Raw genomic sequence first — 111,457 nt, forward strand, 5'->3', positions numbered from 1 at the left:
AAGGCCAGCAGCGCCCCGGGCGGGTGCCCCGACACGTGCGTCGTCCAGGGGTCGGCGGAGTCGGCCAGCACCGAGTCGTTGAAGGTGCGCAGGAACTCCCCCAGCCCACCCACCCGGCCGACGTCGTACGGGTACTCGTACGGGCTGCCCAGCGGCTCGGTCAGCCGGCCCCACCCGCTCGCCAGGGCGAGGGCGACCGCCCACCCCGCCGTCGCCGCGGCCGCGCCGGCGAGCAGCACCGGCCACCGCGCGCGCCGCGCCGCGGCCGGCCCCCACAGCACGAGGGCCGACCCCACCGCGGCGGGCAGGAGGACCCGTGGGGACACCAGGGGGTCCCAGGGGCCCCGGATGACGTAGCCGCCGATGAGGTGCAGGTCGACGCCGTCGCGGGTCAGCGCCCGGCCGGCCAGCGCCGTGCCCGCGACCAGGAGGACGGCGAGCAGCAGGCCCACCCAGGGGCGCCACCAGCGGACGCCCGCGACCGGGCCCGTCGCCCGCGGTGCCTCCGTGGTCGCCTCGGTCATCAGCCGGACAGTAGGGCCCCGCCCCCGTGACCGCCCGCCGGCCGGGGACCCCGTCGGCGGGCACGACCGGCGCGTCCGTGGTTGTGTCCTGGGGTGCCCGACGTCGTCCTGCCCTGCCTCGACGAGGCCGGCGCGCTGCCCTGGGTGCTCGGCCGGCTCCCGCCCGGCTACCGCGCGATCGTGGCGGACAACGGCTCGACCGACGGCTCCCCGGCGATCGCGGCCGAGCACGGCGCCACGGTGGTCCACGTCCCGCAGCGCGGCTTCGGCGCGGCCGCGCACGCGGGGCTGGAGGCGGCCGGCGACGACGTCGTGTGCTTCTGCGACGCCGACGGGTCCATGGACCCCGCCGACCTGCCGCTCGTCGCGGGCCCCGTGCTCGCCGGCGACGCCGACCTGGTGCTGGGGCGCCGCCGGCCGACCCGCCGCAGCGCCTGGCCGGTGCACGCCCGGGTCGCCAACCTGGCGCTGGGCGTGATGCTGCGCCGCCGCACGGGCCTGGCCCTGCACGACCTCGGCCCCATGCGCGCCGCGCGCCGCACCGCCCTGCTGGGCCTCGGCATCACCGACCGCCGCTTCGGCTACCCGCTGGAGATGGTCACCCGCGCCGCCGACGCCGGCTGGCGGGTGCGCGAGGTCGACGTGCCCTACGCGCCGCGCGCCGAGGGCACCCGCTCCAAGGTCACCGGCACCGTGCTCGGCACGGTCCGCACGATCCGCGACATGCGGCAGGTGCTCTCGTCGTGACCCCCACCCAGCTCCTCGTGATCACCAAGGCCCCCGTCCCCGGCCGCAGCAAGACCCGGCTGAGCCCGCCCTGCACGCCCGAGCAGGCGGCGGCGATCGCCGCGGCCGCGGTCGGCGACACCCTCGACGCCGTCCGCGCGACCCCCGTCGCACGGCGGGTCGTCGCGCTCGACGGTGCCCCGGGCGAGCTCGACCTCACCGGCTGCGTCGTCGTCCCGCAGGCCGACGGCGACCTCGGCATGCGGCTCGCGGCCGCGTTCGCCGACGCCATGGCCGGGCCGGACGGCGCCGTGCCCACCTTGCTGATCGGGATGGACACCCCGCAGGTGACCCCCGACCTGCTGGCGAGCTGCCTCCAGCGCCTGGTCCGGGCAGGCCCAGGCTCGGCGGTGCTGGGCGTCGCCCCCGACGGCGGCTGGTGGGCGCTGGGCCTGCACGAGCCCGGGGCCGCCCAGGTGCTGCCCGGCGTCCCCATGTCGCGCGAGGACACCGCCGTCCGCACCCGCGCGGCGCTGGAGGCGGCCGGCCTCACCGTGCTCGACCTGCCGGTGCTCACCGACATCGACCACTTCCCGGACGCGCTGGCCGTCGCGGAGCGGTGCGCTCCCGGCACCCGGACCCGCCAGGTGGTGACCGGGCTCGCCGCCACCCTCGGGACGGCGTCGTGACCAGCCGGCTCGACCGGCTGCTGGGCGCCCGCCTGCCCGATCCCCCGGAGCAGCTGCGCCGCGGTCCCTTCCGCGCCGGCGCCTTCCCCAGCCCCCTGCACTCCGAGCGGCGCGCGGCGCGGGTCGGCGTCTGGCTCGGGCTGGCCTTCCTCGTGTGCTTCCTGACCGGGCTGGTCAGCGACCTCGTCCAGTCGGGGCCGGCGTGGTTCTCCTGGCCGTCGTCCCCGGTGTGGCTCTACCGGCTGACCCAGGGGCTGCACGTGGCGACCGGGCTCGCCGCGATCCCGCTGCTGCTGGTCAAGCTCTGGACGGTCTACCCGCTGCTGTTCGAGTGGCCGCCGGCCGGCTCCCTCGCCCGGCTGGTCGGCCGGCTGTCGATCCTCGTGCTCGTCGGCACCGCCGCGATGCAGCTGCTCACCGGGCTGATCAACATCGCGCAGTGGTACCCGTTCGGCTTCTTCTTCCCGACCGCGCACTACTGGACCGGGTGGATCGCCATCGGCGCCGTGGCGGTGCACGTCGGCGGGAAGGCACCGGAGATCCGGCGCGGCCTGGCCCGGCGCGGGTCCCGCGCCGCCACCGCCGGCCTGGCTCCCGGGCGGGCCGAGGAGCTCCGCGCGGCGGAGGCGGCCGAGGAGGAGGGGGCCATCGACCGCCGCGCCTTCGTCCTCGCCTCCGGGCTCTCCGTCGCAGCGGTCACCGTCACCACGCTGGGCCAGACGGTCTCCTCCCTCGCCCCGGTGTCCCTGCTCGCGCCGCGGCTGCCGGACGCCGGTCCCCAGGGCCTGCCGGTCAACCAGACGGCGGAGGCGGCGCAGGTCGAGGAGTCCGCGACCGACCCCGGTTACCGGCTGGTGGTCGACGGGCCCCGCCGCCTGGAGCTGTCGCTGGCCGAGCTGCGCCGCCGCCCCCAGCAGACCGAGACGCTGCCCATCGCCTGCGTGGAGGGCTGGAGCGCGACCGGCCGCTGGACCGGGGTCCGCCTGGCCGACCTGCTCGAGGAGGCCGGGCTGCCGCGGAACGCCCGGGTCGTCGTCGAGTCGCTGCAGACGGGCGGGCTCTACCGCACCAGCGTGGTGGCGCCGCCGCACAGCACCGACCCGCGCACCCTGCTCGCCCTGCAGCTCGGTGGCGAGCCGCTCGCCCTCGACCACGGCTACCCGGTGCGGCTCATCGCGCCGAACCGGCCGGGCGTGATGCAGACGAAGTGGCTGGCCCTGGTGCGGCCGGCATGAGCACCGGGATGTCCCGCGACGGGCGCGCGGCGGGGCGGGTCGGGCACGGTGGGCGGGGAGACGGCGACGCCTCCGGCCCGGCCCGGCCGCTCGCGTCGGCGGCCCGTCCGTGGTGGCGGTGGCTGTTCCTGGTGCCGGGGTTCGCCGCCGTCGGCTGGGGCGTCCTCGGCCTGCTGGGCGCCGGCGACCGGGTGCCGCTGTCGGCGTGGGTGCCGTGGTTCGTCGGCAGCGCGCTGCTGCACGACCTCGTCATCGCGCCTCTCGTCGTCCTAGGGGGCGCGCTGATCAACCGCCTCCTCCCCCGGCCCGCCCGCGCGCCGATGGCCGTCGGGCTCGTCGTCGCCGGGGTGCTGGTCGCGGTGGCGCTGGTGTTCGCGCTGGACCCGGGGGACGTGCAGGAGCCGGGCTTCCTGCCGCAGGACTCCTACGGCCTGAACCTGCTGCTGGCCGTCGCCGGGGTGCTGGCGGTCGCCGCGGTGTGGGCGGTCGTGCGCACCCGCCGAGGCTGACCGGTCACCGGGCGGAGGCGTCCACCGCCGCCACGCTCGGCTCGGGGCCGGGCGCGCCGCGCCGGGTCGCCAGGACGCACCCGATGAGCACCAGCGGCAGCCCGAGCGCCAGGCCGAGGGTGAACGGCTCGTCGAGCAGCAGGACGCCGAGCAGCACGGCGACGACGGGGTTGACGAAGGTGATGACCAGCGCCCGCTGCGGCCCCACCTCGCGGATGAGCGCGAAGAACAGCGCCAGCGCCACCGCGGTGCAGACCACGCCCAGGGTCAGCAGCGAGAGCAGCGCGTCCGGCGACGCCGCCGTCACCTGGCCCAGCCGCGGGACGGCGAAGGGGGCGTAGACCACCGCCGTCACGAGCAGCGCGATCGAGCTCGCGGCGACGCCGGGCACCTCGGGCAGCGCCCGGCTGACCACCAGGGGCGCCGTCGCGTAGCCCAGGACCACCAGCCCCACGGCGAGGATCGGCAGCCACTGCGCCCCGTCCAGGTCCAGGCCGAGGAGGAGGGCGATGCCGACGACGCCGACGGCCATGCCGGCCAGCCGCACGGGCGTCAGCCGCTCGTCCTCACCCGCCAGGCGGGCCGCGAGCGCCGCCACGAACGGCACCCCGGCCACCAGGAGCCCGGTGAGCGAGCTGGACAACGTCTGCTCGGCGTAGGACAGCAGCAGCCAGGGCCCGGTCATCTCGAGCGCCGTGAACAGCAGCAGCGCCTTCCAGTGCCGCAGGGCCGGCCGCAGCTGGCCGCGGGCAACCGTCCAGGGCACGAGCAGCGCGGCACCGACGACGCAGCGGGCGAAGACGACCGTGACCGGCGACACCTCCCCGACCGCCACCTTGATGAGCAGGTAGGGCACACCCCAGATCACCGACATGGCGAGGAACAGCGCCCATCCCCGCCGGCTCACCGCGCCGTCCCGTTCCGCACCGGCACATCCTCACCGACCGCCGGCGGCGCGCCGCAGCGGGTCAGTGGTCGCGGGCCAACGCGGCGAAGCGCTTGAGCGACCAGCGGATGCCGAGCAGGGCGACCGGCCGGGCCAGCACCCATCCCAGCCGGCCGAGCACACTGAAGGGCAGGTCGAGCCGCTCGGTCAAGGTGAAGGTGCTGTGCCCGCCGCGAGGCTCGACCTCGAAGATGCCGGGCCCGCGGACCAGCCGGCCGGTGTGCTGCACCTGCACCCGCCGCGGCGGGTCCCACGCCGTGATGACCATCGTGTCCAGGAACCCGAGCCGGGGCCGGCCGGGCAGCGGCAGCCCGGTGCGGGCGGCCAGCCGGCCACCCACCCCCTGCGCCGGCCCGTCCACGGTCTCGACGTCGGTGGCGAGCATCCACTCGCCCTGCCGCGTCCAGTCGGTGAGCAGGGCCCACACCCGCTCGGGCGGCGCCGCCACCTCCACCCGCTCCACCAGCTCAGGCATCCCGCGTCCTCTCCGGGTCGGCCGGCGCGGCGCCCGGGTCGGTGGGCGCCTCCTCCCGGCTGCGTGCGGCCAGCTCGGCACGGAGCGCCGCGATCTCGGCGTCCCGCTCGTCCAGGGTCTGCGCCAGCTGGTCGAGCAGCCAGTCGACCTCGACCATGCGGTAGCCGCGTGCGGTCACCGCGATCCGCAGCCCCCGCACGTCGTCGGCGACCACGCGCCGGTCCTCGGGCAGCTCGACCGGGGAACGGTCGGGGTCGGCCGGCGGCTGGGTCTCGCCGCGGCCGAGCAGCAGCGAGGCGACGAGGAACAGCGCACCCCCGACCAGCAGGACGGCGACGACGAACAGGACGAAGGAGAGCACGTCAGGCGTCGGACGGGCCGGTCGCCGGGGCGCGCATCCCTCCGCCGTTGTCGCCGGCCGCCCGCTCCCGCTCGGCCTCCTGGACGATCGCGACGATCTCCTCGACGTCGTCGGTGCAGTGCAGCAGATCCACGTCGCCGGGGCTGATCGCGCCGTGCTCGGCCATCGTGTTCCGGACCCAGTCGATCAGGCCGCCCCAGTACTCCGTGCCGTAGAGGACCACCGGGAAACGGGTCACCTTGCGGGTCTGCACGAGGGTGAGCGCCTCGAACAGCTCGTCGAGGGTGCCGAAGCCGCCAGGGAGGATCACGAAGGCCTGCGCGTACTTGACGAACATCGTCTTGCGCACGAAGAAGTAGCGGAACGAGATGCCGACGTCGACCCACTCGTTGAGCTCCTGCTCGAACGGCAGCTCGATGCCGAGCCCCACCGACAGGCCACCGGCCTCCGAGGCGCCGCGGTTGGCCGCCTCCATGGCCCCCGGCCCGCCGCCGGTGATCACGGCGTACCCGGCACGGGTGAGCGCGGCCCCGATCTCCACGCCGGCGGCGTAGTGCGGGTGGTCGCGCGGGGTGCGGGCGCTGCCGAACACGCTGACCGCGCGGGGCAGCTCGGCGAGCAGGCCGAAACCCTCGACGAACTCGCTCTGGATGCGCAGGACACGCCACGGATCGGTGTGCACCCAGTCGCTGGGCCCGCGCTTGTCGAGGAGCCGCTGGTCGGTGGTCGACCCCTGCCGCTGCGGATCGGGCTCCCCGCCGCGGAGCACGATCGGCCCGCGGTGGCGGGTCGGGCGCGGACGCCGGCCCTCCGGCGGTGGGGTGCTGGTCATGCGGTCCTCCCGGAGAGGTAGGCGGTGAGGGCGTCGAGGGAGGGCTGCAGCCGGTCGACCCGCACGTGCTCCTCGCGGGTGTGGGCCAGCTGCGGGTCGCCCGGTCCGTAGTTGATCGCGGGGATGCCGAAGGCGGCGAACCGGGCCACGTCGGTCCAGCCGAGCTTGGCGCGGGCGGGGCGGCCGACGGCGGCGATGAACGCGGCGGCGGCCGGCTCGGCCAGGCCGGGCAGCGCACCCCCGGAGTTGTCGACGACGGTGAGCGTCGCGCCGTCCGCGATCGCCTCGGCGAACACCTCGCGGACGTGCGCCTCGGCGGCGTCCTCGTCCCGGTCGGGGGCGTAGCGGAAGTTGACGGTGAGCGAGGCCTCGTCGGGGATGACGTTGCCGGCGACCCCGCCGGAGATGCCGACCGCGTTCAGCCCCTCCCGGTAGGTGCAGCCGTCGATCTCCACCTCGCGCGCCTGGTAGCCGGCGAGCACGGCGAGCGCGCCGGCCAGCCCGTGGACGGCGTTCTGCCCCAACCAGCTCCGGGCGCTGTGCGCGCGGCGGCCGGACGTGGACAGCACCGCGCGCAGGGTCCCCTGGCAGCCGGCCTCGATCTCGCCGTCGGTGGGCTCGAGCAGGATGGCGAGATCGCCGTAGAGCCAGCCGCGCCGCTCCCGGGCCACCCGGCCGAGCCCGTTCTTCACGGCCTCGACCTCCTCGTTGTCGTAGAAGACGAACGTGAGGTCGTGCGCCGGCTCCGCACCGGGGACGCCGAACACCGCGGCCAGCCGCAGCATGACCGCGTCGCCGGCCTTCATGTCGCTGGTGCCGCAGCCGTAGAGCAGGCCGGTGGCGTCGTCGAGCCGGCTGGGCACGTTGTCGGCGATCGGCACGGTGTCCAGGTGCCCGGCGAGGACGACCCGGGTGGGGCGGTCGAGGTTGGTGCGGGCGAGCACGGCGTCCCCCACGCGCTCGACCTCCAGCCCGCCGAGCGCCCGCAGCGCCGCCTCCACCGCGTCGGCCAGCGCCGTCTCGCTGCCGGACACCGAAGGGGCGTCGACGAGGGCACGGGTCAGCGCGAGGACGTCGGCGGACAGGTCCAGCTGCGGCGGGGCACTCACGACTGCCGAGCTTAGTGAAAGGACCTGGCTGCCCCCCGGAACTCGCTGACGCTCGCCCCGGGCCCCTGCAGCCAGGCCGTTCCAGCACCTCACCAACCCCCGGAACTCGCTGACGCTCGCCCCGGGCCCCTGCAGCCAGGCCGTTCCAGCACCTCACCAACCCCCGGAACTCGCTGACGCTCGCCCCGGGCCCCTGCAGCCAGGCCGTTCCAGCACCTCACGGACCGGCCCGCCCCCGCGCGGATCCGCCTCGGTAGCGTTCCCGGCGTGACCGCCGCAGCGCCCGCTCCCGTCTCAGCCGTAGCCGCCGGTCTGGCGACCGTCACCCCCTCGGGCACCGTGCTCGACACCTGGTACCCGGAGCCCCGGCTCGGCGCGCCCGCCGGCGCGGCCACGGGGACCCGACGCCTCGGCGCGCTGGAGCTCTCCGGCGAGCTCGGCCCCGACTACGGGGGCCTGGTGCGCCGCGACGAGGCCCGCGGGGTGGAGGTCATCGCCGTCCGCACCGTCATCGCCGACCTCACCCAGCCGCCGGTGGACGCCCACGACGTCTGGCTGCGGCTGCACCTGCTCTCCCACCGGCTGATCCAGCCGCACGGCGCGAACATGACCGGCGTCTTCGGCCTGCTCACCAACGTCGCCTGGACCAGCTCCGGGCCGGTCGAGGCGGCGACGTTCAACGCCCACCGGCTGCGGGCCGCCGTCGGCCACGTGACCGTCTTCAGCGTCGACAAGTTCCCGCGGATGGTCGACTACGTCATCCCCTCCGGTGTGCGGATCGCCGACGCCGACCGGGTGCGGCTCGGCGCGCACCTGGCCGAGGGGACGACGGTCATGCACGAGGGCTTCGTCAACTTCAACGCCGGCACCCTCGGCCCCTCGATGGTGGAGGGCCGGATCAGCGCGGGCGTCGTCGTAGGAGCCGACAGCGACATCGGCGGCAGCGCCTCCATCATGGGCACCCTGTCCGGCGGCGGCACGCAGGTGATCTCGATCGGCGCCGGCTGCTTGCTGGGCGCCAACGCCGGCATCGGCATCTCCCTCGGCGACGGCTGCGTCGTGGAGGCCGGCTGCTACGTGACCGCCGGCGCCCGCGTCACCCTGCCCGACGGCTCGGTGGTCAAGGCCGCCGAGCTCTCCGGCCGCAACGGGCTCCTCTTCCGCCGCAACAGCGTCAGCGGCGCCCTCGAGGCCCTCCCGCGGGACGGCGACTGGGGCGCGCTCAACGCCGAGCTCCACGCCAACTGACCGAGGCCTCGGCGGAGGTCAGGCCGCGGCGTCCGCGGCGACGTCGAGGTGCTCCAGCAGGGCCACCAGGAACTCCTGCGGCCGCTCGACGTGCGGGGAGTGCCCGACCCCGGACAGGACGACCTCGCGGTAGGTGCCACCGGCCGCGGCGTAGCGCTCGAGGACGGCTCGGGTCTGGGTGACCATCGGCTGCGGTGGGCAGACCTCCTCCCCCGGCCAGCCCGGTACCGCGCCCAGCTGCCCCAGGTACGCCAGGTCGAACACGGAGGTGTCCGAGACGATCGCGTCGGCGTCCCCGCGGATCCACAGCACCGGCGGCTTGCCGGCCAGCTCGGCGATCCCCGACAGGTCCATGACCGTGGGTGCCATCGTGTTCAGCACGCCACGCTCCCCCGGGGCCAGGCCGGGCCAGGCCGAGCCGGGCGCGGAGTCGCCCGGGTAGTGGTCGACGCCGGTCCGGGTGGACAGCATCGACGCGACGAACAGGTCCTCCATCGCTGGGTCCAGCGGCAGCGACCCCGGCGCCACGTAGAACGCCCGCAGGATCGACCGCGGGCTGGTCGGGCTGTCCGCGCCCGTGTCGCCCGCGGCGAGCGCGGCGACGAACTCGGGGTTGGCCGCACCCCCACCGGACCCCGTGCCGTCCGCGGCGAGGCGGCGCCCGTCCGGCCCGGCCGTGCCGCCGAAGCCGTACGGCGAGACCGGGGCGACCAGCGCGACGGAGGCCACCCGCTCGGGCGCGTCGAGCAGGTACTGCAGGACGACGCCCGCGCCCATGCTCCAGCCGACCAGGTGCACCCGCTCGAGGCCGAGGGTCTCCACCAGCGCGGCGACGTCGTCGGCCCAGTCCCGCACGCCCCGGCGTGCGTCCACGGGCAGCGGGTCGGTCCCGCCGTAGCCGCGCAGGTCCACCGCGACCGGCCGCACCCGCGCCTCCTCCGCCAGGGCCAGCAGCGGCTGCTGCCAGAAGAGTGCGGAGCTCACGTTGCCGTGCACGAACAGCACGACCTCGCCGCCGGCCCCGCCGGGCTCCACGCCGGCCGGGTGCAGGACGTTCTGGGTGAGTCTCGGGGTGGTCACCCGGGTCGCGGTGATCCCGGGCAGCAGGACGTCGGCCATGGCTCCTCCTCGGCGGCGGGCACACGCTATCGGCCCGAGCCGCCGGGAGGTGGCCGTTCCACCGCCCCCGGCACGGCGCGGGGTGGCCGCGTCCAGGGAGCCGTCAGGTCCGGCACCTACAGTCGGCAGGCGATGACCACCGTCCGAGCCGCGACCCACGGTGCCGCTGCCCCGGCGCGCAGGACGACCCGCCGCCCGGCGAACCGGCGCCGCCCGGCCTCCGGAGCCACCCGGCACCGGCGAGGGAAGCGCGGACCGGGCGTGCTGCGCTGGTGGCCGGCGCTGCTGGTGGGCGCCGCCCTCTTCGCCGCCGTGGCCTGGCGGGCCGACATCACCGTCGAACTCCCCGCTTCCGGGAGTTGCACCCTGCCCGGCTCGTCGGTGACCCTCTCCGCCGAGCAGATGCAGAACGCAGCCACCATCGCGCAGGTCGGCCGCGACCGCGGGCTGCCGGACCGGGCCGTGGTGATCGCGCTGGCGACCGCGATGCAGGAGTCGACCTTGCGCAACCTCGACTACGGCGACCGGGATTCCCTCGGCCTGTTCCAGCAACGCCCCTCGCAGGGCTGGGGCACACCGGAGCAGGTGCAGGACCCGGTGTACGCCGCCGGCCAGTTCTACGACCGGCTGGTGACCGTTCCCGGGTGGGAGACCGGCCGGCTCACCGAGGTCGCCCAGGCCGTGCAGCGCTCCGGCTTCCCGGAGCTCTACCAGAAGCACGAGGCGATGGCGGTCGACCTCACCGCGGTGCTGCGGCCGGGCGCCGGCGAGCTGCCCTGCGCGTGACCCGAGCCGGCTGACGGCGCCCGCGACCCGCGCCGGCCGGCGGCGCCCACGCACGGGGTCATGGCTCTCCGCGTCTCGACGCTCACCGTGCGCCGACCGTCGATCCCCCGACCGGGTCACCGGGACATTTCTCCAGGTCGCACGGCTGCTGCCCCGGTGACGAGCCCCTAGGCTCAGAACGTGACAGCCACGGGGGCTCGTCCAGGGGCCGCCGCCGGGTGGACCGCCGCGGCAGCGGCCGCAGCCACGGCGGCAGTGGTGGCGCTGCCGTCGATGAGCTTCGCCTACCAGGCTCCGGCCCTCCGCGCGGTCCTGGAAACCCTCAACGCGGTGGTCGCGCTCCTGACCGCCCTCCTCGTCTACGGGCGGTTCCGGGACGGTCGCCGTGTCCAGGACCTGCTCATCGTGCTGGCACTGTGCACCGTGGCCATGGCCAACCTGGTGCTCACCGCGCTGCCCGGCGCAGTGGCCCCGGGGGAGGACCATTTCGCGCGGTGGGAGGCCCTGGCGATCCGCCTGCTGGGGACCGTCGTGCTGACCGCAGCGGCGCTGGTCCCGGTCGCCCGGCATGCGACCCGCAGGATGTCCCTGGCGACGACGGCGGGCATCGCAGCGGTCGTCGTCGCCCTCACCGCCGCAGGTGTCGCGCTGGGGGAAGCGCTGCCCCCGATGGTCGACCCCCTGACGGCGCTCGCCGACGCCAGCAGGCCCCGCCTGGTGGCTCACCCGGCCGTCCTCGCGGTGCAGGGCGTGGGTGCGGGGCTGTACGCCTTGGCCGCGGTCGCTTTCACGCGGCAGAGCGCGCGCACCGGCGACCAGATGGTCCGGTGGATAGGTGCCGGCTGCGTGCTGGCCGCCTTCGCCCGGGTGCACTACCTGCTCTTCCCCTCGCTCTACTCCGACTTCGTCCACACCGGCGACTTCCTCCGGTTGGGCTTCTACCTGCTCCTGCTGGTGGGCGCGGTGGGTGAGATCCGTTCGTACTGGCAGCTCCGCGTGCACACAGCGGTTCTGGAGGACCGTCGTCGCATGGCGCGTGACCTGCACGACGGGCTGACCCAGGAGCTCACCTACATCTCCACGCAGGCCCGCCGCCTGGCCACCCGGCCGGACCGGGCGACGGCCGAGCTCATCGACGCCGCCGCCGCGCGGGCCGTGGACGAGGCGAGACAAGCCATCAGCGCCCTGACCGCGTCTCCCGGCGACCCGTTCTCGGTGGCCCTGCAGCGGCTCGCCGACGACATGTCCCACCGGTACGACGTGAAGGTCGTCACCCAGCTCGGGTCAGCGGCGGACGTGGACGGGACGCGCGCCGAGGCCCTGCTGCGCATCACTGCCGAGGCGGTGCGCAACGCGGTGCGGCACGGGGCCGCGCAGCGGGTCGAGCTCCGGATGACGTCCGATCCGACGTGCCTGGCGATCATCGACGACGGACGCGGCTTCGATCCCTCCACCGCCCGGCCGGGAGGGTTCGGCCTCACGAGCATGCGGCAGCGGGCCGAGGCGCTCGGGGCAGCGCTCCGGATCGATTCCGCTCCAGGAGAGGGCACGACCGTGCGTGTGAGCTGGCCGTGAGCGACGTGCTGCAGGTCCTGCTGGCCGACGACCACGCGCCGACGCGGGCGGTCGTCCGCGAGGCGCTGGAGGAGCAGGGCTTCGAGGTCGTCGCCGACGTGGACAGCGCACACGCCGCCGTCGCGGAGGCGCGCGAGCGGCGCCCCGACGTGTGCCTGCTGGACATCCACATGCCCGGCGGTGGTATCGCCGCCGCGGCGGAGATCAGCTCCACTCTGCCAGGCACGACCGTGGTCATGCTGACGGCGTCGCAGGACGACCGCGACCTGTTCAACGCGTTGCGGGCCGGCGCCTCGGCCTACCTGGTCAAGGGCATGGACCCCGAACGCATCGGCCCGGCACTGCGCTCCGCGCTGGCCGGCGAGACGACCTTGCCCCGCTGGCTGGTGCAGCAGGTCGTGGCGGAGTTCCAGCCGCCGGCCCGGCGCCGGCTGTTCCTGCCCAACCGTGCGAAGCACATCGAGCTGACCGAGCGGGAGGCGGAGATCCTCGACCTGATGGCCGAGGGGCTGTCGACCGAGGAGATGGCCAAGAAGCTGTTCGTGGCGCCCGTCACCGTGCGGTCGCACGTCGCCGCGGTCCTCAAGAAGCTGCAGGTGAAGGACCGGCAGTCCGCGGTGCAGCTCTCGCGGCAGGGGTCGAACCGTCCGGAGAACCGCTTCGGTCCGTAGCGACGGACAAGACGGAGGCCGGGCCCGGGGATCGCTCCCCGGGCCCGGCCCTGTGTCAGCGCGTGCGGGCCGGCCCGCTCAGGTCACTTGCGGAGGTCGAACGCTGCCTTGACCGGAGCCGCGAAGCTCGGGTCGCTCACCGAGACGGTGTACGTGCCCTGGGTCAGGGCGGCGTTGGTGAACTGGCTGAGCTTGGTCGACAGGTTGTAGATGTACTGGCTCCCGTCCCAGCGCATCAGCTTGCCGTTGGTGGCGACCTCGCTGATGACCGCCTCGTTGACCGCGACGTCGGGCGTCGTGTCACCCTGCACCAGGTTCACAGCAGGGGTGAGGTTGCTGACCGCGGCCCCGTCGCAGCCCGTCACGGTGATCTTGACCGGGATGGTGCTGCCGGCCTTGAAGCCGCTGCGGGAGCCGGTGCTGTTGATCGGCTGCATGATCGCGCTGGCGGTGTTGTAGGCGCGGACGCCCGTGACCGTCTCGCTGTCCGAGCCGCTGTCGTCGTCGGTCACGGTCACGGTGGCGTCGTAGCTGCCGGCAGCGGTGAACGTCCGGGCGAGGTCCGTGCTGCCGTCCGCCCACAGGACCGAGGTGGTGTGGGTGTCGGCCGAGCCCGCGTCGGTGTAGGTCGCCCCGAGGGTGACGGCGCAGTTGGTGACGCGGGTCTGCGTCACGCCGGTGATCACGGGGGCGACATTGGCAGCCGTCCAGGAGAAGGTCTGCGTCACGGAGTCGTGCTCGCCGTCCGAGGCCTGGACCGTGACGCTCCCGGAGGCGTCGTCCGTGGTGGTGTGGCTCCAGGAGAAGGTGCCGTTCCCGTTGTCGACGACCGTGCCCGCGCCGTCCACCTTGGTGATCGTCAGCGTGCTGTTGCCGTCCTGGTCGGTGAAGGACCCGGACGTCGCCGGGCTACCGACGGTTCCCTCGTTGCCGTTGGCGGCTCCGGCCTGGGTGCCGACTGCGGGGGCGTACGAGTTGCTGTCGCACGCGTTGCCGAGGCCGTCGCCGTCCGCGTCGGCCTGGTCGGCGTTCGCGACGGTGGGGCAGTTGTCCGAAGCGTCGGGGATCCCGTCACCGTCGGCGTCCGGCGCCGGAGGAGGGGGCGGCGGCGTCACGGCCGGGTTGTCCACGTGCACGTTGATGAAGTCCTGGCGGAACGTGGAGTCGAACAGCTGCGTCGTCATCTGCCCCTGCACCTTGACCTGCACAGCCACGTCCTGGAGACCACCGGTGGCGACACCGGTGATCTTGGCGTGCTCGCCGTCCGGAGCGCCGGCAGCGAGGACAAGGTTGACGCTGTGCTCGCTCGTGCAGTCGGTCACGCTCACGAACGCCGGGTTCGTGGTCGCCCACGACTTGTCCGACGTCAGGTCGATGCGGACGGGAGCGGTGGTGGTGGCGTTGCAGCCGGGGACGTCGCCCTGCGCCTCGCCCTGCGCGTCAGCCAGCAGCTTGACCGTGAACGCGACGGTCGAGCCGGCGTCGTCGGTGATGGAGGTCGGGGCCATGTCGACGGTGTCGGCGAAGGCGGCTGACGGCATCGCGATCAGGCCGGCGGTCGCCAGAGCCACTGTCGCGGTTCTCCTGCGGAGCATGGGGATCCCTCTTCCTGCATCGGATGGTCCGTGGTGGTGCGTTGGAAGAAGGTTGCGACCGCAGTGAAGCGAGGCACCAGAGGGCGAGGCGTTGACATCCCTCAACGCCTGTCGCGGCACAGGGGCGCTGCCGCGAGGGCGCCATCCGAGAGCCAGCCGGCACCCGCCTGACCTGCGGTTTCGCCCGAGGCATCCACCCGCATCCTTCGTCACCGGCCGACGTGCTGAGGCGTTGAGATCCCTCAACGCCTCAGCACGCGGGCAGCCCCCGGGCGCCGCTCGGTGGAGGCGTCACCGCCCGGCGACGGCGCACGGCGCCACCACCGAGCAGGACCCACCCGGACGGGACGCGATCCGCCCACCCCTCGGGGACGCCACGACCTCGTCCCGGCCGGAGGCGGACGGGTGCGTGGCCGGCTCTCAGCCGCGCAGGCGCTCCACGGCGGCGTCGATCCGCTCGTCGCTCGCGGTGAGCGCCAGCCGGACGTGCCGCGCGCCAGCCGGTCCGTAGAAGCTTCCGGGAGCGGCGACGATGCCGCGCCCGGCGAGCCAGTCGATGGTGGCCCAGCAGTCCTCGTCCCGGGTCGCCCACAGGTAGAGGCCCGCCTCCGAGTGGTCGATGCGCATCCCCGCCGCGCGCACCGCGGCGGCCAGCCGGTCACGCCGCCGGCGGTACCGCTCCCGCTGCGCGTCGACGTGCGCGTCGTCGTCCAGCGCGGCCGCCATCGCGGCCTGGACCGGCCCCGGGACCAGCAGCCCGAGGTGGCGGCGCACCTCCCACACCCGGCGCACCAGCTCCGGGTCGCCGGAGAGCAGGCCACCCCGGTAGCCGGCCGCCGTCGACTGCTTGGACAGCGAGTGCACCGCCAGCAGGCCGGTGTGGTCGGCACCGGAGACGTCGGGGTGCAGGATCGAGCGGGGTTCCACGTCCCAGCCCAGCGTGATGTAGCACTCGTCGGCGACGACGGGGACCCCGTGCGCCCGGCCCCAGTCGACCCACGCACGCAGCTGGTCGACCCCCAGCACCCGGCCGTGCGGGTTGCCCGGGGAGTTCAGCCAGACCAGGGAGACGCCGGCCCCCTCGGCCGGAGGCGTGTCGCTCCGGCGCACCGCGAGGCCGGCGAGCACGGCGCCGACCTCGTAGGTCGGGTAGGCGACCTCGGGGACGACGACGGTGCTCGCGCCGCCCTGCAGCCCCAGCAGGGTGGGCAGGAGGGCGACGAGCTCCTTGGAGCCGACCGTCGGGATCAGCGACGGCTCAGCCCCGAGCGGGTCGGCCACCTGCACGCCCAGCCGCCGCGCCAGCCAGCCCGCGGCGGCGGTGCGCAGCGGCACGGTGCCGAGCGCCGTCGGGTAGCCCGGGGCGTCCGCCGCCCCGGCCAGCGCCTCGCGCAGCACGGCGGGGGTGTCGTCGACCGGGGTGCCGATCGACAGGTCGACCACCCCGCCGGGGTGCTGTGCCGCCCGCGTCCGCGCCCCGGCCAAGGAGTCCCACGGGAAGTCCGGCAGCGCGCGGGGCCTGCCGGGGACCGGAGCGGTCAGTGACCTTCGCCCTGGGGCGGGAGCGCGGCCACCAGCGGGTGGTCCTTGCCGATCTTCCCGGTCTTCGCGGCGCCGCCCGGGCTGCCCAGGTCGGAGAAGAACTCCACGTTGGCGTTGTAGAAGTCCTTCCACTTGTCCGGGACGTCGTCCTCGTAGTAGATGGCCTCCACCGGGCACACCGGCTCGCACGCGCCGCAGTCGACGCACTCGTCGGGGTGGATGTAGAGCATCCGGTCGCCCTCGTAGATGCAGTCCACCGGACACTCGTCGATGCACGCCTTGTCGAGAACGTCGACACAGGCCTGGGTGATGACGTAGGTCACGGGGTTCCCTCCCGGGGACGTTCGGGCGGCGCGCCGGGCGAGGCCGGTCGCGTCAGATGCGTCCCTAGTATCACCTCCGGGCCCGGTCGGCGTTCCACGGGCCACCCGTCACGTCCCCCGTGCGGGGCACTCCGGCGGCCTGTCGGCGGGCGTCCCCCCATGGGGGGTGGGTTCCCGCCCAGCGCTCAAGCAGCGGGCCGGGGCGCCGATCTCGACGACGTGTCCGGGACGACGCAGGGTGAGGTGACGCCGCGGCTGGAGCCGCCGGCGTCCCCCTTCGACGCGCACGCCGCCCTGGTGCACCTGCTCTCCCGGCTGCGCGCGTCCTCCGGGGCCACCCGGGTGTCGGTGTGGGTCCACGAGGCCACCACCGAGCTCGTCGTCCCGTTCCGGCAGTCCACCAGCGCCACCCGCGGCCAGCTCCCCCTGCACCCCGCCCTGCGCACCCCCGCGAACCTGTGCGACTCCCCTTTCCTCTCCGCCGTCGTCACCGGCCGCCGGCCCGTCGTCGCCCACGCGGACGGCCGGCGCGCCGAGGACCGGCAGCTCGCCGAGGTCGGCATCCGCTCGGCGCACGGTGAGCCGCTGGTGCTGGACGGCGCGGTCGTCGGAGTCCTGACCGTCGAGCCCGCCGCGGCCGCCGCCCCGCACCTCCTCCGCCAGGTCGCCCCCCGCATCGCCGCCGCGCTGGCCGAGGCGTGGACCCGGCGCACCCAGCAGCGTCGGCTGGAGCAGGCCGGCGTCCTCCTGAAGCTGATCGAGTCCGCCGCGCAGGCGCAGTCGATGGACCACCTGCTCGGCTCCGCCTGCCGCCAGCTCGCCGAGCTGGGCGAGGTCGAGCGCGCCTGCGTCTTCCTGCTCGAGGACGGTCGGCTGGTGCCCCGCATGGCGGCGTACGCCGACGGCCGGCAGGACCTGGCCACCTGGCGGCAGTTCCGCGCCGCGCCCGTACCCCTGGAGCTGGCCGAGACGGTGCTGCGCACCGGCACGCCCCTGACCGCCGACCGCGACTCCGACCTCGTCTCGGGCTGGTGGGTCGACTCCTTCCACATCGCCTCCGCGCTCGCGGTCCCCCTGGGCCGCAGCCCCGACCTGGCCGGCGTCCTCACCCTGGACAGCACGCAGGTGCGGCCGTTCTCCGAGGACGTCCGCCGGCTGGCCGCCGCCGCCGGCGCGCACCTCGGGGGCGTCATCGAGCAGGCCCGCACCAGCCAGGCCCGCGCGGCGTCGCTCGCCACCGCCCGCGTCGTCCGGCAGCTGCTCGTCGACGGCTCGGCGGTGACCGGGGCCGCCGCCGCCGCGGAGGTGCTCGCCCGCGCCGTCCAGCGGCTGGCCGGCACCGACCGGAGCGCCGCCTACCTGGTCGACGGCGACGACCGCATCAGCGAGGTCCGGCACGTCGACTGGCCCGAGGAGCACAAGCAGGTCGTGCAGGTCCGGCTGGTGGGCGAGCCGGCGGCCGGCGTCCCCCTGTGGCGCCTGGCGACCGAGGAGCGGGCGCCCGTCTTCGTGGAGGACGCCGCCGCCACCGACCTGCTGGACCCCGAGCTGGTGCGGGCGCTCGAGGTGAGCTCCTACATCAGCGTGCCGCTCATGTCGGGCGACCGGCTCCTGGGGCTGGTCGTCACCGGATCGGTCGGCGCCAGCCGCACCTGGAGCCCGTCGGTGCGCGATGCCGTCCGCCAGGTCACCCTCGAGGGCGCGCTGGTCGTGGAGAACGCCGAGCTGCGCGCCGCCGAGCAGGAGCGGCTGGCCCAGCTGGCCACCGAGGCGCACCACGACCCGCTCACCGGGCTGGCCAACCGTCGCAAGTTCATCGAGACCTTGGAGACCACCGTCTACGGCGACCGGGACCGGCGGTGCGCCCTGCTGATGATCGACCTCGACCGCTTCAAGGAGATCAACGACAGCTTCGGGCACAGCGTCGGCGACGACCTGCTCTGCCTCGTCGGCCCCCGCCTCGAGCGGGCGCTGCGCCCCGGCGACCTGCTGGCCCGCATGGGCGGTGACGAGTTCGCGGTCCTGCTGCCCGACGCCGACGTCGACCGGGCCCGCGAGGTGGCCGACGCGCTGGGCGCCGCGCTGCGCGACGCCTTCGTCCTCGCCGGCATGTCGCTGCACGTGGACGCCAGCATCGGCATCGCTCTCTCCCCGGACCACGGGCGCGACCGCTCGCTGCTCCTGGCCCGGGCGGACACCGCCATGTACGCGGCCAAGCGCGGGCGCCTGGGCTACGAGCTGTGGGCCCCCGACGGCACCCCCGCCACCCGGGACCGGCTGCAGACCCTGGAGCAGCTGCGCTCCGCCCTCGACGGCGAGCAGCTGCGCAACCACTACCAGCCCCAGCTGGACCTGCGGACCGGCACCGTCGTGGGCCTGGAGGCGCTCGTCCGGTGGGAGCACCCGGAGCGGGGACTGCTCTACCCCGACGTCTTCCTGCCCCTGGCCGAGCAGGCCGGCCTCATGCGCCGGCTGGCGTTGCGGGTGCTCGAGCGCTCGCTGCGGGACCTGCACAGCTGGCGGACCCACGGCCACGACCTGTCGGTCGCGGTCAACCTCTCGGTCTCCAACCTGCAGGACGTCGCCCTGCCCGAGCAGGTCGCGATGCTGCTGGAGACCTGCTCCCTGCCGGCCGGCGCGCTGGTCCTGGAGATCACCGAGGACGTCCTGATGGCCGACGCCGCCCGCAGCCAGCAGGTCATGGCCGGGTTGCGGCGGCTGGGCGTGCGGTTGTCGGTCGACGACTACGGCACCGGCTACTCCTCGCTGTCCTACCTGCGGGCGCTGCCGGTGGACGAGCTGAAGCTCGACCGCAGCTTCGTCACGCACCTGACGTCCGACCCGCGGGCGGCGGCGATCGTGCGCAGCACCCTGCAGCTGAGCCGCGACCTCGGGATGAGCATGGTCGTCGAGGGGGTCGAGGACGCCGGCGCCCTGGCCGCGCTGCGCGAGTGGGGCTGCGACGTCGCGCAGGGCTACCACATCTCCCGGCCGATGCCGGCCGAGCGGGTGCTGGGCTGGCTGAACGCCCGCCCCCTGCCGGCCGCGCTGGGCACGACGGCGCCCCCGCGCCACTGACGGGGGCGGCCACGCCCCGCGCGGCGCCGCGCGTCATGATCGTCGCCGTGACCGCCGCCTCGACCACCCGGGTCGCCGAGCTGGAACGGCTCGCGGCCCGTACCTGGCGCGGCCTGGACGAGGAGCCGTACGGCGACTGGCTGCTGCGCGCCGGGGGTGGCTTCACCGGTCGCGCGAACTCGGTGCTGGTGACCGGGGACCCGCCGGACGACCTGCCCTCGGCCGTCGCCGCGGTGACCGCCTGGTACGGCGGGCGGGGACTGCGCCCGTGCGCCGCTGTCCCGACGCCGGGCGCCGAGGCCGCCGACGAGGCCTTCGCCGCCGCCGGCTGGATCCGCGACGAGGACACCCTGGTGCTCGTCGCGCCGGCCGGCCCGTGGCCCGCCGCCGACGTGCCGGTGGTGCTCGACGACGCCCCCGACACGGCCTGGCTCGCCGGCTACCGGCACCGCGGGGCGGCGCTCCCGGCCACGGCGGAGGCGGTGCTGCGCAACGCCGAGCGGCCGCTGTTCGCCTCCGTCCGGCCCGATCCCGCTGCGTCCCGGCCGGCCGCCGTCGCCCGGGGCGTGGTCTGCGACGGCTGGCTGGTGGTCAGCGCCGTGACCGTCGACGAGGGCTGCCGGCGGCGCGGCCTGGCGACGGCGGTGATGGCGGCGCTGGCCGCCGAGGCCCGCACCCGCGGGGCGACGTCCTGCCTGTTGCAGGTGACCGCGTCGAACGCCCCCGCGCTGGCCCTCTACGCCCGGCTGGGGTTCACCGAGCACCACCGCTACCACTACCGGTGGGCGCCGCGGGGGTGACCCGGCGGGCCGGCGCGCCCAGCGCCAGCCCCACGGCGAGGGCCGCGGCGAGCACCCCCAGCAGCAGGAAGGCGGTGCTCACGATGCCGAGCGCGCCGCCGGACACCAGCAGCAGGTCACCCTCGGGACGCCGGGCCATGGCCGCCACCACGACGACCAGCCAGGTAGCGGCGGGGAGGGCGGCGACGACCTTGGACCCGCTGAGCCGCAGCGCCGCGGACACCAGCAGGACGTTGCCGACCACCGCCGCCGGCACCGACACGGGCACCAGCACGCCACCGACCCGCAGCGGCAGCCACAGCACCTCGACGACCGCCAGCCACGCCGCGACGAGCACCGCGCAGACGCCGAGGCCCACCGTGACCGGGCCCCGGCGGCTCACACCTCGAGGCCGGCGAAGAGGTCGTCCTCCCGGCCGTCCGGGCCGGACGCCGGCCCGCGCTCGCCCCGGACCAGGCGGTAGTACTCGACGCCGAGCACCTCCTGGCCGAGGTTGTTCGACAGCGCGAAGAACGGGCCGTCGACGGTGATCTGGGTCGGGTGGGCGCGCATGGCGGCGTCCTTGCGGCCGGCGTACGCCCGGGCGTCCACGGCACAGGTGACCACCTCGTCGGGCACCACGAACGGGACCTCGTCGAGGTCGCCCAGCCCGTCGAAGGGGGAGGCCTCGCCGAGGGCGGCCATGGCCTCGATGCCCTCCCGGATCACCGACCGCGGCATGGCGTTCCAGTACACCTTCGCGACGTCCCAGGCCGCGCCGAGGTCGGGGCGGTAGCCGGGGTCGGCCGCGACCTCGACCGCCCGCATGGCCACGCGGTGGGCCTGGATGTGGTCGGGGTGGCCGTAGCCGCCGAACTCGTCGTAGGTGACCACGACCTGGGGGCGCACCTCGCGGACCACGGCGACGGCGTGCGCCACCGCCTCGTCGAGGTCGGCGTTCCAGAACGCGCGCGGGTGCTCGTTGGCCGGCGTCCCCATCATCCCGGAGTCGCGGTACCGCCCGGCCCCGCCGAGGAAGCGGGAGTCCTCGACGCCGAGGGCGGTCATCGCCGCACGGAGTTCCCAGATCCGGTAGCCGCCGAGCTGGTCGGCCTGGTCGGCGGCCAGCTGGCCCAGCTCCGGCACCAGGATCTCGCCCTCCTCGCCCAGCGTGCAGGTGAGCAGGGTGACGCCGACGCCCTCGGCGACGTAGCGGGCCATCGTGGCCCCGTTGTTGATCGTCTCGTCGTCGGGGTGCGCGTGGACGAGGAGCAGACGTCGGTCAGCGGTCACGATCGGCCATTCTCCCTGAGGCCGTCGGTCCCGCGAGAGCCACCGACCCGGGGTCGTCGTCGTCCTCCCTCACCGCGGAGCGTCCTCCCCCACCGCGCACCGTGAGGGAGGACCCGCTGGGATCAGGGAACCTGATCCCAGCGGGGGTCAGGCCTCGGTGGGGACGACGGCGCGCGCCTCGGCGAAGTGGCACGCCGAGGGGTGCCCCTGCCCGCGGTCCACCAGGGCCGGGGCCTCGGTGGCGCAGATGTCCTGGGCCTTCCAGCAGCGGGTGCGGAACCGGCACCCCGAGGGCGGGTTCGCCGGGCTCGGGACGTCACCCTGCAGCAGGATCCGCTCCTTGAGCCCGCGCAGGTGCGGCTCGTGCACCGGCACCGACGAGAGCAGCGCCTGCGTGTAGGGGTGGGCGGGCGAGCCGTAGACCTGCCTGTCGGTGCCCTCCTCCACGATGCTCCCCAGGTACATCACCGCGACGCGGTCGGAGATGTGCCGCACCACCGACAGGTCGTGGGCGATGAACAGGTAGGAGAGCCCGAAGTCGTTCTGCAGGTCCTCCAGCAGGTTCACCACCTGCGCCTGGACCGACACGTCCAGCGCGCTGACCGGCTCGTCGCAGACGATGACCTCCGGCTGCAGCGCCAAGGCGCGGGCGATGCCGATGCGCTGGCGCTGGCCGCCGGAGAACTGGTGCGGGTACCGGTTGACGAAGTCGGGGTTGAGGCCGACCCGCTCCATCAGCTCCTGGGTGCGCTGCAGCCGGCCCTTCTTCGGCGCGATGTCGGCGTGCACCGACCAGCCCTCGGCCACGATGTCCCCGACGGTCATCCGCGGGTTCAGCGAGGCGTAGGGGTCCTGGAAGATGATCTGCACCTCGCGGCGGTACTGCTTGAGCCCGCGGCCGCTCAGCTTGGTGACGTCCTCCCCCTTGTAGAGGATCTGCCCGTCGGTCGGCTTCTCGAGGGCCACCAGCATCTTGGTCACCGTCGACTTGCCGCAGCCGGACTCCCCCACCAGGCCGACGGTCTCGCCCCGGCGGAGCCGGAGGTTGACGCCGTCCACGGCGCGGACGTGGCCCACCGTGCGCTTGAGGACGATGCCCTGCGTCAGCGGGAAGTGCTTCTTGAGGTCCTTGACCTCGAGCAGCACCTCGCCGGGGGTGTGCACCGGGCGGCTGGCCGCGTCGGCGGCGTCGGACGCCGCGGCCCGGTCCGCGGCGCTCGCCGCGGTGGCGCCGGAGCCGTCGTCAGACATGGAGGACCTCCTCGCTGTAGTGGCAGGCGGCCTCACGGCCCGGGACGACCAGCCGCAGCGGCGGGACGTCGGCCACGCAGTCGCGACCGGGCGCCGCCTGCGCACCGGTGCGGCGCTTGGGACAGCGCGGGTGGAAGGGGCAGCCCGAGGGGATGGCGGCGAGGTTCGGCGGCTGCCCGCCGATCGGCTGCAGCCGGCCGCCCTTGACCTCCACCTGCGGGATCGAGCGCATCAGCCCGTCGGTGTAGGGATGAGCGGGGTTGCCGAACACCTCGTCGACGGTGCCTCGCTCGACGATGCGGCCGGCGTACATGACGGCCACGTTGTCGGCGACCTCGTTGACCACACCGAGGTCGTGGGTGATGAGGATCAGCCCCATCCCGGTGTCCCGCTGCAGGTCCTTGAGCAGGTCCATGACCTGGGCCTGCACGGTGACGTCGAGCGCGGTGGTCGGCTCGTCGGCGATGAGGATGCGCGGGTCGAGGGCCAGCGCCATCGCGATCATGACGCGCTGGCGCATGCCGCCGGAGAACTGGTGCGGGTAGTCGTTGACCCGCTCCTTGGCGGCCGGGATGCGCACCCGGTCCATCAGCTCGACGGCGTGCTGCTTGGCCTCCTTGCGGGAGGTGCCCCGGTGCGCCCGGAACATCTCCCCGATCTGGAAGCCGACGCTGTACACGGGGTTCAGCGACGAGAGCGCGTCCTGGAAGATCATCGAGATCCCCGGCCCGCGCACCTTGCGCTGCTCCTCCTCGGGCAGCGTGAGCAGGTCACGCCCCTCGAAGACGATCCGGCCGCTGGTGACCTCCGCCGGGGGCGAGTCGAGGATGCCCATGATCGCCTGGGCGGAGACGGACTTGCCCGAGCCGGACTCGCCCAGGATCGCGAGGGTCTCCCGCTCCGAGACGGTGTAGCTCACGCCGTTGACGGCGTTGACCAGGCCCGATCCGGTGCGGAACTGGACCCGGAGGTCGTCGACCTCCAGGAGCGGCGCCCCGGCGCCGCCGGCCGGGCTGGACGGGACGGACGTGGACGCGGTGCTCATGAACGCTGCTTCGGGTCGAGGGCGTCGCGCAGGGCGTCACCCATGAGGACGAACGCCATCACCGTCAGGGTGAGGACGAGGCTCGGGAAGAGGACGGCGTGCGGCGCGGTGCGCAGCAGGTCCTGGCCGGTGTCGATCTGCAGCCCCCAGGAGATCGCCGGCGCCTGCAGGCCCACCCCGAGGAAGGTCAGCGTGGCTTCGGCCGCGATGAGCACCCCGATGGTGATCGTCGCGTACACCAGCACCGGGGCGACGGCGTTGGGCAGGATGTGCCGCACGAGGATCCGGCTGTCGGAGGCGCCCATCGCCCGGGCGGCGGCGACGTAGTCGGAGCTCTTGACCGCGATGACCTGCGAGCGGACCAGCCGCATCGCGGTCATCCAGCCGAACATCGCCAGCGCGATCGCCACGGCGACCACGCCCCGGCCCAGGATGCCGCTGCGCAGGACCACCAGCGCGCCCAGGATCAACGGCAGCGCGTAGAAGATGTCGGCGATGCGCGACAGGATGCTGTCGGTGACGCCGCCGTAGAAGCCGGAGATGGCGCCGACGAGGACGCCGAACACCAGGATCACGACGACGGCGAGCAGGCCGATGATCAGCGAGTTCCGCGCGCCGTAGACGACGTTGGCCAGGTAGTCGCAGCCCTGCTGGTCGAAGCCGAACCAGTGCTCCGCCGACGGCGTGGCGTTGCTGTTCGACAGGTTGCACGAGCGCGGGTCGACGCCGCGGGCGAAGACCGACGGCAGGAGCGCCATCGCGACGAAGAGCAGGCCGAACAGCGCGCCGATCCAGAAGAAGGCGTTGCGCCTGAGCTGGCGCCAGGCGTCGCTCCACAGGCTGTTCTGGCGCCCCCCGTCCGGCTGGTCGGTCGCGCCGGTCACGCCGCCGGCGCCGGCCTCGTCGTGACCCACGGTCGTCAGGTTCGGCTCACTCATAGCGGATCCTCGGGTCGAGGACGGCGTAGAGCACGTCGACGACCAGGTTGAAGAAGATGAAGACGAAGACCAGGAGCGTCACGATGCCGACCACGACCGCGCCCTCCTGAGCGCGCACGGCGTCGAAGACCGCCCGCCCGATGCCCGGGAGGTTGAACACCGTCTCGGTGACGATCGCGCCGCCCATGAGGGTGCCGATGTCGGCGCCGACGAACGTCACGACCGGGATCAGGCTGTTGCGGAGCGTGTGCCGGACGATGACGTCCCGGCGGGGCAGGCCCTTGGCCCGCGCGGTGCGCACGTAGTCGGCCCGCATGTTCTCCGCGATGCTCGTCCGGGTCAGGCGGGCCACGTAGGCCAGCGATCCGGCGGCCAGCACCAGGCCCGGCAGCAGGTAGCTGTACCAGCCGTCGTTCACGCCGGCGATCGGGAACAGTCCCAGCTGCAACCCGAAGGTGAACTGCGCGACGAAGGCGAGCACCAGGATCGGGATCGAGACGATCAGCGTGGTGCTCACCAGCACGACGTTGTCGAAGAAGCCGTTCTTCCGGATGCCGGCCATGACGCCGGCGACGATGCCGATCAGGATCTCGAAGGCGATGGCGACCAGCGCCAGCTTGATGGTGACGGGCATGCGCTGGGTGATCGTGTCGAGCACCTCGCGGCCGCGGAAGTCGGTGCCGAAGTCGCCCTGCAGCAGGTCACCGACGTACTTGACGTACTGCAGCCAGAGCGGGTCGTTCAGGTTGAACTCGTCGGTCAGCTGGGCCACCACGGCGGGCGCGAGGGGTCGGTCGCCGCCCAGGGCCCGGATGGGGTCCCCCGGCAGCGCGTAGACCAGCGCGAAGATCAGGAAGGAGGCCCCGAGCATGACCGGGATCGTGAGTAGAAGGCGGCGCGCGATGTAGCGGCCCATGTCGCTCCTCGGTCAGGACGCGCCGTTCCCCTGTGACGGGCGCGGACGCGTCGTCCATGATGCGGGACGAGCCCGAGCGGCCGACCGCCGGGGAGCCCTGCCCGGTCTGGGCGGGGTTCCCCGGCGGCGGCCTGCGGTGTGCGGCTGCGTCAGCTGATGGGCGTGACGTTGGCGACGTCGATGTCACCGAAGACGTCGATCACCACGTCGCTGACGTTCTCCGAGTGCCCGGCCTGCTCGAGGTCGAAGAACATCGGGGCGATCGGCATGTCCTCGAGCAGGATGTCCTCGGCCTGGTTGTAGAAGTCGAGGGCCTCCTCGTTGCTCGAGGCGCTGTTGCCCTGCTGGATCAGCGCGTCGAACTCGGGGTTCGAGTAGAACGTGGCGTTGGAGCCCGCCGGCGGCAGCGCCGCCGTGGAGTACAGCGGCTCCAGGTAGTTCTGCGGGCTCGGGTAGTCCATGCTCCAGCCGAGGCGGAAGGGACCGGTCACGCCCTGCTCGTCGAGCAGCGGCAGGTACTCGGCGAAGTCCAGCTCGCCCCGGAGGACGTAGTCGACGCCGAGGTTCTCGCGGAGCTGGTTGCCCACGGCCTGGACCCAGGCGTCGTGGCCGGCGCCGGCGTTGAACCACAGCTCGATCGGCTGGCTGCGGTCGAAGCCGGCCTCGTCGAGCAGCGCGTTGGCCGCGTCGACGTCCAGCTCGCAGTACTCGCAGACACCCTCGCGGTAGCCGTCGACGACGGGGGCGACGTAGGCGTCGGCGGGCGTGCGGCTACCGGCGAAGATGGCGTCGGAGATCGCCTGCCGGTCGATGCCCATCGACAGCGCCTGACGGACGCGCGGGTCGGAGAACCGCTCGTCGTAGGTCGGGAAGCCGAGGTAGGTGAACCCGGAGGACGGGGCCTCGAGGTACCGGTCGCCCAGCACGTCCTGGGCCGAGGCCAGGGCGTCCGGGGGGAGGTCCGGCAGGACGTCGAGGTTGCCCGCCTGCAGGTCGTTGTAGCCGGTGTTCAGGTCGGCGTAGACGCGGAAGTCCACGGACTCGGCCACGGCCGGGTCCTCGCCGGCGTAGTCCTCGTACCGGGTGACGGTGATGCCCTGACCGGGGACGAACTCGCTCTCGGCCTGGAACGGGCCGTTGCCGATCGGCTGGGCGCCGAAGCCCTCGGGGTCCTCGAAGAAGGCCTCGGGGAGCGGCCAGAAGGCGTTGTAGCCGACGGTCACGGGGAACTGCGCGAAGGGCGAGGCGAGCTCGACCTCGAAGGTGTTCTCGTCGATGACCCGCAGGCCGCTCATCTCCTGGGCGGCGGGGTCGCCGGTGACGTTGCCCTCTTCGTCGGTCGGCGCTTGCAGGTCGTCGTACCCGAGGATGTTCGAGAAGAAGTACGACGCGCCCTGGGCGTTGGGGCTGTAGGCGGTGTAGTTCCACGCGTCGACGAAGGACTGCGCGGTCACCGGGGTGCCGTCGTGGAAGGTCCAGCCGTCCTTGAGCTCGATGGTCCAGGTGGTGTTGTCCTCGGACTCGATGGACTCGGCGACGCCGGTGTACTCCACGGCACCATCGGCGGCGTACTCGATCAGGCCCGTCCACAGGGAGGAGATGACCTGGTGGCCCTCGCTCTCCGTGGTGTTGCCCGGGACGAGGGGGTTCTCCGGCTCACCGACGTAGACGCTGAACGAGCCGCCACCCTCGGCGGCGGTGCCGCCCTCGCCACCGTTCTCATCGCTGCCACCACAGGCGGACAGCATCATCGCGGCGGCGACGCCGGCCGCGACGAGCCCACCTCTGCGCTTGCTCAACTTCACGTGCAATGCCTCCCTCGTCCCGCGTCAGCGGGGGGAACGGACAGGTCGACCCAGGCCCCGCGGGCGAGTGGACGACTGATTGGTCTCGAACCGGACGCAGCCGGACCGCTGGGGACCGGGACTGCGACGGGTGGACCCTAGGCACGCCTCGGAGAGGGTGTCCACGGACGTCACCGACTTGTGACCTGTGTCCACGATCCGCCTTCCCACCGTAACTTCCACGCCCCAGGGGGCGTCCGGCGGGCCGTCCTCCCGCGGTCCCGACGCCTCGGCCGGAGGCTTTCCGGCGAGCGTGTCGCGAGGTCACAGGTGGGGTATGGCTGCCCCCACGCGCACGACGACGACCGGGAGGACGACGCGATGAGCGGCATGGACAAGATGAAGAACAAGGCCGAAGAGCTGAGCGGCAAGGGCAAGGAGTCGGTCGGGGAAGCCACCGGTGACCGCGACCTCCAGGCCGAGGGCCAGGCCGACCAGGCATCGGGCAACCTCAAGCAGGCCGGGGAGAAGGTCAAGGACGTCTTCAAGAAGTAGAAGGACCCTCCTGCCCCCCATCCCTCGCTGACGCTCGGCGCGGGTCCCTGCAGGAGGGCCGTTCCAGCACCGCACCCCTCGCTGACGCTCGGCGCGGGTCCCTGCAGGAGGGACGTCCCTCACGTCGCCACGGGCGCCGTTCCCCACGCGGGAGCGGCGCCCGTCGCCGTCCCGGTCTCAGAGCCGGGCGAGCAGGGCCCGGACGGCGGGCAGCAGCGGGCGGTCGGCGGGGATCCAGTCGAGGGCGTCGAGGTCGGCCGCCCCCACCCACCGCAGCTGCGCGTGCTCCCGTGCCACCGGCGAGCCGTGCGCGATGCGGGCCCACCAGACCCGCATCGTCGACGCCCCCGGGGCACCACCGCCGACGACGCCGTCCAGCGGCACCTCCCCGAGGAATGCCTGCGGCGCGACGGCGACCCCGAGCTCCTCGGCGCACTCCCGCACGAGCGCCACCAGGTCGGTCTCCCCCGGCTCGACCTTGCCGCCCGGGAACTCCCAGCAGCCGTCGTAGGGGCCGCCCGCGCGCTCGGCGACCAGCACCCGGTCGCCCTCGACGAGGGCGGCGCCGACGACCTGCACGACCTCCCGGGCCCGCAGGGCGGCGGCCGCGGCGCAGGCGTCCAGGTGCGCCTGCATCGCCCGGGCCACCCGCCGGCGCAGCACGGCCCGGTCGACGACCCCGCCCAGGAGACCGGGCAGCCCGGTCTCCCAGTCGACCTGCTCGTCGATGAGCGTGCCGGCACCGGTGGCCGAGAAGCGGCGCGAGTGGGTGACCCAGCCGCGGGCGCCGACCGGCGCGGCGAACACGTCGCGCTCCGGCCGCACGGAGACGACCTCCTGGAGCGGGAACGGCCAGGGGCGGCCCAGGGCACGGGCGACGTCGAACGCCACGGTCAGCGGCGCCTCCACCAACGCGGTGAAACGCAGCCGGAACACCCGGGCACTCTCCCAGATGGCGGCAGTATGGGCAGCGTGCGCATCAACGCCCGGGTCGACTACGCCGTCCGAGCCGTCGTGGAGCTGGCCGCGGCGGCACCCGAGGCGCTCACCTGCGACCGCATCGCGACCGCCCAGAACATCCCGAACCGCTTCCTGCAGGCGATCCTGGCCGACCTCCAGCACGCCCGGCTGGTCACCAGCCAGCGCGGCCGGGACGGCGGGTACCGCCTGGCCCTGCCCGCGTCGGAGATCTCCATCGCGCGCGTGATGCGGGTGCAGCAGGGATTCCTGGCCGAGGTGCACGGCCAGCGCCCGGAGGACGTGACCTACCCGGGGGCGGCCGGCGCGCTGGCCGAGGTGTGGGTCGCCGCCCGCGAGGCCTACCGCCGGGTGCTCGAGGGCGTCACGGTGGCCGACGTCGTCGCAGGGCAGCTCCCGCCGCACGCGGCCGAACTGGTCGCCATCGACACGGCGTGGCGGTCCTTCAGCGAGCCCGCTCCCCGCTGAGGGACGGCGGCGTGCCGGCGGAACCACCCCTCGCGGGGTGAGCTCCGCACCCCGTCGCGCCGGATGTGGGAGGATCGGCGGCATGACGGACCGCGGCAGCCTCCTCGTCGCGCGCCTGCACATCGACCTGGCGCTCGTCTCCAGCGCCGCCTGTCGCGCCCTGCGCTGACCCAGGTCCTCCGCGCAGCTGTCCGCTGCGTCCCGAACCAGCAGCGCCTCCCACCCCGGCCCGCTGCCGGGCGGTCGGCGAGCGCAGGAAGAAGTACGCCACGTGAGCACCCCCACCCGCACCAGCAACCGGCCCCAGCGGGGGCAGGGCCAGTGGGCGCTGGGCTACCGCGAGCCGCTCAACCCCAACGAGCGGATGAAGAAGGACTCCGACGGTCTCGAGGTGCGCCAGCGCATCCTCGACATCTACTCGAAGACCGGCTTCGACGGCATCGACCCCGGTGACCTCCGCGGCCGGATGCGCTGGATGGGCCTCTACACCCAGCGCGCCCAGGGCATCCCTGGCGGCAAGACCGCCGTGCTGGAGCCCGAGGAGCTCGAGGACTCCTACTTCATGATGCGGGCCCGCATCGACGGCGGGCAGCTGACCAGCGACGCGCTGCGCGTCCTCGGCGGCATCAGCACCGAGTTCGGCCGCGACGTCGCCGACGTCACCGACCGGCAGAATGTGCAGTACCACTGGATCCGCATCGAGGACGTCCCCGAGATCTGGCGCCGCCTGGAGTCGGTCGGGCTCTCCACGATGGAGGCCTGCGGCGACGTCCCGCGGGTGATGCTCGGCTGCCCGCTGGCCGGGATCCTCGAGGACGAGGTGATCGACGCGACCGACGTCATCGCCGACACCGTCGCCAAGTACGTGGGCAGCCCGGAGTTCAGCAACCTGCCGCGCAAGTGGAAGACGTCGATGTCGGGCTGCGTCGACCACTGCACCGAGCCCGAGATCGACGACGTCTCCTTCGTCGGCGTCGTCGACGAGTCGGGCGAGGCCGGCTACGACCTGTGGGTCGGCGGCGGGCTCTCCACCAACCCGATGTTCGCCCAGCGGATCGGCGTGTTCGTGCGGCCCGACCAGGTCACCGACGTGTGGGCCGCCTGCACCGCGGTCTTCCGCGACTACGGCTACCGCCGCCAGCGCAACCGCGCCCGCATCAAGTTCCTCATGGCCGACTGGGGCCCGGAGAAGTTCCGGCAGGTGCTGCAGGACGAGTACCTCGGGCAGGAGCTGCCCGACGGCCCGGCGCCCGCCCCGGCCAAGCACGACCAGCGCGACCACGTCGGCGTCAGCAGGCAGAAGGACGGCCGCAACGCCGTCGGCTTCGCGCTGCGCACCGGCCGGATCAGCGGCTCGCTGCTCACCACGATCGCCGACCTCGCCGACGAGTACGGCGAGGGGCGCATCCGGACGACGACGCAGCAGAAGCTGGTCATCCTCGACGTGCCCGACGAGAAGGTCGAGGCGCTGGTCGACGCGCTCGCCGAGCACGACCTGCAGGTGCGGCCCAGCGCCTTCCGGCGCGGGATGATGGCCTGCACCGGGCTGGAGTTCTGCAAGCTGGCGATCGTCGAGACCAAGCACTTCGCGCAGGAGGTCTACGCCGAGCTCGAGCGCCGACTGCCCGACTTCGACACCCCGATCGGGATCAACATCAACGGCTGCCCGAACAGCTGCGCCCGGTTCCAGACAGCCGACATCGGCTTCAAGGGCTCGATGGTGCGCGACGACAGCGGCGAGATGGTCGAGGGCTTCCAGGTGCACCTGGGCGGCCACCTCGGCGTCGAGGCCACGTTCGGCCGGAAGTTCCGCGGCCACAAGGTCACCAAGGCCGAGACCGCCGACTACTGCGAGCGGGTCCTCCGCGGCTTCCTCGACCGCCGCACGCCGGGCGAGTCCTTCGCCCACTACGTGTCCCGGGCGGACGAGGAGTGGCTGCTGTGACCGAGGAGTCGCCGGAGGGCGGAAGGAGCCGGCAGCTACCGGTGTTCCACTGCCCGTACTGCGGCGACGAGGAGCTCACGCCGCACGAAGACGGGTGGCGCTGCGGCGCGTGCCTGCGGGCCTTCTCGGTCCGCCTGATCGCCACGGGGGTGCAGGAGTGACCATCGCGCTGCGGCCGACGCCGCTGCTGGCCCAGGCCGCCGACGCCTGGTTCGACGGCATCGCCGACCCGGTCGAGCAGGCGCTCGCCGTGCTCACCTGGGCCGGCGACACCTTCGGCGACGAGTTCGCGATCACCTCGTCCATGGCGGACGGGCTGCTCGCGCACCTCGCCTCCCGCGCGGTCCCCGGCGTGCACGTCGTCTTCCTGGACACCGGGTACCACTTCGCCGAGACCATCGGCACCCGCGACTGGATCTCCTCCGTCCTGCCGATCACGCTGGTCAACGTGCGGCCCGAGCAGACCGTCGCCGAGCAGGACCGCGAGTTCGGCGCCGCCCTGCACGACCGCGACCCCGACCTGTGCTGCTCGCTGCGCAAGGTGCAGCCGCTGGCCCGGACGCTGTCGGGCTACGTCGCCTGGGCGTCGGGTGTGCGGCGGGACGAGTCGCCCACCCGTGCGAACACCAAGATCGTCGACTGGGACGCCAAGCGCGAGATGGTGAAGGTCAACCCCATCGCCGCCTGGACGCAGGAGGACGTGGACCGCTACATCGCCGAGCACGCGATCCCGGTCAACCCGCTGTTCGAGATCGGGTACGGCTCGATCGGCTGCGCCCCGTGCACCCGCCCGGTCGCGGACGGCGAGGACCCGCGCGCCGGCCGCTGGGCGGGCTCCACCAAGACGGAGTGCGGCCTGCACACCTAGAAGGATCCCGCTGCCCCCACCGCTCGCAGGCTCGCGGCGGGTCCCTGCAGCGGGGCCGTTCCAGCACGTCACCACCCGATCGAGTGCGTCACCATGGGGACATGCCGCGCCCGCCTCGCCTGTCTGCTGACCGCGTCGCCGAGGCACTGCGCGCCCTGCCGCGGTGGTCGGGCGACGCCGACGGCCTGCGCCGGACCGTCGAGCTGCCGGGCTTCCGCGACGCCGTCGCGGCGATCGTCGCGATCGCCGACGTCGCCGAGGAGATGGACCACCACCCTGACATCGACCTGCGCTACCGGACGCTGCACCTGCACCTCGTCAGCCACTCCGCCGGTGGGGTGAGCGAGCTGGACCTGGAGCTCGCGCGCCGCATCGACGCACTGCTCCCCGTCCACCCGTGAACGCGATCATGGCGCGGTGACCGCGGATCGGGACGACCCCGTGGTCACCGCGCCATGATCGGCGGGTGGGAGCAGCGTCAGCTGCCGACGCGGCCGCCGTCGGTGCGGTAGACGACGGCGACGCTCGGCCGCGGGAAGGGCCGGTACGCCTGGAAGTCGGGCCACCGGCTGGACGGGTTCTCCACCGTGGAGCCGGTGGTCTCACCGGGGTGCTGGACGGCGACGAACACCGACCGCGCGTCCCGGGTGATCAGCGGACCGCTGCACTCCGCGCCCAGCGGCACGGTGAGGAACGCCTTGAGGTGCCCGCGCTCGGGCCCCTCGGTCGGGACGGCGAACAGCCCGTCGTTGGTGCCGCCGAGCGTGCCCACCGCCTGGTTGCGGACCGACAGCACGTTCCCGTCGGTGGAGATCCAGAGGTTGCCCGCCGGGTCGAACTCCAGGTTGTCCGGGCAGGAGATGGCGCTGACCTCGGACCGGTCGTACCCGGCGAAGTAGGTCCCCGGGAACTGCGGGTCGCCGCAGACCAGGAAGATCCGCCAGGAGAACGTCGTCCCGCTCGCCGAGCCGGTCTCCTCCCACTCGATGACGTGCCCGTTGCGGTTGCCCGGCTGCTGCTCGAAGGTCGCAGGCAGGCCGGCCTCCTCGTCCGCGGGCTCGAACGCGTAAGAACGGGTGATCGGGTTGGCCTCGTCGGCGCCGGGCCGGCCGTTCACCCCGGTGCGGTTGGAGTTGTTGGTCAGGGCCGCGTACACCCGGCCGTTGACCGGGTTCACCTGGATGTCCTCCGGCCGGTCCATCTTCGTCGGCACCAGCCCCGCGTCGACGACGACCGGGTTGGCCGGGTCGGGGAAGTCGCCGCTGGCGTCGAGCTGCTTGCCGAGCCGGTCGGCGGCCAGGCGGGTGAAGGTGAGCACCCAGGCGACGTCCTTGCCCGGGATCATCGAGCGGCCGCCCTCCACGAGCGGGATCCACTCGCCGTAGCCGTCGAAGGCGCCGTCGCCGGGCAGCTCGCCGCTGCCGTCGATCTCCGCGGCCGGGGAGTCGCCGACGAAGCGGGCGACGTAGAGGTCGCCGTCCTCGAGCAGCGTCAGGTTGTGGGCCCGGGAGGCGCTGTCGGTGCCGGGCCGGTAGGTCTTCCGCGAGACGAACTTGTAGATGTAGTCGAACCGCTCGTCGTCACCGGAGTAGGCCACCACGCGGCCGTCCTCGGCGATCTGCACGTTGGCGCCCTCGTGCTTGAAGCGGCCGAGCGCGGTGCGCTTCTTGGGCGTCGAGGTCGGGTCGTAGGGGTCGACCTCGACGACCCAGCCGAAGCGGTTGACCTCGTTGGGCTCACGGGCCAGGTCGAAGCGGGCGTCGACCTCGTCCCAGCGCCGGCCGGGCGGTCGCGTCGTCGAGACGCCGTAGCGCGCCAGCCGGGGCTCCTTCGCGCTCTCGGCGATCGGCGTCGTCGTCCCGAAGTACTGGTTGAAGTTCTCCTCGCCGTGCAGCGTCGTACCCCACGGGGTCATGCCACCGGCGCAGTTGTTCAGCGTGCCCAGGACCGTGCGCCCCTGCGGGTCGGCGCTGGTGCGCAGGTAGGGCGAGCCGGCAGCGGGGCCGGTGAGCTCCATCGGGGTGTCGGCGGTGATCCGGCGGTTGCGCCGGCCGTTGCGCACCGGGCGCCACTCGCCGGTCCGCCCGTGCCGCTGCACCTCCACGACCGAGATGCCGTGGGCCATCATCGCGATGCGCTTCTGCTCGGGCGTGGTCGGCGCGGACTCGCTGGCGACGCCGGCGAACATCAGCTGCTCGTTGGTGTACTCGTGGTTGACCACCAGCAGCGCCTGACGGTCGCGGTCGTCCAGCGGCAGCAGGCCGATGTAGTCGCAGTTGTAGCCGAACTGCATGGCCTGGGCCTCGGGGGTCTGCCGATCGATGCGGAACGGCGGGGCCCCGGGCAGCACCGGGTCACCCCAGCGCATGACCACGGAGTAGCGGTAGCCGTCGGCGGTGACCAGCTCGTCGAGGAAGTTCTGCTCGACCGGCTGGAACGTCAGGTCGCTCCCCGGGAGCGGGGTGACGCCGCCACCGGTCGGCACCGGCTGCTCCTTCGCGGCCGCGGAGGCGACGGGACCGGCGGCGACCAGCAGGGCGCCGGCGCCGGCGGCCTTCAGCATGTTCCGGCGGCTGAAGGCCGTCTCGACGACCTCGGCGAAGGTCGGGTTGTCCGTCTGGTTCGGGACGGCGGAGTCGCAGGCGTTGCCGCACTTGTAGTAGCAGGTGGCGTGGCTGCGGCTGCCGTGGCGGATGCCGGAGAACAGCGGCAGGAGCGCGCGGGTGCGCGGCTTCGAGATGTCGGTCATCGGTCCCTCTGGTCGCGAGGAGGTCTGGGCCCTCGCACCCAAACGGCCCCTGACGACGCACCGGTGGCAGCCCGGTGAACGACCGGCGACCACTCGGACACCTGTTGCGCTCAGCCGGCGACGGGCAGCACCAGCAGCTCCAGGAGGCGGTCGGCCTCGGCGTCGGGATCGGCCGTCAGCCCGGTGTGCACCGGGCCCGGCTGGACGACGGTGCTCCGCGGTGCGGTGAGCCACCGGAACCGGGAGCCGAGCGCCTCCCGCCCGGCGGCGCCGGCGACCGGGTCGGCCGCGCAGACGTCCGCCGCCGCCTGCAGCGCCCGGCCGATCGCCGACGGGTCGGCGGTCGGGTCCAGCGCCCGCAGCCGGTCGAGGTCGAGGTGCAGCCGCGAACCCAGGTAGTCGCGCTGCCGGCAGTAGACGATCACGCCGGCGTTCAGGAGCTCGCCCCGCTCCACCCGCGGGACCACCCGCAGCACCGCGTACTCGAAGGTGTCCCTCGGTGTCGTCGCCGTCATCGCTGGCTGATCCCCTCCGGCGGTGGGGGGCCCAGCCACGCGGGGCGGTTCTCCCCGCGCGGCGCCCTCCGGCGGCCCGCTCCCCCGGCGGCGACCGCGTCGACCACCCCGGGCAGCCAGGCGGCGCGGGCACCCAGCCGGGCCAGCACCTGGTCGGCGTACCGGGCGCGGACCACCTCCGGTCCAGGCCCGGCCGCGGGGTCGTCGAGCCACTCGTCGGGCACCTGCGCGAGCACCCGGTCCAGCAGGTCCCGCGTAACCCGGGGCGCCAGCGCGGCGTCGGCCGCGGGCACGTCGGGGGTGCACTCGACCAGGGCGTGCGCCGAGGCGTCGTACGCCCGCTCGACGGCGGCCGCGGCCCCGGGCCAGTGGTGGTGGAAGGTCAGAGCGGCGCCGTGGTCGATCAGCTGCAGCCGCCCGTGCCAGAACAGCATGTTGGGGTTGCGCCAGGAGCGGTCGACGTTGCCGACGAGCGCGTCGAACCACAGCACCCGGCCGGCGAGCTCGGGGTCGACGCCGTCGGCGCCCGCCTCGAAGTCCAGCGCCCCGGGCAGGTAGTCCAGGCCCAGGTTGCGGCCGGCCGACCGCTGCAGCAGCTCCTGCACCTCGTGGTCGGGTTCGCCCACGGCCAGCTCGGGGACGACGTCGACGGTGACCAGCGCAGGCACCGGCAGGCCCAGCGCCCGGGCGAGCTCCGCGCAGACCACCTCGGCGACCAGCACCTTCACGCCCTGCCCGGCGGCCCGCCACTTGACGACGTAGGTGCCCAGGTCGTCCGCCTCCATGAGCCCGGGCAGCGACCCACCCTCGCGCAGCGGGGTGACGTAGCGGGTGGCGGTGACCGAGGGCAGCACAGTGCGGTCAACCTACGCCCGGGCGCGCTGCGGCCACCCCGCCGACACCTACTCCGGCGGCCTCGCCACCCGTCGGTGGACCCCCGGCCGCGCCGCGCGTCGTCTGACGCACCCGGCCGCTCGGGCCCCCGCGCGGGAGACTGGGCCCGTGGGCCTCCTCCGCGCGACCGACCCGGCCGAGCTCGCCGACGTGCCGTTCACCTACCCCGAGGTGGGGGCGACGGGGGACGCCACCCTGCCGGCGGGCTACCGAACGGCGGAGCACTCGGCGGTGGTCGGGACCGGGCGTGCGGCGTTCGAGCGCGCCGCTGCCGCGGTCCTGGACTGGCGGGCGCAGCGGGCGGCGGGGCTGCGGGTGCGCGCCTCCGGTCCGGCCGGCTCCCCGGGCACGGTCGTCGTCCTCACGGCGGGGCTGCCGAGGTTCGGCTACGACATCCCCTGCCGTGTCGTGTGGGCCGCCACGGAGGGGGACGAGCGCGGTTTCGCCTACGGCACCCTGCCCGGCCACCCGGAGAGCGGGGAAGAGCGGTTCACCGTGCGGCTGACCGGCGGCGGCGACGTCGTCTTCACCCTCCGGGTGTTCTTCCGGCTCGCCTCACCCGCCGCCCGGTTCGCGGGCCCGCTCTCCCTCGCCGTCCAGCGGCTGGCCACCGCCCGCTACGTGGCGGCGATCCGCCGAGCCGGCCGGGCAGGAACCGGACGCTGACCGGGCGGGGCCGTCAAGACGACCGCCACCCGGTCGGCCGACTCCGTAAGCTGCGCCGGTGAGCTCCGCTGCGCCGCTGCGCCTGCTGCTGCGCGACCGCGGGCACCGGCTGGTCCGGGAACTGGGCGCGTTCGGCACCGTGGGCGCGGCCTGCTTCGTCCTCGACCTCGCACTGTTCCAGCTTCTCTACGCGCATGCCGCCACGGGCGCGGTGACGGCGAAGCTCCTGTCCAGCCTGGTGTCGATGACCGCGGCGTTCATCGGTCACCGGTTCTGGTCGTTCGCCGACCGTGCGCGCACCGGCCTGCGGCGCGAGTACTGGCGGTTCGCGCTGGTCAACGGCGCCACGCTGCTGCTGGGGCTGGCCATCGTCGCCTTCGTGCGGTACCCGCTGGGCCAGGAGAACGCCCTGGTGCTGCAGGGCGCCAACATCACCTCGATCGCCGTGGGCACGGTCGTCCGCTACCTGAGCTACCGCTGGTGGGTCTTCCCCGCCCGGCACGAGACGGCGTGCCCCGCCCCCCAGAGCTAGCCGCGGCGGGCGCCGCCGGCTGACGGCGACGCACGAGCGCGGTCACGGGGCTGGACGCCGCGTCGGACCAGCAGCACGGCCCCGAGGACCCACGCCGCGAGCCTCCAGCTGCCGGCGACGACCAGGCCGGTCGCCCACGCGGTGGCGACCGGGAGGAAGGCGTCCTCCCCCACCATCGCCGGACGGCGCGGCCCCTACTCGCCCGCGGCCACCGCCGCGCGCTCGCGGTCGATGAGGTCCTTGCTCCGCACCAGGCGGATGAGCGTGACCACGAACAGCCCCCCGGCCATGTTGAGCAGCAGTGTGTACCAGAACCAGGCCAGCCACTCCCCGTAACCGAACGGGGCGCCGGCGTGGAGGGCGCCGAAGATCAGCAGCGAGTCGAGGATCGAGTGGAACAGCAGCAGGCCGGCCAGGAGGAACCCGCCGATCACCGAGGCGACGATCTTGCCCGTCTCCGAGTGCGCGCCGTGCTGCATCCGGGTCATCAGCGTGATCACGCTCCCGCCGAGGAACGCCAGGCAGACCGACTGCAGGTCCAGCGGGGCCTCGACGAAGTGCTTCGCGGACTCGACGGCGATGCCCGCCAGATCGGGGAACGCCTGCACGACCAACCACATGACCAGCCAGCCGCCGATCAGGTTGGCGACCAGCGTCCCGGTCCACAGCTTCGCCAGCTGCGCACCGCTGGCCCGTCTCGCGAAGACCGCGGTCACCGGGACCAGGAAGCCCTCGGTGAACAGCTCGCTGCGGCCGAGCATGAGGGCGATGAATCCGATGCTGAACGCGAGCCCGGCCAGCAGTTCGCTGCCGGTCGCCTCGAGGACCGCCAGCAGGGCCAGCACGCCGACGGCCACCTCCAGCCCCCCGGCCAGCCCGGTCGCCAGCACCTCCCGCCACCGGCGGTGCAGGCGCTGAGCCCCCTCGCTGACGATCTTCCCGAACGCCTCGGCGATCTCGTCCTCGGCCGGCGCGTCGGTCTCGCCGAGCTCGGCGCGCTTCCGGTCCTCCTCCAGGTCCTCCACGGCTCCTCCTCCACGTCCGGGGCACCGGGACCGGGAACGGGCGGCACATCCTCCGGCGGGCCCTACCCGGACCGGCACCGGCCACACCGCCCGCCACCGTGGCCTCGGTCATCCCGCCGGGTGCCCGGCGGACCCGACCTGTGACGGGCGTCACCGGTCGGGCGTGTCGGCGGTGCGGCCGGTCGTGGACGACGGCACCTGTGCTGGCCGCCGAGGCGATCAGCGCCGGCGGGGCTGGCTCCGTCGCCGGGCTCCCATCGCACGGCGCGACCACGCGTGTCCCGACGGTGGCCCCACGCGGCGGCGGCGCACGAGCCGGTCCGGGCAGCGGATCCGGCCCGGTTCCGGGCATCTAGCCTCACCGTCCGCGTATCCGCGCAGAGGAGATCCACGACGGCTCACAGGAGCGGCCTCATGTCCCGGAAACTCACCCTGCTGACCGCGGCGACGGTGGTGGTGCTCGGCCTCGGCTCCGGCGTGGCGCACGCCGACGACCAGCCCCCCGCCGGTGCCCCGGGGGCCCCGGGGGCCGGGGACCCCTACTTCCCGCTCGACGGGAACGGTGGGTACGACGTCCTGCACTACGACCTGGACCTGCGCTACGACCCGGCCACCGACCTCCTCGACGGCACCGCGACCATCACCGCGCGGGCGCTGCAGGACCTCTCCGCCTTCAACCTCGACCTCGAGGGCCTGGAGGTCCGCTCCGTGCGGGTGGGCTCCCGGGAGGCGGCCTGGGCCCGCGAGGGCGGGGAGCTCACCGTGACCCTCGGCAAGGGGCTGCGCGCCGGGCAGCGGTTCGCCGCCACCGTGGTCTACGGCGGTGTCCCGCAGACCCTCACCGACGCCCTGGGCATCTCCGGCTTCATGCACACCGACGACGGCGCGATCGTGGCCGGCCAGCCCGACGTCGCGGCCACCTGGTTCCCGGCCAACGACCACCCGCGGGACGCCGCGTCGGTCACCGTCCGGGCCACGGTCCCCGAGGGGCTGGAGGCCGTCTCCAACGGCGTCCTCCGGGGCACCCGCGCGGCGCACGGGTGGACGACCTGGGAGTGGCGCGCGCAGGAGCCGATGGCGCCCTACCTGGTGACGCTCGCGATCGGCGAGTTCAACCTGCGCGAGTACGTCGCCGACGGCATCCACTACTGGGATGCCCTGGACCCCGACCTGTTCACCATGGACCCCGACCCGGAGACGGAGGGCCCGAGCATCGGGGAGCTGGCCGAGGCGTCGCTGGCCCGGCAGCCGGAGATCACCGAGTTCCTCTCCGGCATCTTCGGCCCGTACCCGTTCCGGGCCTCCGGCGGCATCGTCGACGATCTGCCGGAGTTCCAGTTCGCGCTGGAGACGCAGTCCCGGTCGATCTACTCGTCGGCGTTCTTCTCCGACCCGGTGAGCGGCGACCTCGTGGTGGTGCACGAGCTGGCGCACCAGTGGACCGGTGACCTGCTGCGCGTCGACACGTGGCAGCACATCTGGCTCAACGAGGGCTTCGCCACCTACGCCGAGTGGCTCTGGCTCGAGCGCGAGGGGTTGTCCACGCCGCAGCAGGAGTTCGACGCCATCGCCGCCGGAGCTCCGCCGGAGTTCTGGGAGCTCACGATCGGGGACCCGGGGCCGGCGACGGAGAACCTGTTCGACATCGCGGTCTACTACCGCGGCGCCATGACCCTGCAGGCGCTGAGGAACGAGGTGGGCGACGACGCGTTCTTCGCGATCGTCCGCCAGTGGGTCGACTCGCAGGCCGGCGGCACCGTCACCACCGACGAGTTCATCGCGCTCGCGGAGAAGGTGTCCGGTCAGCAGCTCGACGAGCTCTTCCAGCAGTGGCTGTTCACCCCGGAGAACCCGACCGCGGCCGGCTGAGCCCGGCTGAACCCGGCGGCTGGGGGACCCGTCAGGTCCCTCAGCCGCTCGGGCCGAACTGCTCCACCCGGATGTCCGCGGCCGGGACACCGAGCATCTCGAGCAGCCGGGTGGCCGCGCCGGCGAAGGCGGCCGAGCCGCAGACGTACACCGTCTGACCGGGTTCCCACAGCGGCACCAGATCCATGGCGGTGAGCCGGCCGGCGGGGCGGATGCCGCGCGGCTCCCGCGTGGTCACCACCAGCGCGCCGGCGGCGAGCAGCTCGTCGGCGTAGGGCAGCAGCTCCACCGTCCGCACCGAGACGGCCGTGCGCAGCAGCTCGGTGCGCCCCAGCGCCCGCGCGGTCCGCAGCATCGACACGAACGGGACGACGCCACTGCCGCCGGCGACCAGCAGCGCCGGGCTCTCGGTGTCCCAGACGAACCAGCCGCCGATCGGGCCGCGCACCTCGAGCACGTCGCCGGGCTCGACGACGTCGGCGAGGTGGGTGGAGACCTCGCCGTCGTCCAGCCGCTCCACGAAGAGCTCCAGCAACGGGTCGCCGGGTGCGGAGGCGATCGAGTACGAGCGCTGCGCGGTGTAGCCGTCCGGGGCGGTCAGCCGCACGACGTAGTGCTGGCCGGGCAGGTGGTCGACCCGGTCGGCGACGTCGAGCCGGAGCTGCACCGACCGCGGCACCGGGCGCCGCACGCCCGCGACCGTCGCCGTCCGCCAGCCGCCCGAGGGTGCGCCTGCGACGCCGGCGCCCAGCGGCCTAGTCACCCTGGTACCGCTGCTGCCGCCACGGGTCGCCCCGGTCGTGGTAGCCGTTCTGCTCCCAGAAGCCGGGCTGATCGCGCCGGAGCAGCGTCAGCTTGCTGATCCACTTGGCGCTCTTCCAGAAGTACAGGTGCGGCACCAGCAGCCGGACCGGGCCGCCGTGCTCGGGGGTCAGCGGCCGGCCGTCGAAGTCCCAGACCAGCCAGGCCTTCCCCCCGGTCACGTCGGCCAGCGGCAGGTTGGTGGTGTAGCCGGTCTTCGACGTCGCCATGACGAACTGCGCCTCGGCGGTGGGCCGGGCGGCCTCGAGCAGCGTGTCGACGCTGATCCCGGTGAACCGGGTGTCGAACTTCGACCACGTGGTGACGCAGTGGATGTCGCCGCGGTACTCCGATGACGGCAGGCGGTGGGCGTCGTCCCACGACCAGGTGGTGGGCTGCTCGACCTGCCCGTCGACGGTGATGCTCCACGTCTCCGGCGAGATGCGCGGGGTCGGTTCGGCGGTGAGCACGGGCCAGTCCGCGCCGACGTCGTACTGGCCGGGGGGCAGCCGCGGATCGCGCTCGCGACGGCGGCCGAGGAAGCCACGGGTGGTGGGCACGGGCACAGCCTGCCCCCTCGGAGGGCACCGCGACCACCTGCCCCGCGCGCCGGCTCCCAGGGCTCGGGCGGGAGGCCCGGTAGCGGTGAGGGTGCCCTTACATGAGGTGTGTCACCTCGTGTTTGGTTGGTGGCAAGGACCGTGTAGTCCTAGCGTGGGGACTTGTGGTGACGGTGGAGCACGCGCAGCGCAGGACCCCGAAGGTTGCGAAGACCAACTCGGTCTTCAAGAAGGCCGTCATGGCGGTCAGCGGCATCATCATGGTGCTGTACCTGATCGCCCACGTGATCGGGAATCTCAAGGCCTTCTCGGGCGCCGAGGCCTTCAACTCGTACTCGGGCTGGATCCGGACGGTCGGCAACCCGGCGCTGCCGGGGCAGACGACGCTCTGGGTCATCCGGATCGTGCTGCTCGTCGCGGTGGTTGCCCACTTCTGGGCCGCCGTGTCGCTGTGGCGCCAGGCCAAGCGGGCCCGCCCGCAGGGCTACGTCACCAAGAAGGCGACGGCGCAGAGCTACGCCTCGCGCACCATGCGCTGGGGCGGCGTGATCATCGGCGCCTTCATCATCTACCACATCCTCGACCTCACCCTGGGTGCGGTGAACGCCGAGGGCTTCGACAGCACGCCGTACGAACGGCTCGTGGCGAGCTTCCAGAACCCCTTCGTCACGATCTTCTACGCCATCTCGGTGATCCTGCTGGGCATGCACCTGCGCCACGGCATCTGGAGCGCCACGCAGACCCTGGGCCAGAGCAACCGCCGTCGCGAGAAGACGGTCAGCCTGTTCGCCATCGTGTTCGCGACCGCCCTCACCCTCGGCTTCCTGCTCGTGCCTTTCTCCGTCCTCTTCGGGCTCATCGACTAAGGACCTCCCCAGATGCCTCTCGAGCTGTTCACCGTCGGCGAGCCCATCGCCGACACCAAGGCCCCCACCGACGTCCCGATCGGCGAGCGCTGGAGCGAGCGCAAGTTCCGCGGCCGCCTGGTCAACCCCGCCAACCGCCGCAAGATGACGATCATCGTCGTCGGCACCGGCCTGGCCGGTGGCTCCGCCGCCGCCACCCTGGGCGAGGCCGGCTACAAGGTGAAGTCGTTCTGGTACCAGGACAGCCCGCGCCGCGCGCACAGCGTCGCCGCGCAGGGCGGTATCAACGCCGCCAAGAACTACCGCAACGACGGCGACAGCGTGCACCGGCTGTTCTACGACACGGTCAAGGGCGGTGACTTCCGCTCGCGCGAGAACAACGTGCACCGCCTCGCCGAGGTCAGCGTCAACATCATCGACCAGTGCGTCGCCCAGGGCGTGCCCTTCGCCCGCGAGTACGGCGGCCTGCTCGACAACCGCTCCTTCGGTGGCACCCAGGTCTCGCGCACCTTCTACGCCCGCGGCCAGACGGGCCAGCAGCTGCTCTACGGCGCCTACCAGGCGCTGGAGCGGCAGATCGCGGCCGGCACCGTCGAGCAGAACGCGCGCACCGAGATGCTCGACCTGATCGTGGTCGACGGGCGCGCCCGCGGCATCGTCGCCCGCGACCTGGTCAGCGGCGAGATCAGCACGCACTTCGCCGACGCGGTCGTCATCGCCAGCGGTGGCTACGGCAACGTCTTCTACCTCTCCACCAACGCCAAGGGCTCCAACACCACGGCGATCTGGCGGGCGCACAAGCGGGGCGCGTACTTCGCCAACCCCTGCTACACGCAGATCCACCCGACCTGCATCCCGGTCAAGGGCGACTACCAGTCCAAGCTGACCCTGATGTCGGAGTCGCTGCGCAACGACGGCCGCGTGTGGGTGCCCAAGGAGCGCGGCGACGACCGCGACCCGCGGGACATCCCCGAGTCCGACCGCGACTACTACCTCGAGCGCCTCTACCCCTCCTTCGGCAACCTGGTGCCCCGCGACATCGCCTCGCGCCAGGCCAAGAACGTCTGCGACGAGGGCCGCGGAGTCGGCCCCGGCGGTCTGGGCGTGTACCTGGACTTCGCCGAGGCGATCGAGCGGCTGGGTCGCCCGGCGGTCGAGGCCAAGTACGGGAACCTGTTCGACATGTACGCCCAGATCACGGGCGAGGACCCCTACGCGGTCCCCATGCGGATCTACCCCGCCGTCCACTACACGATGGGCGGCCTGTGGGTCGACTACGACCTCCAGTCGACGATCCCCGGCATGTTCGTGATCGGTGAGGCCAACTTCTCCGACCACGGGGCCAACCGGCTCGGTGCCTCCGCGTTGATGCAGGGCCTGGCCGACGGCTACTTCGTGCTCCCGTCGACGATCAGCAGCTACCTCGCCGACGGCCCGTTCGAGAAGGTCGACGAGAGCCACCCGGCCGTCGTCGAGGCGCTCACCGGCGTGCAGGAGCAGGTGCAGAAGCTGCTCAGCATCAACGGCAACCGCACCCCCGCGTCCTTCCACCGCGAGGTCGGCCAGCTCATGTGGGACCTCTGCGGCATGGAGCGCACGGACGAGGGCCTGCGCAAGGCCATCGACCGCATCCAGGAGATCCGCCAGGAGTTCTGGACCAACCTGAAGGTCACCGGCGACTGGCACTCCTTCAACCAGACGCTGGAGCACGCCGGCCGGGTCGCCGACTTCATCGAGCTCGCCGAGCTCATGTGCATCGACGCCTTGCACCGCCGCGAGAGCTGCGGCGGCCACTTCCGCGCGGAGAGCCAGACCCCGGAGGGCGAGGCGCTGCGCGACGACGAGAACTTCGCCTACGTGGCGGCCTGGGAGTGGACGCCGGAGGGCCAGCCCCCGGTGCTGCACCGGGAAGCCCTCGAGTACGAGTACGTCCACCTCGCCCAGCGGAGCTACAAGTGACAGCCACACACGAAGGCGCGATGCGCTCCAGCGTCGGCAACCCCGGGGCGGAGAAGAAGCGCGGGATGAACCTGACGCTGCGCATCTGGCGTCAGCAGGGACCGACGGTCAAGGGCAAGATGGTGACCTACAAGATCACCGACATCTCCCCCGACATGTCGTTCCTCGAGATGCTCGACGTGCTCAACGAGCAGCTGATCCTGCAGGGCGACGACCCGGTCGCGTTCGACCACGACTGCCGCGAGGGCATCTGCGGCATGTGCGGCGTGATGATCAACGGCCAGGCGCACGGCCCGCAGCAGACGACGACGTGCCAGCTGCACATGCGTTCCTTCGCCGATGGCGACACGATCGACATCGAGCCGTGGCGGGCCACCGCGTTCCCGATCATCAAGGACCTCGCCGTCGACCGGCGGGCGTTCGACCGGATCATCCAGGCCGGCGGCTACATCAGCGTGCCGACCGGGACGGCCCCGGAGGCGCACGCGACGCCGGTGCCCAAGGCCGACTCGGACGCGGCGTTCGACGCCGCGACCTGCATCGGCTGCGGCGCCTGCGTGGCCGCCTGCCCGAACGCCTCCTCGATGCTGTTCACCGCCGCGAAGGTGACGCACCTCGGGCTGCTCCCCCAGGGCCAGCCGGAGCGCAACGACCGGGTGGTCAACATGGTGGCGCAGCAGGACCGCGAGGGCTTCGGCGGCTGCACCAACATCGGCGAGTGCTCCGCCTCCTGCCCCAAGGGCATCTCGATGGAGACGATCTCCCGGCTCAACCACGACCTGCTCGGCGCCCTCCGCGCCGGCGCGCGGCCGAAGAGCTGACAGCAGGACCACCGGCCGGCGGGCGGGCACCCACTCCGGGTGCCCGCCCGCCGCATCTCCCGGGTCTCCGCGGGCTGCCGCACCGCCCCCGTGCTGCCCACCCAGGCCGGCGAGGTCCCCGTGCCGCGGGTCAGCTGGGGGGCACGGGCGGGATGATCCGGTCGACGACGTCGGCCGGCATGAGCCCGGCCTTGCCGAATCGGCTGGCCGCCTCGATGAACTGAGGTGCCGAGGCGGCGAGGTCGACGAGCATCGCGCGGGCGTCGTCCTCGCGACCGGCGAGCGCCGCGACCACGGCCCGCCACATCAGCTGGTCGGGCTCGCTGACCGGGTCCATCGGCCGCAGCAGCTCCAGCTCCCGGTCGGCGGTGACCGGGTCGCCGTCGATGGCCTGCTGGAAGGCGCGGACGACGTCCTGGTAGCGGGCGCGGGTGACGGTGAGCTCGGCGAGGACGCCGAGCGGGTCCGGGGAGTCGTCTACCCGCAGGTCGACCACCATGTCGTGCCAGGGCCGGCCGGTCGTGGTGGCGCGGACGACCATGATCGCGGCCGACCGGCGTCCCCGGAAGTCGCCCCCGGCCTCCTCCCCCGCCACGAGCGCGTTGAGCAGCCGCTGCGCGAGGGGGCCGATGGAGCCCTCGAAACGCTCGACCATCGCCTCCCACACCGCCGGCGAGCTGGCCATGTTGGCCAGCGCCACGGAGGTGTCGCCGACGAGGTGGCCGGCGGCGTCGACGCAGTTCGCGCCGGTGTACACGGCGAAGTCGCCGGCGAGGCCGAGGACGGCGACCTGCCGGCGCTCGGGCTGCGGGTCGACGCTGCTGAGCGCCGTCAGCACCTCCTGCGCGGTGAAGCCCCCGCGGAGCAGGTCCAGGCCGACGGCGCCGTACATGGGCTCGGCCATCGACTGCGTCGCGATGACGCCGTGCCCGGGGAGGGCGAAGGGGACGCTGTTCCCGACCGCGAAGGCCTGGGACTGCGTGGCGACGCCCATCTCCCCTGTCTCCGGGTCACGGGCCACGATCGAGTACGTCACCGCCGCCGCCTACCCGTCGCTCCCGGGGGCCCGAAACACGCCTGCATCACAGTGCGTGGGCCGCCATGGCCCCGGCCAGCAGCTCCACCGACCGCAGCCGCCCCTCGAGGGAGCCCGACTGGTGGGCGACGATCAGCTCGTCGGCGTCGGCGAGCTCGGCGAACCCCTCGATGTGCTCGCGCACCTCGGCCGGGGTGCCGACGGCGGTGTGGGTGAGCATCGTCTCCACGTGCTGGCCGGCCCCCTGGGCGAGGAGCTGGTCGGCCTGCTCGTCGGTGAGCGCGCGGCCCCGGCCGAACAGGCCGATGGCCAGGTTCCGGCGGACCGCCTGCAGCTGCTCCTGCGCGGCCGCGGTGCTGTCGGCCGCGACGACGTTGACGCCGGCGATCACGTGGGGCTCGGCGAGCTGCTCGGAGGGCTTGAACTCCCGCCGGTAGGCCGCGACGGCGGGCTCGAGCATGGCCGGCGCGAAGTGCGAGGCGAAGGCGTAGGGCAGCCCGAGCGCGGCCGCGAGCGTGGCGCCGAACATCGAGGAGCCCAGGACGTACAGCGGCACCCGCGAGCCCTTGCCCGGGATGGCGTCGACTCCGGGCACCCGGCTCTCGCCGGCGAGGTAGGCCTGCAGCTCGAGGACGTCTTGCGGGAACGTGTCGGCCGAGCGCGGATCGCGGCGCAGGGCGTACATGGTGTTCTGGTCGCTGCCGGGGGCACGGCCCAGGCCCAGGTCGATGCGGCCGGGGTACATCGCGTCGAGCGTGCCGAACTGCTCGGCGATCGTCAGCGGCGAGTGGTTGGGCAGCATGACGCCGCCGGCCCCGAGCCGGATGGTGCGGGTGTGCGCGCCGACGTGGGAGATCAGCACGCTGGTGGCCGACGAGGCGATCGAGGGCATGTTGTGGTGCTCGGCGTACCAGACGCGCGCGTAGCCGTGCTCCTCCGCGCGCTGGGCGAGCGCGACGCTCGCGGCGATGGCGCTGCTCGCGGTCTCCCCGCGTGGGATGGGGGCCAGGTCGAGGACGGACAGGGTGATGCTCATGAGTGGTGCGGGCCTTTCACGTCGGTTGCACCCGGCAACGCCGTCGGCCCGCCGCACCTTCCCCCGCTGCGCCGCCCGCTGCGGTCAGCGGCTCTGCAAGGCGTCCAGGGCCACCGCCATCGCCGCCGCCACCCGGAAGTCCACGCGTGGGTCGGGGACGGTGACCGTGTAGTGGTCGCGCAGCCCGATCCGCTTCTCGCTGCTCAGCACGACCGCACCGGTGCGGCTGTCGGTGAAGTCGAAGTGGAACAGGAAGGGCACCGGGATGTTGTTGAGGAACGGGATGAAGTTCCACACCCGGCGCAGCACCGCGATGAACTGGTTGCGCTCCTGGCCGACCGCCTCGAGGCCGGGCGCGGAGAGGTGCCAGGTCGAGCGCAGCAGGCTGGCCCCGAAGTCCTTCCTGAAGTAGCCGATGGGCTGGCCGTACTCGTCGACGACGTCGTGCTCGGCGCCGACGTCGAGGCGCTGGCGGGCCCTGAAGGAGAAAACCCGCCGGCTCCTGGACTCATCGGCGAAGAAGACGACCTCCTCGCGGAGCTTCATCCGCTTCTGCTCGGCGAGCGCGAGGAGGTGCCCTTCGCTGCCGTCGGGCGCGGCCGCCCGGACCTCGTAGCGGTTGACCATCATCGTGACCCGCTGCCGGATGAAGAAGCGCGGGACGACCATCGGGGCGGGCTGGTGTCCGGAAGGAACGGTCACTCGGTGCTCCGTCGCTGCTCGAGGGGTGTGGGCGCCATCCTGGCGGATCGGCGCCGGTCACGGGAGCCGGCGCCGACCCTCGCGTCGTCAGCGCGGGGACTCCTCGCGCCGCCCGGTGAGCGCGTGGTGCAGCCGCTGGACCAGTCGCTCCAGAGGGCTGGGCGTCTCGTCGCTGCGGGCCGGGCCCGACGGCATGAGCACCCACAGCAGCAGGTAGACCAGGATGCCGGCGCCCCCGGCGACGGTGAGGCCCACGAAGCCCACCCGCCAGAGGACGGCGTCGATGCCGGTGTAGTCGGCCAGGCCGCCGCACACGCCACCGGCCATCTTGTCGGTGCTGCTGCGCCGGAGCTCCGGCCGCGACGGGGGCGGCTGCCGGTCCGTGGCGGGGATGTCCGCGGGGGGAGGGAGGGGGGCTGAGTTCGTCATGCCACGAGCGTGCCGCCCGCGCCGCCCGGCGGACATCCGGTGACACCCGGAACCACCCCTGGTTCCGCGCTCAGGGTCGCCCTGGTGGGATCCCCGGCCTCAGCGCAGCGGCAGCGGGGTCGTGTCGCCGTCCTCCCTCGGTCCGAGGATCCAGCGCTCCTCGAGGGCGATGGGGACGTCGTTGATGCTGGCCTCCCGCCGGCGCATGAGGCCGTCCTCGGCGAACTCCCAGTTCTCGTTGCCGTACGAGCGCCAGGTGCCGCCCTCGGCGTCCTGCCACTCGTACTGGAACCGCACCGCGATGCGGTCGTCGCTGAACGCCCACAGCTCCTTGCGGAGCGCGTAGTCCAGCTCGCGCTGCCACTTGCGGGTCAGGAACTGCACGACCTCGTCACGGCCGTGCAGGAACTCGGCGCGGTTCCGCCACACCGTGTCCTCGGTGTAGGCCTGCGCCACCCGCTCGGGGTCGCGGGTGTTCCACGCGTCCTCCGCGGCGCGGACCTTCTGCCGGGCGGTCTCCAGGGTGAACGGCGGGAACGGGGGGCGGGGCACGTGGTACCTCCTCGGCGCAGCGGTGGCCGCCGGCCGGCCACCGGGTGCCAGCCTGCCGGTCGGAGCCGGGAACGCGCACGCCGGCCGATGAGATCGGCGGACCTGCCCCGTCTAGGTTCTCGTCGACCGCATCACCGAAGGAGATCCCGTGGGACGCATCGCCGCTGCTCTGTTCACCACCGTCGACGGCTCGGCCGAGCGCCCCGACCTGTGGCACGGCCCCTACTTCGACGAGGCGATGGGGCAGGCGATGGACCGGCACCTGGGCCGCTGCGAGGCCTACCTCATGGGCCGCGTGCTGCACGACCAGTGGGCGCAGTACTGGCCGGGCAACGACAGCGACGAGTTCGCCGAGTTCATCAACCCCGTCCAGAAGTACGTGCTGTCGACGACGCTGGAGGGCTCCCACTGGGCCGGGACGACGGTTCTGCGCAGCCTCGACGATGTGCGGGCGCTCAAGGACCGCACCGACGGCACCATCGGCATGTCGGGGAGCCTCACCACCGTGCGGTCGCTGCTGGCCGCCGGCCTGCTCGACGAGTTGGTGCTGCTCGTCGACCCGGTGGTCGTCTCGGGCGAGCGGCGCTGGACCGACGAGCTGGGCCGCACGCCGCTGGAGCTGGTGTCCTCCGAGGCGCTGCCGACCGGGGTGCTGCACGTGGTCTACCGGCCCGCCGCGGAGGGCTGAGACGCCGCGTCGCCGTCCGGAGTTCGGGAGGGCGTCACCCGCCGGACATCTGGGGTGCCCACCCTGGCGCCATGACGGCGAGCCTTTTCGTGATCGGCATCCGGGTCGGGTGGATCGGGCGTGATGTCGACGCTGCCGGTCGCGGGGGTGCCGACGACGTCGTCCACGCCGTGGCCAAGCCCGTGGTCGACGGGCTGGAGGCGTCGCTCTGCGGTCAACTCGTGCGCGCGACCGCCGCGCAGGACTGGCCGGCGCAGCACGACGCCGCCCGCTGCGAGGAGTGCGCCCGCCTCGCCGGCTGACCCGCCGGCATCCGCCGCGGCGGTCGGCGGGCACCGGCGGCCCACCGGTCCACACGGCCCGCCACGGCCGCGCGCGGTCCGGCGCGCTCCTGACGCCACCGCGCGGCGCGCCGCTCCCCTAATCTCCGCCGCGTGCTCGACCCCCGCGAACGCTCCCGAAGTGCCCGCGCCGACCGGTGGCGGTCGCCGGTGCTCGCCCTGGCGGCCCTCGCGGTCGCGTTCTGGGCGGCGTCCTACAGCTGGATGCTCGGGCTGACCCCGCCCACCCGGTGGCTCAGCGCCACGGCGTCACCGTGGCTGGTGATGGAGGTCGCGGCGGTGGGGACCGGTGCCGTCGCACTCCTGGCGGGCCTGCTGCTGGCACGAGCCGGCGACGGCAGCCGGCGGGTCGGGATCCGCGCGGCCTGGTTGGGCGGCTTCGCGCTGGTCGCGACCACGGCGAGCCTCGCCGCCCCTCTGTGACGACCCCGATCCACCGGGCGTCCGCGGTGCGGAACCCGCTCGAAGTGGGCAGGCTCGCCCCCGTGGCCGAGCTGCGGCGGTGACCGGGAGTCCGCAGCGCGAGGGCGGGAGCGGACGTGGAGCACACCGAGGTACTCATCGTGGGCGGCGGCAACGCCGGCATCTCGCTGGCGGCGCGGTTGCTCCGCGACGGGGTGGAGGACGTCACCCTCGTGGCGCCGTCCCCGGTGCACCGGTACAAGCCGCTGCTGAACTACGTGGCCGCCGGCGAGGCGGAGATGGCCGACCTCGAGCGCCCGATGGCCGACGTCGTGCCCGACGGGTGCACCTGGATCCGCGACGCCGTCGACGCCGTGGACCCCGCCGTCATGACGGTGCGCACCCGCGGTGGGCGGACCCTGCACTGCTCCACCCTCGTGCTCTGCCCGGGCCTGGTCGAGGACTGGGACGCCACGCCGGGGTTGCAGCAGGCCTACGCCGAGGGGTGGGCCGCGTCGTCCTACGTGCCCGGCAGCACGCCGGTGGTCTGGCCGGGCGTGACGTCGCTGCGCTCGGGCTCGGTCGTCTTCACCGTGCCGCCGGAGCCGGCGTCGTGCGCGCCGACCGCGCTCAAGCCGCTGCTGATGGCGTGCGACCACTGGCGGCGCTCCGGGGTGCTCGGTGACCTGCAGATCCGCCTCGTGCTGCCGGCGGCGACCGGGACGGGTGTCCCGGAGGCGGACCGGCGCCTGGAGGAGGCGTTCGCCGGCTACGGCGTCGAGGTGCTGCGCGAATCCCGGCTCGAGCGGGTGGACGGCGACCTGCACTCGGTGACGGTCACCTCCCCCGGCGGCCGGCGGGTGCTGGAGGACGTCGCGTTCGCGCACGCCGTCCCGCACTACCGGGCACCGCGCTGGATCGCCGACGCAGGCCTCGCCGTCGACCCCTCCCCCGGCCTGGTCGACGTCGACCCGGAGACGATGCAGCACCGCCGCCACGACTCGATCTGGGGTCTCGGCGACGCCGCCGACCTCGTCACCCGCCCGTCGGGGGGCGCGCTGCGCAAGCAGGTGAAGGTGTTGAGCAGCAACCTGTCGGCCGTCGCGAACGGCAAGCCGATGCAGCGGTACGACGGCTACACGGTCATGCCGATCACCGTGAGCCGCCGGAAGCTGATGCTCAACGAGGTCGACCGCGACAACCGGTCGCAGCCGTCGGTGCCCTTCCTCGACCCGTTCGTGCCGCGCCGCTGGCAGTGGCTCTTCGACCGCTACGGGCTGCCGCAGGTCTACTGGCACCAGATCCTCCGCGGCCGGGTCTGACGCCGTATGGAGATTTTCACGACCGGGCCCGGGGGGCATGTCGAGAAACTCCAGGCGGTTCCGTCCCAGGGTGCGAACGGCCACGATGGGCTGTACCTCACCAGGGAGAACACCATGGCCAAGTACCTGCTGCTCAAGCACTACCGCGGCGCGCCGGCGGCGGTGAACGACGTCCCGATGGAGAAGTGGACGCCGGAGGAGATCTCGGCGCACATGCAGTACATGCAGGACTTCGCGACGCGACTGGAGCGCACCGGCGAGTTCGTCGACGGGCAGGCGCTCGCGCCCGAGGGCATCTGGGTCCGCTCGGACGGCGAGGGGCGGCCGCCGGTCACCGACGGCCCGTTCGCGGAGACCAAGGATCTGATCGCCGGCTGGATGGTGATCGACGTCGACAGCCACGAACGGGCGGTCGAGCTGGCCGGCGAGCTGTCCGCGGCCCCCGGCGCTGGTGGCGAGCCGATCCACGAGTGGCTGGAGCTGCGTCCCTTCCTGACGGCGCCGCCCACCATCACGGAGTGACCGCACCGGTGGACGAGGCCCTCCTCCGGGCGATCGTCCCCACCGTGATCGGGACCCTCGGCCGCCGCGGAGCAGACTTCGCGGCGGCCGAGGACGCCGTCCAGGAAGCCCTTGTCGAAGCCGTGCGGGTGTGGCCGGACGACCCACCGCGCGACCCGCAGGGCTGGCTGGTCACGGTGGCCTGGCACAAGTTCCTCGACGCCACGCGAGCCGAGACCGCCCGGCAGCGGCGCGAGGAGCGGGTGGGCGCGGAGCCGGAGCCCGGCGCGGCGGAGGCCCGGGACGATTCGCTGCGGCTCTACTTCCTGTGCGCCCACCCGTCGCTGACCCCGGCGTCCGCGGTCGCGCTGACGCTGCGCGCCGTCGGCGGGCTGACCACGCGGCAGATCGCCCAGGCCTACCTCGTGCCGGAGGCGACCATGGCGCAGCGCATCAGCCGGGCCAAGCGGACGGTCTCGGGCGTCCGCTTCGACCGCCCCGGCGACATCGCCACCGTGCTGCGGGTGCTCTACCTGGTCTTCAACGAGGGCTACTCGGGCGACGTCGACCTCGCCGCGGAGGCGATCCGCCTCACCCGGCAGCTGGCGGCCGTCAGCGACCACCCGGAGGTGTCGGGGTTGCTCGCGCTCATGCTGCTGCACCACGCGCGGCGCCGGGCGCGGACCCGCCCCGACGGCGGCCTCGTGCCGCTGGCCGAGCAGGACCGCGCCGCGTGGGACACCCGGCTGATCGCCGAGGGGGTCGACGTGCTCCAGGCCGCGCTGGCACGCGACCGGCTGGGCGAGTTCCAGGCGCAGGCCGCGATCGCCGCGCTGCACGCCGACGCGCGCAGCACCGAGGAGACCGACTGGGTGCAGATCGTCGAGTGGTACGACGAGCTGGTGCGGCTGACCGGCAGCCCGATCGCCCGCCTCAACCGGGCCGTCGCGGTCGGGGAGGCCGACGGCGCGCGGGCCGGGCTGGCCGCGCTGGCCGACCTCGACCCCTCGCTCCCCCGCTACACCGCCGTCGCCGCGTACCTGCACGAGAAGGACGGCGACCTCGCCACCGCGGCGCGGCTCTACGCCGAGGCCGCCCGGTCGGCCCCGGACCTGCGGGAGCGCGACCACCTCACGCGGCAGGCGGCCCGGCTCAACGCGCTCCTCGGCTGAGCGCCTAGCGCTGCTGTCGCCGGGCGATGAGGACGAGGCCACCCACCAGGATCACGAGCGGCGCCCAGCCCGGCAGGCCGAAGGGCCCGACGACCAGCTGGATCACGAAGATCGCCAGCTGGAAGGCGACGATGAAACCCACCAGGAGCACGATGCCGAAGAGCAGCGGCCGCTCCGCCTGCAGCTGTCGCAGGTAGTCCATCAGGTCTCCTCCGTCGTGGGTTCCAGCTGCCGCCCCGGCATGGCCGGCCAGAGGAGACATCGTCACCAGAACGCCGGTGCTGTAGCTCCTGTTCCGCCCTACCCCGCCGTCCGGGTGCGAGGTAGGACGTCGAAGCGGCAGTCCACCACGTCGCCGTCGGCCATGACGTGGTCCTCCCCCTCCATGCGCACCCAGCCGCGGGACCGTTCCGGGCGGACCGAGGACGAGGGTCAACGGCGGCCGGATCGACGACCTCACCGGCCGACCTCCCTCGGGCAGGAGACGTGGAGACAGCAGGCGACCTTCGCTTGCCGCTCCGGCGCTGCCGGTACTAGAACGTGCGCCATGCGGGGTGGCACGTGGTGGAGGGCCTACAGGCGCGAATACCACCGCACATGGAGGGGGCGTCTCGGCTGCATGCTGCTGCTGCTGCCGGTCCTGTGGCTGTCGATCCTCCTGGTGCGCGTTCCTGCGGGAAGTGCGCTGACCGTGCCCGCTCTGTTCCTGGACCGCGTGATCGTGGTGAGCTCCGTGGTGGTGCTGCCGGCCACGGTCCTCCTGCTGCTGGTACTCCCGCTGCCGGGCGCGCGTGCAGCGGCTGTCGTCGGCGGGGCTGTGTCCGCCATCGTCGGGCTGCCGACCTTGCTCGCGGCGATCGACCCACCTCGAGAGCCGCTGCCGACCGCACTCGCAGTCGCATCGGTCATCTGCGGTGCAGCACTCGTGTCGATCCTGCTGTTCAGATCCTTCAAGGGCCGACGATGGCGTCTGTCGCTCCTGGCTCCACTGGCTCTGCTGCCCGCTCTGTTGCCGGCTGTCCAGTTCTGGCAGGCGACCTCTTACACGCCTTCTCAGCTGATCACGTCGGTGACGCCCGAAGTCCGCGTCGTGGTGCAGAGGCTCGACCCCGAGGAGCGTCTCGGAACCGTCGAGGTCACTCTCGACAACAGTGGGGATGTCCGAGCGTCCCTGTTCACGTCACAAGTGGTCTTCTGCTTCTCCGCGGAGAACGACTGGAGGAAGTTCCACGAGCTCACCATGGCGCAATTACGCGCTGACGAGGACTGCGCCTACGCCCAGGTGGTCAGCCGGAATGCTGACCTGGACGCACAGACGACGCAGACCTATTCCATACCGTGGCGAGCTCCGGCCTCCAAGTCGTTCGCCATCGTGTGGATGATCTCCGAATACGTGCGGGAAGACCGGATGCGCTTGGTCGAGGAGGCGCTCGAGCGGGACAGCGCGCCGGGATGCCTCGGGAACGTGACCGTCTTCCGCCTACAACCCGACACGCGGTTCAAGGGCGTCGTCCAGCCCACGCGACTCCTGACCTTCGACCGCGAGGAGTTCTATCTCAGCTACGAGGGGGCTCCTCTGTGCGCGACGGAGACGAACCAGGAACTGCGCACGGAACTGGGTGTCCGGAGGATCTCCGTCTACAGGGGTGACTGGCTCACCGATCCCCCCGGGCAGGACTGACGGGGCGACCACCGTGGTCTGCCCGGTCCGGGTATGCCGCTGGACCTCGGACACGAGGAGGCCGGTGGAGGGCGACCGAGGCTCTTCCACGCCTCGGCCCCGACCGCTGGCGTCGACGAGCGACTGAGCCGGGGCATCGTGTCCCATCAGACGTTGAAGCGGAACTCCACGACGTCGCCGTCGGCCATGACGTAGTCCTTGCCCTCCATGCGCACCCAGCCCTTGGACTTGGCCTCGGCCATGGACCCCGCCTCGACCAGCTGGTCGTAGCTGACGATCTCGGCCTTGATGAAGCCGCGCTGGAAGTCGGTGTGGATGACGCCGGCGGCCTGCGGGGCGGTGGCGCCGACCGGGATCGTCCAGGCGCGGGCCTCCTTCGGCCCGGCCGTCAGGTACGTCTGCAGCCCGAGGGTGCGGAACCCGACCTTGGCGAGCTGGTCGAGCCCGGGCTCGTTCTGCCCGATCGACTCCAGCAGCTCGGCGGCCTCCTCGGCGGGCAGCTCGATCAGCTCCGACTCGGTCTGCGCGTCGAGGAAGATGGCCTCGGCCGGGGCGACCAGCGCGCGCAGCTCGTCGAGCACCTCGGCGTTGCCCAGCTCGTCGGCGTCGACGTTGAAGACGTAGAGGAACGGCTTGGTCGTCAGCAGCGTCAGCTCGCGCAGCGGCTCGGGGTCGACCCCGGCGGAGAAGAGCGTCTTGCCGCTGTCCAGCACCTCCTGCGCGGCGACGGCGGCGTCGTGCAGGGCCTTGCGGTCCTTGTCCTTGCGCGACTCCTTCTCCAGCCGCGGGATCGCCTTCTCCAGCGTCTGCATGTCGGCCAGCACGAGCTCGGTGTTGATCGTCTCGATGTCGTCAGCCGGGCTGACCTTGCCCTCGACGTGCACGACGTCGGGGTCGGTGAAGACGCGGATGACCTGGCAGATCGCGTCGCTCTCGCGGATGTTGGCGAGGAACTTGTTGCCCAGGCCCTGGCCCTCGCTGGCGCCGCGCACGATGCCGGCGATGTCGACGAACGAGACCGTCGCCGGGATGATCTTCTGCGAGCCGAAGATCTCCGCGAGCTTCTCCAGCCGCGGGTCAGGCACCCCCACCACGCCGACGTTCGGCTCGATCGTCGCGAACGGGTAGTTCGCCGCGAGGACGTCGTTCTTGGTCAGGGCGTTGAAGAGCGTCGACTTGCCGACGTTGGGCAGGCCGACGATCCCGATGGTGAGACTCACGGGGCACCAGCCTACGGCGCCCGGGGCCCGGACCCCTGACCGCCGCGGGCGGCGCCGGTCAGTCGGTCGTGTCGGGGCTCCCGGGTGCGGCCGAGCCGGTCGGCGGTGCCACGCCCGTCGGCACGGCGACGGACGGGCCGTCCGGGACGCCGGCGCCCACCTCGCAGGTGTCGATGCTGTTCTGCAGCTGTCGCTGCAGGGGCTGCAGCCGGCGGACGATCTCGTCGAGCCGGGCGGCGTTGAACTCGGCGATCGCCTCGCCCAGCTCGTCGACGAGCTGGGCGATGTCCTCGGCGGCGTTGACCGCCTGCAGGCAGTCGTCGTCCACCGTCAGCTGCCCCGTCGCCCCGCTCTCCTCGCCGAGATCGGCGCCCGGCAGGGCGGCGTCCGGGTTCGTCGGCACCGGGGCCGCCACGAGCACGCTGCCCTGGCTCAGCAAACCGGCGATGACCACTCCGACGACGAGGCCGCCCAGGAAGGCGCCTGTCCGCCCCCACCACCGCAGCACTCGCCGCCACCCCTCCTGGGGCACCGGTGACCTCGTGCCGGTCTCGGCCATGGTGGGACCTCCGCTCGCCGGGCAGGCGCGTCCGCCCCCGGTTACCCTCCGCCTGCGGTGCCAACCGGGGATCGGCCAGGGGTGGAGGCCAGGTGCACGGTCGGATGACGTCTCCCCCACCGCCGGCATGACGACCGGCGGTCGGCAGCCCGCGCGCGGGGGGGGACCGTTTCGCCTGCTCGCGGCCGCCTACCGCGCCACCGTCGTCAAGGCCCGCTGGTTCGTCGTGCTGGCCTGGATCCTGATCACCGTGTGGGTCTCGATGTCCCTGCCCACGGCGAGCGGCGGTGGCGGCGGCATCGGCTCGCTGGTTCCCTCCGACAGCCCCGTCGTCCAGGCGCAGGAGCGCAGCCTGCAGCTGTTCCGGCTCCCCGTGCTGTCCGACACCTCGGTCGTGGTGCACGACCCGGGCGGCCTCAGCGTGCTGACCCGCGCCGACGTGGCGCTGTGGGCGCTGTCGTTCACCCAGAACTACCTGGACGGCACGGTGCCCGAGGGCCGCGGGAACATCGCCGCCGCCGTCCCGATCCCGACCGGCACCTCCGACACCGCCGTCACCTACCTCTACGTCACGCCGTTCACGTCCCTGGCGCAGACGGCCGCGCTCGCCCGCCAGTACGCCGCGCACTTCGAGAACCAGCCCGGCGTGCAGACCTACGTGACCGGCGTCGTCCCGGCACAGATCCAGCAGGTGTCCTACCTGCAGTCCCGGATCCACGTGTTCGAGGTCGCCACGCTCGTCCTCATCGCCGTCGTCGTGGGGCTGGTCTTCCGGTCGCTCGTCGCGCCCTTCGTGGTGCTCTTCACCGCCGGGCTCGGCTACCTGGTCGCCATCCGCAGCCTGGGGGTGCTGGCGGCGGCGTTCGGGTTCTCCCTGCCCGACCAGGTCCAGCCGCTGATCGCGGCCCTGCTCATCGGCGTGATCACCGACTACTGCGTGCTGTTCTTCTCCGGGCTGCGCCGCGAGCTCGACCGGGGCCTGCCACGCCTCGAGGCGGCCCGCGCCGCCGTCGCCGTCGAAGGCCCGATCATCGCCGTCGCCGGCATCACGGTCGCGGCGGGGACGGCCGCGCTGCTGGCCGCCGACTACGAGCTCTTCCGCGCCTTCGGTCCCGCGCTGTCGCTGACCGTGGTCATCGGGGTCCTCGTCTCGCTCACGCTCGTGCCGGCGATGCTCGCGATCCTCGGGCGGTGGCTCTTCCTGCCCGCCGCCGCGCGCCCCCGTCGGGAGCCCTCCACCCGGGGTGCCGGCCCGCTGGTCCGGATCGTCGTCAGCCGCCGGGGCGCGGCGGTCGCCGCCGCGCTCGGGACCGCCGTCCTCGTCGTGGCCGCGCTCCCCCTGACCTCGCTGCGCCTGGACCTGTCGTTCACCGGCGGGCTGCCCAGCGACGACCCCGTCAGCCGCGGCGCCGCCGTGCTCGAGGAGGCCGGCGTCCGGGGCGTCGTGGCGCCCACCGAGATCATCCTGGAGCGTCCGGGGATCGCCGACGACCGCGCCGCGCTCGAATCGGTGCAGCGCGCGCTCACCGCCCAGCCGGGCGTGGCCACGGTGCTCGGGCCGGCCCAGAACCCGCTCCCGGACAACTACGGGGTCGTGTTCTCCCAGGACGGCGACGCCGCACGATTCGTCGTCGTCCTGGACAGCGACCCGCTGGCCGCCGGGGCCATCGCCGACCTGCGGCGGCTGGAGGACCGGCTGGCGCCCCTGCTGGCCGACGCCGGCCTCGGGGACGCCGACGTGCTGGTCACCGGCCAGACCGCGATCGCCGCCGAGCTGGCCCAGATCACGCGGGACAACCTCCGGTACACGCTGCTGGCGGCCCTGGCCGTGGAACTGCTCGTGCTGGTCTTCTACCTGCGGGCGCTGGTGGCCCCCATCGCTCTGCTCTTCACCAGCGCCCTGAGCGTCGGCGCGGCCATGGGCCTGACCGTGCTCGTGTTCCAGGGGTGGCTCGACGACCCGGGGCTGACCTTCTACGTCCCGTTCGCCACCGCGGTCCTGCTGCTGGCGCTCGGCTCGGACTACAACGTCTTCGCGGTGGGCTCCATCTGGGACGCCGCGAACCGGTTGCCGCTGAGCAAGGCGATCGCCTTCGCCATGCCGGCCACCGCGCGCGCGATCAGCGCCGCCGGCGTGATCCTCGCGACGACGTTCGCGATGGTGGCGATCATCCCCCTCGACACCTTCCGGCAGGTCGCCTTCACCATGAGCGTCGGCCTGCTGATCGACACCTTCCTCGTCCGCCCGGTGCTCACCCCCGCGCTGCTCACTCTCCTGGGCCGGTGGTCCAGCTGGCCCAGCCGCCGCATCCGGACCGAGGCGGTCTCCCGCGAGGAGCTGCGCGACACCGCCGAGACCGCGGCCCGCTCCCCCACCGGCCGGCGGGTCGGCGAGCCGACCCTGGAGACCGCCGGGCGATGAGCACCGCGACGCAGAGGTGGACGGTGCGGCGGCCGCGCCGGTCGACGCTCCTCCTGGCCGGGAGCGTGGCCATCGGCGTCCTCCTCGTGCTGTGGGGGGCCGACCGGCTGGCCCGCTGGGCTGCGGAGGGGCTCCTGGCGCGCAACGTCCAGCTGACCACCGGCGTCCTGGAGCGGCCGGAGGTCGAGGTGCACGGCGCCTTCTTCCTGCCCCAGTTGATCGCCGGGCGGTACGAGCGCGTCGAGATCGTCGTCGAGGACCTGCGCGCCGGCCCGCTGCGCATCGAGCGCGTGCAGGCGGAGCTGTCCGGCGTCCACGTCCCGTTCCACGACCTGCTCACGCAGGACATCGACACCGTCTACCTCGAGCGGACCCGCGAGGTGGCGACGCTGACCTACGAGGACCTCAACACCTACCTGGAGGCCACCGGCCGCTCCCTGCGTCTCGACGGCGCACCCGACGGTGAGCTGCGGCTGACCGGGTCGGTCGAGGTGCTCGGGCGCCGGCTCTCCGCCTCGGCGCGGGCGGTGATCGAGCCGGAGGGCGGGGACCTCGCCGTGCAACCCACCCAGATCGACACCGCCACGTTCCTGGACGACGCGAGCAGGGCGCTGCTCCGGCAGCGGTTCACCGTCACCATCCCCATGGACCCGCTGCCGTTCGGGCAGGAGCTGACCGGCGTCGCGACCGGCGAGGCGCGCGTCACCGTCGAGGCCGGCGGATCCGGCGTCCTCGTGACCCCTTGATGTCGGTTTGGTGACCCATATCACAGTCCCGTGACGATCGGTCCGAGCGGGCGCGGCGCCGAAGTGGCCGACCTAGCCTCGGATCATGGCCACCTCATACACGCGCAGGCTCTCCCGCGGGGCACTCGCCGCGGGTGCCGTGCTGCTGTTCCCTCTCGCCGCATGCTCGGGCACCGAGCCGAACACCGGCACGTCCGTCCTCGAGGACACCGGCGCCGTCGCCTCGTCGGCGAGTTCGGCGGCGGGCGCCGTGGGCAATGCCGTCGACTGCTCCGGGACCTCGTGCTCCGTGACCCTCGGCGCGGACGCCGAGTCGGTCGACGTCCTCGGCACCACGGTGTCCTTCGGCGGGGTCCAGGACGGCGAGGCGACCTTCAGCGTGGGCGACCGGGAGGTCACCTGCACCGAGGGCCAGACCGTCGAAGCCGGACCCCTGTCGATGGAGTGCACCACGGTCTCCACCGACAGCGTGACCTTCACCGCCTCCCTCGGCTGACCCCGCGGGCGCCTCCACCCTTCCGGGTGAGGCGCCCGCTCCAGCAGCCGGCCGCACCGGCCGACGACGGGGGTGTGGGCAAGAACCGCACGGACACCGAGCAGCAGATCGCCGACCTGCTACGGACGGCCAAGAAGTCGCTGCGGCTCTCCGTGGCGTTCCTGTCACGGCTGGACGGCACCACCCAGCACCTGGAGGTGGTCGAGTCGTCGGTGCCCTTCCTGTTCCAGGAGGGCGCCACCCAGGTCCAGGAGACGACGCTGTGCCAGGCGATCCTGGACCGCAAGCTCCCCGCGGTGATCCCCGACCTCAAGGACTTCCCCGAGGCGATGAGGCTGCCGGCCGCGCGCATGCCACGGATCCGCAGCTACGTCTCGGTGCCGGTGACGCTGTCCGACGGCACCCTCTACGGCACCTTCTGCGCTGCCGGGCTGACCTCCGACAAGGACCTCACCAAGCGCGACAAGGCGCTCATGGACGTCCTCGCGTCCGCCGCCTCGGTGATCATCGAGCCGCAGGTCAAGGAGGAGCACCGGCGCACGGAGATCGAGCGACGGCTCCACCCGCTGGTGGCCGCGGGTGGGCCGGTCGTCGCGCTGCAGCCGATCGTCGACCTCGCCACCGGGGCGCGGGTGGGCGCGGAGGCCCTGAGCCGTTTCCCCGGCGAGTGGCAGAAGGCCCCCGACGTCGTGTTCGAGGAGGCGCACAGCGTCGGCCTGGGTGACGAACTGGAGCTCCTCGCCCTGCGCCGCGCCGCCGACCACCTGCACGGCAGCGAGGGCTACGTCGCGATGAACGTCTCCCCCGGCACGCTCCTGACGCCGGGGTGCGCCGCACTCCTCGGGGAGCAGCCCCTGGACCGCATCCTGCTGGAGCTCTCCGAGCACGACCCGGTCGAGGACTACGACGCCCTCGCCGCGATGCTCGCCCCGTTCCGGGCGGCCGGCCTGCGCCTGGCGATCGACGACGTCGGCGCCGGGTTCTCCTCGCTCCGGCACATCGTCGTCACCTCGCCCGACGTCATCAAGATCGACCGCAGCATCGTCAGCGGCCTGGACACCGACCCCGTGCGCACCGTGCTGGTGCGCTCGCTGGTCGACTTCGCCCGGGGGCTGCACGCCGGCGTCGTGGCCGAGGGCGTCGAGACGGCGGCGGAGGCGGACGTGCTGCGGTCGCTCGGGGTCGACTACGGCCAGGGCTGGCACTTCGGGCGCCCGGCCGTGCCAGAGCCGCAGCCACCGGACGGCGGTCGGCCGGACGGCGGCGACCCGGCGCGGGCAGGCGGCGTTCCGCGACCCCGGTCGGAGCACCCTCAGGTGGCGGCCGACCGCGTCTGACCGCTCCCCCCGTCCGTGATCGTTCGGGTTCTGCGGTGATGCGGGGCAGGATCAGGGTCTCGGTGCCGTCGGGCCGGTAGGTGCGCCATCGGCCGTCGGGTTGTCGTTCGACGCGGAACCCGTGGTGGATCTTGGTGTGGTGCCGTTCGCAGAGCAGGGCTGAGTTCTCCAGCGAGGTGTCCCCGCCGTCGGCCCAGTGCACGATGTGGTGGACGTCGCACCAGTGGGCGGGGGCATGGCAGCCTGCGAACGAAAGGACCCCTCCGCCCCCCGCCACTCGCAAGCTCGCGGCGGGCCCCTGCGAAGGGGCCGAACGCGGCCGACGTCGAGGGGCTGGCCCTCGGGGCCCAGCACGATGCGGGTGACGGTGCCGTCGCAGGCCAGCCAGCGGGCCCGGGCCGCGGAGATCGTGGCGCCGAAGCCGAGGGTGGCCGCGCCGGGGCCGGCGTCCGGGTCGATGAGGTCCTCCAGGTCCACCCGAACGACCACCTGGGGTTTGTGGGTGCGCAGCACCGGCAGGGCGCCCGCGGCCAGGGCGTTGTCGGCGAGCTGCACGAACGCGTCGCCCTGCTGCTGGGCCCGGGTCCGGGTGTCCCCGGCGGGCCGGTCGGCCTGCACCACCGACTCCAGCGCGGCCTGCACCTTCTCCCCGCCCACGGCGTCCAGTTCGCCGCGGAAGGAGACCGACCCGTCGGCGTGCTTGACGAAGGTCAGCGACCGGCCCTCGGTGGGATCGGGTTCGGGCCCGTCGGGGTCCAGCCGGGCCAGGTAGTGGGCCACCACCTGCCGCAGCTCGGCGTGCGGCCGGCTCGCGGCCACCTCGGCCAGCGCGGCATCGACCCCGGCGAGGTCGACGTCCTGGGCCGCGGCGGCGGCCAGGTTCCCCGGGGTGGCCACCGCGGCGATCACCACCACCGCCTCGGCGGTGATCGCCCCCGCGGCGGAGGCCGCGGCCACCGCCGGCAGCTCCGGCAGCGCCCGGCCCGAGCGCACCAGCCGCGACGCCGCGCCGGCCGAGAGCAGCGCGTGCCCGCGCAGCCAGGAGGCCATCGAGACCTTCCCGTCGTGCTCGGCGGCCTGGGTGACCTCGCACTCCCGCACCCGGCGGGCCACCTGCGCGGCCAGCCGGTTGGACGCGGTGAGCAGCGCACCCAGCTGCTCGATCAGCTGCGGGCCGAACGCGCCGTCGAGCCGTTCGGCGGCCAGGTCGTCCAGCGCGGCGCCCAGCCGGGCCACCGCGCCCTCCGCACCTGTCGAACACATGTACGAATGCTACCGCGAGTCACTGGCGCCCGCGACCCGAAAGTGCAGGTCAAGGGCTTGTCCACAGACTTCGCGACGGCCTTGACGACGGTCCGCTCACCGCCCCGGTGACGGCAGCAGGCCGCGCTCGACGGCCACCAGCACCGCCCTCGTCCGGTCGTCCACGCCGAGCTTCGCGAACACGCGCAGCAGGTGGGTCTTCACCGTCGCCTCGCCGATGAACAGCTCACGGCCGATCTCGGCGTTGGTCAGCCCGCGCGCCACCCCGCGCAGGACCTCGAGCTCCCGCGCGGTGGGCGCCTCGGCCGCCGGTGCCCGCATCCGCGACACCAGTCGCGCCGCGACCGGCGGCGCCAGCACCGTCTCGCCCCGGGCGGCCGCGCGGACGGCGTCCGCGAGCTGGGGCAGCGGGACGTCCTTGAGCAGGTAGCCCGTCGCGCCCGCCTCCACCGCCCGCACGATGTCGGCGTCGGTGTCGTAGGTGGTCAGCACGAGCACGCGGACGCCGGGGTGCGACGCGGCCAGCCTCTCCGTCGCCGTGGCGCCGTCCATCCGCGGCATGCGCAGGTCCATGAGGACGACGTCCGGCGTCGACCCCGCCACCACGGCGAGCGCCTCCAGACCGTCGCCCGCCTCCCCCACCACCGACAGGTCGTCCTGCGCGTCCAGCCACCCGACCAGGCCTCCGCGGACCACGGGGTGGTCGTCCACCACGACGACGCGGATCACGAGCCCGGCACCCGAACGGTCACGCGGGTGCCGGCACCCGGCGAGGACTCGACGTCCACCTCGCCGCCGACGGAGGCGACCCGCCCGCGCAACCCGTCCAGCCCCGACCCCCGGGCGTGCGCGGGGTCGAAGCCCACGCCGTCGTCCTCCACGTGCACCGACACGTGGCGAGCGCCCCCCTCCCCCACGGCGAAGATCCGGATCGCCACCCTCGTGGCGTCGGCGTGCCGGCGCACGTTGGTCAGGGCCTCCTGCGCGCCCCGCAGCAGCACGACCTCCTCGTCGCGGCGCAGCGCGACGCCGCCGTCCAGCGCCGCGGTGTCCACCCGCACCGCCAGCCCGGTCTCCCGGCCGAACCGCTCGGCCAGCCGCTCCAGCGCCTCGACCAGCGTCGAGCCCTCGAGCGCGACCGGCGCGAAGGCGGCCACCACGGCCCGCGCCTCCTGCAGGTTGTCGCGCGCCACCTCCTCGATGAGGGCGAGCCGGTCCCGCACGGCCTCGGCGCCCTCCGGCAACTGCGCCGCAGCGGTCTGCGCGAGGACGACGATGCTCGTGTAGCCCTGCGCGAGGGTGTCGTGGACCTCGCGGGCCAGGCGCTCCCGCTCGGCCAGCACCCCGCGTTCGCGCTCGGCGGTGGCCAGCTCGGCCCGGGTGCGCTCCAGTGCGCGGATCAGCAGGGCGCGCTGCCGGCTCTGCTCGAGCACCTGGAAGATCCAGAACCCCATCGCGAGGCTGAACGTCAGGCCGACCAGCGTCTGGGCGGGGCCGGACAGCGGCTCGTCGCCGCGGGTCCACGACACGAAGGGCCCCACCGTGCTCGCGGTGGCGAGCGCGAGGGTCCAGAGCACGCCGCGGGCGACGGTCTCGGAGAGGAACCACACCTGCGCGTAGCCGAGGAAGAGCAGGAAAAGCAGCGAGGGCTCGAACCAGGCCAGGACGCCGAAGACCAGCACCAACACCGCGAGGTAGGCGTTCGCGCGGCGCTGGTCGCGGGTGACCAGCGCCGGGGCGCCGAGCAGGGTGTAGGCCACGGCCAGCACACCCAGCGAGAAGAGCAGCACCGCCTTCGGCGCCTCGAACGGCGAGAGCGCGATCGTCACCACGGCGATCGTCACGAGCAGCGCGAAGACCGCGTGCAGGCCGAGGACGGTGAGCCGCCAGCCGCGCTCGGACAGCGGCGGGCCGCCGTCGTCCTCCTCGTCGGGAGGGACGACGGCGGCCCGGGTCGGGCGGTCGGTCACCCGTCGACCCGGCGCCAGCGGAACGTGCGCACGCACACCACGGCACCGATGATCACCCACGCGACCAGCACCAGGGCGATCCGGCCGTGCTCCCAGCTGCCCGCCGCCTCGGCGGCCGCCGCCTGCTCGGGGAGGAACGCCGAGCGCATGCCCTGGGTCATCCACTTGAGCGGGAAGAGCGCGGCCACCTGCTGCATCCAGCCGGGCAGCTCCCCGAAGGCGAAGAAGACGCCGGAGAAGAACTGCAGCACGATCGCGAACGCCGAGACGCTCGTGGTCACCGACTGCGCGCTGCCTCGCAGCGCCGACACCGCGATGCCCAGCACCGTGCCGGCCAGGGCACCGAGCACCGCGACCCAGGCGAAGGTCAGCCAGTGGGCCAGGTCGACCGGCATCGGCACGTCGTAGCCGTACCGGGCCACCGGCAGCAGCAGCGCGAGCTGCGCGGCCGTGGTGACCAGCACCTGCCCGGCCTTGCCGGCGAAGTAGGCCACCGGGGGCGCGCCCAGCAGCTGCAGCCGCTCCAGCTGGCCGGTCTCCCGCTCGGCGGCGATGCCGGTGCCGACCGCCTGGAAGCTGGTCAGCATGATGCCGGTGGCCGCGATGCCGGCCAGGAAGTACTGCGGGAAGGGCACGTTCCCGGGCAGCACGTCGCCGCCGAGCACCGCCCCGAAGATCACCATCATGACGACCGGGTAGGCGAACGAGAACACCACCTGCTGGCGTTCGCGGAAGAACAGCCGCAGCTCCAGCCCGACCCGCGCCCGGGCGATCGACAGCGCGGACGGCGGGGCGGGGCGGGTGGTCGGCGGGGTCAGGACGGCGGTCATGCCGGGTCTCCTCCGGAGCTCGCGGGGGCGGCGCCGACGAGCTGGAGGTAGACGTCCTCCAGGCCGGGCCGGGTGACGGTGAGACCGGGGACCTCGCCCCGGGTCGTGGTGGCCAGCAGGTCGCGCAGGACGTCGGCCGGGCGCTCGGTGACCACCCGCCGGCGGGTCCCCGCCTCGAGCCAGCTGACGGTGGCGCTCCGGCGCAGCTCGGCGCCCAGCTCCGCCGGAGGGGCGACGTCCACGAGCCGTCCCTCGGCGATCACGCCCACCCGGTCGGCGAGTTCGGCCGCCTCGTCCAGGTAGTGCGTGGTGAGCAGCACCGTGGTGCCGTCGGCCCGCAGGCCGCGGACGAGCCCCCAGAACTGCCGTCGCGCGACCGGGTCCATGCCGGTCGTCGGTTCGTCGAGGAAGACGAGCTCCGGCCGACCCTGCACCCCGAGGGCCACGGCGAGCCGCCGCCGCTGCCCGCCGGAGAGCGCCGCTACCCGGGTGCCGGCCTTCACCTCGAGCCCGGTGGCGGCGAGCAGTTCGTCGGTCGGGCGGGGCCGGGCGTGGTACCGCGCGAAGTGGTCGAGCGCCTCGCGCACCGACAGCGCCTGGCCCGCCGGCTCCCCCTGGCTGACGACGCCCATGCGCGCCCGCCACTCCCGGCGCCCGGTGGCGGGGTCCTCGCCCAGCACCCGGACGTCGCCGGCGTCGCGGCGGCGAACCCCCTCGAGGATCTCGATCGTCGTCGTCTTCCCGGCACCGTTGGGCCCCAGGAGGGCGAAGCACTCCCCCCGCTGCACGTCGAGGTCAAGCCCGTCGAGCACCGCCCGACCGTCGTACCGCTTGGCCAGACCGCGCACGGTCACGGCCGGCTCCACGACGCCGGTCCCCAGCGGGAGCGGCGCCACCTCCGTCGTCGTCATGGGCACAGGCTCCTGCCGCACCCCTCCCGCCGGGACCCCCGATGCGCTGGTCGGTCGTCCACCGACCGGTGGACGAGCGGAGGCGGGGAGCCCACCCGAGACCGGGTGCTGGACCGGATCCCGGCGCTCATCACGGCGACGTCCGAAAACCGCCGGTGACCACCTCGGGCGGGCTGCCATGCTCGTCCCATGACGCAGTCGCTGGACCACGAGCGCTGCTACCGCGCCGTCGCCGGCCGGGACGCGCGCTTCGACGGCTGGTTCGTCACCGCGGTGCGCACCACCGGCATCTACTGCCGCCCCTCCTGCCCGGCCCGCACGCCACTGGCCCGCAACGTCTCCTTCTTCTCGACGGCCGCCGCCGCGCAGGGAGCGGGCTACCGCGCCTGCCGGCGCTGCCGCCCGGACGCCGTCCCCGGGTCGCCCGAGTGGGACGTGCGCGCCGACGTCGTCGCCCGCGCCATGCGGCTGATCGCCGACGGGGAGGTCGAGCGGTCGGGGGTCCCGGGCCTGGCCTCCCGGCTCGGCTACTCCGAGCGCCAGCTGCACCGGCTGCTCGTGGGCGAGCTCGGCGTCGGGGCGCTCGCCCTGGCCCGGGCGCGACGCGCGCAGACCGCCCGGGTGCTGCTGGAGACCACCGCGCTGCCGGTGGCCGACATCGCCTTCGCCGCGGGGTTCGCCAGCGTGCGCCAGTTCAACGACACGGTGCGCGAGGTGTTCGCCACCACCCCGACCGAGCTCCGCCGCGCCCGCCGGAGCACCCCCACCGGGCAGCCCGGCTGGCTCACGCTGCGGTTGGCCGCCCGGGCGCCCTACGCCGCCGAGGAGGTGCTGCTGTTCCTGGGCGCCCACGCCGTGCCCGGCCTGGAGGAGTGGGACGGCACGACGTTCTCCCGCGTCCTCGACCTCCCGCACGGCCCCGCGGTGGTCCGGCTCTCCCCGGCAGCCGACGGCGGCCCGTCGGTGACGGCGCGGTTGCGGCTGACGGAGCTGCGCGACCTCGGGGCGGCGGTGAGCCGCTGCCGCCGGATGCTCGACCTCGACGCCGACCCGGCCGCCGTCGACGACGTCCTCGGCGCCGACCCGGCCCTCGCCGCGCTCGTCGGCGGCGCGCCCGGGCGCCGGGTGCCGGCCTCGCCCGACGCCGCGGAGCTGGCCGTCCGCGCGGTGCTCGGCCAGCAGGTGTCGATCGCCGGGGCGCGGACGCTCACCGCCCGGCTCCTGGCGGCCGGCACCCCGCTGGCCGAGCCGGTCGGCTCGCTGACCCACGCCTTCCCCCGCCCTGCCGCGCTCGCCGGCGCCGACCTCACCGAGGTGGGGCTCACGGGGGCGCGCCGGCGCACGGTGTCGGCCCTCGCCACCGCGCTGGACCAGGGCGGCATCGCCCTCGACCCGGGCGCCGACCGGGAGGAGGCCGGCCGCGCGCTGCTCGCCGTCCCGGGCATCGGCCCCTGGACGGCGGCGCTGGTCGCGCTGCGCGGCATGGGCGACCCCGACGTCTGGCTCCCCGGCGACCTCGCGCTGCGCCGGTCGCTGGCCTCGCTCGGCAGCTCCGACGCCGAGGCCGCCACCCGCTGGCGGCCGTGGCGGTCCTACGCCGTGATGCACCTCTGGGCGCTCGCCGCGCCGTCGCTGTTCACCCGCACCCCCGCCCTCGTGAGGAGCGCCTGATGACCACGCCCACCCGCCACGCCACCGTGAGCACCCCGCCCGGCCCGTTCACCGTCGTCGTCGAGACCGACCCCGACGGGCGGGACGTCGTGCTCGCCAGCGGGTGGACCGCCGAGGTCGCCGACCTCCTCGCCGTCGTGCACCCCTCCCTGCGCCCCGCGCGCAGCGAGGCCGCCGCCCACCTGCCGGTGCTCGACGCGGTCGAGGAGTTCCACGCCGGCCGGGTCGGCGCGATCGACGGCGTCGCCGTCCGGCAGCGCTCCGGCCCCTTCCTGCAGGAGGCGTGGGACGTGCTGCGGACCGTGCCCCCCGGGCGACCGGACACCTACGCGGCCTTCGCCGCGCGCTGCGGCCGCCCCGCCGCGGTGCGCGCGGCGGCCAACGCGTGCGCGCGCAACGCGGCGGCCCTGTTCGTGCCCTGCCACCGGGTGCTCGGCTCCGACGGCGGCCTGGGCGGCTTCCGCTGGGGGACGCCGGTCAAGCGCTGGCTGCTCGACCACGAGGCGACGCACTCCGGGGTGCCCGCCGGCTGAAGGACCACCTTCCCCCGCCTCGCACGCCCCGCGCGGGCCCCTGGCGGGCGGCCCTTCCGCCACCTCGCGCGAACTGTCGGACCTCTCCGGCAGGGTCCTGCCCATGGACGCCGCTTCCCTCTTCCTCGGGCTCCTCCTCGGCGCGCTGCTCGGTGCCGCCATCGCGCTGGGCGTCGTCACCCTGCTCGCCCGGCGCCGCCCGGAGGAGGCGGGCCTGGAGCCGGTGCACGAGTCGCTGGACCACCTGCACCGGCTGCTCGCGGGCATGGAGCGGGCCCGGGCCACCGCGCACGGAGAGCTGCGGGAGCAGATGGGCACCGTCGGCCACGCCTCGGCCCAGCTGAAGCACGAGACGGCCGCGCTGGTCACCGCGCTGCGCACGCCGCACGTGCGCGGGCGCTGGGGCGAGGTGCAGCTGCGGCGGGTGGTCGAGGTCGCCGGCCTGCTCGAGCACTGCGACTTCGTCGAGCAGCCGGGCGGCACCAACGACGAGGGCGCCGGGGTCCGCCCCGACCTCGTGGTCACCCTCGCCGACGGCCGGCAGGTGGTGGTCGACGCCAAGGTGCCGTTCACCGGTTACATCGAGGCGGTGCAGGCCGAGGACCGCGACGTCCGCGCCCAGCGGATCGCGGCGCACGCCCGGCAGCTACGCACCCACGTCGACCAGCTGGCCGCCCGCCGCTACCCCACCGCCTTCCGGCCCGCCGCCCCCTTCACCGTGCTGTTCGTGCCCTCCGACGGGTTCCTGACGACGGCGCTGGAGGCCGAACCCGGGCTGCTGGAGTACGGCTTCGCCCGGGACGTGGTGCTCGCGACCCCGAGCACCCTGCTGGCGCTGCTGCGCACGGTCGCCTACTCGTGGCGGCAGGAGCGGCTGGCCCGCGACGCCGACCAGGTGCTCGAGGTCGGCCGGCGGCTGCACGCCCGCTTGAGCACGCTGTCGGGGCACCTGACCCGTCTGGGCTCGGCGCTCTCCACCACGCTCACCCGCTACAACGAGACGGTCGGCTCCTACGAGCGCTCGGTGCTGACCGCCGCACGCCGGTTCGACGACCTGGGGGTTGCGGAGTCCCCCGTTCCGGAGCCCGAGCCCGTCGAGGCGACCATCCGCGCGCTCCGGCCGACGGGCGACCTCGGGCGACTCGATGCGGCACCGGCAGAGGAGCGGGACGGCACCTCCGGCTGACGCCGGGACGACCCGGTGACCGGACTTCCTCCACCCCGCGCGTCACAGCCATCACCCTGGGTTGCTGGGCCCCCAACGGTCCCCCACGACGCGAGGGCGTCCTCCCACGAACTGCCAGCTCGGGTCGCTACCGTGGCTGCGTCGGGCGGCCAGTCGGGTCGTCCAGCGGAGCGGGACGGAGGTGCGCCATGGCCACGGCGAGCACGGCGGGCGCATGGCAGGGCGGAGGTCCGCCCGAGCGGCCGTACCCCGCGCGCGCACCGCGTCCTCCCGTGGGCAACGAGCGCCCATCCCGTCCCGTGCGCCCGGCCCGTCCCGGGGCACCCGTGCCCGGAGGCGCCGGCGAGCGCCTGCGCGCCGCCGAACGGGAGTACTCCGACGACCGGTTCGACGGGCCGGAGCCACCCCGGTCCCGCCGACGCGAGCCCGTCCCGCCGAGGCGCGAGCCCGTCCCGCCGCGGTCGGCGGGACGGCCCGCGCAGGAGCGTGGCCGGGCACGGACCGCGTCCCCGTCGTCGGCACCCGAGAGCCGCCTGCGCGGCTCGCTGGCCGTGCTCGGGATCTTCCTGCTGACCCTCGCCGGTGGCGCGCTCGACTCCTTCATCGGCGTCGGCCTGGGGCTGGTCACCCTGATCGCCCTCTCGGTGGGCGTCTCGGCGGGCACCCTGCTGGTCCGCCGCCGCGACCTGCTCACCGTCGTCGTCGCCCCGCCACTGGTCTTCACGCTGGTCGCGGTGGTCAACATCGCCCTGGCGCCCTCGGCGACGCTGAACCTGCCCACGCTGGCCACGCTGCTGGTGCGTGGCTTCCCGACCATGGCCGTCGCGACCGCCATCGCCGTCCTGCTGGGCATCGTTCGGCTGGTCACCCGCCGCTGACGCCTCCGACGACGAAGCCCCGGTCCGCTGCTGCGGACCGGGGCTTCGTCGTAGCGGCGGCTGGTCGCCGGTGCTCAGTCGCCGGTGTTCTGCTTGGCCTTCTCCGCCCGGCGCAGTTCGTGCGGGAGCGCGAAGACCAGCCGCTCCTCGGCGGCCTTCACCGTCTCGACGTCGGGGTAGCCGCGCGCGGCGAGGAAGTCGAGCACCTCGCTGACGAGGATCTCCGGCACCGACGCCCCGCTGGTGACGCCGACGGTGCCCACGCCCTCGAGCCATGCCTCGTCGATCTCGGAGGCGAAGTCGACCAGGTGCGAGTCGCGGGCCCCGGCCTCCAGCGCCACCTCGACCAGCCGCACTGAGTTCGACGAGTTGGTGGACCCCACGACGAGCACCAGGTCGCACTCGCCCGCCATCTGCTTGACCGCCTGCTGCCGGTTCTGCGTGGCGTAGCAGATGTCGTCGCTCGGCGGGGACTGCAGGCCGGGGAAGCGGGTCTTGAGCTGGTCCACCGTCGCCAGCGTCTCGTCGACCGAGAGCGTGGTCTGCGACAGCCACACGACCTTCTCCGGGTCGCGCACCTGCACGTTCGCGACGTCCTCGGGCCCGTCGACGAGCTGGATGTGGGCGGGGGCCTCACCGGAGGTGCCCTCGACCTCCTCGTGCCCACGGTGGCCGATCAGCAGGATGTCGTAGTCGTCGCGGGCGAAGCGCTTCGCTTCCTGGTGCACCTTCGTGACCAGGGGGCAGGTGGCATCGATGGTGCGCAGCTGCCGGGTGGCGGCCTCCTCGTGCACCGAGGGGCTGACCCCGTGCGCGCTGAACACGACGACCGAGCCCTCGGGCACCTCGTCGGTCTCGTCCACGAAGATCGCGCCGCGCCGCTCCAGGGTGGCGACGACGTGCTTGTTGTGGACGATCTGCTTGCGGACGTAGACCGGGGCGCCGTGGATCTCCAGCGCCCGCTCGACGGCGACCACCGCCCGGTCCACGCCGGCGCAGTACCCCCGGGGATCGGCCAGCAGGACACGTCCGCGCTGTTCAGCCATGCCAGCCATGGTAGTTGAAGGCCCCTGTGCCCCCCGTCACTCGCACGCTCGCGACGGGCCCTGCACGTGGCCGCCAGAACGGGTGGATTCGGCCACACCGGGTGTCGGTGCGGAGGTTCTGGGGCACGCTGTGCGGCATGTCCCGTGAGATCCCCGAGGTTGTCCGCGCCGCTGCCGGTCTGGCGGCGACCGTGCTCGACGAGGCGCGCAAGCTGCCCGAGACGCTGCCCGGCCTGCCGGTGCGCGTCATCGGCGTGGCCATGCAGCACGCCATGAAGGTCCAGCAGACCTACGCCGGGCTGGTCGCCCGCGGCGACGAGCTCCTCGTCGGGTTGCGCGGTGAGGGCGAACCGGGGCTGGCGACCTTCGACGACGACGACGACGAGCCGGTGACCGGCTTCCGCGGCTCCGCCTTCGACCGCGCCGACGGCATCACCGACGACGAGGTGGCCGACCTCCCCGACGACCCCGCCGCCGACGCGGTGGTGGCGGCCGTCGACGACCTCAGCCGCGAGCTGGTCGAGGACCTGGCCGACGGCGCCGAGGCCCTGGCCGACGGGGCCGACCGCGCTCAGGGCGTCCTGGCCGACGTGCCGGAGGATGCGATCAGCACCGAGGAGGTGCTCGAGGAGCTGGCGATCGACGAGGTCGTGCCCGAGGTCGCCGAGACCGACCCGCTCGACGAGACCTCCGGTGGTGAGACGGCCGCCGACGACGCGGTGGTCACCGAGGACGCCGGCGCCCTGGAGCGTGCGCTCCTGGAGTCCGAGCCCGCCCCCGCCGCCGCCACGACCGACGAGCAGGCCGACGTGCAGGCCGACGGCGCGGAGACCGTCGACGTGCTCACCCCCGACGGCGAGGTGGCGACCGTCGACGCGGCGGTCACCGACGAGGGCATCGCCGCCGTGGAGGAGCCGCAGGAGGACACCGGCACCGACGAGACGGTCGCCGCCACCGACGGCACGGCCACGGCCGCCACCGCCACGGACGCCGGTCCGGACGTCGCCGTGGACGAGAGCGGCAGCCCGGTCGCCGCCGCCACCGGTGCGCCGACCGACGGAGGCGACGCCGGCACCGACGGTGCGCCCGTCGGTGACCCGCCCGTCGACGGCTACGACGACTTCTCCATCGCCCAGCTGCGCGGCCGCCTCCGCGGCTACCAGCTGTCGACCGTCTCCGACCTGCTGGCCTACGAGCAGGCCACGCGGGCTCGCGACCCGTACCTGCGGATGCTGCGCAACCGGCTGGAGAAGCTCGAGGAGCAGGCCGTCGAGTCCAGCCCGCTGGCGCCGCGCGGAACCTGAGAAAGGCCCCTCTGCCCCCACGACCTCGCAGGCTCGGCGTGGCCCCTGCCGAGGGGCCGTCGGGGGCGTCGAGGGCCGTGTCGGTGCCGTCTGACACCCTCGGGGCATGGAAGAGGACCCCTCTGCTCCCCACGCCTCGCACGCTCGGCGTGGGCCCCTGCAGAGGGGCCACGGCAGGCTGACGGAATGACGGCTCCGTCGTCCCCGGAGTCGCCGTGGCCGGTCCGCACGGTGGCCCGCAAGGTGGCCGACTGGATCGGCCGGCTCGGCGAGGTCTGGGTCGAGGGTCAGGTCGCACAGCTGTCGCGGCGCGGCGGCGCGGCCACCGTCTTCCTCACCCTGCGCGACCCGGCGGCCGACCTCTCGGTCCCGGTCACCTGCCACCGCGACGTCGCCGAGCGCCCCGGTTTGGAGCTCACCGAGGGCGCCCGGGTGATCGTGCGGGCCCGCCCCGACTACTACGTCGCGCGCGGCTCCTTCTCGCTGCGGGCCACCGAGATCCGCGCCGTCGGGCTCGGCGAGCTGCTGGCCCGCATCGAGCGGATCCGCCGGCTGCTCGCCGCCGAGGGCCTGTTCGACCCGGCCCGGAAGCGGCCGCTGCCCTTCGCGCCCGGCGTCGTCGGCCTGATCACCGGCCGGGACAGCGCCGCCGAGCGCGACGTGCTGGTCACCGCGCGCCGACGGTGGCCGGCGGTGCGCTTCGCGTTGCACCACTGCGTCGTGCAGGGGCCGCAGGCGGCGGCGAACGTCATCGAGGGGTTGCTGAAGCTCGACGCCGACCCAGCGGTGGAGGTCATCGTCGTCGCCCGCGGCGGCGGCTCGGTGGAGGACCTGCTGCCCTTCTCCGACGAGGGGCTGGTCCGGGCGATCGCCGGCTGCCGCACCCCCGTGGTCACCGCCGTCGGGCACGAGACGGACACCACGCTGGTCGACCACGCCGCCGACGTGCGGGCCGCCACCCCGACCGACGCGGCGCACCGGATCGTCCCGGAGATCGGCGAGCAGCGCCGGCTGGTCGACGGGCTGCGCGCCCGCGCCCGGCACCTGGTCGCCGTCCGGCTGGAGCAGCAGGAGCGCTGGCTGGACTCCGTCCGCACCCGGCCGGTGCTCGCCTCCCCCGACCGCCTGCTGCACGGCCGGGAGGACGACGTCCTCGCCCTGCGCACCCGTGCCCGCCGAACGCTCACCCACCGCGTCGAGGGCGCCGAGCGGGACCTCGAGCACGCCCGCGCACGGGTGGCGGCGCTCTCCCCCGCCGCGACGCTGGAGCGCGGCTACGCCGTGGTGCAGCGGGCGGACGGCGCGCTGGTGCGCGACCCCGCCGAGGTGGCCGACGGCGAGCTGCTGCGGGTGCGGGTGGCCGGTGGCCGCCTCCCCGTCCGCGTCGACCGCGACGCGGCCACCGACCCCACCACCGCCCAGGAGGAGCCCGCATGAGCGCCGACGAGCGCACCCCCGAGCCGACGACGACCTACGAGCAGGCGCGGGAGGAGCTGGCCGACGTCGTGCGGCGGCTGGAGGCCGGCGGGCTGACGCTCGAGGAGTCGCTCAACCTCTGGGAGCGCGGCGAGCAGCTGGCCGGGCTCTGCCAGCACTGGCTGGACCGGGCCCGGGAGCGCCTGGCGGCCGCCGCGCCCGCCGACGAGGGCTGAGCGCCCCGGGCCGGCGGCGGCTCAGGCGGATCGGCTCAGGCGAGGCTCCTGCGTGAGCACGAACCCGGCGTGGGCCAGGGCCGCCAGCAGCCGGTCCACCCGCTGCTCCACCGCGGGCGCACCCGGAGCGGAAGCGCTGCCGGCGTCCTCGTCGAGGTAGCGCGCCAGCACCGTGCGCACGTCCACCGGCCCGGCGAGCGGGACGTCCACCGGGATCCGGGTCACCATCCCGCAGTCGCAGGACCCGCCCTCGGCCGGAGGCCGGTGGTCGCCGCTGGGGCAGTAGTCCTCGTGCTCGGGCATCCGGGTTCTCCTCGCTGGGGTGGGTTCCACGGGCGTCGACCCCACACTGCCGCCGGAGCGCTCCCCCCGCGGCCGGACGCACCGAGGCGTTCCCGTCTCGTGACCTGGGCGCGGGCGGACGCGGCTCACCCTGAGAAGGGCTCCACGGCCTCGGCGACCTCGCGCAGCTCGTCGTCCGCGGCCGAGCCGGTCACGACGAGGGTGACGCCGTCGGCGACCCGCGAGAGGGCCGTCTCCCCCCGCTGCGTCGTGGACCGGACCCACTCCTCGCCGTCGATCTGCACCGCGCCGTCCTCCGTCGCGCCGCTCAGCACCGCGTCGACGGCCTCGGCGTCGGCGTCGTCGGTCACCACGTAGCCGGCGTAGGCGCCGGCCGGCGTCACGTAGCCCAGCTGCACGGTGACCGGGGAGCCCTCGGGGGCGGTGCCGGCGTCGGTGCGGATGCTCGTGGGCCGGTAGCCCTCGTCGAGCGCGGGGATCAGCAGGGGGTAGACCGCCCGCGCCTCGGCCAGCCGCAGCGTGCTGGTCGGGTCGACCTCGCGGATCGGGTCGTCGGGGTTGTTGCGGAACGCCTGCCAGCCCACGACGAGCAGGCAGACGACGACCAGGGGCAGCAGGGAGCGGAGCATGTTCCCGGCGCTCAACCGGTTGGCCCGCTCGACGGCGGACACCGGTGGCGGCACGGCCTCGGCCCCGGGAGCGGCCGCGTCGTCGGGGTGCGGGGGACGCTGGCTCGTCGGGCCGGATCCGGTCATTCCCCTAGGATCGCAGGCGAGCTCTCCCCGCCTCGCCGCCTCCCGGTGCGCGCCCCCCGCGTCCCGGGTGGGGAGGACAGGGTCCAACTCCTGGAGGTCCTGTGTCGCTGCCCCTTCCCGACGGCCCGCTGCCCCCGGCCTCCGGACGCCCGTTCAGCGCCGACCGCCCGGCGCCCGACCGCAACCTGGCCCTCGAGCTGGTGCGGGTCACCGAGGCCGGTGCCATGGCGGCCGGCCGCTGGGTGGGGCGCGGCGACAAGAACGGCGGCGACGGCGCGGCGGTCGATGCCATGCGCGCGCTCATCGGCACGGTGCGCATGAAGGGCGTCGTGGTCATCGGCGAGGGCGAGAAGGACGAGGCGCCCATGCTCTACAACGGCGAGCAGGTCGGTGACGGCCAGGGGCCGGAGTGCGACGTCGCCGTCGACCCGGTCGACGGCACCACCCTGATGGCCAAGGGCATGCCCAACGCCATCGCCGTCATGGCCGTCGCCGAGCGCGGCGCCATGTACGACCCGTCCGCCGTCTTCTACATGGAGAAGCTCGCCACCGGCCCGGCAGCGGCCGACGTCGTCGACATCACCGCCCCGGTGGCCGAGAACATCCGCCGCATCGCGAAGGCCAAGCACAGCTCGGTCGGCGACGTGACCGTCTGCATCCTCGACCGGCCGCGCCACGAGCAGCTGGTCCAGGAGGTGCGCGAGGCCGGCGCCCGGATCAAGTTCATCACCGACGGCGACGTCGCCGGCGCGATCGCCGCGGCCCGCGAGGGCACCGGGGTCGACCTGCTCCTGGGCATCGGAGGCACCCCGGAGGGGATCATCACCGCGTGCGCGCTGAAGTGCATGGGCGGCGCGCTGCAGGGCCGGCTCTGGCCCAAGGACGACGACGAGCGGCAGAAGGCCCTCGACGCCGGCCACGACCTCGACCGGGTGCTGCACATCGACGACCTGGTGCGCGGCGACGTCTTCTTCGTCGCCACCGGGATCACCGACGGGGAGCTCCTGCGCGGGGTCCGCTACAGCGCCGGCGGGTGCACCACCCAGTCGCTGGTCATGCGGTCCCGGTCGGGGACGATCCGCTCGATCGACAGCCTGCACTCGCTGGAGAAGCTGCGCGCCTACTCCGCAGTCCCCTTCGACCGGGACTGAGCCATCGCGGTCCTCCGGATCGCGGTGTCACGGCAGGCGGCGGGCGGCGAGCCGGTCCATCAGCGCCTTCCAGCGGCTGGGCGAGTCACCCGGCGCGAGGCTGCGCAGGCGGAGGTCGCCGAAGGTCGCCTTCGCCTGGACGACGACCAGGGGGGTGCCCGCCAGCCTCGGCACGGGGGCGAGCTGCACCTTCCGGTCGCCGAAGACGGTCCGGCCGTGCAGCTCCCCGTCCACCCCCTCGGCGAGGATGACGTCGATGTCGCCGAAGACGGTGGTGGCCGTCAGGTCGATCCGGTCGGCGCCGGTCCGCAGGCCGCGCAGATCGATGCGGATGTCGCCGAAGACGGTGCTGACGCGCCGCGGCGGGGTCGTGGTGACCGTCAGGGTGACGTCGCCGAAGACGCTCGACAGCTCCTCGACCGGGCGCTGCCCCACGATCTGCACGCGCGGTGCCGCGTCGAGGGGCAGGTCGGCCACCAGCTCGTCGAGCTCGGCCCGGGTCACCGCCGCGTAGGCCGCCTCCGCGCGCTGGCCGAACTCGTCGAGGTCGATCCGTCCCTCGCCGACGGCCGTCTGCAGCTGCGCCACCACCAACTCCCGCTCGGCATCGGAGACCCGCACGGCCGGCGGGCGGGAGGGGTCCTGGGGGGCGCTCACGCACCCGGAGGCTAGCCGAGCAGGAGCCGTGCGCAGGTGCCCATCGTCACGCCGGCTCGGTGCCGACCATGACGGTGCAGGCCATGACCCGGCCCCCGCAGGTGCCGGCGCACTTCCTCGTAGGCCGACAGCGACGGTGACCACCGGCGACGACGGCGCACGCCCCTCCGCGACTGCCCGGGCGAGGGCGGGACCGGCACCCTCGCCCACGGGTGTCTAGGGTCCCGTGCGGAGCCCTGTCACCATCCACACCCCCGGGAGCACAGCGTGGCCCAGAAGAACGGCGCAGCGCAGGACGGCAGCGGTCAGGACACCGCCGACTTCCGCATCGAGCACGACTCCATGGGAGAGGTCCGCGTCCCCTCCTGGGCCAAGTGGCGGGCGCAGACCCAGCGCGCCGTCGAGAACTTCCCCATCTCCGGCACCCCCATCGAGCGGGAGCTGATCGGCGCGCTGGCCGCCATCAAGGGCGCAGCCGCCACGGTCAACGCCGACCTCGGGGTCCTCGACCGCGGGATCGCCGACGCCATCACCGCGGCCGCCGGCACGGTGGCCCGCGGTGACTGGGACGACCACTTCCCCATCGACGTCTTCCAGACCGGCTCCGGCACGTCGAGCAACATGAACACCAACGAGGTCATCGCCACCCTGGCCACCGAGTCGCTCGGCGCCCCGGTGCACCCGAACGACCACGTCAACGCCTCGCAGTCGTCCAACGACGTCTTCCCGTCGGCGATCCACATCGCCGCGACCCGCGCCATCGTCGTCACGCTCATCCCGGCCCTGCGGCACCTCGAGGCCTCGCTGCAGCGCAAGGCCGAGGAGTTCGCCGAGGTGGTCAAGAGCGGCCGCACCCACCTGATGGACGCCACCCCGGTGACCCTGGGCCAGGAGTTCGGCGGGTACGCCGCGGCCGTCCGCTACGGCGTCGAGCGGCTGGAGGCCTCGCTCCCCCGCATCGGCGAGCTGCCCCTCGGTGGCACGGCCGTGGGCACCGGCATCAACACCCCGCCCGGGTTCGCCGCCGCGATCATCGAGAAGCTCGCCGCCGAGCTCGACCTCCCGCTGAGCGAGGCCCGCGACCACTTCGAGGCGCAGAGCTCCCGTGACGCCCTGGTCGAGGGCTCGGGCCAGCTGAAGACGATCGCCGTCGGCCTGATCAAGATCGCCAACGACCTGCGCTGGATGGGCTCGGGCCCGCGCACCGGCCTGGGCGAGATCCAGCTGCCCGACCTGCAGCCGGGCAGCTCCATCATGCCGGGCAAGGTGAACCCGGTCATCCCCGAAGCGGTCATCCAGGTCGGCGCCCAGGTGATCGGCAACGACGCCGCGGTGACCTACGCCGGCACCACGGGCGTCTTCGAGCTGAACGTGACGCTGCCGCTCATGGCGCGCAACGTGCTGGAGTCGATCCGGCTGCTGGCCAACGTCAGCCGGCTGCTCGCCGACCGCTGCGTGGACGGCATCGTCGCCAACGTCGAGCAGTGCCGCACCTACGCCGAGTCCTCCCCCTCGATCGTCACCCCCCTGAACAAGTACATCGGCTACGAGGAGGCGGCCAAGGTGGCCAAGCAGTCGCTGGCCGAGCAGAAGACGATCCGCCAGGTCGTCGTGGAGCGCGGGTACGTCGAACAGGGCAAGCTCACCGAGGCCCAGCTCGACGAGGCCCTGGACGTCCTCTCGATGACCCACCCGTGAACCGGCGCGGGGCGGGAGCGCACGGATCGGTGCCGCTCCCGCCCCGCGCCGCGACGGGTCGTGCCGCGAGCGGGCCTCCGAGGGGTTAGCGTCGTCCCCGATGACCGAGACTGACGTATCCCTGCGCTACCCCGGTGGCGAACTGCCCATGGCCGTCAAGCAAGGGACCGAGGGTTCCGACGGCATCGACACGAGCAAGCTGCTGGCCACGACCGGCAAGGTCGCGCTGGACATCGGCTTCGTCAACACCGCCTCCTGCACGTCGGCGATCACCTACATCGACGGCGACGCCGGCATCCTGCGCTACCGCGGGTACCCGATCGAGCAGCTGGCGGAGAAGTCCAGCTTCCTGGAGGTTACCTACCTGCTGATCTACGGCGAGCTGCCCACGGCCGACCAGCTCGGCGGGTTCGACCAGCGGATCCGGCGGCACACGCTGCTGCACGAGGACCTCAAGCAGTTCTTCAACGGCTTCCCGCGCGACGCCCACCCGATGCCGGTGCTCTCGTCGGCGGTCAGCGCCCTGTCGACCTTCTACCAGGACTCGCTGGACCCCTTCGACGAGGAGCAGGTGGAGATCACCACGCTCCGTCTGCTCGCGAAGCTGCCGACGATCGCGGCCTACGCGTACAAGAAGTCGGTCGGCCAGCCGTTCCTCTACCCGGACAACTCCTGCGGGCTGGTGGAGAACTTCCTGCGGATGACGTTCGGCTTCCCGGCCGAGCCCTACGAGCAGGACCCCGAGCTGGTCAAGGCGCTGGACCAGCTCTTCGTCCTGCACGCCGACCACGAGCAGAACTGCTCGACGTCGACGGTCCGGCTGGTGGGCTCCTCGCACGCCAACCTGTTCGCCTCCGTCTCCGCCGGCATCAACGCGCTGTTCGGCCCGCTGCACGGTGGCGCCAACCAGTCGGTGCTGGAGATGCTCGAGGCCATCCGGGCCGACGGCGGTGACATCCCGCGGTTCGTCGAGCGGGTGAAGAACAGGGAGCCCGGCGTCAAGCTCATGGGTTTCGGGCACCGGGTCTACAAGAACTACGACCCCCGGGCCGCCATCGTGAAGTCGACCGCGGACACCGTGCTCGACAAGCTCGGCGGCAACAACGAGCTGCTCGACCTGGCCCGTCAGCTCGAGGAGATCGCGCTCAACGACGAGTTCTTCATCCAGCGCAAGCTCTACCCGAACGTCGACTTCTACACCGGGCTGATCTACCAGGCGATGGGCTTCCCGACGCGGATGTTCACCGTGCTGTTCGCACTGGGCCGGCTGCCCGGCTGGATCGCGCAGTGGCGCGAGATGATCGCCGATCCCGCCACGAAGATCGGTCGCCCGCGGCAGGTCTACACCGGCGAGACGGCTCGGGACTACCTGCCCGTCGACGCGCGCTGAGCCACGCCCCCCGCCCTCTGGTGACGGGGACCGCCCGGGCCGGGTGACCCTCCGGGGTCACCCGGCCCGTTGCATCGGCGGCCGGGTTCCCTACGGTGGGTGCGCCCCCATCTCGAGAGGACCGTGCATGGCCGAGCTCCACGACGAGGACCTCCTCGTCCTGCCGCCCATGCCGCTCGCCACCGGCCGGTTGCTGGAGCCCGACGGCGAGGGCCCCCCCGTCCGCATCACCAAGCTGGAGTTCGTCGTCTCCACCGAGGACGGCGGCGAGCTGCGGATCCCCCTGGAACACCGGCACGGCGCCTGGTGGGCGCCCTGACCCACCGGCCCGGCGCACCAGTGCCCGGCTGGTCCCCCGAGGTTCACCCCACCCCGGACGGGTGACCTCTTCTCGTCGCCTTTCAAGCACCTCCCCCGGCGCGTCGATGGATGGCGGAGAGCTCCTGACCCCAGCGGTCCGAGGAGCCGCATCCGTCACGACGAGATCGCCCGGGGGACGCAGTGCCTGCATCGCGGACGCCCGGCCGCGCGACCGCACCCCGCACCGCGTCCTCGGCCTCCGGCCGCACCCCGGCCGGCGGGAAGCGCGCCACGGCCCGACCGCCCCTGACCCCGGCGGAGGCCCGGGCACTGCGCGAGGCGCTGGCCCTGCGCCAGGCCGCCGCGGCGCGCCCCGGCACCACCCCCGAGCAGCTGGCCGCTGCCCGTGCGGCGCTCGCCGCCCGCTCCGGCGGGGCCGGCACCCGGCGCCCGGCGGGGTCCCCCGGCACCCGCGGCCGCCCGGCCGGCGGTCGCGCCGCCGTCCGGCGCACGCCCGCCCGCGGCCGGCGCGCCCGGGCAGAGGCTCCGCACCGCCGCGCCCCGCGGACCGGTTCCCGCTGGCCGACGCGCCTAGGCGTCGTCGCGACGAGCGCCCTGCTCGTCCCCGCGGCCCTCGCGGTGCTGCTGCCCGGCGCGCAGTCGCCCGACAGCGGCGGCTCCGCGCCCGACCCCACCACGCTCGCGCTCACTGCGCGCAGCTCGTTGCTGGAGCAGGCCGATCTGTACTCCCAGCTCGCCGACGAGGCCGACCAGCGGCGCAGCCGCCTCGAGGAGGCGCTGGCCGCCGAGGAGGCCGCCCGCGCCGAGCTCGCTGCCCGGCGGCAGACCGTGGGGACCGGGGCGGCGCGGCTCTACCGGGCCGACGGCACCAGCCGCTACCCGGTGCTCGGGCTCGACCTGGACCAGCCGCGCAGCACCACCGGCTCGATGATGCGTCAGGCGCTCGCCGACCGGGCCGAACGCGCACTCGTCGGCGACGTGATCAGCGCCGAGCGCACCGCCGTCCTCCTGCAGGCCGCCGGCACCCGCGTGGCCGACGCACGGGCCGCCCTGGCCGCCATCGAGCAGCGCGCCGCCGAGGTCCTCGCCGCCGTGCGCGCGGAGGCGGGCGAGCTCCCCGCGGAGGTCACCGGCCGGCTCGCCGGGCTGGGCGCCGTCCCCGCGGCCGGCGCGCAGCAGGAGCGCAACGAGGCCGCGACGCGGCGCTGGCAGGACTACCTCGGTCGGCTGGCCGCGGCCGGCATCGCCCCGCCACCGGCGTCCGCGCTCACCGATCCCGCCGCCTTCCCGCCCGGCCTCTCCCCGGCCCTGGACGCCGACGGGCAGCCCGTCCCCGGGGTGGCCTGGGCCGTGATCGGCAGCGAACCGGTCGCGGTGCCGGCGGCGGAGACCGTCGCCGCGGTGAGCAACGCGCTCTCCCAACTCGGCAAGCCCTTCCTCGCGGGGAGCGCCGGCCCGGAGACCTACGACTGCGGCGGCTTCACGGCCGCGTCCTGGCTGCTGGCCGGGTACGCCCTGCCCGGCGACCCCGGCGCCCAGTGGGCCTCCGGCGCGTCGGTCCCGCCCCGGGACGTGCAGATCGGCGACCTCGTGTTCGCACCCGGCGGGCGGGACGTCGGCATCTACCTCGGCGAGGGCGAGGTCGTCGGCGCCTCCGCCGCCTCGTACCAGGTCGCCGTCAGCTCCATGGCGGCCGGGTCGTCGGCGGTGCGGGTGACCCTGCCGCGCCCGGCCGAGCCGAACCCGGCGTTGCCCGTCGGCGTCGGCACGGGCGCGTGCGGCGCCCCCCTGCCCGCGCCGGGGAGGGTCGACCCGCAGTGGGGCGGCTGGTCCAACGGCCGGATCCCCGCCGAGGCGCTGTGCCGGCTCGGCGTCGCCCGCCACGCGCTGCGCTGCGACGCGGCCGCCGCCTACGCGCAGCTGGACGCGGCCTACGAGGCCGAGTTCGGCACCCCCCTGCAGATCACCGACTCCTACCGGTCCTTCGGCGCGCAGGTGGCGGCGTTCCACGCCAAGCCGGCGCTGGCGGCCGTGCCGGGGACCTCCAACCACGGCTGGGCCCTGGCCATCGACCTCGGGGGCGGCGTCAACGTGGCCCGCACGCCGGAGTGGAACTGGATGACGGCCAACGCCGCACGCTTCGGCTTCGTGCAGCCCGACTGGGCCCGGCCCGGGAGCGAGAAGCCCGAGCCCTGGCACTGGGAGTTCGGCTCCATCTCCTGAGCAGGGACCCCGTCCTCCTCACCGCTCGCAGGCTCGCGCGGAGGCTCCGGACGGGGCCGTCAGATCCAGGGCAGGTCGACGACCGAGCGCCAGGGCAGCGTCACGCTCGCCTCGCTGGCCTGACCGGCGAGCCGCCGCGCGACACCGGGGTCCGCGCAGGCCACCGGCCGGTGCGGCGTCACGACCACGTGCATGTCCGGCAGCGTCAGGCCGCGGTCCGCGATCCGCTGCATCATCAGCTCGGGGGCGACCAGGGCCGCCGAGGCGAGCACGGGCACCGCCCGGTGCGACCAGAGCGCCAGCGGGCCCTCGACCCGCAGCTGCAGGGGCACCTCGTGCGCCCGGCCGGTCGCCGCGGAGCGGACCCGGTGCAGCTCGGCCGCCCGCGCCCCCGGCGAGGGCGCCCAGGCGACGGCGAGCTCCCCGCGCACGACGACGACGGTCCAGCCCACCGCGGTCTCCGACCGGTCCGCCCAGTCGAGGGCGGCGATGCCCGCCGCGGCGGCGGCCGCGTCGGTCACCGGCCGCCGGTCGACCCACGTGCGCAGGGCAGCGGCGATGCCCGCGGCGGTGCCCGGGATGCCCGCGCGGCTCATGTCGTCGGCCAGGTCGGTGAGGGGCACGCGCTGCACCCGCTCGTCCTCCTCGAGGTGCAGGACGGTCCCCGCGCCCGGGCGCCGGACCAGCCGGAGGTGCAGGTGGGACGAGGCCAGGTGCGGCAGAAGCTGCGTGGCGACGTCGTGCAGGTCTGCGACGTCCACCGGCGCGGCGCGGAACCGCTGCAGCAACCCCCGCGGAACGGTGCTGGTGCCGAAGGGGCCGGGCGTCACGAGCGGCTCCGGGCGCCGAGGAGCCCGCGCAGCCGGGCGGGCAGGGCGGGCAGCCCCAGCACCGCGCCGAGCTCGGCCGGGCTGAGCCGGATCGGCAGGACGTCGTCGTCCCACCCGGTGGCCAGGCGCACGCGCGCGGTGGAGGCCGGCCACACCGCCTCGCGGGCGGCGGCCACGTGGAGCTCGGTCAGCACGTCCTGCAGGATCGTGGACACCGGGTGCGCCGGGCCGTCGAGGGCGGTGCGCACCGAGGCGGCCAGGAGCTCGCGGGCGGTGGCGTCCAGCCAGTGCGGGACGAGCGCGGCGGAGCCGGGGTCGTCCGCGGGCAGCGCGCTCACCGGGCCCCACCCCGGTACCACGCCCCGGTCGCCGCGCAGGGCGTGCGGGCCGGGCGGCGGGTCCTCGGGCGGGGTGTCACGGAGTGGATATCGGCAGGTTCATGGCCTGTTCGACCCTGCGACTGAGCCTTTTCCGTATCGGATCTCCGGGCGTGTCCGTCCCGTCCCGGGCGTCACCCGTCGACGCCATCCGGCCCCGGACGACGAGATCCCGCGACGTGCCGGAACGGCCCCCTTCAGGGACCCCGGTGACGTGCTGGAACGGCCCCCTTCAGGGACCCGCCGCGAGCAGGTGACGGGCTGGAACGGCCTCCCTGCAGGGCCCCGCGCCGAGCGCGCGAGGTGCGGGGGGCAGGGAGGTCCTTTTTCAGTCGGCGAGCTCGGCCAGCCGGTCCTTGAGCGCCTTCTCGACGCGGTCGGCGTAGACGTTCATGTTCCGCACCGAGGTGTTGAGGTCCGCCGACAGCTGGGTCTTGGTGCGTCCCCCCCACGTCGTCAGGTACCAGGTCGCCCAGCCGAGCACGTTGGGCTGGCCGGCGCGCTGGTCGCGGCGCGCCTCCGGGTCCGGCGCGCAGGCGGCGGTCAGGGCGTGCGAGAGCAGGGTCTGCTCGGCCTCGCCCATGATCTCGTCGGGCGCCTCGGAGGAGTCGGGCAGCAGGATCTCGGTGGCGTCGGGGGTGCCGTCCAGCGACTGCAGGTTCCGCAGCCCGTTGAGCGTGGCGACGGTCTGGGAGTTGCGGCGCAGCGTGGCGACGCTCTGCCCCATGTAGGTGGCGAGCTCCTTCTCACTCGGCCGGCGCTGGTGCTCGGCCATGAAGGCGGCGATCGCCTTCTGCTGCTTGTGCTCCGTGTCGGCCGCGGTGCGCCCGTGCGCGTTGCGCCCGAGGTCGTGCACCCACTTGGACAGCTGCGTCGCCAGGAAGGCCCCGAAGGGAACCGACTTCGTCTCGTCGTACTGCGCGACCGCCTTGAGGATCCACTCGAACACCTGCTGCCCCAGGTCGTCGGGGTCGGGCAGGTGCAGCCGGATCGTGCTCATGTTGCGCTGCAGGCGCTTGAGGCTGATCGGCCCGTAGTGCCGGCACAGGTCGTCCAGGAACGCCGGCGGGAGGTCGCGGGGCGCGCGACGGCGGACGTCGGTCTCCGCGCGGAGGCCGATCGTGGTGGTACCCCGACCGGCGCACCATGCCTTGACCCAGTCGGCCAGCACGGCGGCCGAGCCGCAGGCCCCGTCCACGCGGTAGAGCCCGTCGCCCTGGTCGTAGCTCACGGTCACGCCGTCGGGCAGGACCTGGCGGAACTCGTCGAGCGGGAGTTCGCGGTCCACGCGGAAGTGCACCCGGTCGCGGGGCGTGATCGGCGCCAGGGCCCACCCGTCGGACTCGGGGATGCCCCCGAACACCAGAGGCTGCCGGGTGCGGGACCGGTCGTCGTCGGCGGAGGTCGGGAAGGGGATGCGGTCGGGCATCGGAGCTCCTGGCACTACGGGGAAGAAGGGGGCGCCGGGCGGCCGGCACCCCGCACTGCACGGGAGGCGGTCAGGCCGGGATGCGCTCCCCCGGACCGGGGCGGCGCGGCGACGGGACGAGCGGGACGGGAACCGGGGCGGCGGGCAGCGCCTCGAGCACCTCGACCGGCAGGGCGTCGGCGCGGGCCGCACCGGCGGCGGCGTGCTCGAGGAGGGTCGCGGCGGCGGCGCGCTCGGCGCTGCTGGGCTCGGCCGCGTAGACCGGCATGTGGTCGTACAACGAGGTGAAGACCGCCGACACGAAGGCGTAGGCCGCCTGCGCCTGCGGCGAGAACTTCGCCACGGCGGCTCGCGGGCCGAGGTCGACGCCGACGGTCACCCGGACGACGCGGTCGTCCTTGCTCAGGCCGGTGACGGCGACGGCCACGTCCTCGTGCTCGGCGGCCAGCGCGGCGAGCGCCGCCAGGCACTTGCGGGTGGCGCCCCGGCGAGGTCGCAGCTGCACGTGGACCACCACGGACTCCTGGTCGCCGGTCTGGTCCCCCGCCACCGAAGCGGTGAATGCGTTGCGTGCCATCTTGATCGCCCCCTGTCACTTGCTTGGGGAGGAATCTGCCGCATGCACGCAGCGGACACGGCACACAACTCGCTGTGTCCCACGCATTATGAGGGCGAAGCTTCGGCAATAGTTGCCCGTGTCGCGGTCAGGTCAGCTCGTTGCCCCGTCAGATTGGCGCGGTCTGCCGAGGTGGGCCCCCCGGCGACCGTGAACATCTGTCACTCAGCGCCGCGTGCAGCCTCCGCGGGACCGGCGTCGGCCGGCACGGCCGCCTCGAGTTCCGGCGCGTCGGCGACCGCGGTCGGCGCGAACGCCGCCAGGGCGCCGAGCGTGTCCGCGGTGACCTGCGCCGCCAGGAGGTTGGCCTCGGCGATCTGCCGGTAGACCTCCTCGCGGTGGATCGCGATCTCGCGCGGCGCCTTGAAGCCGAGGCGGACGGTGCCGCCCCGCACCTCGACGACGTGGACCTCGATGTCGTCGCCGATGCGGATCGTCTCGCCGACGCTGCGGGTGAGTGTGAGCACGAGTACCCCTCCATGGGTGTGTGATGGCCGTCCGTGGCGTCGCCCGCCGGGGCAGGCGTGAAGCCGCGTCGGGACGCGGCCACCGAGGTTATCGGCGCAGGCGCCGCCGAAGGGGAAGGCCGCCGTCATCCAGCACGACCTGGCGGGCCCGGTGGGTCGCGGGGGCGACGACCACCGGGGCCCGCAGGTTCGCCGTCGCCCGGGCCACGTCGCCGTCGGGCACGGTGACCAGGCAGAAGACCCGCGCCTGCGCCGGGTCGGCGATCCCGAGCTCCGCCTGCACCGCCCCGGGCAGCACCGGCGCGTACCCGGGGAAGAACTCCCGGGCCGGCACGGCGAGGAACCGGGGCCCGTCCGGGGCGACCGCCTGGAGCCAGAAGAGCAACCCGGCGGTGTCCGCGCCGACCAGGACGTAGTCCCGGTGTCGAGGGAAGCCCGGCAGCGGCTCGACGAACGACAGCACCTGGACCGGGGGCGGAGCCGGAGCCGTCGTCGGAGCCGCTGCGGGGTGGTCGGCGAGGGTGGTCATCAGCGGAGGTAGTCCAGCAGCGTGGGGGTGATGGTCTTCGCCGTCGCGGCGAGCGCCGCCTCGTACGCCGTCTGCTGCATCTGCAACTTCATGATCGTGTTGGGCAGGTCGATGTTCTCGACCTCGGCGAGCCGGGTCTGCAGGCTGATGCCCTGGTCGACGTTGATCTGCCCCTCCCGCTCGACGCGGGCCGACCGCGCACCGACGTCGGCGATCGCCGACTGCATGCGGTTCATCAGCCCGTCCAGCTCGGCGAGGTCGGTCTCCAGCGCCGCCGGGTCACCGGTGAGATTGGCGGCGATCCGGTCGACGACGGCGAACAGGTCGGCACCGACCGGTCCGAAGGCCTCGGGGCCGCTGACGTCGATGCGCACGCTCTCGGTCGCCGACACGCGGCGCGACACCTGGGCGGTGTCGAGGCCGATGAAGGCCCCGGTGTCGGGGTCGTAGGCTCGCGGCCCGGTGCTGATGCCGCCGAACAGGGGGCGGCCGGCGACCGTGGTGTTCGCCAGGCCGAGCAGGCTCTCCCGCAGTGCTGAGGCCTCCGTGGCGAGGGCCTGCCTCGCGGTGCCGGACATCGCGCCGGTGTTGGAGCCCTGCACGGTGATGTCCCGGACCTTGCGGGTCACGTCCATCATCTGCTGCAGGGTCGAGTCGGTCTGGTTGAGCCAACTCTGCCCGTCGGAGATGTTGCGCGCGTACTGCGCCACCGCGTCCTGGTCCGAGCGCGTCTGCATCGCGCGGTTGGTCCCGGTGGGCGAGTCGGACGGTGCGCTGACCATCCGGCCGGAGGTGAGCTGCTGCTGGAGCTTGCCGAGGGCGTCGAGGTTGGCATTGAGGCCCTGGAGGCTGGTGAGCGCGACGGCGCGCTGGGTGATCCGCATCCCGGTCAGCGCCCGACCAGGCCGGTGCGGTTGATGAGGACGTCGAGCGCCTCGTCGATCGCGGTGATCATGCGCCCGGCGGCCGAGTAGGCGTGCTGGTACGAGAGCATGTTGGTGAGCTCCTCGTCGAGGTTGACGCCGGCGACGGAGTCGCGCGCCGCGTCCACCGTGGTCGTGATGCTGCCCTGGATGGCGAGGTTGCGCTGGGACACCGCCGACTGGACGCCGAGCTCGACGATCATCCTGCGGTAGCCGGCGTCGACGCCGGTCACCGACGTCGCGAGCTGCGCGATGGCGTCGGCGTTCCCGTGGTCGAGGTTCGGCGCCCCCGGGCCGACCGACGAGGCGGCGAGCCGCTTGGGGTCGGTGATGACCACCTGGATCGACGTAGCGGTGACCGGGCCGCCGCCCGAGGATCCGAGGATCGCCGTCCCGGCCGCGCCGTAGAGGTCGAAGCCCGCGGTGTGCGCGTCGTTGAGCGCCGTCGCGAGGTTCGCGGCGACGCCGTCGAGCTGTGCGCGGTAGCCGGGGATGATCGTGTTCAGGGCGGCGAGCTGCCCGGCCGCCGTGCCGCCGGCGCGCACGGTGAAGTCCCCCGCCGCGGTCGCGAGGCGCAGCGGATCGGTGCCGGCGGCCTCCGGGTCGAGGGCCCCGGTGAGGACGATCGGCGTCGCCGAGCCGCCCGACACGAGGGACATCCCGCCGACGGCCACGTCCAGCACGCCGTCCTTCCCGTGCCGGACCGTGGCGCCCACCTGGTCGGCCAGCTTCATGATGAGCAGGTCGCGCTGGTCGGCGAGGTCGTTGCTGGGCAGGCCGCTCTGGGTCGCCCGCTGGATCGCCACGTTGAGCTCGGCGACGTTGCCCGCGGCGGCGTTGACGTCGTCGACCAGGACCGCGAGGTTCTCGCGGGTCTGGTCCCACTGCCCGCCGAGCTGCTGCTGGCTGAAGTGCAGGCCGCCGACGACGGTCTCCAGCCGCTTGAGCACCTGCCCGCGGGCGGCGTCGTCGTCGGGCTTGTTGGCGACGTCCTGCCAGCCGCTCCACATCTCGGCCAGCATCTTCTGGATCCCGGTGTCCCCGGGCTCGCGGAAGGCCTGCTCGACCAGCTGCAGGGCGTCGGTCTCGGCCACGAGCTGCGCGTTGTTGGCGTGCTCGGTGTGCCCGCGGCCCTCCAGGAAGGAGTCGCGGATGCGCATGACCTCGTCGGCGCTGACACCCTGACCGATGCCGGAGCTGGTGGAGAAGAACGCCGGCACGGTGCTCCCGCTGACCGCCGTCAGGTCCACCCGCTGGCGCGAGTAGCCCTCGGTGTTGACGTTCGCGATGTTCTGGCCGGTGACGTCGAGGCCGCGGCGGTGCGCCCACAGGGCGGTGGTCGCCGTGTTCAACCCGCTGAACGTGCTCACAGGGCACCGTCCAGGGTGACCGCGCGGTGGCTGCCGTCGGAGTGCCGGCCGCTCGCGCCGTAGGTGCCGGCCGAGGGGGCGCGCACCTGCAGCAGGGCGTCCCCGATGGCGGCCAGCCCGCCCTCGATCAGCTCGCGATTGGCGTCGGAGAGGCTGCGCAGCTCGGTGACCAGCACCAGCAGCGCCTCGTGGTGCTTGGCGTAGAGGTCGTTCCACGGGGCGGGGGCCACCTCGGCCACCTGCCGCAGCGAGGGGTTGGTCTCGATGCCGAGGCGCTGGGCCAGCGCCTCGGTGGCCGCGGCGCGCTCCACCTCCAGCGTGCGGAGCTGGTCGAGGACCACCTCGATCTCGTGCGCGATGCGCTGGAGCCAGCGGGTTTTGCCCGTGAGGATCAGGTACTGCTTCTCCTCGGCCTTGAACAGGAGCAGGTCCAGGAGCTCCTGCTCCCGCCACAGCAACGTCGACAGGTGCTGGTAGTCCACGTGTCCACCGCCTTCCGTCGTCTCGCTCGTGCTCGCGGTCGCCCCGGCCGCAGAGCCGGGCACCGCCGTCGCAGCAGCCATCGGCACCCGCTCGGAGGGGGTTGAGCCGAAGCACGGAACTGGCGCTCAAGTTCGTGCGGATTTGTGCCGAGAGGCGGTGCCGACCCGCCCCCCGCCCGCCGAGAGATACGGACGTGACCCCAGTCCGTGCCCTCGCGACCGAGCGATCCCTGCGTGAGCGGGCCGCGCATGACCGGCCGTCGCGCGAACGCCCGCAGAACGGCCGGGCGCCGCACCCGGTCAAGGGGCGGTCTTCCCAGGAGGTCGACGCCCTGGTGACCGAGCACCTGCCGCTCGCCGCCTTCGCCGTCAACGCCGTCGCCTCGCGCATCTCGCTGCCGAGCCACGTCAGCCGTGAGGACCTGCTCTCCTGCGCTCACGTGGCCCTCGTCGAGGTGGCCCGCCGGTTCGACCCGTCGGCCGGCGCCTCCTTCGCGACCTACGCGCTGGCCCGGCTGCAGGGCGCGGTGCTCGACGAGCTGCGCTCCGGCGACTGGGCGAGCCGGTCGGTGCGGGCCGCGGCCCGGCGCACCGACGCCGCCGCCGACGCGTTGACCATCAGCCTGGGCCGGCCGCCCACGCGCGAGGAGCTGGCCACGAGCCTGGGGATCGCCCGCAGCGAGCTCGATCACCTCCAGGTCGACGTCCACCGCGCGGTGATGGTGAGCATCGACGCGGAGTCCGGCCCCGACGGCAGCTCGCTGGACCTGCCCGACACCGGCGAGTCCCCCGAACGCGCGGTCGTGCGCAGCGAGCGGGCACGGCACCTGCACGAAGCCATCCGCGCACTCCCCGACCGGCTCGACGAGGTCATCGAGCGCAATTTCTTCGGTGATGAATCACTGACCGACATCGCGGAAGACCTGGGCGTGACGCTCTCCCGCGTCTCCCAGATGCGCGCGCGGGCGCTGACCCTGCTGCACGCGGCCATGGGCCAGATCTGGGACGGCACCCCGGTGCCGGCCACCGGCGGGGTCCGGGCGCGCAACCAGCAGCGCAGCTACCTCGAGCGGCTCACCGGCCAGACCGGCAGCAGGCTCCCGTCACCGGTCCCGGCGCCGCCCGCGCCCCGTGCCCCCGCGGGCGCCTGGATCACCCCGGAGCGCGCCGCGGCCCGACCCGCCTGAGGGAGACACGGCGGAGAAAAAGTTTCGTTCGCCTCAAGTCCCAGCCGCCCCAGGCCGAAACCCACTCTGCGACACCAGCACGGCCCGCAGCACGGATGCAGCGGGACCCCAGTACGGCCCCGTCCAAGGAGGATCACCATGGGTCTGCGCGTCAACAACAACATCGCGGCGCTCAACGCGTACCGCAACCTGTCCGTCACGGACAACCAGATGTCGAAGTCGCTGGAGAAGCTCTCCTCCGGTTTCCGCATCAACCGCGCCGCCGACGACGCGGCCGGCCTAGCCATCTCGGAGGGCCTGCGCTCGCAGATCGGTGGCCTGAAGGTCGCCGTCCGCAACACCCAGGACGGCGTGTCGGTCGTGCAGACCGCTGAAGGTGCGCTCACCGAGACGCACAGCATCCTGCAGCGCATGCGCGACCTGTCGGTCCAGGCCAGCAACGCCGGTGGTCTGAACGACGACGCCAAGGGCAACATCCAGTCCGAGATCAGCCAGCTCAAGAGCGAGCTGACCCGGATCGCCGACACCACCACGTTCAACGGCACCAAGCTGCTGGACGGTAGCTACGCGGGCAACTTCCAGGTCGGCGCCAACGCCGGTGAGAAGATCACCGTCAAGGTCGGCACCGACATGAGCGCCGCCGGTCTCAAGATCGACGGCCTGGACGTCACCCTGGCGGCCGCTACGGATGCTCTGACCGGCACGGTCGGCACCCAGACCGCTCACGACGGCACGACCGGCACCGCCGGTGTTGCCACCGTGGGTGCAGCGAACAACTACACCCTCGCCGAGAGCTTCGACAAGCTCAACGGGACGATCACGGTTGGCGACAAGAGCCTTGATCTCTCCACGGTGAAGTTCGCGGACGGTTCGACCGCTGCCCAGCGGACGGCGGCCATCCAGACCGCTCTGACCGACGCCGGCGTCGGCGCGACGGTCGCCAACACCACCACGGGTCTCACGTTCACGACGGCCGTTCCGACCTCGGAAGCTGACGCGGACGCCAAGCAGATCAGCTTCGCGGCGGCGTCGGGTGCGGACCTGGCCATCACCAAGCTCGACGAGGCCATCAAGACGGTGTCGACGACCCGGGCGGACCTCGGTGCGCTGCAGAACCGGTTCGACCACACCATCAACAACCTCAACGTCACGGTCGAGAACCTGACCGCGTCGGAGAGCCGCATCCGGGACGCCGACATGGCGCAGGAGATGGTCCAGTTCACCCGGAACCAGATCCTGTCGCAGGCCGGTACCTCGATGCTCGCGCAGGCCAACCAGGCCTCGCAGGGCGTCCTCTCGCTGCTCCGCTGATCCCAGCTGAGTAGCTGAGGGAGCTCCTCAGCACCACCCGGGTGAGGGGGGAGGCCCTGCGGCCTCCCCCCTCATTCGCACCAGCACCGGAACCAGGAGGAACCGCATGGCAGGCATGAGCGTCGACGGCCTCGTCTCCGGGCTGGACACGACGAACCTGATCAACCAGCTGGTCGCCGCCGAAGGGGCGTCGCAGACCGCGCTGAAGACCCGGCTCAAGGCGACCGAGAACGCCGCATCCGGATACCGGACCGTGAACACCACGTTCCTGGCGATCACCGCCGCGGCCGAAGCCGCACTCAAGCCCGACGCCTGGACGCCGACCAAGGCCTCCAGCTCGTCGTCGAGCGTCGCCGCCACCGCCACCACCGGCGCTCCGACGGGCTCTCTCACATTCACGGTCGTGGGCGTCGCCAGCAGCCACGGCGTCCTGAACCGGGGCACCACCGCGTGGACCGCGCCGTCCGCGGACTATGGCGCCTCGAGCATCGAGGTCCGCGACGCCGGCGGCGCCGTCAAGGGATCGATCGCAGTCGGGGGCAGCCAGACGTTGGCCGACGCCGCGGCCGCCATCAACGCCGACAAGACCTTCGGGCTCAGCGCCGCCGTCGTGCAGGTGAGCGACGGTGCAACGCCCGAGTACGTCCTCCAGGTGACCAGCAAGAAGACCGGCGCGGACAGCCGGTTCTCACTGGGTGGGGCAGGCACGTTCGAGACGACGGCACTGGGCGCGAACGCAGAACTGAAGATCGGCGGCCAGGGCGGCGCCAGCAGCTACTCCGTGTACTCCTCGACCAACGTCTTCGACAAGGTCATGCCGGGCACGACGATCACGGTCGCCAAGGTCGAGACCTCGCCGGTGACGGTCTCGGTCGCCAGCGACCCCGACGCGGTCGCCAGCAAGGTGCAGACGATGGTCGACGCGGTGAACGCTGCCATCAGGACGGTCAAGGACTACACCAACAACACCAAGGGCAGCACCGCAGCGCTGGGCGGGGATTTCTCGGTCAGCCAGCTGGCCGGCCGGCTGCTCGACGCTGTCTCGAGCGCCGTCGGGGCCAGCGGCTCCCCCGCCCAGGCGGGCTTCTCGTTGACCCGGGAGGGAACGGTGACCTTCAAGAAGGACACCTTCCTCACCGCGCTGAAGGACGATCCCGAGCTGGCCAGCGCCCTGGTTCTCGGCACTCCCGAGAGCACCAGGGCCGACGGCACGGTCATCAAGGCCGTGCCCGGCATCGCCGCTCGGCTGCTCGAGGTCTCCAAGTCGGCGTCCGACGCCACCACGGGATCGCTCGTCTCCCTCGCCAAGGGCCAGGACGCCAACGCCAAGGACATCCAGGCGCGCATCGAGGCCTGGGATCTGCGGCTGGAGAAGCGCCGCGAGACCCTCACCCGCCAGTTCACCGCCATGGAGACCGCGCTGAACTCCCTCAAGAACCAGTCGACGTGGCTGGCCGGTCAGCTCAGCGCGATGGGCTGATCCCGCTTCTTCCCGCTTCGCCCCCTCGTCCCAGGAGAACCCCCCGATGAGTGCCGCCTCCCTCCGCGCCCGCTACCTCGGCGACTCGGTCGCGACCGCGTCGCCGCAGCAGGTGCTGGTCATGCTCTACGACCGGCTGGCGCTCGACCTCGAGCGCGCCCAGCTGGCCGTGGCCTCCGGTGACCGCCAGGAGGCCAGCGAGCAGCTGCAGCACGCCCAGGCGATCGTCTACGAGCTCCTCTCCAGCCTGCGGGTCGACGTCTGGGACGGCGGCCCCCGGCTGGCCTCGCTCTACAACTGGCTGATCGGCGAGCTGGTGCAGGCCAACGTGAAGCTCGACGGCAACCGCATCGCGGCCTGCCGCCAGGTGGTCGAGCCGCTGCGCGACGCGTGGCGCCAGGCCGCGGCCTCCCTCGCCGGCGCAGCCTCGGCATCGTGACCGGGAGACGGGCAGGGGACGGCGCACCGCAGCCCGCCGACTGGGCCACGGTGCTCACCCACCTCGAGGGGGAGGTGCTCGCCGCGGAGCAGACCATGGCGCACGGCCGCGCCGAGGAGATCGCCTCCTGGGGCCGGCGCATCGACGACTGGGTCCCGCCCTCGACCGTGGGCCCGCTCCCCGACGACCTGCGCGAGCGCGCCGCCCGGCTGCTGCAGCACCAGCTCGCCGTCGCCGAGGAGCTGGTCGAGCGGATCATGCAGTCCCAGCGCCAGCGCGACCTGGCCGCCCGCATGTCCTACGCCCCCAGCCGGCCCGTCGCCTCGTTCGTCGACCGCGCCCTCTGACCGCCGCACCGCACGTCCGGAGCCCCGCTCCCCCGCCTCGGGGAGCGGGGCTCCGTCGCCTTCCGGGGCGGGCACGCTCCGGCAGCGTTCGGGTTCGGGCGGTGGTCACAGTCGTCACCGCCGCCCCACCCGGCTCCTGCCGCCCCTTCCGTGCCGGGGGCGCGGTCATGCGGGTAGCGGCGCGTGCCGATGAGAGGTGTGCACGGAGAGCACCACCTTCGCCACGGATCGGCGGCCCTGCACTCGCTCGCGAGTGTGTTCCGCGTACCCGGAGGTCGATCGTGTCCTGCTCCACCCGCCGAGGATCCGCTCGATGATCCCCGACGCCACCTCGACGGTCCTGAAGGCGGCCCTCGCCGGGCTCGCACAGCGGCAGCGCGTCACCGCCGACAACATCGCGAACGTCAACACGCCCGGCTTCCTCGCCGGTCGGACCGACTTCGAGACGTCGCTGCGCGGGGCCGTCCGGAGCGGTTCCACGCCGGTGATCTCCGGCGGCACGACCGCCCGCTCGCTCGAGCCGACCAACACCAACGGCAACAACGTCAACCTGGATGCGGAGACCGTCATCGCCACCGAGACCGGGCTGCGCTACCAACTGGCGCTCAACGCGCTGGACGGCCGGTACAGCTCGCTCCGCACCGCCCTGAGGACGTCCTGACGATGAGCATGTTCCAGGCCCTGAGCATCTCCCAGTCCGGGCTGATGACCCACCGGAAGTGGCTCGACGCCGCCGCCGACAACATCGCCAACATCAACACGGTGCGCCGCACCGACGAGGACGCCTTCCAGGCGCGGCTCGTCGTCGCCCAGGCGGTCGACTACGGCAGCGGCGAGGGCGGGGTCCGCGTGGCCCGCGCCGAGTTCGGCGACCCGGAGGGCCGGCTGGTGTACGAGCCGGACCACGCGCTGGCCGACGCGGAGGGCTACGTGCGGTACCCCGACATCGACCTGGGTGACCAGATGACCCACATGATGATGGCCCAGCGCGGCTACCAGGCGAACCTGGCCGTCGTCGAGCGGGCCACCACCGCCTACCAGGCGGCGCTGCAGCTCGGGAAGCGCTGATGACGATCCCGCTCGGCGGCATCACCCCGGTCGGGCTCGGTGCCGTCACCGGTGTCGCCGGCAGCACGCGCGGCACCCCCGCGGCCGAGGGCACCGACGGCTTCGCCGCCGTCCTGGCCGCGACGTTCGACGAACTCCGCGCCAAGCAGTCGGCCTCCAGCGAGCTCGCCGTCCAGGCCGCCACCGGCGACCTCAAGGACGTGCACGACTACATGATCGCCAGCGCTGAGTCCGGCGTGGCGACCGAGATGGTCGTGACGATCAAGAACCAGGCCGTCGCGGCCTTCAACGAGATCATGAGGATGCAGATCTGATGAAGTCGGCACTCGCCGGGACGCTGGAGCGCACCCGCTCCACGTTCGACACGATCAGCCTCGGGCAGAAGGTCGTCATCGGCCTGCTGCTCGCCGGGCTGACCCTCGGCGGGTTCTTCTTCTACAGCTGGATCACCACGCCGACCCAGGCCCCGCTGTTCTCCAACCTCGCCGCGAGCGACGCCTCGGCCATCGTCGAGGAGCTCAACGCCCAGGGGGTGGCCTACGAGCTCGCCGACGGCGGCAGCACGATCATGGTCGCCAAGGACTCCGTCTACGACCTGCGGCTGGCCATGAGCGGCCAGGGCCTGCCGGCGGGCAACGACACCGGCTACGCGCTGCTCGACGAGCAGGGCATCACCACCAGCGAGTTCCAGCAGCAGGTGACCTACCAGCGGGCCCTGGAGGGCGAGCTGGCGAAGACGCTGGAGTCGCTGGCCGGCGTCAACTCCGCCGTCGTCCACGTGGCGCTCCCCGAGGACGAGGTCTTCGTGACCGACAAGGCCGCGCCGACGGCGTCGGTGCTGCTCGACCTGGCCCCCGGCACGGCGCTCGCCGGCGAGCAGATCCAGGCGGTCACCAACCTGGTGTCCTCGAGCATCCAGGGCATGGACCCCGACCAGGTCACCGTGGCCGACTCGACCGGCCAGGTGCTCTCCGCCGCCGGCACCGGCGTGACGGCAGCCGCCGGCGACGCGCGGTCGCAGGTGGAGCAGGAGTACGAGAACCGGCTGTCGGCGAGCGCCCAGAAGATCCTCGACTCGGTCGTGGGCCCGGGCCGCTCCGTGGTCTCCGTGCGCGCCGACGTCGACCTCTCCGAGCGCAGCACCACCTCGAAGACCTACACCTTCGACGAGGACGTCCCGCCGATCTCGGAGCAGACCACCACCGAGGAGTACGTCGGCGCCGGCGCCCCGGTCGGCGGGGTCCTGGGCCCGGAGAACATGCCCGACGCCGCCGGGGACGCCGGCGGCGAGTCCACGTACAACAAGGAGTCCACCACGGCGAACAACGCCGTCGGGGAGACCACCGAGGTCGTGCAGGGCGCCCCCGGGGAGCTGAACCGGCTCACCGTCTCCGTCGTGATGGACCAGGCCGTCGCCGGCAACCTCAACCAGCAGCAGATGACGGACCTGATGGTCACCGCCGTCGGCCTCGACGAGGCCCGCGGCGACGACATCACCGTCGCCTCGCTGCCCTTCGACGCCACCGCCGCCGAGAACGCCGCCGCGGCGATGGAGGCCGCGCGCGAGGCCGAGGCGAACGAGCAGATGTGGTCGATGATCCGCACCGGCGGCATCGCGGCCGGGATCGCGCTCGTCGTCCTCATCGTCTGGCTCCGCTCCCGCCGCGGTGCCGACGAGGAGGAGGACTACGAGCCGCTGGAGCTCGACGAGGAGATGCTCGCCGAGCTGGACCGCCTCCGGGTGGCCAGCACCCGCGAGGAGGTCCAGCTCGACAACGCGGCCCTGGAGCTCGAGGCGGTCGAGCGGGCGAAGGTGCGGGGGGAGATCTCGGCGATGGTCAGCGAACGACCCGACGAGGTCGCGGCGATGCTCCGCGGCTGGCTCAGCGAGACCAAGTCATGACCCTTGCCAGCATCCAGCCGGGCACCGTCGTCGTACCGCCGCGGCCGGAGCTGCCCGGGCTGCGCAAGGCCGCGGTCTTCCTCGCCCAGATGAGCAAGGAGGAGGCCGGCGTCCTGCTCGCCCAGCTGCGCCCCCGCGAGGTCGAGGCGCTCACCCGCGAGCTCATGAAGCTGGGGTCGGTGGAGCTCGAGGACGTCGACGGCGTCATGCGCGAGTTCCACGGCCTGATGACCGCGCAGCAGTTCGTCGGCCGCGGCGGCGTCGAGTTCGCCCGCGAGATCCTCGCCGCGGGCCTCGGCCAGGACAAGGCCGACGGCATCCTGTCGCGGCTCAACGTCGTCTACACCGAGGTGCCCTTCGCCTCCCTGCGCAACGCCGACGTCCGGCAGCTGGTCACCTTCCTCAAGGACGAGCACGCGCAGATCATCGCGCTGGTCCTGGCCCACCTCACGGCCGCGCAATCGGCCGAGGTCCTCTCCGGGTTCGCCCCGGAGCAGCAGGCCGAGGTCGCCCACCGCATCGCCACCATGGACCGCACCTCGCCGGAGATGGTGCGGCTGGTCGAGGAGGAGCTCGGCCGCCGGATGGGCTCGATCCTGGCGCACCAGGACATGACCACCGTCGGCGGTGTCGAGACCCTCGTGGAGATCATCAACCGCTCCCCGCGGCCGACCGAGCGCTCGATCCTCGAGTGGCTGGACAACACCGACCCGGAGCTCGCCGACCAGGTCCGCTCGCAGATGTTCGTCTTCGAGGACATCGTCACCATCGACGACCGCTCCCTGCAGCTCGTGCTGCGCGAGGTGGAGGCCAACGACCTGGCCACCGCGCTCAAGGGTGTGCGGCCCGACGTGCAGGACAAGATCAAGCGGAACCTCTCCGAACGCGCCGCCGAGAACCTCACCGAGGAGATCGAGCTGCTCGGCCCGGTGCGCACCCGCACGGTCGAGGAGGCCCAGGCCAAGGTCGTCGCGGTCATCCGCACCCTCGAGGAGCAGGGCGTGCTGACCATCAACCGCGGCGGGGACGATGAGTTCGTCGCGTGACGACGGCGCGGGGTCGCGCCGATGGGCAGGGTCCGAGGCCGGTCACCGGCCGCCCCGGGAGGGCGCGGTCCTGCGCGGCGGCTCCGCCGCGCAGGCCCGCCCCTACCGGGAGGTCATGGCCGAGCACCGTGCCGGCGTGGCCACCGTCCCGGCTGCGCGGACGGGCGGCGCCCCCCTCCCCACGGCACCGGTCGCGGCCGCCCCGGCGGCCGCCTCCCCCGCCGTCCCGGTCCAGCCCTCGCCCGTCGAGCGGCGGAGCACCGTGCGCCGGGCCGAGGACCAGCCGGTCGCCGGGAGCCGGCCCTCCTTCCGCCTCGGCGACGTCTACGCCGAGGAGCTGACCCGGCTGCGGGCGCAGGCGCGCACCGAGGGTTACGCCGCCGGTCACGCCGAAGGCCTGCTGGCCGCGGAGGCCGTCGTCGCCGAGGCCGAGCGGGACGCCCAGGCGCGCCTGGCCGAGGTGCGGGCCCGGTGGGAGCGCCGGCTCGTCTCGGCGACCGCCGCGCTCGACGCCGCCGTCCGGCAGCTGGAGGCGACCGCCCAGCCGGTGGCCGACGACATCCGCGACTCGATCCTCGGCACCGCGCTCACCCTCGTCGAGGACCTCCTCGGCCGGGAGCTCGCCCTGACCAGCGACCCGGTCATGGACGCGGTGCGCCGGGCCCTGACCTTCTGCCCCGCCGACGCCCCGGCGGTCGTGCGGCTGCACCCCGACGACCTCGCCGAGGTGCCCGCCGAGGCGCTCGAAGGGCTGCCCGGCAGCGTCCGGGTGGTCGCCGACCCGTCGGTGGAGCGGGCCGGCGCGATCGCCGAGTCCGGCCCCCGGCGGATCGACGCGCAGCTGGGCACGGCGCTGCAGCGGGTGCAGGCGGTGCTCGGGACATGACCGTCCCGTCGAGCGTCCTGGAGCGCGCCCGCGCGGCGGCCCGCCCCCAGGTGACCGGGGTGGTGACCGGCGCGATGGGGCTGACCCTGAGCGTCGACGGCGTCACCGCGGCCGTGGGCGACCTGGTCGAGGTCGACCCCACCGGCCGACCGCTGCTGGCCGAGGTGGTGGCGGTGGGCCGCGACCGGCTCACCTGCATGCCGCTGGGCGGGCTGTCCGGCGTGCACGCCGGCGCGGCGGTGCGCGCCACCGGCCGCCCCCTGCAGGTCCCGGTGGGCGAGGCGCTGCTCGGCCGCGTCCTCGACGGTCTCGGCCGCCCCGTGGACGGCGGCCCCGCCCTGGACGGCCGCGTGTCGTGGGTCGACCTGGAGACCGAGACGCCGCACGCCCTCTCGCGCGCCCGCGTCGCGGAGCCGCTCACCTTCGGCGTCCGCGCGCTGGACACCCTCGTCCCCTGCGGCAAGGGCCAGCGCCTGGGCATCTTCGCCGGCTCCGGCGTCGGCAAGTCCAGCCTGCTCGCCCAGATCACCCGCGGCACCGACGCCGACGTGCGCGTCATCGGCCTCATCGGCGAGCGCGGCCGCGAGGTGCGCGAGTTCATCGAGGAGAACCTCGGCCCCGAGGGCCTGGCCCGCACGGTCGTCGTGGTGGCCACCTCCGACGAGCCGCCGCTCGTGCGCCTCAAGGCCGCCTTCGTCGCCACCCGCATCGCGGAGGCTTTCCGCGACCAGGGCCGCGACGTCCTGCTGCTCATGGACTCCATCACCCGCACAGCCATGGCGCAGCGCGAGGTCGGCCTCTCCGCGGGCGAGCCGCCGGCCACGCGGGGCTACCCCCCGAGCGTCTTCGCGATGATGCCGCAGCTCCTGGAGAAGGCCGGCACCGGCGCGGTCGGGTCGATCACCGGGCTGTACACGGTGCTCGTCGAGGGTGACGACCACAACGAGCCGATCGCCGACACGGCGCGCTCCATCCTCGACGGGCACGTCGTGCTCACCCGCACACTGGCCACGGCCGGGCACTTCCCCGCCATCGACGTCCTGGAGTCGATCTCCCGCGTCGCAGGCGCCGTGGTGCCTCCTGCGCAGATGGCCGACGCCCGCGAGATCCGCCGGCTCATGGGTGCCCTGCGGGACGTGGGCGAGCTGATCGAGATCGGCGCCTACCAGGCCGGCAGCGACCCGATGGTGGACCGGGCCCGCCTGCTCGCGCCCCAGATCGACGCCTTCCTGCAGCAGCCGCTCGGGGAGTCGACGCCGGCGCCGGAGGCGTGGGCCTGGCTGCAGCGCATCGTGAGGGGCGCGTGAAGCGCGCGGCGTTCCGGCTGCAGCCGGTCCTCGAGCTGCGTCGCACCGAGGAGCGAGCCGCGGCCGCCGCCGCAGCCGCCGCGGCGAACGCCGCCGGCGAGGCCGCCCGGCGGGCCACCGAGCAGGAGACGGCGCTGGCCGGTGCCCTGCTCCCGCCCTCACTGCCGGCCGGCTCTTTCGTGGCGGCCATGGTGCTGCTGCGGACGGCGGCGACCGACGCCGCCGACGCCCGCTCGCTCGCCACGGCGCAGGCCGAGCAGGCCGAGGCCGTGCGCGCGGAGTGGACCGCCGCCGCGCGCCGGACGAAGGCGCTCGAGCGGCTGGCCGAGCGGTACCGGCTGGCCGAGCAGCAGGCCGCGGACGCCGCCGAGGTGCGGGCCGTGGACGACCTGGTCACCGGCCGCGCCGGCCGGGTCGCGGCCACGGACACCGCCTCGGAGGCAGCCGACGACGCGGAGACGGACACGGGGAGGGGGACGGCATGGACGGGGTGAGCGCGGTGCAGTCCCGGATCGCCGAGATCCAGGCCCGCTTCCAGCCGGCGGTCCCGCGGACGTCGTCGTCCGCGGCGTGGGCGTCCGCCGCCGGCGCCGCCGGCCTCACCGGCAGCACCGCGGCCGGCGCGGCGACCTCCGCCACCGCCACCGCCTCGGAGAGCGCGGTGGTCGCCGAGGCCCAGAAGTACCTCGGCGTCCCCTACCTGTGGGGCGGCACCGACCCCCGCACGGGCCTCGACTGCTCCGGCTTCACCAAGCTCGTGTTCGGCAACCTGGGGATCGACCTGCCGCGCACCTCCTCCCAGCAGGCGACCGCCGGCAAGGCCGTCGCCTCGCTCGCCTCCGCGCGCCCCGGCGACCTGGTCTTCTTCGACCACTCCTCCTCCCGCGCGGGCATCGACCACGTGGGCATCTACCTGGGCAACGGCCAGATGGTCGCCGCGCCCCAGGCCGGGGAGACGGTGAAGGTCCAGGCGGTCGGCAACCCGACGGTGATCCGCAGGGTGCTGCCGGAGGCCGCCGTCTCCCCCTCCGTCCCGACGGCCGCGGGGGCGCTGGCCGGCGTCCCCTACGCGGACCTGTTCCAGCGGGCGGCCAGCAGGCACGGCGTGGAGGCCTCGCTGCTGGCCGCGGTCGCCAAGCAGGAGTCCGGCTTCGACACCTCGGCCGTCTCCCCGGCCGGCGCCCAGGGCCTCATGCAGTTCATGCCTGCGACGGCGAAGGGGCTCGGCGTCGACGCGCTGGACCCGTCCTCGGCCATCGACGGCGCGGCCCGCTACCTGAGCTCGCTGACCCGGCAGTTCGGCACCACGGAGCTCGCGCTGGCGGCCTACAACGCCGGGCCGGGGACGGTGAGCCGCTACGGCGGCATCCCGCCCTACCCGGAGACCCAGAACTACGTCCGGTCCGTGATGAGCAAGGCGGAGGCCTACCGATGACCGCACCCGTGACCACTGCCGCTCCGGCTGCGCGTGCCGCGTCCGCCGCGTCTTCCACCGGCGGGGCGGGCGAGAGCGCGGCACCGTTCGCCTCCGCCCTCGACGGCGCGCTGGCCGACGGTGTGCGCGACGCCGGCGCCGAGGGCCGGGAGCAGCCCTCCGGCGAGACCCCGGGCGAGGAGACCGTCCCCGCCGAGGAACCGGTCGCCGCGCCGGTCGTGGACACCGCCGCGGTGACCGTGGCCGCCGCCGTGTGGGCGCTGGTCCGGGGCGAGGCCGCCACGCAGACGGCCGCAGGCGCCGCCGGCCCGGCTGGCCCCGCGGTCGCCGCAGGCTCTCCGGACACCGCGGCGGCCACCGCCCCCGGGGCAGCCGGGGCCACCGCCGCGCAGGCCCTGCCGGTGCCCGTGGCGACGGACCCGGACGGAGCCGCACCCGTGCCCGGTGCCGTCCTCCCGGTCGTTGCCGGCGCACCGGTGCCCGGCAGCCCGCCCACCGGGCGACCCGGCCCCGACTTGCCGGCCACGGCCTCGGCCCGGGCCGTGGAGGTCACCGCCGTCGTCGGCGACGGGGCGGCGCGCGGGCGGGCCACCGGGCACGCCGGCGCACCGGGGCTCGCCGTCGTCGCCGGCTCCCCCGCGCCGTCGCGACCGGCCGCGGAGCACCCGACCCCGGCGCCGTCCACCCACGCTGCCACGACGGCGACCGCCGCGACCGCCACCCCCGGTCTGCCGGTCGCCGGAGCGCCCGGGCAGCAGCCCGGTGCCGGCGACCCCGCGGCCGGGGCGGAGCCGACCGCCGCCGCGGTTCCCGCCCCGGATGCCGAGGGCCTCCCAGCGGTCACCGGAGCCACCGGCCCCGCGCCCGTCGCAGCCACCGCACCGGTGAGCGCCCCCGTCACCGGCGACGGTGCCGCCCTGCCTGTCTCCGGCCAGGTCTCCCGCCAGGTGGCGGTCCTGAGCGGCGCCGGCACCGGCTCCCACACGATGACCCTCGTGCTCACCCCCGAGACCCTCGGGCCGGTGCAGCTGCAGGTCACCGTGGCCGAGGGCGTGCTCGACCTGACCCTGCGCGGCGCCCACGAGCTCGGCCGCGCGGCCCTGCTGGACGCCCTTCCCGAGCTCCGCCGTGACCTGGAGGCCGCCGGGCTCAGCCCGTCGCGGGTCGAGGTGGACGCCGACGCGGGCGGCTCCTGGCTCTCCCGGCACGCCGCCGAGCAGCAGGCCCGGCAGGACACAGAGAGCCGGGGCGGACGGCAGCACCCGGCCGGCGAGTGGTCACGACCCGGTGGTCGCCCTGCCGATACCGGAGAGGGGCGTGCCGCCCTCCAGAACCGATCCACGTCGTCCGGCGTGGACGTGCGCGTCTGAGAGCGAGGAGCCGACCATGCCGGACGCAGTCAGCGCCACCACCGGGGCGACCGCGACGTACTCCGCCACGACCGCCGTCGACCGCGGTGACCAGATGGGGAAGGACACCTTCCTCAAGCTGCTGGTCGCCCAAATGAAGTACCAGGACCCGGGCAACCCGGCCGACACCAACCAGCTGATGGCCCAGACGGCCACGTTCAGCCAGGTGGAGAAGCTCGAGGAGATCGCCAAGCAGAACGCCTCGATGCTGGCCCTGCAGCGCTCCAGCAGCGCCGGGGCGATGGTCGGCCAGACGGTCACGTACACCGACTCGACCGGCGCCTCGAAGACCGGCGTCGTCAGCTCGGTCCGCCTGGCCACCGACAAGTCCGAGGCCGAGGCCACCATCGGCGGCGTCGCCGTGCCCGTGGGCCGGATCACCGACGTCGGCACGCGCTGACGCCCACCCAGACCCCGCGCCGAACCGCGCTCCCCCACCCGAGCCCCCACCCGGAGGGAACCCCCCGATGCTCCGCTCCATGTTCTCCGCCATCTCCGGCCTGCGTGCCCACCAGACCAAGATGGACGTCACCGGCAACAACATCGCCAACGTCAACACCGTCGGCTTCAAGAGCAGCGCGACCGTCTTCCAGGACACGCTCTCCCAGGTCGTGCGGGCCGGTGGTCAGCCGGCGGCCGACCGCGGTGGCACGAACCCGGCGCAGATCGGTCTGGGCGTGAAGCTCGCCGGGATCACCACCAACTGGACCAACGGTGCGGCGCAGTCCACCGGGCGCTCGACCGACTTCATGATCGAGGGCGACGGGTTCTTCGTCGTCGAGGGCGCGGGCGGGCAGCAGCTGTTCACCCGGGCGGGCTCCTTCGACTTCGACGCCAGCGGCAAGCTGGTCACCCCCGACGGCTCCATCCTGCAGGGCTGGGTGGCCGACGCGAACGGCGTCGTGAACGCGAACGGCCCGGTCCAGGACCTGGTCGTGCCCTACGGCCAGATCGTCGACCCGAAGCCGACGACGGCCGGCAGCATCGTGGGCAACCTGCCTTCCGACGTCGTCGACGGCACCACTTTCCAGGTCGGCGCCGACATGTACGACAGCCAGGGGGTCATGCAGAAGGTCGCCTACAACATCCAGAAGATGAGCGACAACAACTGGCGGGTCAGCGTCGTCCACGCCAACGGCGACGTCTTCCTGCCACCCACCGACATCGCCTTCGACGCGGCGGGAGAGCTGACCCCGGCAGCCGACCCGTACGAGTTGCCCTCGTTCAACCCGGCGACGCTGGACCCCGTCAAGTACGCCAGCTGGGACATCGACGTCACGATCGCCCTGCCGGACCTCACCCAGTTCGGTGGCGCCAACACCCTCGCGGCCCCCAAGCCCGACGGCTTCGCCCTGGGCTCCCTGCAGTCGTTCAGCCTCGGCAACGACGGGACGATCACCGGCGTCTACTCCAACGGACTGCGCCAGGCGCTGGGGCAGCTGGCGATGGCCTCCTTCAACAACCCCAGCGGGCTGGAGAAGGCCGGCAACTCCGCCTTCCGCGTGGGCGACAACTCCGGTGTGGCGATGATCGGCCAGGCCGGGCAGGGCGGCCGGGGGGTGCTCAGCTCGGGCGCGCTGGAGATGTCGAACGTGGACCTCAGCGAGGAGTTCACCGGGCTGATCGTCGCCCAGCGCGGCTTCCAGGCCAACAGCCGGGTCATCACGGCGTCCGACGAGATCCTCCAGGACCTGGTGAACCTCAAGCGCTGATGAGGTGTGCGGCGTGGTGTCTGCCGGGGCGTGACGTCCCGATCGCCACGAGCGGCCGCCGTGCTGCGGCCCGCCACACGTCGGTGGCACCCGGCTCGAGCCGGGCCGGGCAGGGTCGAGCCGCGCGCGCACGCGGCTCCACCCTCCCCGGAGCGGCCGGACATCTCCTGGCGCACTCGTGGCGGGCCCCTGGAGGGGGCCGTCCAGCACATCACCACCCGCGACGGCCCGGTCACCCGAAAGGGTGGCCGGGCCGTCCGTCACAGGTCCCCCGCCAGCACCTTCGGCTCAAGGAGCCCCCGTCCGGGGCCGAAGACAGGAGTGCCGTTCCCGCCCGGACCGTGTTCACGCCCCACCGACCCCCACCGAGCAAGAGGACCGACCCGTGATCCGAGTGACGCGCCTGAACGGCGACGAGTTCGCGCTGAACCCCGACCTGATCGAGAAGGTCGAGGGCCACCCCGACACGGTCGCCTTCCTGGTGGACGGCACGAAGTACGTGGTGCGCGAGAGCGTGGCCGAGGTGCTGCAGGAGATCCGCGAGTACCGCGCCGGGATCCTGGCCCTCTCCTACGAGATGGACCGGGGCGCTTACCGGCCGCACGTCCCCGAGCAGCCGGTCGGCGACTCGTCCGTCGTCCCCTTCCCGACCCGAGAGGAGCGCTGATCCGTGGATCCGGCCACCCTGATCGGGTTCGCCATCTCGATCGTCGCCCTGGTCTTCTTCATGATCCTCGAAGGCGCCGACCCCACCTCGCTGATCTTCCTGCCGGCGATCGTCCTGGTCGTCATCGCCACCTTCGGCGCGGCGGCGGCCAGCCAGACGATGGACGACCTCAAGAAGGTCGGCAGCTGGTTCAAGATGGCCGTGATGCCGGCGAAGGTGCCGCCGCCGACCGACCAGATCCAGACCCTGGTCAGCCTCGCCGAGAAGGCCCGCAAGGAGGGCCTGCTCGCGCTCGAGGCGCAGGTCAAGCAGATCGAGGACCCGTTCCTCAAGCGCGGCCTGCAGATGGGCATCGACGGCACCGACCCCGAGGAGCTGCGTGCCGTCCTGGAGAGCGAGATCGCGGCCAAGAAGGCTGAGGACAAGGTCGCCGCCAAGTTCATGAACAACATGGGCGGCTACGCGCCGACCATCGGCATCCTGGGCTGCATCGTCGGCCTGATGAACGTCATGGGGAACCTGAACAACCCGGAGACGCTCGGCCCGATGGTCGCCGCGGCGTTCATCGCCACGCTCTGGGGCGTCATGGCCGCCAACTTCTGGTTCCTCCCCATGGGCGCCAAGATCCTGCGCGTCAGCGAGCTCCAGGCCGCGCAGATGGAGCTGCTGGTCGAGGGCATCGCCGAGATCCAGGCCGGCACCAGCCCGCGCGCCGTCCGCCTCAAGCTGACCTCGCTCGTGCCGCCGGGCTCGGTCGCCAAGGAAGCGGCGTGACCCCGTGAGCAGCGGTCACGGCCGCCGCCGCGGCAAGAAGCACGAGGAGCACGAGGAGCACGAGAACCACGAGCGGTGGCTGGTGTCCGGCTTCGACATGATGACGTTGCTGTTCGTGCTGTTCGTGGTGCTGTTCGCGATGAGCAAGGTGGACGAGCAGAAGTTCGCCGCCCTGGCCAAGGGCATGGCGAACGCCTTCGGCACCCCTGTCAGCGTGCAGACCAGCGCGACCCCCGAGGGCTCGGTGCTCGACGGGCTGCCCGGGGTGGTCGACCTGGCCTCGGCCATCCCGCCCGACCCCACCGTGCAGCAGGCCCAGGTGGACAAGGCCGCCGCCCAGGCCGCAGCGGAACGGGCCGAGCGCATCGCCGCCGAGGCGAAGGCCGCCTACGACGAGCTCGCCGCCGCGCGCGACCGGATCGAGGCCGCGCTCGCCGAGGCCGGTTACGCCGGGGCCGCCCGCTACGAGATCGACGAGCGCGGCCTGGTGGTGCACATCGTGGCCGACCAGGTGCTCTTCGACGCCGAGGAGGCCGTCCTCCGGCCGGAGGGCCGCGCCATCCTGAGCGCGGTCGCCCCCACCCTCGCCGAGCTGCCGAACCAGCTCGGGGTCGAGGGCCACGCCAACCACCTCCCCGTCACCACCGGCGGTCCGTGGCCGTCCAACTGGGAGCTGTCCGCGACCCGCGCCACCACGGTCGTCCGGTACCTGGCCGCCGACGGGGTCCCGCAGCCGCGCCTGCAGGCCACCGGCTACTCGTCGACCCGGCCGCTGGTGCCCGAGTCCGACCCCACCGCCCTGACCGTCAACCGACGGGTCGACGTCGTCGTCCTGTCCACCGCGTCGGCGGAGGCCAACGCCCTCCTGCCCGGCCTCGACGCCGCCCACCGAGGAGTGACCGAATGAGCAAGAAGGACAAGACCGCCCCCGCCGACGGTGAGGAGACCCAGGGCGCGGGCGGGAAGAAGAAGCTCGTCCTGATGCTGGCCGTCGTGCTGCTCGCCGGGGCCGGCGCCGCCTACTTCTTCCTGTTCGCCGGATCGGGCGAGGCGGAGGCCGCGGCTCCGGAGCACGGTGGCTACACCGCGCTCGAGCCGATCGCGGTCAACCTCGCCGGCGGCGGGTACCTGAAGATCGGCATCACGCTGGACTACACGGCCGAGGCCGCCGCCGGCGGCCACGGCGGTGGCGGGGTCGACGGCGCCAAGGCCTACGACGCGATCATCTCCACCTTCTCGCAGGCGAACCCGACCGACGTGACCGGTGCCCGGGACGCGCTGAAGGCGTCCCTGGAGAAGAAGATCATCGAGGCGTACACCGAGGACGGCGTCCCGATGGTCATGGGCATCTACTACACGGAGTACGTGACGCAGTAACGCCCGCCCGACCAGCGCACACGCGACCACGCAGGGGTGTCCTCCGAGTCCGGAGGGCACCCCTGCCGCGCACCACCCGCACCACCGGTCCCACGCTCCCCGGCCGGCTCGGACCCCCCTCGGGACCCGGTCAGGGTGCTGCCGGTCCCCGCCGATGAGGTCATGCGTGACCACCCCCGAGACCGGACCGGCCCCGGCCGCCGCGCCGGCCCCGGCCCCCGCCCCCGCGCCGGCCCCGGCCGTCGCGAGCACCCGTAGCCGCCGCGGTGAGCCACGCACCTACGACTTCCGGCGCCCGACCAAGCTCTCCCGCGAGCACGTGCGGGTCATGCAGATCGCGCAGGAGGGCTTCGCCCGGCAGGCGACGACGATCCTGACGACGTTCCTGCGCGCCGGTGCGCGCCTGGAGCTCGGGGGGATCGAGCAGTTCTCCTACGACGACTACGTCGGGACGCTGCCCAACCCGACCTTCATGTCCACCTTCACCCTCGAGCCGCTCGCCGGGAAGGGCCTGCTGGCCTTCCCCCTCGACATGGCCATGGCGATGGTCGACCACATGCTCGGCGGTTCCGGCGCCGCCGCGCAGCCGAACCGGCCGATGACGGCGATGGAGACCACCATCACCAATCACCTGCTGGAGCGGCTGCTCGACGAGTTCGCGGTCTCGCTGGCGCCGGTCACCCAGATCCAGCCGGTGCTCGCCGGCCGCGAGTACAACCCGCAGCTCGCCCAGGCCGCCGCCGGCTCCGACACCGTCATGGTGGCGAGCTTCGCGATGTCCGTCGGCAGCCGCGAGGGCGAGGCGACCGTCGTCCTGCCGTTCTCCTCCTTCGCCCAGGCCCTCAACAACGCCGCCTCCCCGCAGCTCTCGGAGTCCGCGCTGCGCAAGCGGCAACGGGCCCGCGAGGCGCTGATCGACCGGCTGAACCTCGTGCCGGTGGACGTCAGCGTCCGGTTCGCGCCGCTCACCGTCTCCTCCTCCGACCTGCTCTCCCTCGCCGTCGACGACGTGCTGCTGCTCCGCCACCCGCGGGACAGCCCGCTGGAGGTCACGACCAACGACGTGACGTTCGCCTACGCGATCGCCAGCAACCACCGGCGCCGACTCGCCGCCTCGATCGTCCCCACCCCGCACGCCCCGCACGCCGCGAAGGACTCCGCATGACCGCGCCCCGCACCGACTCGCAGGACTCCCAGACCGTCACGGCGGTCGTCGCCGCGGCCGCCCGCGCGGCCGCCGCCCTGGTCCCCTCGACCTCGGCGCTGACCGCGGGCGCCCCCGTCAGCGACCCGGACACCGTGCCGCTGCCGCCGACGGCCGCCCTCGCCGTCACCGCCGGCCTGTCCGGTGAGGTCTCCGGCGACGTCGTGCTCGTCGTCTCCGGCGACGTCGTCGACGCGCTGCAGAACTCCCCCGTCGGCCAGATGGACGTCTCCGCGGCGCTCCGCCCGGCCCTCGAGGCCGCCGCGGCCACGCTCGGCCGGGTGCGGGTCGCCTCGGAGCGCACCGAGGAGCCGGTCGCCGCCCTGGACGGGCTGCGCGACAAGGGCATGTTCGTCGCCGTCCCCCTCATGGGCGACGGCGAGCACCAGGCCACGCTCGCCCTCCAGGTGACGCTGCCCGCGGCCCGCGAGCAGCGCGGCAGCCTGGAGCTCCTGCGGCACGTCGCCATGGAGGTCACCGTCGAGATCGGGCGGACCCGCATGACGGTGCAGGAGCTGCTCTCGCTGCACCCGGGCGAGGTCGTCGAGCTCGACCGCGCCGCCAGCGCCCCCGCCGACCTGCTCGTCAACGGCACCCTCATCGCGCGCGGCGAGGTCGTCGTCGTCGACGAGGACTTCGGGCTGCGGATCAGCGAGATCGTCACCGACGCCGCCGAGCTGGGGGCCGCGGCCTCATGACGTGGATGATCATCCGGCTCTTCCTGTCCCTCGCCCTCATCGGCGGCGTCCTCTGGTTCGCCGCCCGGCTGGCGAAGAAGAAGGGCCTGGGCCAGGGGAACGGCCTCATCCAGGTCGTCGCCCGCCAGCGGCTGGGCCGCGCCAGCTCGGTGAACGTGGTCCGCATCGCCGACGTCGTCCTGGTCATCGGGGCCACCGAGGAGCAGGTCACCCTGCTCGCGGAGGTCGACGGCGAGGCCGTCGACGCCGTCCTGGCCGAGCGCGGTGCCCCGGCCCGGCCGAAGGCAGCAGCGGCGCCGGACGCCGGGACCCCGGCCATCCCGGCCCAGGCGGCACGCTCCTCCGACGGCGTGCTCGCCGGCTCGGTCCTCGACCGGAAC

At 73.8% G+C, this 111,457-nt stretch carries 118 protein-coding genes and 2 pseudogenes (2 of these 120 only partly in view); 69 read left to right on the forward strand and 51 right to left on the reverse strand.

Annotation, left to right across the window (positions count from 1 at the left end):
- Positions 1-524 carry the beginning of a hypothetical protein gene (locus ACI792_RS00490; RefSeq protein ID WP_456600840.1) on the reverse strand. It extends 844 nt beyond the left edge of the window, so only the first 524 of its 1,368 coding nucleotides appear in the window; the start codon lies at positions 522-524; its stop codon lies off the left edge, out of view.
- A 93-nt stretch (positions 525-617) separates the two neighbouring features.
- Here ACI792_RS00490 and ACI792_RS00495 point away from each other — a divergent pair, with 93 nt between their 5' ends.
- Genes ACI792_RS00495 through ACI792_RS00510 form a run of 4 tightly spaced genes read left to right on the forward strand, consistent with a single transcriptional unit; the run spans position 618 to position 3,683 of the window.
- A complete protein-coding gene (locus ACI792_RS00495) occupies positions 618-1,271 on the forward strand; it encodes a glycosyltransferase family 2 protein (protein WP_456600841.1) in 654 nt (217 codons plus the stop codon).
- Positions 1,268-1,939 carry a TIGR04282 family arsenosugar biosynthesis glycosyltransferase gene (locus ACI792_RS00500; protein WP_456600842.1) on the forward strand — a complete coding sequence of 224 codons (672 nt, stop codon included), beginning with the start codon at positions 1,268-1,270 and terminating at the stop codon, positions 1,937-1,939. Before ACI792_RS00495 ends, ACI792_RS00500 begins: the two co-directional genes overlap by 4 nt.
- Entirely contained in the window at positions 1,936-3,174 is a 1,239-nt protein-coding gene (locus ACI792_RS00505; protein ID WP_456600843.1) for a molybdopterin-dependent oxidoreductase, read from the forward strand. Before ACI792_RS00500 ends, ACI792_RS00505 begins: the two co-directional genes overlap by 4 nt.
- A complete protein-coding gene (locus ACI792_RS00510) occupies positions 3,171-3,683 on the forward strand; it encodes a hypothetical protein (protein WP_456600844.1) in 513 nt (170 codons plus the stop codon). The genes ACI792_RS00505 and ACI792_RS00510 overlap by 4 nt, the downstream gene beginning before the upstream one ends.
- A 4-nt stretch (positions 3,684-3,687) precedes the next feature.
- On the opposite strand, the gene ACI792_RS00515 is transcribed toward ACI792_RS00510, so the two are convergent.
- The 5 genes from ACI792_RS00515 to dapE form a co-directional block, all read right to left on the reverse strand.
- Positions 3,688-4,590 carry a DMT family transporter gene (locus ACI792_RS00515; protein WP_456600845.1) on the reverse strand — a complete coding sequence of 301 codons (903 nt, stop codon included), beginning with the start codon at positions 4,588-4,590 and terminating at the stop codon, positions 3,688-3,690.
- Between the two features lie 61 nt (positions 4,591-4,651).
- The gene (locus ACI792_RS00520) at positions 4,652-5,104 is read right to left on the reverse strand and encodes an SRPBCC family protein (RefSeq protein ID WP_456600846.1); all 453 of its coding nucleotides are present in this window, start codon (positions 5,102-5,104) and stop codon (positions 4,652-4,654) included.
- Positions 5,097-5,465: a DivIVA domain-containing protein gene (locus ACI792_RS00525; RefSeq protein ID WP_456600847.1), complete on the reverse strand. Its 369-nt coding sequence runs from the start codon at positions 5,463-5,465 to the stop codon at positions 5,097-5,099. The genes ACI792_RS00520 and ACI792_RS00525 overlap by 8 nt, the downstream gene beginning before the upstream one ends.
- 1 nt (position 5,466) lies before the next feature.
- Entirely contained in the window at positions 5,467-6,297 is an 831-nt protein-coding gene (locus tag ACI792_RS00530; RefSeq protein WP_456600848.1) for an LOG family protein, read from the reverse strand.
- Entirely contained in the window at positions 6,294-7,406 is a 1,113-nt protein-coding gene (dapE, locus tag ACI792_RS00535; RefSeq protein ID WP_456600849.1) for a succinyl-diaminopimelate desuccinylase, read from the reverse strand. The genes ACI792_RS00530 and dapE overlap by 4 nt, the downstream gene beginning before the upstream one ends.
- Before the next feature lie 267 nt (positions 7,407-7,673).
- Between dapE and dapD the strand changes: the two genes are divergently transcribed.
- Entirely contained in the window at positions 7,674-8,654 is a 981-nt protein-coding gene (gene dapD, locus ACI792_RS00540) for a 2,3,4,5-tetrahydropyridine-2,6-dicarboxylate N-succinyltransferase (protein ID WP_456580797.1), read from the forward strand.
- A gap of 18 nt (positions 8,655-8,672) precedes the next feature.
- Here dapD and ACI792_RS00545 read toward each other — a convergent pair whose 3' ends face one another.
- A complete protein-coding gene (locus tag ACI792_RS00545) occupies positions 8,673-9,773 on the reverse strand; it encodes an alpha/beta fold hydrolase (protein WP_456600850.1) in 1,101 nt (366 codons plus the stop codon).
- 132 nt (positions 9,774-9,905) lie between these two features.
- Between ACI792_RS00545 and ACI792_RS00550 the strand changes: the two genes are divergently transcribed.
- From ACI792_RS00550 to ACI792_RS00560, 3 genes are all read left to right on the forward strand, one after another.
- Positions 9,906-10,559, forward strand: coding sequence for a hypothetical protein (locus tag ACI792_RS00550; RefSeq protein ID WP_456600851.1), 654 nt, complete (start codon positions 9,906-9,908; stop codon positions 10,557-10,559).
- Positions 10,560-10,739: 180 nt separating this feature from the next.
- Positions 10,740-12,134 (forward strand): sensor histidine kinase, encoded by a 1,395-nt coding sequence (locus tag ACI792_RS00555; RefSeq protein ID WP_456600852.1) that lies wholly within the window; start codon positions 10,740-10,742, stop codon positions 12,132-12,134.
- On the forward strand, positions 12,131-12,805 hold the full coding sequence (locus tag ACI792_RS00560) for a response regulator (protein ID WP_456600853.1): 675 nt from the start codon (positions 12,131-12,133) through the stop codon (positions 12,803-12,805). The genes ACI792_RS00555 and ACI792_RS00560 overlap by 4 nt, the downstream gene beginning before the upstream one ends.
- An 83-nt stretch (positions 12,806-12,888) precedes the next feature.
- Here ACI792_RS00560 and ACI792_RS00565 read toward each other — a convergent pair whose 3' ends face one another.
- The 3 genes from ACI792_RS00565 to fdxA all read right to left on the reverse strand — a co-directional run bounded on the left by ACI792_RS00565 (position 12,889) and on the right by fdxA (position 16,265).
- Positions 12,889-14,376 carry a PxKF domain-containing protein gene (locus ACI792_RS00565; RefSeq protein WP_456600854.1) on the reverse strand — a complete coding sequence of 496 codons (1,488 nt, stop codon included), beginning with the start codon at positions 14,374-14,376 and terminating at the stop codon, positions 12,889-12,891.
- 444 nt (positions 14,377-14,820) lie between these two features.
- Positions 14,821-15,942, reverse strand: a complete 1,122-nt coding sequence (gene dapC, locus ACI792_RS00570; RefSeq protein ID WP_456601166.1) for a succinyldiaminopimelate transaminase — start codon at positions 15,940-15,942, stop codon at positions 14,821-14,823.
- Complete coding sequence (gene fdxA, locus ACI792_RS00575) at positions 15,939-16,265, reverse strand: ferredoxin (RefSeq protein WP_012947287.1); 327 nt, start codon at positions 16,263-16,265, stop codon at positions 15,939-15,941. Before fdxA ends, dapC begins: the two co-directional genes overlap by 4 nt.
- A gap of 243 nt (positions 16,266-16,508) precedes the next feature.
- Between fdxA and ACI792_RS00580 the strand changes: the two genes are divergently transcribed.
- Complete coding sequence (locus ACI792_RS00580; protein WP_456600855.1) at positions 16,509-19,343, forward strand: EAL domain-containing protein; 2,835 nt, start codon at positions 16,509-16,511, stop codon at positions 19,341-19,343.
- Between the two features lie 47 nt (positions 19,344-19,390).
- On the forward strand, positions 19,391-20,143 hold the full coding sequence (locus tag ACI792_RS00585) for a GNAT family N-acetyltransferase (protein ID WP_456600856.1): 753 nt from the start codon (positions 19,391-19,393) through the stop codon (positions 20,141-20,143).
- On the opposite strand, the gene ACI792_RS00590 is transcribed toward ACI792_RS00585, so the two are convergent.
- The 7 genes from ACI792_RS00590 to ACI792_RS00620 all read right to left on the reverse strand — a co-directional run bounded on the left by ACI792_RS00590 (position 20,097) and on the right by ACI792_RS00620 (position 27,370).
- Positions 20,097-20,525: a hypothetical protein gene (locus tag ACI792_RS00590; RefSeq protein ID WP_456600857.1), complete on the reverse strand. Its 429-nt coding sequence runs from the start codon at positions 20,523-20,525 to the stop codon at positions 20,097-20,099. The genes ACI792_RS00585 and ACI792_RS00590 overlap by 47 nt on opposite strands.
- The gene (gene mshB, locus ACI792_RS00595) at positions 20,522-21,415 is read right to left on the reverse strand and encodes an N-acetyl-1-D-myo-inositol-2-amino-2-deoxy-alpha-D-glucopyranoside deacetylase (RefSeq protein WP_456600858.1); all 894 of its coding nucleotides are present in this window, start codon (positions 21,413-21,415) and stop codon (positions 20,522-20,524) included. Before mshB ends, ACI792_RS00590 begins: the two co-directional genes overlap by 4 nt.
- Before the next feature lie 147 nt (positions 21,416-21,562).
- Entirely contained in the window at positions 21,563-22,666 is a 1,104-nt protein-coding gene (locus ACI792_RS00600) for an ABC transporter ATP-binding protein (RefSeq protein ID WP_456600859.1), read from the reverse strand.
- Complete coding sequence (locus tag ACI792_RS00605) at positions 22,659-23,711, reverse strand: ABC transporter ATP-binding protein (protein WP_456600860.1); 1,053 nt, start codon at positions 23,709-23,711, stop codon at positions 22,659-22,661. Before ACI792_RS00605 ends, ACI792_RS00600 begins: the two co-directional genes overlap by 8 nt.
- Entirely contained in the window at positions 23,708-24,649 is a 942-nt protein-coding gene (locus ACI792_RS00610) for an ABC transporter permease (protein ID WP_456580809.1), read from the reverse strand. Before ACI792_RS00610 ends, ACI792_RS00605 begins: the two co-directional genes overlap by 4 nt.
- Complete coding sequence (locus tag ACI792_RS00615; RefSeq protein ID WP_456580810.1) at positions 24,642-25,565, reverse strand: ABC transporter permease; 924 nt, start codon at positions 25,563-25,565, stop codon at positions 24,642-24,644. The genes ACI792_RS00610 and ACI792_RS00615 overlap by 8 nt, the downstream gene beginning before the upstream one ends.
- Positions 25,566-25,714: 149 nt before the next feature.
- Positions 25,715-27,370, reverse strand: a complete 1,656-nt coding sequence (locus ACI792_RS00620) for a peptide ABC transporter substrate-binding protein (RefSeq protein ID WP_456600861.1) — start codon at positions 27,368-27,370, stop codon at positions 25,715-25,717.
- A gap of 360 nt (positions 27,371-27,730) precedes the next feature.
- Between ACI792_RS00620 and ACI792_RS00625 the strand changes: the two genes are divergently transcribed.
- Positions 27,731-27,904 (forward strand): CsbD family protein, encoded by a 174-nt coding sequence (locus ACI792_RS00625; RefSeq protein ID WP_269191342.1) that lies wholly within the window; start codon positions 27,731-27,733, stop codon positions 27,902-27,904.
- A gap of 177 nt (positions 27,905-28,081) precedes the next feature.
- On the opposite strand, the gene ACI792_RS00630 is transcribed toward ACI792_RS00625, so the two are convergent.
- Entirely contained in the window at positions 28,082-28,840 is a 759-nt protein-coding gene (locus tag ACI792_RS00630) for a (deoxy)nucleoside triphosphate pyrophosphohydrolase (protein WP_456600862.1), read from the reverse strand.
- Positions 28,841-28,867: 27 nt separating this feature from the next.
- Between ACI792_RS00630 and ACI792_RS00635 the strand changes: the two genes are divergently transcribed.
- The 5 genes from ACI792_RS00635 (at position 28,868) to ACI792_RS00655 (ending at position 32,564) form a co-directional block, all read left to right on the forward strand.
- On the forward strand, positions 28,868-29,350 hold the full coding sequence (locus ACI792_RS00635) for an RrF2 family transcriptional regulator (protein WP_456580813.1): 483 nt from the start codon (positions 28,868-28,870) through the stop codon (positions 29,348-29,350).
- Between the two features lie 271 nt (positions 29,351-29,621).
- Complete coding sequence (locus tag ACI792_RS00640; RefSeq protein WP_456600863.1) at positions 29,622-31,295, forward strand: nitrite/sulfite reductase; 1,674 nt, start codon at positions 29,622-29,624, stop codon at positions 31,293-31,295.
- Complete coding sequence (locus ACI792_RS00645) at positions 31,292-31,456, forward strand: hypothetical protein (RefSeq protein ID WP_456600864.1); 165 nt, start codon at positions 31,292-31,294, stop codon at positions 31,454-31,456. Before ACI792_RS00640 ends, ACI792_RS00645 begins: the two co-directional genes overlap by 4 nt.
- A complete protein-coding gene (locus ACI792_RS00650; RefSeq protein ID WP_456600865.1) occupies positions 31,453-32,163 on the forward strand; it encodes a phosphoadenylyl-sulfate reductase in 711 nt (236 codons plus the stop codon). The genes ACI792_RS00645 and ACI792_RS00650 overlap by 4 nt, the downstream gene beginning before the upstream one ends.
- 101 nt (positions 32,164-32,264) lie before the next feature.
- The gene (locus ACI792_RS00655) at positions 32,265-32,564 is read left to right on the forward strand and encodes a 4a-hydroxytetrahydrobiopterin dehydratase (RefSeq protein WP_456600866.1); all 300 of its coding nucleotides are present in this window, start codon (positions 32,265-32,267) and stop codon (positions 32,562-32,564) included.
- 77 nt (positions 32,565-32,641) lie between these two features.
- On the opposite strand, the gene ACI792_RS00660 is transcribed toward ACI792_RS00655, so the two are convergent.
- From ACI792_RS00660 to ACI792_RS00670, 3 genes are all read right to left on the reverse strand, one after another.
- On the reverse strand, positions 32,642-34,912 hold the full coding sequence (locus ACI792_RS00660) for a PhoX family protein (RefSeq protein WP_456600867.1): 2,271 nt from the start codon (positions 34,910-34,912) through the stop codon (positions 32,642-32,644).
- Between the two features lie 110 nt (positions 34,913-35,022).
- A complete protein-coding gene (locus ACI792_RS00665) occupies positions 35,023-35,427 on the reverse strand; it encodes a DUF3037 domain-containing protein (protein ID WP_456600868.1) in 405 nt (134 codons plus the stop codon).
- Positions 35,424-36,281 (reverse strand): HipA family kinase, encoded by an 858-nt coding sequence (locus tag ACI792_RS00670; protein WP_456600869.1) that lies wholly within the window; start codon positions 36,279-36,281, stop codon positions 35,424-35,426. Before ACI792_RS00670 ends, ACI792_RS00665 begins: the two co-directional genes overlap by 4 nt.
- Positions 36,282-36,429: 148 nt before the next feature.
- Between ACI792_RS00670 and ACI792_RS00675 the strand changes: the two genes are divergently transcribed.
- Together ACI792_RS00675 and ACI792_RS00680 are read left to right on the forward strand one after the other, a co-directional pair.
- Positions 36,430-36,987: a DUF1990 family protein gene (locus ACI792_RS00675; RefSeq protein ID WP_456600870.1), complete on the forward strand. Its 558-nt coding sequence runs from the start codon at positions 36,430-36,432 to the stop codon at positions 36,985-36,987.
- 58 nt (positions 36,988-37,045) lie between these two features.
- On the forward strand, positions 37,046-37,519 hold the full coding sequence (locus ACI792_RS00680; RefSeq protein ID WP_456600871.1) for a GtrA family protein: 474 nt from the start codon (positions 37,046-37,048) through the stop codon (positions 37,517-37,519).
- A gap of 194 nt (positions 37,520-37,713) precedes the next feature.
- On the opposite strand, the gene ACI792_RS00685 is transcribed toward ACI792_RS00680, so the two are convergent.
- On the reverse strand, positions 37,714-38,544 hold the full coding sequence (locus tag ACI792_RS00685; protein WP_456600872.1) for a formate/nitrite transporter family protein: 831 nt from the start codon (positions 38,542-38,544) through the stop codon (positions 37,714-37,716).
- Between the two features lie 414 nt (positions 38,545-38,958).
- On the opposite strand from ACI792_RS00685, the gene ACI792_RS00690 reads away from it, so the two are divergent.
- Entirely contained in the window at positions 38,959-40,413 is a 1,455-nt protein-coding gene (locus ACI792_RS00690; protein ID WP_456600873.1) for a M1 family metallopeptidase, read from the forward strand.
- A 40-nt stretch (positions 40,414-40,453) separates the two neighbouring features.
- Here the strand turns inward: ACI792_RS00690 and ACI792_RS00695 are convergent, their stop codons facing one another.
- Both ACI792_RS00695 and ACI792_RS00700 read right to left on the reverse strand, forming a co-directional pair.
- Entirely contained in the window at positions 40,454-41,104 is a 651-nt protein-coding gene (locus ACI792_RS00695) for an FAD-binding oxidoreductase (protein WP_456600874.1), read from the reverse strand.
- Between the two features lie 64 nt (positions 41,105-41,168).
- The gene (locus ACI792_RS00700) at positions 41,169-41,774 is read right to left on the reverse strand and encodes a sulfite oxidase-like oxidoreductase (protein WP_456600875.1); all 606 of its coding nucleotides are present in this window, start codon (positions 41,772-41,774) and stop codon (positions 41,169-41,171) included.
- Positions 41,775-41,941: 167 nt separating this feature from the next.
- Here ACI792_RS00700 and ACI792_RS00705 point away from each other — a divergent pair, with 167 nt between their 5' ends.
- Genes ACI792_RS00705 through ACI792_RS00715 form a run of 3 tightly spaced genes read left to right on the forward strand, consistent with a single transcriptional unit; the run spans position 41,942 to position 45,420 of the window.
- The gene (locus tag ACI792_RS00705; protein WP_456580826.1) at positions 41,942-42,640 is read left to right on the forward strand and encodes a succinate dehydrogenase cytochrome b subunit; all 699 of its coding nucleotides are present in this window, start codon (positions 41,942-41,944) and stop codon (positions 42,638-42,640) included.
- A 12-nt stretch (positions 42,641-42,652) separates the two neighbouring features.
- Entirely contained in the window at positions 42,653-44,599 is a 1,947-nt protein-coding gene (locus ACI792_RS00710; RefSeq protein ID WP_456600876.1) for a fumarate reductase/succinate dehydrogenase flavoprotein subunit, read from the forward strand.
- On the forward strand, positions 44,596-45,420 hold the full coding sequence (locus ACI792_RS00715; RefSeq protein ID WP_456600877.1) for a succinate dehydrogenase/fumarate reductase iron-sulfur subunit: 825 nt from the start codon (positions 44,596-44,598) through the stop codon (positions 45,418-45,420). The genes ACI792_RS00710 and ACI792_RS00715 overlap by 4 nt, the downstream gene beginning before the upstream one ends.
- 130 nt (positions 45,421-45,550) lie before the next feature.
- Here the strand turns inward: ACI792_RS00715 and ACI792_RS00720 are convergent, their stop codons facing one another.
- From ACI792_RS00720 to ACI792_RS00740, 5 genes are all read right to left on the reverse strand, one after another.
- Positions 45,551-46,456, reverse strand: coding sequence for a DUF1028 domain-containing protein (locus ACI792_RS00720; protein ID WP_456600878.1), 906 nt, complete (start codon positions 46,454-46,456; stop codon positions 45,551-45,553).
- A 46-nt stretch (positions 46,457-46,502) separates the two neighbouring features.
- Positions 46,503-47,492, reverse strand: a complete 990-nt coding sequence (locus ACI792_RS00725) for an LLM class flavin-dependent oxidoreductase (protein ID WP_456600879.1) — start codon at positions 47,490-47,492, stop codon at positions 46,503-46,505.
- Between the two features lie 84 nt (positions 47,493-47,576).
- Complete coding sequence (locus ACI792_RS00730; protein ID WP_456600880.1) at positions 47,577-48,194, reverse strand: hypothetical protein; 618 nt, start codon at positions 48,192-48,194, stop codon at positions 47,577-47,579.
- Positions 48,195-48,281: 87 nt separating this feature from the next.
- Positions 48,282-48,623, reverse strand: a complete 342-nt coding sequence (locus ACI792_RS00735; protein ID WP_456600881.1) for a PspC domain-containing protein — start codon at positions 48,621-48,623, stop codon at positions 48,282-48,284.
- Positions 48,624-48,722: 99 nt separating this feature from the next.
- Entirely contained in the window at positions 48,723-49,175 is a 453-nt protein-coding gene (locus ACI792_RS00740; RefSeq protein ID WP_456600882.1) for a nuclear transport factor 2 family protein, read from the reverse strand.
- A 148-nt stretch (positions 49,176-49,323) separates the two neighbouring features.
- Here ACI792_RS00740 and ACI792_RS00745 point away from each other — a divergent pair, with 148 nt between their 5' ends.
- The 6 genes from ACI792_RS00745 (at position 49,324) to ACI792_RS00770 (ending at position 53,601) form a co-directional block, all read left to right on the forward strand.
- Positions 49,324-49,863, forward strand: a complete 540-nt coding sequence (locus ACI792_RS00745; protein WP_456600883.1) for a dihydrofolate reductase family protein — start codon at positions 49,324-49,326, stop codon at positions 49,861-49,863.
- Between the two features lie 71 nt (positions 49,864-49,934).
- The gene (locus tag ACI792_RS00750; RefSeq protein WP_456600884.1) at positions 49,935-50,165 is read left to right on the forward strand and encodes a hypothetical protein; all 231 of its coding nucleotides are present in this window, start codon (positions 49,935-49,937) and stop codon (positions 50,163-50,165) included.
- Between the two features lie 132 nt (positions 50,166-50,297).
- The gene (locus ACI792_RS00755) at positions 50,298-50,627 is read left to right on the forward strand and encodes a hypothetical protein (RefSeq protein WP_456600885.1); all 330 of its coding nucleotides are present in this window, start codon (positions 50,298-50,300) and stop codon (positions 50,625-50,627) included.
- Between the two features lie 116 nt (positions 50,628-50,743).
- Positions 50,744-51,928 (forward strand): NAD(P)/FAD-dependent oxidoreductase, encoded by a 1,185-nt coding sequence (locus ACI792_RS00760; protein WP_456600886.1) that lies wholly within the window; start codon positions 50,744-50,746, stop codon positions 51,926-51,928.
- Between the two features lie 114 nt (positions 51,929-52,042).
- Positions 52,043-52,450, forward strand: a complete 408-nt coding sequence (locus tag ACI792_RS00765; protein ID WP_456600887.1) for a YciI family protein — start codon at positions 52,043-52,045, stop codon at positions 52,448-52,450.
- On the forward strand, positions 52,447-53,601 hold the full coding sequence (locus ACI792_RS00770) for an RNA polymerase sigma factor (protein WP_456600888.1): 1,155 nt from the start codon (positions 52,447-52,449) through the stop codon (positions 53,599-53,601). The genes ACI792_RS00765 and ACI792_RS00770 overlap by 4 nt, the downstream gene beginning before the upstream one ends.
- 4 nt (positions 53,602-53,605) lie before the next feature.
- Here ACI792_RS00770 and ACI792_RS00775 read toward each other — a convergent pair whose 3' ends face one another.
- The gene (locus tag ACI792_RS00775) at positions 53,606-53,803 is read right to left on the reverse strand and encodes a hypothetical protein (RefSeq protein WP_456600889.1); all 198 of its coding nucleotides are present in this window, start codon (positions 53,801-53,803) and stop codon (positions 53,606-53,608) included.
- Positions 53,804-54,220: 417 nt separating this feature from the next.
- Here ACI792_RS00775 and ACI792_RS00780 point away from each other — a divergent pair, with 417 nt between their 5' ends.
- Positions 54,221-55,282, forward strand: coding sequence for a hypothetical protein (locus tag ACI792_RS00780; RefSeq protein ID WP_456600890.1), 1,062 nt, complete (start codon positions 54,221-54,223; stop codon positions 55,280-55,282).
- Between the two features lie 146 nt (positions 55,283-55,428).
- Here ACI792_RS00780 and ychF read toward each other — a convergent pair whose 3' ends face one another.
- On the reverse strand, positions 55,429-56,502 hold the full coding sequence (ychF, locus tag ACI792_RS00785; RefSeq protein ID WP_456600891.1) for a redox-regulated ATPase YchF: 1,074 nt from the start codon (positions 56,500-56,502) through the stop codon (positions 55,429-55,431).
- 58 nt (positions 56,503-56,560) lie between these two features.
- Positions 56,561-57,061 carry a hypothetical protein gene (locus ACI792_RS00790; RefSeq protein WP_456600892.1) on the reverse strand — a complete coding sequence of 167 codons (501 nt, stop codon included), beginning with the start codon at positions 57,059-57,061 and terminating at the stop codon, positions 56,561-56,563.
- A gap of 127 nt (positions 57,062-57,188) precedes the next feature.
- Here ACI792_RS00790 and ACI792_RS00795 point away from each other — a divergent pair, with 127 nt between their 5' ends.
- From ACI792_RS00795 to ACI792_RS00810, 4 genes are all read left to right on the forward strand, one after another.
- A complete protein-coding gene (locus ACI792_RS00795; RefSeq protein ID WP_456600893.1) occupies positions 57,189-59,483 on the forward strand; it encodes an MMPL family transporter in 2,295 nt (764 codons plus the stop codon).
- Complete coding sequence (locus ACI792_RS00800) at positions 59,480-60,229, forward strand: LmeA family phospholipid-binding protein (protein WP_456600894.1); 750 nt, start codon at positions 59,480-59,482, stop codon at positions 60,227-60,229. Before ACI792_RS00795 ends, ACI792_RS00800 begins: the two co-directional genes overlap by 4 nt.
- A gap of 85 nt (positions 60,230-60,314) precedes the next feature.
- On the forward strand, positions 60,315-60,725 hold the full coding sequence (locus ACI792_RS00805) for a hypothetical protein (RefSeq protein ID WP_456580845.1): 411 nt from the start codon (positions 60,315-60,317) through the stop codon (positions 60,723-60,725).
- A 26-nt stretch (positions 60,726-60,751) separates the two neighbouring features.
- The gene (locus ACI792_RS00810; RefSeq protein ID WP_456600895.1) at positions 60,752-62,062 is read left to right on the forward strand and encodes a sensor domain-containing phosphodiesterase; all 1,311 of its coding nucleotides are present in this window, start codon (positions 60,752-60,754) and stop codon (positions 62,060-62,062) included.
- A gap of 178 nt (positions 62,063-62,240) precedes the next feature.
- Here ACI792_RS00810 and ACI792_RS00815 read toward each other — a convergent pair.
- From ACI792_RS00815 to ACI792_RS00840, 6 genes and pseudogenes are all read right to left on the reverse strand, one after another.
- Positions 62,241-62,339, reverse strand: a pseudogene (locus ACI792_RS00815) (hypothetical protein); the annotation flags it as partial.
- Between the two features lie 95 nt (positions 62,340-62,434).
- Positions 62,435-63,325 (reverse strand): annotated as a pseudogene (locus tag ACI792_RS00820) (DUF222 domain-containing protein); the annotation flags it as partial.
- Positions 63,326-63,421: 96 nt separating this feature from the next.
- Positions 63,422-64,054, reverse strand: a complete 633-nt coding sequence (locus ACI792_RS00825) for a response regulator (RefSeq protein WP_456600896.1) — start codon at positions 64,052-64,054, stop codon at positions 63,422-63,424.
- Positions 64,051-65,295: a sensor histidine kinase gene (locus ACI792_RS00830; protein ID WP_456600897.1), complete on the reverse strand. Its 1,245-nt coding sequence runs from the start codon at positions 65,293-65,295 to the stop codon at positions 64,051-64,053. The genes ACI792_RS00825 and ACI792_RS00830 overlap by 4 nt, the downstream gene beginning before the upstream one ends.
- The gene (locus tag ACI792_RS00835; RefSeq protein WP_456600898.1) at positions 65,292-66,125 is read right to left on the reverse strand and encodes an ABC transporter permease; all 834 of its coding nucleotides are present in this window, start codon (positions 66,123-66,125) and stop codon (positions 65,292-65,294) included. Before ACI792_RS00835 ends, ACI792_RS00830 begins: the two co-directional genes overlap by 4 nt.
- On the reverse strand, positions 66,122-67,036 hold the full coding sequence (locus ACI792_RS00840; RefSeq protein ID WP_456600899.1) for an ABC transporter ATP-binding protein: 915 nt from the start codon (positions 67,034-67,036) through the stop codon (positions 66,122-66,124). The genes ACI792_RS00835 and ACI792_RS00840 overlap by 4 nt, the downstream gene beginning before the upstream one ends.
- A 189-nt stretch (positions 67,037-67,225) precedes the next feature.
- Here ACI792_RS00840 and ACI792_RS00845 point away from each other — a divergent pair, with 189 nt between their 5' ends.
- From ACI792_RS00845 to ACI792_RS00860, 4 genes are all read left to right on the forward strand, one after another.
- Positions 67,226-68,707 (forward strand): AlkA N-terminal domain-containing protein, encoded by a 1,482-nt coding sequence (locus ACI792_RS00845; protein WP_456600900.1) that lies wholly within the window; start codon positions 67,226-67,228, stop codon positions 68,705-68,707.
- Positions 68,707-69,240: a methylated-DNA--[protein]-cysteine S-methyltransferase gene (locus ACI792_RS00850; protein WP_456600901.1), complete on the forward strand. Its 534-nt coding sequence runs from the start codon at positions 68,707-68,709 to the stop codon at positions 69,238-69,240. The genes ACI792_RS00845 and ACI792_RS00850 overlap by 1 nt, the downstream gene beginning before the upstream one ends.
- A gap of 103 nt (positions 69,241-69,343) precedes the next feature.
- On the forward strand, positions 69,344-70,426 hold the full coding sequence (locus ACI792_RS00855; RefSeq protein WP_456600902.1) for a DNA recombination protein RmuC: 1,083 nt from the start codon (positions 69,344-69,346) through the stop codon (positions 70,424-70,426).
- Positions 70,427-70,614: 188 nt separating this feature from the next.
- Positions 70,615-71,304 carry a DUF6542 domain-containing protein gene (locus ACI792_RS00860; RefSeq protein ID WP_456600903.1) on the forward strand — a complete coding sequence of 230 codons (690 nt, stop codon included), beginning with the start codon at positions 70,615-70,617 and terminating at the stop codon, positions 71,302-71,304.
- A gap of 74 nt (positions 71,305-71,378) precedes the next feature.
- On the opposite strand, the gene ACI792_RS00865 is transcribed toward ACI792_RS00860, so the two are convergent.
- A complete protein-coding gene (locus ACI792_RS00865) occupies positions 71,379-72,350 on the reverse strand; it encodes a 4-hydroxy-3-methylbut-2-enyl diphosphate reductase (RefSeq protein WP_456600904.1) in 972 nt (323 codons plus the stop codon).
- A gap of 137 nt (positions 72,351-72,487) precedes the next feature.
- Between ACI792_RS00865 and ACI792_RS00870 the strand changes: the two genes are divergently transcribed.
- The 3 genes from ACI792_RS00870 to ACI792_RS00880 all read left to right on the forward strand — a co-directional run bounded on the left by ACI792_RS00870 (position 72,488) and on the right by ACI792_RS00880 (position 75,306).
- A complete protein-coding gene (locus ACI792_RS00870; RefSeq protein WP_456600905.1) occupies positions 72,488-73,654 on the forward strand; it encodes a hypothetical protein in 1,167 nt (388 codons plus the stop codon).
- Positions 73,655-73,840: 186 nt separating this feature from the next.
- A complete protein-coding gene (gene xseA / locus ACI792_RS00875; RefSeq protein ID WP_456600906.1) occupies positions 73,841-75,091 on the forward strand; it encodes an exodeoxyribonuclease VII large subunit in 1,251 nt (416 codons plus the stop codon).
- On the forward strand, positions 75,088-75,306 hold the full coding sequence (locus ACI792_RS00880) for an exodeoxyribonuclease VII small subunit (protein ID WP_456579294.1): 219 nt from the start codon (positions 75,088-75,090) through the stop codon (positions 75,304-75,306). The genes xseA and ACI792_RS00880 overlap by 4 nt, the downstream gene beginning before the upstream one ends.
- A gap of 21 nt (positions 75,307-75,327) precedes the next feature.
- Here the strand turns inward: ACI792_RS00880 and ACI792_RS00885 are convergent, their stop codons facing one another.
- Both ACI792_RS00885 and ACI792_RS00890 read right to left on the reverse strand, forming a co-directional pair.
- Complete coding sequence (locus ACI792_RS00885) at positions 75,328-75,609, reverse strand: hypothetical protein (protein WP_456600907.1); 282 nt, start codon at positions 75,607-75,609, stop codon at positions 75,328-75,330.
- A gap of 125 nt (positions 75,610-75,734) precedes the next feature.
- A complete protein-coding gene (locus ACI792_RS00890; RefSeq protein WP_456600908.1) occupies positions 75,735-76,364 on the reverse strand; it encodes a DUF4245 domain-containing protein in 630 nt (209 codons plus the stop codon).
- A 101-nt stretch (positions 76,365-76,465) separates the two neighbouring features.
- Here ACI792_RS00890 and glpX point away from each other — a divergent pair, with 101 nt between their 5' ends.
- The gene (gene glpX, locus ACI792_RS00895; protein ID WP_456600909.1) at positions 76,466-77,515 is read left to right on the forward strand and encodes a class II fructose-bisphosphatase; all 1,050 of its coding nucleotides are present in this window, start codon (positions 76,466-76,468) and stop codon (positions 77,513-77,515) included.
- Positions 77,516-77,542: 27 nt separating this feature from the next.
- On the opposite strand, the gene ACI792_RS00900 is transcribed toward glpX, so the two are convergent.
- A complete protein-coding gene (locus tag ACI792_RS00900) occupies positions 77,543-78,172 on the reverse strand; it encodes a DUF1707 domain-containing protein (RefSeq protein ID WP_456600910.1) in 630 nt (209 codons plus the stop codon).
- Positions 78,173-78,439: 267 nt separating this feature from the next.
- Between ACI792_RS00900 and ACI792_RS00905 the strand changes: the two genes are divergently transcribed.
- From ACI792_RS00905 to ACI792_RS00920, 4 genes are all read left to right on the forward strand, one after another.
- Positions 78,440-79,870, forward strand: a complete 1,431-nt coding sequence (locus ACI792_RS00905; protein WP_456600911.1) for a class II fumarate hydratase — start codon at positions 78,440-78,442, stop codon at positions 79,868-79,870.
- 100 nt (positions 79,871-79,970) lie between these two features.
- Positions 79,971-81,260, forward strand: a complete 1,290-nt coding sequence (locus tag ACI792_RS00910) for a citrate synthase (RefSeq protein WP_456600912.1) — start codon at positions 79,971-79,973, stop codon at positions 81,258-81,260.
- A 127-nt stretch (positions 81,261-81,387) separates the two neighbouring features.
- Positions 81,388-81,579 (forward strand): hypothetical protein, encoded by a 192-nt coding sequence (locus tag ACI792_RS00915; protein ID WP_456579301.1) that lies wholly within the window; start codon positions 81,388-81,390, stop codon positions 81,577-81,579.
- Positions 81,580-81,761: 182 nt separating this feature from the next.
- Positions 81,762-83,804, forward strand: a complete 2,043-nt coding sequence (locus ACI792_RS00920) for an NlpC/P60 family protein (protein WP_456600913.1) — start codon at positions 81,762-81,764, stop codon at positions 83,802-83,804.
- 59 nt (positions 83,805-83,863) lie between these two features.
- Here ACI792_RS00920 and ACI792_RS00925 read toward each other — a convergent pair whose 3' ends face one another.
- From ACI792_RS00925 to ACI792_RS00965, 9 genes are all read right to left on the reverse strand, one after another.
- Entirely contained in the window at positions 83,864-84,634 is a 771-nt protein-coding gene (locus ACI792_RS00925) for a hypothetical protein (protein WP_456600914.1), read from the reverse strand.
- Positions 84,631-84,972, reverse strand: coding sequence for a hypothetical protein (locus ACI792_RS00930; protein ID WP_456600915.1), 342 nt, complete (start codon positions 84,970-84,972; stop codon positions 84,631-84,633). Before ACI792_RS00930 ends, ACI792_RS00925 begins: the two co-directional genes overlap by 4 nt.
- Before the next feature lie 367 nt (positions 84,973-85,339).
- Positions 85,340-86,440, reverse strand: a complete 1,101-nt coding sequence (locus ACI792_RS00935; RefSeq protein WP_456600916.1) for a flagellar biosynthesis protein FliA — start codon at positions 86,438-86,440, stop codon at positions 85,340-85,342.
- 70 nt (positions 86,441-86,510) lie between these two features.
- Positions 86,511-87,017, reverse strand: a complete 507-nt coding sequence (locus tag ACI792_RS00940) for a hypothetical protein (RefSeq protein WP_456600917.1) — start codon at positions 87,015-87,017, stop codon at positions 86,511-86,513.
- Between the two features lie 200 nt (positions 87,018-87,217).
- The gene (gene csrA, locus ACI792_RS00945) at positions 87,218-87,523 is read right to left on the reverse strand and encodes a carbon storage regulator CsrA (RefSeq protein ID WP_456579307.1); all 306 of its coding nucleotides are present in this window, start codon (positions 87,521-87,523) and stop codon (positions 87,218-87,220) included.
- 88 nt (positions 87,524-87,611) lie between these two features.
- Positions 87,612-88,052 carry a flagellar assembly protein FliW gene (fliW, locus tag ACI792_RS00950; RefSeq protein ID WP_456600918.1) on the reverse strand — a complete coding sequence of 147 codons (441 nt, stop codon included), beginning with the start codon at positions 88,050-88,052 and terminating at the stop codon, positions 87,612-87,614.
- Positions 88,052-88,936 (reverse strand): flagellar hook-associated protein FlgL, encoded by an 885-nt coding sequence (gene flgL, locus ACI792_RS00955; RefSeq protein WP_456600919.1) that lies wholly within the window; start codon positions 88,934-88,936, stop codon positions 88,052-88,054. Before flgL ends, fliW begins: the two co-directional genes overlap by 1 nt.
- Positions 88,937-88,941: 5 nt before the next feature.
- Complete coding sequence (flgK, locus tag ACI792_RS00960; RefSeq protein WP_456600920.1) at positions 88,942-90,345, reverse strand: flagellar hook-associated protein FlgK; 1,404 nt, start codon at positions 90,343-90,345, stop codon at positions 88,942-88,944.
- Positions 90,342-90,827, reverse strand: a complete 486-nt coding sequence (locus ACI792_RS00965; RefSeq protein WP_456600921.1) for a flagellar protein FlgN — start codon at positions 90,825-90,827, stop codon at positions 90,342-90,344. The genes flgK and ACI792_RS00965 overlap by 4 nt, the downstream gene beginning before the upstream one ends.
- A 335-nt stretch (positions 90,828-91,162) precedes the next feature.
- On the opposite strand from ACI792_RS00965, the gene ACI792_RS00970 reads away from it, so the two are divergent.
- The 24 genes from ACI792_RS00970 to ACI792_RS01085 form a co-directional block, all read left to right on the forward strand.
- On the forward strand, positions 91,163-92,014 hold the full coding sequence (locus ACI792_RS00970; protein WP_456600922.1) for a sigma-70 family RNA polymerase sigma factor: 852 nt from the start codon (positions 91,163-91,165) through the stop codon (positions 92,012-92,014).
- A gap of 138 nt (positions 92,015-92,152) precedes the next feature.
- Positions 92,153-93,325 carry a flagellin N-terminal helical domain-containing protein gene (locus tag ACI792_RS00975; RefSeq protein ID WP_456600923.1) on the forward strand — a complete coding sequence of 391 codons (1,173 nt, stop codon included), beginning with the start codon at positions 92,153-92,155 and terminating at the stop codon, positions 93,323-93,325.
- 106 nt (positions 93,326-93,431) lie between these two features.
- Entirely contained in the window at positions 93,432-94,805 is a 1,374-nt protein-coding gene (gene fliD, locus ACI792_RS00980) for a flagellar filament capping protein FliD (protein ID WP_456600924.1), read from the forward strand.
- A gap of 46 nt (positions 94,806-94,851) precedes the next feature.
- On the forward strand, positions 94,852-95,244 hold the full coding sequence (gene fliS / locus ACI792_RS00985; protein WP_456600925.1) for a flagellar export chaperone FliS: 393 nt from the start codon (positions 94,852-94,854) through the stop codon (positions 95,242-95,244).
- Entirely contained in the window at positions 95,241-95,591 is a 351-nt protein-coding gene (locus ACI792_RS00990) for a hypothetical protein (RefSeq protein WP_456600926.1), read from the forward strand. Before fliS ends, ACI792_RS00990 begins: the two co-directional genes overlap by 4 nt.
- 313 nt (positions 95,592-95,904) lie before the next feature.
- The gene (locus ACI792_RS00995; protein ID WP_456600927.1) at positions 95,905-96,252 is read left to right on the forward strand and encodes a flagellar basal body rod protein FlgB; all 348 of its coding nucleotides are present in this window, start codon (positions 95,905-95,907) and stop codon (positions 96,250-96,252) included.
- Between the two features lie 2 nt (positions 96,253-96,254).
- The gene (locus ACI792_RS01000; protein WP_456579318.1) at positions 96,255-96,659 is read left to right on the forward strand and encodes a flagellar basal body rod protein FlgC; all 405 of its coding nucleotides are present in this window, start codon (positions 96,255-96,257) and stop codon (positions 96,657-96,659) included.
- Positions 96,659-96,973, forward strand: coding sequence for a flagellar hook-basal body complex protein FliE (gene fliE / locus ACI792_RS01005; protein ID WP_456600928.1), 315 nt, complete (start codon positions 96,659-96,661; stop codon positions 96,971-96,973). The genes ACI792_RS01000 and fliE overlap by 1 nt, the downstream gene beginning before the upstream one ends.
- Positions 96,973-98,562 carry a flagellar basal-body MS-ring/collar protein FliF gene (fliF, locus tag ACI792_RS01010; protein ID WP_456600929.1) on the forward strand — a complete coding sequence of 530 codons (1,590 nt, stop codon included), beginning with the start codon at positions 96,973-96,975 and terminating at the stop codon, positions 98,560-98,562. Before fliE ends, fliF begins: the two co-directional genes overlap by 1 nt.
- Entirely contained in the window at positions 98,559-99,608 is a 1,050-nt protein-coding gene (fliG, locus tag ACI792_RS01015) for a flagellar motor switch protein FliG (RefSeq protein WP_456600930.1), read from the forward strand. The genes fliF and fliG overlap by 4 nt, the downstream gene beginning before the upstream one ends.
- Before the next feature lie 115 nt (positions 99,609-99,723).
- A complete protein-coding gene (locus ACI792_RS01020; RefSeq protein WP_456600931.1) occupies positions 99,724-100,494 on the forward strand; it encodes a FliH/SctL family protein in 771 nt (256 codons plus the stop codon).
- On the forward strand, positions 100,491-101,801 hold the full coding sequence (locus tag ACI792_RS01025; protein ID WP_456600932.1) for a FliI/YscN family ATPase: 1,311 nt from the start codon (positions 100,491-100,493) through the stop codon (positions 101,799-101,801). The genes ACI792_RS01020 and ACI792_RS01025 overlap by 4 nt, the downstream gene beginning before the upstream one ends.
- Positions 101,798-102,295, forward strand: a complete 498-nt coding sequence (locus ACI792_RS01030) for a flagellar FliJ family protein (RefSeq protein WP_456600933.1) — start codon at positions 101,798-101,800, stop codon at positions 102,293-102,295. The genes ACI792_RS01025 and ACI792_RS01030 overlap by 4 nt, the downstream gene beginning before the upstream one ends.
- Entirely contained in the window at positions 102,283-103,236 is a 954-nt protein-coding gene (locus ACI792_RS01035) for a transglycosylase SLT domain-containing protein (protein ID WP_456600934.1), read from the forward strand. Before ACI792_RS01030 ends, ACI792_RS01035 begins: the two co-directional genes overlap by 13 nt.
- Positions 103,233-104,606 carry a flagellar hook-length control protein FliK gene (locus ACI792_RS01040; protein ID WP_456600935.1) on the forward strand — a complete coding sequence of 458 codons (1,374 nt, stop codon included), beginning with the start codon at positions 103,233-103,235 and terminating at the stop codon, positions 104,604-104,606. The genes ACI792_RS01035 and ACI792_RS01040 overlap by 4 nt, the downstream gene beginning before the upstream one ends.
- A 16-nt stretch (positions 104,607-104,622) precedes the next feature.
- Entirely contained in the window at positions 104,623-105,045 is a 423-nt protein-coding gene (locus ACI792_RS01045; RefSeq protein ID WP_456600936.1) for a flagellar hook assembly protein FlgD, read from the forward strand.
- Between the two features lie 67 nt (positions 105,046-105,112).
- On the forward strand, positions 105,113-106,357 hold the full coding sequence (locus ACI792_RS01050; RefSeq protein ID WP_456600937.1) for a flagellar hook protein FlgE: 1,245 nt from the start codon (positions 105,113-105,115) through the stop codon (positions 106,355-106,357).
- Between the two features lie 385 nt (positions 106,358-106,742).
- Positions 106,743-107,024 (forward strand): flagellar FlbD family protein, encoded by a 282-nt coding sequence (locus tag ACI792_RS01055; protein WP_456600938.1) that lies wholly within the window; start codon positions 106,743-106,745, stop codon positions 107,022-107,024.
- Between the two features lie 3 nt (positions 107,025-107,027).
- Positions 107,028-107,798 carry a motility protein A gene (locus ACI792_RS01060; protein ID WP_456600939.1) on the forward strand — a complete coding sequence of 257 codons (771 nt, stop codon included), beginning with the start codon at positions 107,028-107,030 and terminating at the stop codon, positions 107,796-107,798.
- Positions 107,799-107,802: 4 nt separating this feature from the next.
- Positions 107,803-108,705, forward strand: coding sequence for a flagellar motor protein MotB (locus ACI792_RS01065; protein ID WP_456600940.1), 903 nt, complete (start codon positions 107,803-107,805; stop codon positions 108,703-108,705).
- Entirely contained in the window at positions 108,702-109,175 is a 474-nt protein-coding gene (locus tag ACI792_RS01070; RefSeq protein WP_456600941.1) for a flagellar basal body-associated FliL family protein, read from the forward strand. The genes ACI792_RS01065 and ACI792_RS01070 overlap by 4 nt, the downstream gene beginning before the upstream one ends.
- Positions 109,176-109,341: 166 nt before the next feature.
- Positions 109,342-110,340, forward strand: coding sequence for a flagellar motor switch protein FliM (locus ACI792_RS01075; RefSeq protein WP_456579333.1), 999 nt, complete (start codon positions 109,342-109,344; stop codon positions 110,338-110,340).
- A complete protein-coding gene (fliN, locus tag ACI792_RS01080) occupies positions 110,337-111,077 on the forward strand; it encodes a flagellar motor switch protein FliN (RefSeq protein WP_456600942.1) in 741 nt (246 codons plus the stop codon). The genes ACI792_RS01075 and fliN overlap by 4 nt, the downstream gene beginning before the upstream one ends.
- A 5-nt stretch (positions 111,078-111,082) precedes the next feature.
- On the forward strand, positions 111,083-111,457 hold the 5' portion of the coding sequence (locus ACI792_RS01085) for a FliO/MopB family protein (protein WP_456600943.1). Its footprint extends 54 nt past the window's final position; only the first 375 of its 429 coding nucleotides appear in the window; it begins with the start codon at positions 111,083-111,085; its stop codon lies beyond the right edge, outside the window.

The sequence above is a fragment of the Blastococcus sp. SYSU DS0669 genome, from assembly GCF_054050895.1.

Excerpts from the sequence above, each read along its gene's own strand:
- ACI792_RS00510 (WP_456600844.1), top strand. The coding sequence starts at position 3,171 with ATGAGCACCGGGATGTCCCGCGACGGGCGCGCGGCGGGGCGGGTCGGG.
- ACI792_RS00520 (WP_456600846.1), bottom strand. The coding sequence starts at position 5,104 with ATGCCTGAGCTGGTGGAGCGGGTGGAGGTGGCGGCGCCGCCCGAGCGG.
- ACI792_RS00530 (WP_456600848.1), bottom strand. The coding sequence starts at position 6,297 with ATGACCAGCACCCCACCGCCGGAGGGCCGGCGTCCGCGCCCGACCCGC.
- ACI792_RS00545 (WP_456600850.1), bottom strand. The coding sequence starts at position 9,773 with ATGGCCGACGTCCTGCTGCCCGGGATCACCGCGACCCGGGTGACCACC.
- ACI792_RS00550 (WP_456600851.1), top strand. The coding sequence starts at position 9,906 with ATGACCACCGTCCGAGCCGCGACCCACGGTGCCGCTGCCCCGGCGCGC.
- ACI792_RS00600 (WP_456600859.1), bottom strand. The coding sequence starts at position 22,666 with ATGTCTGACGACGGCTCCGGCGCCACCGCGGCGAGCGCCGCGGACCGG.
- ACI792_RS00605 (WP_456600860.1), bottom strand. The coding sequence starts at position 23,711 with ATGAGCACCGCGTCCACGTCCGTCCCGTCCAGCCCGGCCGGCGGCGCC.
- ACI792_RS00610 (WP_456580809.1), bottom strand. The coding sequence starts at position 24,649 with ATGAGTGAGCCGAACCTGACGACCGTGGGTCACGACGAGGCCGGCGCC.
- ACI792_RS00615 (WP_456580810.1), bottom strand. The coding sequence starts at position 25,565 with ATGGGCCGCTACATCGCGCGCCGCCTTCTACTCACGATCCCGGTCATG.
- ACI792_RS00625 (WP_269191342.1), top strand. The coding sequence starts at position 27,731 with ATGAGCGGCATGGACAAGATGAAGAACAAGGCCGAAGAGCTGAGCGGC.
- ACI792_RS00635 (WP_456580813.1), top strand. The coding sequence starts at position 28,868 with ATGGGCAGCGTGCGCATCAACGCCCGGGTCGACTACGCCGTCCGAGCC.
- ACI792_RS00655 (WP_456600866.1), top strand. The coding sequence starts at position 32,265 with ATGCCGCGCCCGCCTCGCCTGTCTGCTGACCGCGTCGCCGAGGCACTG.
- ACI792_RS00660 (WP_456600867.1), bottom strand. The coding sequence starts at position 34,912 with ATGACCGACATCTCGAAGCCGCGCACCCGCGCGCTCCTGCCGCTGTTC.
- ACI792_RS00665 (WP_456600868.1), bottom strand. The coding sequence starts at position 35,427 with ATGACGGCGACGACACCGAGGGACACCTTCGAGTACGCGGTGCTGCGG.
- ACI792_RS00690 (WP_456600873.1), top strand. The coding sequence starts at position 38,959 with ATGTCCCGGAAACTCACCCTGCTGACCGCGGCGACGGTGGTGGTGCTC.
- ACI792_RS00710 (WP_456600876.1), top strand. The coding sequence starts at position 42,653 with ATGCCTCTCGAGCTGTTCACCGTCGGCGAGCCCATCGCCGACACCAAG.
- ACI792_RS00725 (WP_456600879.1), bottom strand. The coding sequence starts at position 47,492 with ATGAGCATCACCCTGTCCGTCCTCGACCTGGCCCCCATCCCACGCGGG.
- ACI792_RS00735 (WP_456600881.1), bottom strand. The coding sequence starts at position 48,623 with ATGACGAACTCAGCCCCCCTCCCTCCCCCCGCGGACATCCCCGCCACG.
- ACI792_RS00750 (WP_456600884.1), top strand. The coding sequence starts at position 49,935 with ATGACGGCGAGCCTTTTCGTGATCGGCATCCGGGTCGGGTGGATCGGG.
- ACI792_RS00765 (WP_456600887.1), top strand. The coding sequence starts at position 52,043 with ATGGCCAAGTACCTGCTGCTCAAGCACTACCGCGGCGCGCCGGCGGCG.
- ACI792_RS00775 (WP_456600889.1), bottom strand. The coding sequence starts at position 53,803 with ATGGACTACCTGCGACAGCTGCAGGCGGAGCGGCCGCTGCTCTTCGGC.
- ACI792_RS00780 (WP_456600890.1), top strand. The coding sequence starts at position 54,221 with ATGCTGCTGCTGCTGCCGGTCCTGTGGCTGTCGATCCTCCTGGTGCGC.
- ACI792_RS00790 (WP_456600892.1), bottom strand. The coding sequence starts at position 57,061 with ATGGCCGAGACCGGCACGAGGTCACCGGTGCCCCAGGAGGGGTGGCGG.
- ACI792_RS00795 (WP_456600893.1), top strand. The coding sequence starts at position 57,189 with ATGACGACCGGCGGTCGGCAGCCCGCGCGCGGGGGGGGACCGTTTCGC.
- ACI792_RS00800 (WP_456600894.1), top strand. The coding sequence starts at position 59,480 with ATGAGCACCGCGACGCAGAGGTGGACGGTGCGGCGGCCGCGCCGGTCG.
- ACI792_RS00805 (WP_456580845.1), top strand. The coding sequence starts at position 60,315 with ATGGCCACCTCATACACGCGCAGGCTCTCCCGCGGGGCACTCGCCGCG.
- ACI792_RS00835 (WP_456600898.1), bottom strand. The coding sequence starts at position 66,125 with ATGACCGCCGTCCTGACCCCGCCGACCACCCGCCCCGCCCCGCCGTCC.
- ACI792_RS00840 (WP_456600899.1), bottom strand. The coding sequence starts at position 67,036 with ATGACGACGACGGAGGTGGCGCCGCTCCCGCTGGGGACCGGCGTCGTG.
- ACI792_RS00845 (WP_456600900.1), top strand. The coding sequence starts at position 67,226 with ATGACGCAGTCGCTGGACCACGAGCGCTGCTACCGCGCCGTCGCCGGC.
- ACI792_RS00850 (WP_456600901.1), top strand. The coding sequence starts at position 68,707 with ATGACCACGCCCACCCGCCACGCCACCGTGAGCACCCCGCCCGGCCCG.
- ACI792_RS00855 (WP_456600902.1), top strand. The coding sequence starts at position 69,344 with ATGGACGCCGCTTCCCTCTTCCTCGGGCTCCTCCTCGGCGCGCTGCTC.
- ACI792_RS00860 (WP_456600903.1), top strand. The coding sequence starts at position 70,615 with ATGGCCACGGCGAGCACGGCGGGCGCATGGCAGGGCGGAGGTCCGCCC.
- ACI792_RS00865 (WP_456600904.1), bottom strand. The coding sequence starts at position 72,350 with ATGGCTGAACAGCGCGGACGTGTCCTGCTGGCCGATCCCCGGGGGTAC.
- ACI792_RS00870 (WP_456600905.1), top strand. The coding sequence starts at position 72,488 with ATGTCCCGTGAGATCCCCGAGGTTGTCCGCGCCGCTGCCGGTCTGGCG.
- xseA (WP_456600906.1), top strand. The coding sequence starts at position 73,841 with ATGACGGCTCCGTCGTCCCCGGAGTCGCCGTGGCCGGTCCGCACGGTG.
- ACI792_RS00880 (WP_456579294.1), top strand. The coding sequence starts at position 75,088 with ATGAGCGCCGACGAGCGCACCCCCGAGCCGACGACGACCTACGAGCAG.
- ACI792_RS00885 (WP_456600907.1), bottom strand. The coding sequence starts at position 75,609 with ATGCCCGAGCACGAGGACTACTGCCCCAGCGGCGACCACCGGCCTCCG.
- ACI792_RS00890 (WP_456600908.1), bottom strand. The coding sequence starts at position 76,364 with ATGACCGGATCCGGCCCGACGAGCCAGCGTCCCCCGCACCCCGACGAC.
- ACI792_RS00910 (WP_456600912.1), top strand. The coding sequence starts at position 79,971 with ATGACCGAGACTGACGTATCCCTGCGCTACCCCGGTGGCGAACTGCCC.
- ACI792_RS00915 (WP_456579301.1), top strand. The coding sequence starts at position 81,388 with ATGGCCGAGCTCCACGACGAGGACCTCCTCGTCCTGCCGCCCATGCCG.
- ACI792_RS00935 (WP_456600916.1), bottom strand. The coding sequence starts at position 86,440 with ATGCCCGACCGCATCCCCTTCCCGACCTCCGCCGACGACGACCGGTCC.
- ACI792_RS00940 (WP_456600917.1), bottom strand. The coding sequence starts at position 87,017 with ATGGCACGCAACGCATTCACCGCTTCGGTGGCGGGGGACCAGACCGGC.
- fliW (WP_456600918.1), bottom strand. The coding sequence starts at position 88,052 with ATGACCACCCTCGCCGACCACCCCGCAGCGGCTCCGACGACGGCTCCG.
- flgL (WP_456600919.1), bottom strand. The coding sequence starts at position 88,936 with ATGCGGATCACCCAGCGCGCCGTCGCGCTCACCAGCCTCCAGGGCCTC.
- ACI792_RS00975 (WP_456600923.1), top strand. The coding sequence starts at position 92,153 with ATGGGTCTGCGCGTCAACAACAACATCGCGGCGCTCAACGCGTACCGC.
- fliD (WP_456600924.1), top strand. The coding sequence starts at position 93,432 with ATGGCAGGCATGAGCGTCGACGGCCTCGTCTCCGGGCTGGACACGACG.
- fliS (WP_456600925.1), top strand. The coding sequence starts at position 94,852 with ATGAGTGCCGCCTCCCTCCGCGCCCGCTACCTCGGCGACTCGGTCGCG.
- ACI792_RS00995 (WP_456600927.1), top strand. The coding sequence starts at position 95,905 with ATGATCCCCGACGCCACCTCGACGGTCCTGAAGGCGGCCCTCGCCGGG.
- ACI792_RS01000 (WP_456579318.1), top strand. The coding sequence starts at position 96,255 with ATGAGCATGTTCCAGGCCCTGAGCATCTCCCAGTCCGGGCTGATGACC.
- fliE (WP_456600928.1), top strand. The coding sequence starts at position 96,659 with ATGACGATCCCGCTCGGCGGCATCACCCCGGTCGGGCTCGGTGCCGTC.
- fliF (WP_456600929.1), top strand. The coding sequence starts at position 96,973 with ATGAAGTCGGCACTCGCCGGGACGCTGGAGCGCACCCGCTCCACGTTC.
- fliG (WP_456600930.1), top strand. The coding sequence starts at position 98,559 with ATGACCCTTGCCAGCATCCAGCCGGGCACCGTCGTCGTACCGCCGCGG.
- ACI792_RS01020 (WP_456600931.1), top strand. The coding sequence starts at position 99,724 with ATGGCCGAGCACCGTGCCGGCGTGGCCACCGTCCCGGCTGCGCGGACG.
- ACI792_RS01025 (WP_456600932.1), top strand. The coding sequence starts at position 100,491 with ATGACCGTCCCGTCGAGCGTCCTGGAGCGCGCCCGCGCGGCGGCCCGC.
- ACI792_RS01035 (WP_456600934.1), top strand. The coding sequence starts at position 102,283 with ATGGACGGGGTGAGCGCGGTGCAGTCCCGGATCGCCGAGATCCAGGCC.
- ACI792_RS01040 (WP_456600935.1), top strand. The coding sequence starts at position 103,233 with ATGACCGCACCCGTGACCACTGCCGCTCCGGCTGCGCGTGCCGCGTCC.
- ACI792_RS01045 (WP_456600936.1), top strand. The coding sequence starts at position 104,623 with ATGCCGGACGCAGTCAGCGCCACCACCGGGGCGACCGCGACGTACTCC.
- ACI792_RS01050 (WP_456600937.1), top strand. The coding sequence starts at position 105,113 with ATGCTCCGCTCCATGTTCTCCGCCATCTCCGGCCTGCGTGCCCACCAG.
- ACI792_RS01070 (WP_456600941.1), top strand. The coding sequence starts at position 108,702 with ATGAGCAAGAAGGACAAGACCGCCCCCGCCGACGGTGAGGAGACCCAG.
- fliN (WP_456600942.1), top strand. The coding sequence starts at position 110,337 with ATGACCGCGCCCCGCACCGACTCGCAGGACTCCCAGACCGTCACGGCG.